Origin of the sequence: Nocardia sp. NPDC024068, assembly GCF_040638875.1 — a bacterium.
Taxonomy (GTDB): domain Bacteria; phylum Actinomycetota; class Actinomycetes; order Mycobacteriales; family Mycobacteriaceae; genus Nocardia.
The window spans coordinates 1-115,343 of the sequence record NZ_JBEZYU010000013.1 but is presented as its reverse complement, the minus strand read 5'-3'; the positions used below and the strand labels follow the sequence as shown (position 1 = coordinate 115,343).

Below are 115,343 nucleotides of genomic sequence, written 5' to 3'. Positions count from 1 at the left end.
GCCGGCCCAGTCGCTGCGCGGAAGTTCGGGCAGGCCGATGGCGTCGAACAGGGAGCCGTCGAGGGTCACCCGTTTCACATCGAAGGAGAAGACCAGCGAGACGGTGGTGGCCAGCACGATCGCGGCCAGCGCCCCCGGCACCACCTTGATCCGCTCGGGCAGGTACTTCCAGCCCAGCATGATGGCGATGACCAGCAGGCCCAGCACGGCGGCCGGTCCGTGCAGCGAGACGATCTGGGCGGGCAGTTCGGTGATGTTGTTCCATGCGGTGCTGTTGGACTCGCCGCCGAGCAGCACGTGCAACTGCTGCAGCGCGATGGTGATGCCGATACCGGCGAGCATCGCGTGCACGACCACCGGCGCGACCGCGAGCGCTGCCCGCGCGATCCTGCTCAAACCGAACAGAATCTGCAGCACGCCCGCCGCGACAACGATGAAACAGGTTACCCGCCAGCCGAATTGGTGGATGGATTCGGCGACGATCACGGTGAGGCCGGCGGCCGGTCCGCTGACCTGGAGGGCAGACCCGCCGAGTGCACCGGCGACGATACCGCCGATGACGGCGGCGATGAGACCGGCGGCCACGGGCGCACCGGAGGCGATCGCGATACCGAGGGACAGCGGTAGTGCGACGAGGAAGACCACGATCGATGCCGGTACATCGTGGCGCAGGATCGAGGTCAGACGTGTTCGGGATCCGGACCCGGCCGGGTGTGCAGCGGGGTCCGAACCAGGTGGTGACACAGGGGCATTCGGACTCTTGGTTGCCATCGTTCTCCTTCGCCGACTCGGCTGGGCCGAGGTCGGTTGACGATCAATATGTCCAGTCGGGCACAGACCGCGAACCGGCATCTCGCGGTGAAGTAGTTCCTCGGCACGGCAACGGGCCGAGGATTAAACCTTCGCCATGCTATTGGTAAAGATTAAGCAAAGGCTGAGAGAGCACCTCCACTGATGGTGATAGCTGGTCCGGAACTGCGCCGTCCGGTCGGATAGAGCTCGAACACCGCTGGAAAACGCTGCAGAGCAAGAGATTCGAGTCGACGATCAACATATGAACGGATGGCCGGAACCCGGTGGCCATCCGTGTCCCGACTGTTCGGAACGCTGTTCGTCAACTCCTCTTATAGTAAAGAACTACCCAAACTTGGCAACAGGTGTTCTGAGACGAAAACGACAATCGCTACATAACCGCAACGTGTCACTGCCCGATAACGCATCCGGCCACAGCTGCCCGCCGAGCGCGGACCGCGCCGTTCCCACTGGTCCGGACCTTCCCGCGCAGCGGTGACCGATCATCCGATAGATAAGGCACTGACCAGCGGATTCGATAACCCGAGCCGGTGAACTGTGGCCCATGTCATCGGATATCCCGAGCCCCCGCGATGGGACGGCGACCACGGCAGCGGGTCACGTCCGGGCTACCTCACAGGCGTTCCCGGCGCTCGGACATCGCCTCGGCAACCGCCCCGGAATCGTCGCGCGCCGGTATCCTTCCGGGTGTGTCGGAACGGGGAATCGAGTTGCGGCCGGACGCGGACGATCCCAAACGCGTGAAGCTGACGGCCGGTCTGCCGGAAGGGATTTCCCGCGCCGAGATCAGCTACCGCGGTAACGGCGGGCTGCGCGGGACGCGGGAGGTGCGTCGTTCGGTCGCGGAGTTCGCTCAGTTGCGAACCTCTTCCGGCGGCTACGACGACTACCTGCGCGCGGCCGAACAGCTGACGCTGCGGCAGGCCCAGCAGTACATCGACCGGGCGCTCCAGCGAATCGAGCAGCAGGACAACGAAATCCGCCGCCGGCGCGCGGCGGTCGATCTCACCTGTCCCTGGTGCGCCCGGGAGCGCACCTACCTCGGCGTCCACGGCTTCATGACCGGTGTGGCCGGCATTCTCACCGAACGTCCCGCCGAATGGGGTCAGGAACTTCTCCACCAGCACGCCTACCGTTGTGACGGTTGCGGTTCGATGCAGTACTTCGCCGACGGCTTCCTCGCCCATCCGCTACCCGGCCGCTCCGGCATGGCGGATGAACCCGCCGACCTGCATCCCGACGCGTAGCACCGGACGACGGCTTCGGGCCTGTCGGCCCGGTTGCGGTTCTCACCGGTCCGGAGCGGTCTGCCTGCCGATCCGGCGAAGCAGCGCGGGGCGATCGAGTTTGCCGCGGGCCGTGCGCGGGAGGCGGTCCAGCAGATGGATCCGGGCCGGAACACTCGGGGCGGGCAGGACCGCGCGCAGCCGCCGCCGTATCTCGTCCACATCGGGCGCCCGCCGATCCACCACGGCGGCCGCCACCGGTATCTGCCCCCAGCGGGCATCGGCGATACCCACACACGCGGCTTCGGTCACGCCCGGAATCGCGGTGAGCGCGGCCTCCACCGCCGCCGGCTCCACATTGAGTCCGCCCCGGATCAGCACTTCGCTCTCCCGCCCGAACAGTCGCAGCCGCCGGCCTTCGAGCGCCCCCCGGTCGCCCACGGTCACCCAGCCGTCGACCGGTCCGTCCGCCGGCCCCTCCGCGCCGAGATAACCGCGGAACACCATATCGCTGCGCACGTGGACCAATCCGGCGCGAATCCGGACGTCCACCCCGTCGAACAGCTCCCCCGCCGCGTCGTCGCCGCCGGCGCCGAGCCCGCGGTCGAAGGAGACGAAACTCAGCTCCGAGGCGCCGTAGAAATGGGTCAGCCGGGCGTTGGGCAGCACCTCCTGCAAGGCGGCCCGGCCGTTCGCGGGCCAGCGCGCGGCCGAGGACAGCACCTCCCGCACCCCGGGGATCGGCCCGGTCGCCGTACGCACGACATCCCAGGCGATGGTGGGCACCGAGTACAGGTGGGTCGCACCGTCGCGAAGCGCCTCGGTGGCGGGCCGCAGATCGGCGGTCGCACCGCGGGTGAGGGCGTGCAGCGCGCCGTAGAGGAAATGGGTGTGGTCCAGCACGCCGGGCACCGCGACCCGGTCGCCGGCGGCGATATCGAAGGTGGCGTCGGAACGATCCAGGGTGGCCGCCCAGGACGCCTGATCGCGGACGAAGAGTTTGGGGTCACCGGTCGTCCCGGACGTCACCCCGACCAGCAGTTCGGAATCGGGATCGGCGCGGTCCGGCACGCCCGCCGTTTCCAGATCCGCAGCGGTGCGGAGAGCTCCGGTGTAGTCCAGGCGCCGCAACCGGCGCTCGCTGCCGGGCGCGCAGACGACAGCTCCGGGCCGGGTACGCGCCAGTACCAGGCGTAGCTGCTCCGGGAGCAGATGCCGGTGCAGCAGGACGACACTCACCCCCGCCCGCATCGCCGCGACCACACCGATCAGCGAGTCGATATCCGAGGTGGGCAGCACCGCCACCCGGGTCATACCGGACAGCCCGGCGGCGGTACGGGTGACCCGGTCCCAGAACCGGTGATAGTCGATCCGGTCGCCGGCGGCGATCACCGCGGGCAGTCCGCCATGATCGGCCGCGTTACCCGCGATACGGTCGGCGAGCAGTTCACTCATCGTCGATCCCGCGGGCCACCAGCGCCTCACCCATCGCGTCGGCCGTCCGCAGCGAGCGCACCAGCACCGGGGTCACCAGCGCGGTCACCGACCACTGCACGCCGCGGGCCCGCCGGGCGTCGGCGACCTCCCGCACGATCTCGGCGAGCACCGGGACGCAGCGGATGGCCAGCGTCAGCAGCAACCCCACCCGCTCCGGGTCCACTCCGACCCGCCGCAGCGGACCGAGCGCGCGGGTCACCGCGTCGAGCAGATCGGTGACCCGGGTCGTCAGGGTGACGAGGGCGGCCAGCGCCACCGAGACCAGCAGCAGACCGCACACCACGACCGCCCGGGCGGGGGAGGTCGTCAACACCTGGAACACCGCGATGAACGCCAGCATCCACAGCACCGGGCGGAGCTGGGCGAGGGCGGTCCGCCACGGGATCCGCGCCAGCGCGAAAAAACCGGCCACCACCGCGGCCACGACCGCCAGCACGCCCGGCGTCCGGACGAATACGGTCGCGGCCACGATGGTCACCAGCAGCAGGAGCAGCTTCATCCCCGCCGGGACGCGGTGCACCGGCGAATCCCCGGCCAGGTAGAGACCGATCACCCGATCAGCTCCCGATAGGCGGGTACCGCCGCGGCCGGATCACCGTCGAAGGCCACCGCCCCGTCGTCGATCACGATGACCCGTTCGAAACTGTCCAGCAGCGACAGCTGATGGGTCACCACGATCACCTGCTGGTCGACCGAATCCAGCGCCTGCGCGATCCGCCGCGCGTTACGCAGGTCCAGTAGCGTGGTGGGCTCGTCGGCGACGATCACCTCCGGCCGCCGGATCAGCACCGCACCGAGGGCCAGCAGCTGTTTCTGGCCGCCCGACAGCAGATGGGAGGGGTGGTCGGCGTGCCCGGCGAGCCCGAATCGGTCCAGGATCTCGGCGACACGGGCGGCGATCTCCGCTTTACCCGATCCGCTGCGGCGCAACGAGAACGCCAGATCCTCGGCGACCGTCGGCATGACGATCTGGGTATCGGGATCGGTGAACACGAACCCGACCTTGCGGCGTACCCGGCCGCCCTTGCGGGCGACATCCAGGCCGTCCACGGTGACGGTGCCGGAGGCCGGGGTCAGCAAGCCGTTGATCATCCGGGCCAGGGTGGATTTCCCCGACCCGTTGGCGCCGATGATGCCGACCCGGCGTTCGGTGATGCGCAGATCGATATCGCGCAGCACTCGACGGGACCCGAACGCATGGTTCACCGCATCGAAGACGATTTCGCTCATCGCACCCGCTCCACCAGTACCGCGACACCCTGCCCACCGCCGATGGCGCAGGCCGCCAGCCCCAGCTCCGGGCCGTCCGGCCGGAGCATCCGGGCGGCCAGCCGCACCAGCAGCACCGCCCCCGAGGCGCCCCACGGATGGCCCATCGCGATCGCCCCGCCCTCCGGGCAGATCAGATCTTCGTCCAGGCCGAGTTCGTCGGCGACCGCCAGCACCACGGACGCGAATGCCTCGGTGATCTCCACGACGCCGAGATCGCCCACCCGGCGATCCGCCCGGCGCAGCACCGCGCGGATCGCGGGAACGGGCCCCAGACCGGGTAGCGCCGGATCCGATCCCGCCACCGCACAGCCGACGACCCGCAGCGCGGGCAGCCCGGCCGCGGCGGCCAGCCGCTCGGTGGTGACCCCGACGAAGGCCGCGCCGTCGGAGATACCGCAGGAGTTTCCGGCCGTGGCCGTACCGCCGGTGCCGAAACTCGGCCGCAACCGTGCCAGGCGCGCCGCCGTCATCCCCGGACGGATGCGCTGGTCACGGGTCAGCCCGCCCACCGGCACCAGCTCCGCCGCGAAATCGGCGGCCGCGGCCCGGCCATGCGAGCGCGCCGCATACTCGTCCTGCCGCTCGCGGCCGATCCCCCGGACCCGGGCGAGATCATCCGCGGCGACACCCATATCGGGATCGGGAAAGCCCGCCGGCGCGAAAGGCGCGCGGGTGTAGCGCACCGGTTCGGCCTCGCCCACCGGCGGCCAGTAGCGCCACGGCGCGGTACTGGCCGATTCGGCGCCACCCGCCAGGATCAGCTCGTCCCAGCCGCTGCGGATCCGCAATGCCGCCTGCATCACCGCGTCCAGGCCGGAACCGCACTGCCGGTCGACGGTCACCCCGGGTACCCGGGTACCCAGCCCCGCCTGCAACGCGGCGATGCGGGCCGGATCGCCGCCGGGGCCCAGGCAGTTGCCCAGGACGACGTCGTCGATCGGCGCTCCGATCCCCGCCGCACGCAGCTCGCCGGCGACGGTCCGCAGCACCGGTGCCGCCAGATCGGCGACGGTCAGCGCGGCCAGCCCGTGACCGGCGGTACCGATCGGCGTGCGCCGCGCGGCGACGAGAACGGGAACCGGGGTCATGCCAGCAACTCTCTCAACCGGCCGCGCGCGAGTTTCCCGGCGGCCGTGACGGGCAGTGCACCGACGGTCACCCAGCGCCGCGGCATCGCTTCCCGCGCCAGGATCCGGCGCGCCCGGCGCCGTACCTCCGCCACCTCGATGCCGTCCAAATGAACTGCCGCCGTGATCGTTTCACCGAATACGGCATGTTCGGAGCCGATTACGGCGACCGCGACGACGCCGTCGATACCGGCAATCGTGCGCTCCACATCCTCGGCGACGACGGTGGTGCCGCCGACATTGATCACCGCTTCACCCCGGCCGAGCACCCGCAGTTCCCGGTTGTTCCCGAGTTCGGCCAGATCACCCACGCCGAACCAGTCCGGGGCGCCGAGCACGGTGTACGGGGAGCGGACCTCGAGCAGGCCGTCGCGGGTCCGCGCGTCCACTCCGCTCAGCAGCCGCAGCGGTTGCGGAACCTGCCGCGCGGCGACCAGCGAGACCTCGGAGGAGCCGTAGTATTCGACAACGCGCAGGTGGCGGGCCGCGCGCAGCGCGCCGGGATCGGGTGCGATCCCCGCCACGACGGCGGTGCGCAGGTGCGGGGCGCGGCCCACGATCTCGCGGAGTACCGCGGGTACCGCGTGGGCCACGGTGGCAGAGGCCGGATCGTCGGTGACGCAGGCGCCGCGCCAGAGCGCGTGCAGCGCGCCGAACAGATGCATCGTCGCGTGCAGCGGGCCGGTCAGCAGTACCCGGTCCGCGCCGGTCACCCCGGTGATCGCGGTGAACTCGGGGAAGCTGTCGTACCAGGAGGCCGCGGTCCGGGCCAGAGGCCGCGGGTGACCGGTGGAGCCGGAGGTCGCGACCAGCAGGAACGCCTCGGGCGGGGGCGGGCCGGGCCGGTGTGGGCGCGCCGCCGGGTTCTCTACCGCCACCGGCAGGCCCCGGCGCGCGGCCGCGCAGACCTGGATCAGCGCCTCACCGGGCGGCAGGGCGGAGACGTCGTAGCGGCCGCGGGTCGGTTCGGCCCGGGCGATCTCGCGCTCGAGTTCCCCGTAGGTGAGGGTGCGGTCGTCGAGGTCGAGGGCCGGGTCGTCGGCGGCGCCGCCGAGTTCCCGGCTAACCACCGATCAGCCCCGGATACGCACGATGCACGCCCTTGGCCACGACGGTGGCCACGACCACCTTCAGCAGATCACCCGGTATGTACACGCCGTTCGCGGCGACCGCCTCCCGCAGACCGAAGTCGGTGCGCAGTATCAGGCCCAGCGTCCCGAACAGATAGATGACCAGCAGACCACCGAGCGCGTTGATCGCGAGCGCGGGCACCAGCGGATACTTCGGCAGGATCCAGGCGGTCAGCAGGCCGATGACGAAGGCGGCCGGAATCCACCCGACCAGGTAACCGGCGCTCGGACCCGCCAGCGCGGTGAGCCCGGTGCGCCCGCCGGACAGCAGGGGCAGGCCGATGAGCGTGAGCGCGATGAACACCGCGACCGCCGCGGTCCCCTTGCGCGGTCCCAGAATCGCTCCCGCGAGGATCACGCCCAGCGTCTGCAGGGTGATCGGCACCCCGGTGGCACCCACCGTGATCGTGCCCGGCAACCCCAGCGCGGCGATCAGCGCGGCGAAGACCGCGATCTGCGCCATATCCCGCGCCGTGATGCGGGTCTTCGGCGCCCGCGAATCCTCGACACCGTTCATGACGCCATCCTTCGCAACAACCGGCTTGAACGTCGTTCAAGATAGCAACGCCCGCGGCCGCGCGGGCGCCCCACCCCCAGGAGGGTGATGTGGCCTACTCCCCCGCCGCCTCCCGTTCCCATCAGGAGAATGGGTCGGGACAACCCGGCGGTGACCGGAATCGCGACAGTGCGCACCGGTCACCGGCCGGCGCCGAGCCGCCGGAAAGGAACGACTATGACGCGGACGCTGCCCACGGCCACCCACTGGGGCAATTTCCATCTCGGTACCGCCGCCGACGGCAGTCTTTCGGTCACCCCCGACCCACGCGACCCGCGCCCCTCCCCCATCGGCCGATCGCTGGCCGCGGTCCAGGACCCCGATCACCGCGTGGCCCGGCCCGCCATCCGCCTCGGCTACTACCGCGACCGCACGGCCGCCGATCCCCACCTGCGCGGCCGGGAACCATTCGTCGAGGTGGAATGGGACGAGGCGCTCGATATCGCCGCCGACGCCCTGCGCGCGGCACAGGCCGCCGGGGGGAACCGTGCGATCTACGGCGGGTCCTACGGCTGGGCCAGCGCGGGTCGCTTCCACCACGCGCAGGGCCAGATCCACCGCTTCCTGCAGATGTTCGGCGGATACACCGCCTCGGTCGATACCTATTCCTTCGCCGCGGCCGAAGTACTCGTTCCGCATATCCTCGGTATGAACGCCTATTTCGCGGCACGGCAGACCCCCGGCACCGAGGAGATCGCGCGGCATTGCGCCCGGGTCGTCCTCTTCGGCGGCGGGGCCCAGCGCAATACCCAGGTCAATCCCGGTGGGATCGGCGCGCATCCGCGCCCGGAGCGACTCGCGACCCTGCGCCGGGCCGGGGTCGATATCGTGCATATCGGCCCCGTCCGCGATGACGCGCACCCGGATCTGGAGGCCCGCTGGATTCCCTGCCGCCCGCACAGCGATGTGGCGATCATGCTGGCCCTGACCCACACCCTGCTCACCGAGAATCTGCACGACCAAGCGTTTCTCGATCGCTACTGCACCGGTTTCGACCGCTTCGCCGACTATCTGACCGGTCGTGTGGACGGCGAACCCAAAACTCCCGAGTGGGCCGCGGCGCTCTCGGAGGTGCCCGCGGCGGAGATCCGCGGGCTGGCCCGGCTGATGGCGCGGCAACGCTGCCTCATCGGGCTGCCGTACGCGTTGCAGCGCGCCGAGCACGGCGAGCAGACATACTGGGCCGGGTGGGCGCTGGCCGCCGCGCTCGGCAATATCGGCCTGCCCGGCGGTGGCGTCCTCATGGGCGCCGGGGTGGGAATGACCAACGAGACGCAGCGCCGCTATCCGCCTTTCGAGATCGCGGCGCTCCCGCAACCGGGCAATCCGGTCTCCGAGATCGTCCCCGTGGCGCGCCTCACCGAGATGCTCGAAAACCCGGGCGCGAGTTTCGATTACAACGGCCGCTCCCTCACCTATCCCGAGATCGACCTCATCTATTGGGCGGGTGGAAATCCCTTCCACCACCATCAGGATCTCAACCGGTTGCGACACGCCTGGTCCCGGCCCCGCACGGTCATCGTGCACGAGATCGGCTGGACCTCGACCGCCCGATTCGCCGATATCGTGCTGCCCACCACGGCAGCCCAGGAACGCGAGGATTTCGCGGCCGCGCGCCTCGACCGGTGGCTCACCCCGATGCGCCGCGCGCTACCGCCCTACGGGCAGGCCCGTTCCGACCACGCCATCTTCGCGGATCTGGCCGGACGGCTCGGTTTCGGCCCGCGTTTCACCGAGGGCCGCGACGAACGCGAATGGGTCGAACACCTCTGGGAGATCACGGTCGCCGAGGCGGCCGCCGCCGGTGTCTCCCTCCCCGATTACACGACCTTCCGGGACGGCCCGCCGATCGATCTCGGACCGTATCTGCGCGACAGCCCCCACGTGCTGGAACAGTTCCGCGACGATCCCGACCGCTATCCACTGGCCACCCCGTCGGGCCGGATCGAACTGTTCTCCCGCACCGTCGCTGCTTTCGGCCTCTCCGACTGCGCGGGCCACCCCGCCTGGTATCCGCCCCGGGAATGGCTCGGCGCCCCGCTCGCGCAACGGTTTCCGCTGCATCTGCTGTCGCATCAGCCCGCGACCCGGCTGCACAGCCAGCTCGATTACGGCGTCACCAGCCGGGAATCGAAGATCCGGGGTCGCGAACCACTGCGGATGAACCCCGCCGACGCCGCGGCACGCGGTCTGAGTGACGGCGATATCGTCCGGGTGTTCAACGACCGGGGCGCACTCCTCGCCGGCCTGCGAATCTCCGAGGCGCTGCGGCCGGGAGTGGCGCAGATGGCGACCGGCGCCTGGTACGACCCCCTGGATCCCGCCGATCCGCTGTCCCTGGATGTGCACGGCAACCCGAATACCGTCACCAACGATATCGGGACCAGTTCCCTGACCCAGGGCCCGTCCGCCAACAGCTGTCTGGTGGAGATCGAACGGTACGAGGGCGCGCTGCCACCGCTGCGGGTGCGCACGCCCCCGCCTTTCACCACCGAGGTCAGCGAACCCGCCAGCGCAACAGGGGATCGTCCTCCGGCATCGCCGAATAGCCGCCGAGCAGATGGCGATCCAGCCACGCCGCCACCACCGACCGGGTGAGCGTCGCCGCGTGGGCGGCGTCGACCCGGCCGCACAGTTCCTCGCTGCCACCGAAGACCGGCAGATCCGTGGCCGTGTAGTGACCGGCCCCGGCGATGGTGCCGATCACCGCGCCGGTGCCGGTCCAGCTGGCGTGCACCATATTTCCCGACGCCAGCAGCAGCACCGGATGCGGCATCGGCGGCACCTCGGCGACATCGTCCCATCCGGCGCTGCCGTCCAGGACCACCGCGGTGCGGATCCGCGGATCATCGGCGGCCACCGAGACCGCGGTCTGGCCGCCATAGGAATGTCCGGCCACCGCGACCCGCGCCGTATCGAGACGGTCGCCGACCAGGGGCAGCGCACCGAGTCCGTCGAGTACCAGCCGCACCTCCTCCACCCGGTGGGCCAGCGCGGTGCGCAGATACGCCGGATCCTGACTGGGCATCTCACCGCGCAGCACCCGGCCGGACGCCTCCGCGCCGGGTGTCTCACCCGGATGATCCAGCGCCACCACGGCATACCCGCGGGACGCCAGATCGCCGGCCAGCCCCGACGCCAGCCAGCGCGGCGTGCCCAGCCCCGGCGACCAGACCACCACCGGTAGCGACGGCAGCGCGGCGGGGGTGGCGTCCAGCGTGGCCGGCACCGTCGCGGTGACCATCGGCCCGGCCGCGGCCGGGGTGTAGAGCCACTGCGCCGCGCGGGTCGCGATTCCGGCCGCGTTCACCCGCGACGCCGGAATGTAGGAGGCCGGGCGCCCCGCCTCGGCCGCCGGGTACCAGACCGATACCGGCACCTCGCGGTCCGGAGCGGCCACCGTGGTATCCGTGCGCCCGACCGCGTACTGCCCGGTCGGCGCCGGTAGCGCGGGCCCCTCGGCATGCGCGGGTCCGGATCGGACCGCGGGTACGGCGAGGGACGCTACGCAGATCATGAATACGAGCACGATATTTCGGTAGAGCATCGGACCGCCTTCAGTCGACGCTCGCCCGCGGCCCCGTCACTCGGCCAGGCGAGAGTTATCCCATCTGTGCACGAACACGAACACGAACATCGTCGTATCGACGACCGAGCGGCATTGTTACCCATGCGTTCCGGTTCCCGCACATCGGGACCGGCGTGTCTGCCGCGACGACCGGACACGATCCGGGCCACAACGATGCTCATCGCCGCCAGCGGCAGCAGAATCGGGCCCGCCCGGAAAGCGCTTCAGTGCGGCGACCCGCGCATCACACTCACACGGCGAACAACTGATCGAGATCGCGGAACCCCTTGAATTCCAGCGCGTTTCCCGACGGATCGAGGAAGAACATGGTCCACTGCTCACCCGGCTCACCCGCGAACCGCACATAGGGTTCGATCACGAATTCGGTACCGGCGGCGCGGAGCCGGGCGGCCAGTTCCCGGAATTCCTCGACGGACAGGACGAGCCCGAAGTGCGGCACCGGGACCTCGTGCCCGTCGACCGGGTTGGTCCCGCGAACGGCAGCACCGGAGTCGCCGCCGACCTCATGGGTGACGACCTGATGACCGCGGACATTCCAGTCGGTCCATTTCTCCGCGGATCGGCCCCGGGGAAAGCCGAGAACATTTCCGTAGAACTCCCGCGCGGCCTCGATATCGGTGACCGGGATCGCGAGATGGAAGGGCGGAATACCGGGGGTGGTCGCGCTGGTCGAGGTGGTCATGCTGGGCAGACTAATTCCCGTTCGTTCCGCAATCCAGTGCGCATCGGCCGGGTCAGGACCGGCCGTGCCGGGTCGGGTTCAGCCGTCCGGCGAGCCCGTATGGGGGTTGTGACCCCCGAGTTCGGCGGTGAGTTCGGCCGCCGCGGCCTTCAGGACGGACCCGCGCTCGGCGATCTCGGACACCGTGAGATCGGCCTGGAAGTTGAGGGCGAGCAGCAATGACTGGTCTCCGTCCGCGCCGAAGGTCGGTGCGGCGATAACGCCGACCCGATGCGTCGTATCGGAGCCGCTTTTCCGCAATTCGTCACGCAACAGCAGGCGGCGGCCACCCATACCGGCAAGCAGTTCCGTGATCAGGGCACGCAGCTCGGGTGAGACCTCGCGAGCAGCGGACCCACCGAGGAGGCGGTACACCCGTTCGAGCTGAGGTGTCAGGTTCTCGACCAGATATCCGGTCGTGCGGCATTCGACTGCCATCCTGCGCAATTCGCCGAGTTCGATACCCGCCAGCCACGCATGGCCGTCGTGTACCTGCTGCTCCAGTTCGTCGTCGGACTGCCACAGGGCGTACATCAACGCGGTCGGCAGTGCGAACGGGAAGACCTGCCCGACACCGACCGGCGCGCGAACTCCCGGCGGGGTCGCGACCTCGAGAACCATGAACTCGTCGCCGACCCTGCCCGATGCCACACACATCACGCCGAACCGCCGCGCGAGCAGCGTGAGCCGCTCGGAGACGACGGGTTCGACCGCGAAATCCCGCTGCGCGGCCCGGCCGGCGGTGACCAGCGCCGGCCCCAGACGGTACGTCTTCGTCCCGGGGTCGCAGCGCAGATAGTCGCGCGTGGTGAGCTCGGTGAGTATCCCCAGACACGTCGGCTTGCTGATCTCACAGCGCCGCGCCAATTCCGATAGGCCGAGCGGCTCGCCCCGGTGGAGCACCAGATAGTCCAGGACGTCCAGCACGCGGGCGGTGGGCGGCGAAGCACTCCGACCGCCGTCCGGTCGGTCCACTGCACGATCGGCCATTCGCGTCACCTTATCCGATGGTCCCGATGGCCTGTATTGACCGGCACCGCCACCGAATGTACCGTGACCGGCACCACAATCTACCCGATCGGTCGAATATTCGACCGAAAGAATCGGGCTTCGACATCGGAAAGAGTGGCCTCTCGTGAATGCATTCGCCGACCGCATCGCCCTGATCACCGGAGGTGCGCGCGGTCAAGGCCGGGCCCACGCGGTAGCGCTGGCCGAACTGGGCGCCGATATCGTGATCTGCGATCGCTGCGCCGACAGTCCCGTCGTCGCGTACCCGCTGGCGACACCGGCGGATATGGCGGAAACGGTCCGCCTCGTCGAAGAACGCGGCCGCAGATGTATCGCCCTCCAAGCCGATACCGGAGATCGTGCGGCGATGGACGCCGTGGTCACCCGGGGCGTGGCGGAGTTCGGCAGGATCGATATCGCCATCGCCAATGCCGGCGTGTCGGCCGCGGCATCACTGCCGCGGATCTCCAGCGAACTATGGGACGAAGTCGTCTCGACCAACCTGACCGGGGTCTTCAACACGATCGCCGCGGTAGTTCCCGCCATGACGGCCGCGGGCTACGGCCGGATAATCACCGTCAGCTCGATGATGGGACGTTCGGCGGCCCCCGGAATGGCCGCCTACAGCGCGACCAAATGGGGCGTGATCGGGTTGACAAAGGCCGCCGCGCTCGAGCTCGCGCCACACGGGATCACCGCGAATGTCGTTGCCCCCGGGAATATCTCCACGCCGATGGTGCACAACGAGGCGCTGTACGCGCGCATGCGCCCCGACCTCGACAACCCGGGCCGCGACGACGTCGAACCGATATTCGCCACGCTCCATGCCCAGCCGGTGGCGTTCCTCGAACCGGAGGAGGTCACCCGGGCGGTGCTGTTCCTCGCCGACGAGAAGAGCGCCCATATCACCGGCACCGTGATGCCCGTCGATGCCGGCGCGGCAGCGCGGGTAACCGCCTGATGCAGGAGTCGATCATGCTCGCGCACCGACCCGCCCGCCGCCTGCGTACGGCCGCGACGGCGATAGCGGCCGCCGTCCTGTTGTCCAGCGGCGCGTCCGGTACGGCCACCGCCGGTCCACCTCATCCCGGTCCCGCACACGGCGGGAAGCTGCTCACTTCGCAGCCGCTGACCACCACCGCGGCCCTACCGAGTGCCGCACGGACGGAACTGATCACCTATATGTCCAGCGACGCGCACGGCAGGCCGATCGTGGTCTCGGGCACCGTCGCCGTCCCCTCGTCCCCACCGCCGCCCTCCGGGTGGCCGGTGATCAGCTGGGCACACGGAACGACCGGGTACGCCGATCCATGTGCCCCGTCACGGGATACGAGTACCGGCCCGGTCCACGACTATCTGGGCCGGGTGACAGACGTTCTCGACACCTGGATCCAGCGCGGATTCGCCGTGGTCCACACCGACTATCAGGGCCTGGGGACGCCCGGCGGACACCCCTACATCAACGGAATCAGCGAGGCGAACACGGTCACGGATATCGTGCGGGCTGCCCGCTCGGCCGACCGCTCCATCGGCCGCGACTGGATCGCCGTGGGGCACAGTCAAGGCGGCCAGGCGGCGTTGTTCACGGCTCAGTACGCGCGGAACCGGCAGCCGGAACTGTCCTTGAAAGGCGCCGTGGCCATCGCTCCCGGTGGTATCGATCTGAGCCGGATGGTCGAATTCGTCGACAGCGGCGGCCCGGGCGCCGAGGCCGCCGCGGCATTCGTCCCGCTGATCGTGCTGGGTGCCCAGGCCGCCGAACCCGCTATCGACCCCGACCGGCTGTTCACCCCCGCCGCCGAACCCCTGGTCCAGGCCGCCCGCACCGGTTGCCTGGCCCAGATTCGCGAGGTGCCACCGGTCCCGCCCACGGAGATCTTCGAACCGGATGCCGATTTCGCCGCCCTCACAGGTTATCTGGAGGCCCAGGATCCCTCGGATACCCAACCCGAAGTGCCGGTGATGATCGCCCAGGGAACAGCGGACGCGCTGGTCACGAAACCGAGCACCGATGCACTGGTGGATGCCTTGTGCGGAAGGGGGACCGACCTCCGCTACCGCGTCTACGAGGGCCGGGATCACCGCGCGACCATCCCCGCCTCCCTGGTGGACACCCGCGAGTTCGTCACCGCGGTACTGACCGGACAGCACCCACCCGGCAGCTGCGCGGATTGAACGAACCCGACGCGGGTTCCTCGCATGAATACCCGCCGCCCGCGACCACGCGGCACTGCCGTCATGGCGTCGTTCGGCCGCGCAGCCCCCGCCCGAGGTCGGATTCGTGTTCGACAGCGATCGCGACCCGCAGTTTCGTCCGGTCGAACTCGGCGGGTACCGCCGAATCGGCGAACGTGGGGCCGGGAGGAAGCCCGCACGACAGCTCGCGAGGGCGGTGGTCACGCTGCGTTCTCGGCGAGATCGAATTCGAGGTGCAGTTCGGTGAGCCCGCGCAGGATGTAGGTGGGCACGAAGGCGAAATGCCTTGCGCCGGAAGGGCCGTGGTGGTCTTCGGAAAGCCTGATATCGCTGGTGCCGGCCAGGAGCCGCTCGATACTCACCCGGGCCTCGGTACGGGCCAGGGGCGCTCCCGGGCAGGTGTGCGGTCCGCGTCCGAAGGCGATGTGCTTACGGACGTTCGGGCGGGCGAGATCGAAGGTGGCGGGGTCGTCGAACAGGCGGGGATCGCGGTTGGCGGCGCCGTTCATCACCATCAGGGTGGTGCCCGCGGGGATATCGACACCACCGACCGTGGTGTCGACGGCGGCCAGCCGGAAATCCCCTTTCACCGGGCTTTCGAAACGCAGGCATTCCTCGATGAAATTCGGTGTGCGATCCGGGTTCTCGCGCAGAGTCCGCTGGAGTTCACGGTTCTCGGCGAGGATCATCAACGCCGAACTCAGCAGTCGCACCGTCGTTTCCTGTCCGGCCGAATAGAGATTGGCGGCCAGGCGGACGATATCCATGACCTCCGGCGTGGAGCCGTCGGGGAACCGGGCGACGGCCATATCGCTGAGGGTGTCGCCCCGGGGCTCGCGCCGCCGGTCTTCGATATAGGCCGCGAACTTGTCGTAGAGATAGCGCAGGGGCGTGTGCGACATCGTGCGCTGCCCGGATGCACCCACACCACCGCCGCGGGCCTGGCGGGTCATCGTGGCCGAGAACTCGGCCCGGTCGTCTTCGGGTACGCCGAGCAGATCGGCGATCACCAGCAGCGTGAACGGCCCGGCGAACTCGCCGATGTAGTCACCGCCGCCTGCCGCCAGATACGGCTGCAGCACCTGGTCCACCCGCTGCCACATGAATTCTTCGTTCTCGCGCAGGCGCTTCGGGGTGATCAGCCCCATGAGGAGGGCACGGTGGCGGGTGTGATCGGGCGGGTCCATGACCGTCACCTGGTCGCTGAACGGCAGTTCGGCGCGATGGGCATCGATCAGCGCCCGCACATCGCCGCCCTCGAGCGGGACCGGGAATCCGGGGAACGGACCGCTCACCGAAATACACGACGAGAACCGTTCGGCGTCACCGAGGACGTCGATCGCCTCCTCGTAGCCGGTGACCATCATGACGTCGTGATGCGGCTCCCGCACGACCGGGCACCGATCGCGCAGCGCCTCCATATACGGGTACGGGTCCGCCACCGGGCCCTTGTCCCGGAAGAAATCGACGGTGTCGGGTGTGCTCACGGGTACCTCGGATTCTTCGACGCCGTCGCGATCCGGCCGGTGCGGTGGGCCGGCGCGTCGGCGGTTTGCCAATTCATACGCGGTCGTATAGTTATGGAATCATACGGCTGCGTCTGATTGAAAGGGCTGGTTTCGGTGACCACGCGACCCCGCCGGCCGGGCAGGCCCACCAGCACCGAGGCGGCCGAGCTCGTCGAACGACTGCGCGAGGCCGCGGTGCAGACCTTTCTCGAACGCGGCTACGACGGCGCGACCATGGAGGCCATCGCCCGGGCGGCCGGGGTCACCAAACAGACCCTCTACGCCCGCTATCCGGACAAACGCGCCGTCTTCGCGGAGGTGATCCCGTGGGCCATGAGCCGGCGGGACCCGCAGGCGCAGATCGTCACACCCCCCGACGCCGATCTCGGTACCTCGCTGCTCGCCCTGGCCCGGGAGGCGCTGGCGCGGATATCGGATCCGCAGCTGGCCAAATTGCAGCGGATCGCGATGCACGAGGCGTCACGTTTCCCGGAGTTCGCGGTCAGCGCCGAAACCGTCGCCTGGTCGCCGCGCTTACGCGCGGTGCGAGACCTGCTCCGTAGCCATCGCGAGGCCGGGCATATCGAGCTCGCCGCCGACGATATCGAGCTCGCCGCCGAACACTTCTTGGTCCTGGTGGAATCCGAGCCCTGGCGGATGGCCGAATTCGGCGTCTACCGCACACCCGAACAAACCGAGAGGCACCTCCGGTTCGCGGTCACCCTTTTCCTGCGCGCGCTGCAACCACGACCCGGCGGCGGCACATCGTCCGGAATCCCCTGGGCGGTCGCCGGATCCGTCACCGACAAGGAGTCGTCATCATGAAAACAGCGGTGGTCACCGGGGGTGCCTCCGGAATCGGACTCGGTATCGCGCAACGTCTGCGCACCGGCGGTTACACCGTCGCGACCCTGGATCTGAATCCCGACAACGACGACGACCTGGCCTACCGAGCCGATGTCACCGATCCGGAGGAAATCGCGGCCGCGCTCTCGGCGATCCGCGACAGGACCGGCCCGGTCACGATATTGGTCAACTGCGCGGGCCTGGAGGGTTTCAAACGCTTCCCCGACCTCACCTTCGCCGAATGGCAGCGCGTATTCGACGTCAACGTCCACGGCGTCTTCCACTGCGTGCAGGCGGTGCTGCCGGATATGCTGGCGGCCGGCTGGGGTCGCATCGTGAACATCTCGTCCTCGAGCACCCATTCGGGCCAGCCGTTCATGTCGCACTATGTGGCAGCGAAATCGGCGGTCAACGGATTGACCAAATCCCTGGCGCTGGAGCTGGGCCCGTCGGGAATCACGGTCAACGCCGTGCCACCCGGCTTCATCGATACGCCGATGCTGCGTAAAAACGAGGAAGTCGGCCGGCTCGGCGGCCCCGTCGAGGACCATATCCTGCGCACCCCCGTCCGCCGGATCGGCACGCCCGCGGATATCGCGGCCGCCTGCGCATTCCTGATCTCCGAGGAAGCCGGCTACATCACCGGCCAGATACTCGGGGTCAACGGGGGCCGCAACACCTGACACGGGTCTGTCCAGTTGACGCTGATCTCGATTGTCGATCACTCGGCAGGCGGGGTCACGCGGACTTCGAAGGCGACCGGAAGGCGTTCAGGGGTGCCTTCCAGCGCATGGTCCATCGTTTGCGGCCTTTGCCGGTGTGGTCGAGACTCATCACGGCCTTACCGCGCCGGGCACAGTCAGACGACATAGAAATACACCCTGACCTTTACAGATCAGGGTGTATTCGAGTGGTCCCAGCTGGGATCGAACCAGCGACCTTCCGCGTGTGAGGCGGACGCTCTCCCGCTGAGCTATGAGACCGGGAGAACCGCTCGGGAGGCTAATTCGATGCCCTCCGAACGAGTAGGAACTTTAACACGCACCACCCATCCGCCACCAAATCACCCTCTTGTCATCCATTGGTCATCCGTGCCGAAGCACCGTGGTCGATCCCGACCGCGGACCCTCCGACCCGGAATCCCCAACCTATTGCCCCGGCCCACTTCGACCCAAGAAGCGACCCTCGGCTCCGACCACCACCCCGGCCACGAATGACAATCGTGTAGTTCACCCGCTTCTACCAGGCGATTTGTAGGTTCCGCCGAAGGTGGGCTAATGTTCTGTCTCGCACCACGGAGGCAACAACAGCCCCGGGGATGCGAAATGCGGATGTAGCGCAGCTGGTAGCGCATCACCTTGCCAAGGTGAGGGTCGCGGGTTCGAATCCCGTCATCCGCTCGAGAGGTAGGGCCAGGCGCATTGTATGCCTTCCCCCCTTTGCGCGGTGGAGTGGCCGAGTGGTGAGGCAACGGCCTGCAAAGCCGTGCACACGGGTTCGATTCCCGTCTCCACCTCGCGCGATTAGCTCAGCGGGAGAGCGCTTCCCTGACACGGAAGAGGTCACTGGTTCAATCCCAGTATCGCGCACCACAGCAACAGTTCAGAGGCACTTTTCAAAGAGACTTGAAGAGTGCCTCTTCTGTTTCTTCGGCAGTGATGGTGAGTCGATCCGATCGGTAGCCTCGCCGATATCGAGAAGCACCGTCTCCGTAGGTATCTCGCGTATCCTGCTCGACCTCTGCCTGTCGAGCCATGGGTTCGGGCCACACGATCGCCGCCACCAACACGACCAGCGGCAACCCGGCCGCCACCACGAATCCCAGCGTGATCAACGTCCCGCCCTCGTCATCGACCACCGGGCGAAGGACAACCGCGGCAGCACCGTTTCGACATCGGCGACATCCATGACCCTGTTCAACTCCAGCGGGCCGAGGTGATGTGGGCCGGGAATGACAACCGCGTCCACGTCGGCGGCGCGCACCTGGTCGAATAGCGGGAGCACGGACACCGGGTCGGGCCAGATCATCAGGTAGCCGAGATGGCGCCCCAAGCGTTGGATCTGTGCCCGCTCCCACACCACCGACGTGCTGACGTCCAGATCTACATATCCGAGTGCGGTCGGCCGGCATCGCATCAGGTGTCCCCTATCCCCTGCGGTCATATGGCTGCCACCGCCGCCGGGGACTCGGTGATCGACCCGGCGGCGATGGCGTGGGTGAATCCTGCGCGTCGGCCACCGACTGCACCGGTAGATGCGAACCACCCTGCGGGGTAGGGGGATTCCCCCTACCCGAGGTGCTGGTGGGAGCTCGCCAGCGGCCCTATCCTGAAATTGACCCGCTGCGGACGAACGTCGCCCCGGTCCCCAGGCCGGAGGCATCTGCGGAGGGACCCATACCGCGAAGAAGGCAGGCCGCTATGCCGACCCCTGACGAACTCGCCGCCCGCGCGATAGGCGAGCGCATCCAGAACATCCGCACCCGCACCGGCCGCACCCGCGCGGTCGTCGCCGGGCTGGTGGGCCGTTCCGAGGATTGGCTGCGCGACGTCGAAAAAGGCCGCCTCCAGCGCCCACCGGCGCTGGACATGCTGCTGCGGATCGGGCAAGCACTCGGCGTGCGGGACCTGACCGAGATCACCGGCGACCATGAGCTTCTGGTCGGTGTCTCCCGCCGCGCCGGACATCCCGTTGTCCCCGCCATCCGCGAAGCGATCGAGGGTGTCGACCTCACCCCTTCGCCGTCACCGGTCGACACCGCCGAACTCACCGCCCGAGTCGAACGCGCTTGGCGGTTGTGGCACACATCCGCGACACCCCGCGCCGACGCGGGAGCGATGCTGCCCGAACTGATCCGCGACGGTAGGCGCGCGCTCCGCACCCTCGACGGACAGGACCGTCGCGCCGCAGCGGCCGCACTCTCGGGGGCCTACGCACTCTCCGAGCAAGTACTCGCGTGGGTGGCCGACGCACCGCTGTTGTGGCTCGCGGCCGACCGGTGCATGTCGGCCGCCGAAGTGGCAGACGACCCGGTCACACTCGCGTCCGCCTCCTGGGTTCTCGGCAACGTCTGGCGCTCGACAGGCCGAGAGGAAGACGCCTACCGCCTCGCCTCCGAGGCCGCCGCACTACTGGCGCCACATATGGACGGCGACAAGGACGTCCAAGCACTGTGGGGTGCCTGCCAATTGCACGGCGCGATCACCGCGGCGCGTCTCGGCCGCGAAGGCGACGCATTGCGCGCAATAGATCAGGCGATGGGAATGGCGCGGGCACTACCCGCCGGCTCGACGCACGCTTGGACGCTGTTCGGAGTCGCGAACACCGAAATCAGCGCCGTTTCGGTACAGGTCGATCTCCGCAAGTCCGGCAGCGCCCTGGACGCCGCGGACGCCGTGGACCCCGACGCCGTTCCCTCGGTCGACCGCCGCGCCCGACTGTGGCTGGAGTTGTCCCGCGCCTACGCCCAGCAACGGGACTGGCTCGGCACACTCGGGGCACTGCGGACCGGCACCGCCATCAGCGAAGAGTCCATGAAATGCCATCCACTGGCACGGTCCCTCGCGGCCGATCTGGTCATCCAGGGCGGTCGGCTCAACGAACGCGAATCGCGGGCGCTCGCGGCGCGGCTCGAGGTCACCGCCTGACGCCCGGCTCGTTCCGGGAGATTCGTGTCGCCGTGGCGGTGGCCGCCGGGATGCCGGTTGTCTACGGGGCGTAGCGGAGCAGGCCCGCGGCCTGCGCGCCGCCGGGGAGGTCGCCGGGGCGGAGGGCGAGCACCCGGCCGCCGGTCAGCAGGACCCGGCGAGTGATCTCGTCGAGCACGCCGGTGTGCCCGTTCGTCGTGGATTCACCGAATGTGACCGCGCCGGAGGCCGATACGGTACCGGGGACCGAGGCCTCCATATCGACCAGCAGCGTATCGACCGCACCGGCGGTCGCCGCGCGGGCGAGGTCGGAGATATCGGTGGCCGCCCGTCCTTCACCACGGCGAAGATCCAGCAACTCCACCAGGCCGGCCAGCTGGGCGGCGTAATGGCGGTCCAGGACCTCCCGGCACCGATCGGCGAGTTCGGCGTCGGAGACGTGCTCGGGATTTCCGGGAATGCTCTCGTCGAGCAGGTTGCCGTAGCTGTTCACACTCCGGAACAACGCATCGATCGGCTCGGCGGCGGCCAGTACCAGCGGGACGTCGCGGCCGCTGAGCAGGTCGCGTAGTTCGGCGTCGACGGCCCGGGCGTACTGACGCAGGCGCATCTTTCTGCCTTCGTCGCCCTGGACGCGACGGTTGGGTGCCCGGTCGCCCAGACTCGCCTTACCGGCGTGGTCGGCGGCGTCGGCGGGCAACCCGGGGACCGGGACGGTCCGGGCCGGGCGGTCGGCGCTGATCTCCACCAGCCGCACCCCGCCTTCGGCCAGGGCGAGGACGAAGGCGGTCTGCGGGAAGGTCACCGCACGCAGCAGCGGAGTGAGGTCGAACCGGTCACCCACTGATTCCGAGGCGGGCAGCCGGTTGGGTACCCGGTAGGTGCGGATCCGGGCCGGCGAGGCGAGTACCACCAGGGTGCGCGACTGATACCGCCAGAACAGGGCATCGTCGATATGGACATCGAATTCCTCGCCCAAGGCCGCTCGCGCCTCGGGATCGGTCACCGATTCGAGCACGTGCCGAGCCTGGTTGGAGAATGCGATCCGGTCCTGATCCGGGTCGGCGATATCGGACCCGGTGGGCGTGTAGATCGATACACACCATTCGCCGGTGGCTTCCGCGAGAGCTCTGATCTCATCACGCGTCGGGATATCGGTATGCAGCACGTCGCCTCCACCTCTGTCGATCACGACAAGATGCCGCCGGCATATTCCGTCGGCCCGGCGGCTGCCCCGGCAGGGCATCGGCCACCCGGCGATCCGGGCATCCGCCCCACGTCAGCAAATTTTCGGCAATGTCCATTAGAGCACATACGGCCACCGAGCAGGTCCACCCCGGCATCCGGACCGCGACCGGTTTCGTGTGGTGGGAAATCTGTCGGTACGCCCGGCTAAGCTGGCCCGCACGAACTCGAGCCGATCGATCATCCGGGTCCCGACAGGGGGTGTGCGTGCAGACGGAGCCAGCGCGGTACGAGGTGCGCGACGAGCCGTCCGCCGATACGTTTCCCGACGATCTGCGCGACCATCTGTCGTTCGGGCCCGAGGACTGCGCGCAGGTGCTGGCGGACCTGATCGACGACTACGCGGCGGACCGGGAGCGCGCCGGCACCATCCTCCGGCTGCGGCTGGGCATTTCCGGCGACCGTCCCGAAACCCTCACCCGGATCGGCGCGCGCTGGGATTTCTCCCGCGACCGGGCCCGCCAGCTGCACACCAAGGCGGTCGGTGAACTACTGCGGCACACCGCACAGGCCGGGCGGCTTCCGGTTCCGGAATTCGCCCGGCGCTACGCCGTCGGCACCCGGGATACGGTGCTCACCCGCGCCCTGCTGGCCGAAACCTACGCCACCGATACCGATCTCGCGGTCAATGATCTGTCCTACCTGAAATTGCGGCTGGCGGGGCATTCCGCCGCCGATGCGAAGCGAGTGGCGGGGTTCGTCACCCAGCGGGTGGTCGCGTGGCGGAAGAAGACCAACCACCTGCTGTCCCGGTTACGCGACGACGCGCCCGCCGGACCGCCCGCACCGTGGCCGCACAAGATCGACTGGCCGGGCCCGGGCACCGCCGCACCGCTACCCACCGTCGCGGCCCGATCCTTCGATCTCGACGACGACGGCCGCGGCCGGTTCTACCTCCACAAGCCCGGCCGCGATATCGGTTTCGACTCCGGGCTCGAGGCGCGGCTGATGCGCCTGCTCGATACCGACGACCGGATCCGCACCTTCCAGGAGTACCCGGACGCCGTCGGCTATCGGGTCGACGGCGAGGAACACCTGCATTTCCCCACCCTGGCCGCCGAGCTCGGTGACGGCCGCCGCGTGCTGATCGACGTGCAGCCGCTGGGACATCTCGGTTTCCACGTCAACCGGGCGAAATCGGCCGCCGCCCGCGCCTGGGCGCACGAGAACGGGTGGGGTTGGCTGCTGTGGACGGGAAGCGCCGTCGGCGAACGAGAACTCGTCACCCACCCGGTACCCGCGAAGATCGAGGCACGGTTGACCGCACTGCTCGCCGAAGGCCCGGTACGGCGCTCCGCACTGCGGCGGCTCCGTGACGACACCGGCCTCGATCTGCTCGACCTGATCGCACTCACGGTCCGCAACGAATGGCGCTGGGACCGCGCGCCGTTCCGGCTGACCACCGCGACCTGACGGTCCCCACCCCCGCGGTCAGGGTTTGACGAACATGGTGGCGGCGATGAAGGTCGCGAGGAGCAGCATCACGAAAACCGTGATCACCTGCCAATTGTCGATCGTCTTGTGCAGCCGGCGAATGGTGTCCTCGAGGGCGCGGTGCACCCGCTCCTGATCGGCGATCCGGCGACCCACCTCGGCCACCGATTCCGCCTGCTCGCGCGCCCGCTGCGCGGTGCGTTCCACCCGGGCATGCGCCTTGGCGAGCTGGCGCTTCTTCTCCCGCACCGCCTGCCGCGCCACCGCCAGCGCCGTCCGCTGCTGCATCAACTCCTGGCGCTGCTGTTCGAGCATCAGCGCCTGGGTCCGGGTGTGCTTCTCCCAATCGGTCACCGCCGCCCATCCCTTCCTGAAGTGGTCGCGATAACCCCACGCGACCTCACCCTGGACCCACTGCCGCAGGAATTCCCGCAGCTCGTAGGGACGCTCGTCCGGCACCACCAGACCGGTGGGCCCCTGTTCCAGCATCCCGTGCACCACGCGGTACTCACACGACTCCGGCGACAGATCGGCGATACCGAGCGCCGGTAACTGGGACACCCAGAATCCCGGCGCGCACAACCACAGCACGCTGGTACAACCGAGCGCCTTCAGCCGATCGGTATGGTCCTGGGCGAGTTGCTGAGTCAGTGGGCCGGTGCGGACCTCGATGGCGAACTGTTCGCCGCCGCGCCGCCACCAGACATCCACGGTCATCGGGCCCATGCGGTGATCCACCACGGCCTCATCCGCTCCGAAGGCAAGCAACCGGCTCGCCAGCCAGTACTTCAGTCGCTGTGCGTTCCACTGTGAATCGACACAGCGGGTACAGCGGCAACCGTAGCCGGGAGTAGCTTCCTCCTCGACCGGATCGGTGGTCACCGGAGCATCGGAAATACCCAGATCGGACAACATCGTCCGGCGCCCACACCGTATTTCAGCCCGCCGCTTCGTCTGCATGCGACCACCCATCTAACCCGTACACCATGCCGGTCCCGGCACCGACCGACACATTCCAGGGTGCGCCACCGACACCGGTCACCGCCAGGAATCTGTCCAGCAGTTACCCAAGTGGGACCCGCCGAACCTTCTCGCCGCCGACTGTCCCGGTCACCGGATCCGCGGGCGCCAGCGCGCCGCGCAGGAGCGTGCGCAGCCAGGCATGCCCCGGATCGGGCGTATTGCGTGGATGCCAGGCCAGCGAAATGGTCACCTCCGGCAGCGGCAGCGGGATCTCGAACGAACACAGGCCGAGCGCGGGCAGCGTCGTCTTTGCGACGACCGCCGGCGCCGGGCAGACGGCCGCCCCGGACCGGACCGCCAGCAACGCCGTGGTGAGATCCGGGACGGTCGCCACCACCCGGCGGGTCCGGCCGTGCAGCGCGAGCCGGTCGTCGATGGGCCCGCGGGCGATACCGCGCGCGGAAACACTGATATGCGCGGCGGCGGCGTAGGCGGCGACGGTGACGCGTTCGGTGACCAGTGGATGTCCCGGCGCGGCCACGCCGATGAGCCGGTCGCCGCGTACCCGTTCCACCCGGGTCTGCGGGTCCGCGCGCGCGATCACACCCACTTCGACGTCGACGCGCCCGTCACGAAGCCCGTTCACCGAACCGGCAGGATCCGCGGGAACGAAGCGCAGGGTCACTCCGGGAGCCCGGGTGCGGACCTCGGCGAGCAGCCGGGCCGCGAGTTCGGGCAGCACCGCATCGTCCACCTGCAGCGCGAACCCGCGAACCAGGGCGGTCGGATCGACGGTGTCCGGTTTGGCCAGCAAGGCCCGTCCCTGTTCGACCAGCGTGCTCACCTCGAACCGCAGCTCGAGGGCGCGCGGGGTGGGCACCAGCTGCCGGCCCGCGCGGACCAGCAGCGGATCGTCGTATACGCGCCGCAACCGGGCCAGGGTGCGGCTCATGGCCGGCGGCGAGGTGTTGAGCCGTTCGGCGGCCATGGTGACGCTGTTGGTCTCCAGTAGCGCGTGCAGGGCGACCAGCAGGTTCAGGTCCAGATCCGGCACGCCGGAATCAGGTTCGCCGAGCGGTGCCGGTGCTCCCGGCCGGCTCCTCGGCGGACTCCCCGTCCGAACCTGTACCCGGCTGCGCGGTACCGGCACTCTCGGTCTGCGCGTCGGTACCGCGCTCGGCCGGGGGTTCGGTCGCCCGCGCGGAGCCGGTGGGACGCTCCCCGGAATCGCCGGTCCCGGATGCCTCCGGGCCGGAGGACTCCTGCGCTCGCCCGGACCGTTCCGCGGCGGCCTCGGACTCGTCCGAGGCCACGGCGGAAGAGGGTTCCGATACCGAGGCGGACGGCGGCCGGGACGAGGTGGAGTCCGGTGCGCCGTTCGGGGAGGCGGGCTCCGCCGAGTCCTGGCCGGCACCCCCACCGGAGTGCAGTGTGCCGTTGCGGGCGGCCGGCTCGGCCGATTCACCGCCCGCAACCGCTGCGTCATCCGGCGCGCCCTTCCGGGCCATCGGCTCGGCCGATTCACCACCCGCAACCGCTGCGGCACCCGATGTGCCGTTCGGCGCCGCAGACTGGGCCGACTGGCCCGTGTCCCCGGCGGTATCCGATGCACCGTTCCGGGCGGCCGTCTCGGCCTGTGCCCGGCCCGCGTCCTCACCGGCGCCCGGTATGTCGTTCCGAGCGGACGATTCGGCATTTCCCGCGGCACCGGGGATGTCCGGACCTGTGGTCTCGGCGCCGGCCGGCGATTCCGCAGGCCCGGCGACCGATTCGGACGTCGCTGCCGGTATCTCCGGCTCGGTATCCGCTGCCGGATCAGCCGCTGTCGATGTCTGATCCGGGATCCCGGCCGGCTGTGCGGCACTCGGCCCGTGGCCGTCCGGCGCGGCACTCGACCCCTTACCGCTCGGGGCAGCACTCGCCCCGTGGCCGCTCGGGGCGGCGCTCGGCTGATGGCCGTCCGCCGCGGCACCCGTTTCGGGGGCGGTCGGTGTCCCGGTCTCCGGGAGCGGTTCGGTCGGCGGCATCTCCGGCACTCCCGAACGCAAATCTATGCGCACGGTCGGGCTGTTGGACCGCGCGGCGATAACCGCGGCCCGCTGCTCGGCGGCGGCACGGCGGGCAGCCTCGGCGGCCTGGGCCGCCGAATCCGCGGCGGCACGGCCCGCATCCGCACGGCCCGCATCCGCGGGGCCCGGCGCCGGAGTGGCGGGTGGCCGGGATGCCGGCGGACCGGCCTGCGGTGCCGGCGGCCGGGCGGGCTGCGCGGGTGAGCCGGACGGACGCGGCGTCTGCTCGACCGGACGGGTTTCGGCGCTGGAGCCGGGGGCGGGCAGGATCTTGGTCTGCACGGCGGCATTCGCGGCGATCGCGCCCGGGATCTGCACCGTGGGCGAATCGGCCGGGACCTCGACGGCCTGCCCCTGCCCCCCGGCGGACGCGGAATGCCCGATCTCCGGGGTGGCTCCGGCCTCGGCCGTCTTCGCGGGCCCGGCGGCCTGCCGGTACGCGGGACCCACCGGACCCCGTTTGCGGCGGGACAGCGCCTTGTAATCACCCGGCCGCACCGGCCGCACCCATTGCGCGGCCCGGGCGGCGGCGGGCAACCGGACACCGAGATCGGTGAGCAGTTCGTCGATCTCCCGGATGGCGTACGGGGTCACCGCGCAGCCGTGCGCATGGTGGCCGCCGGTGTGTTCGTCGAGCCAGCGCAGCCGGGCGTCGATGCGCTCGGTCATGGTCTCGTCGGGCGGCAGGGTCAGCGCGCCGGTGAGCAGCGCGGCGGTCCAGTGCGCACCGACCTCCGCGCCGACCGCGCTGAGCAGCGACGAGTTGTATCCGGCGAAGGTCAGATGGGGCACGTCCAACGGCAGGATCTGCCGGTACAACCGGAAATTGCCCTGGTCGTCGGTGAGCTGGCGCTGCACGTAGGGCGTCAGGAACGGCACCCGCTGCTGGAAGCCGGTGGCGCAGACGACGATATCCGCGCGCACCCGCTGCCCGTCGGAGAGTTCGGCGTACGGCCCGGACGCATCGCCGCCCAGGCCGGCCACCCGGGTCTGCCCCCGGACGCTGATGCGACCGGCGCGCACCTGGTCGGCGAAACCGTCGCTGGCCAGGCCGAACGCGGCCTCGGGCGCCTGTTCGAACCGGCCGCCGGGTACCAGGCCCAGCTCCGCGGCCCCGGAACGTTCGGCGACCAGCGCTTCGACGAGATCGAGATTGCTGTCGCGGAAGGAGCGTCCGGGCCCGTTCAGCAGACGTTCGAACCGGCCGGGTTCGGGATGGCGGAAATGGGCGGCGCCGGTGCGGGTGAGCAGCAGCCGCTCGGCATCCAGACCCGGCGCCGGACGCCGCGGCATCTTCCACATCAGCCGCCGGGCCACCACGGTGGTACCCGCGGCCACCCGGCTGATCTCGGTCGCCAGATCGCAGGCCGCGACACCGTAACCGAGCACCACGACCGACCGGTCCCGCACCGCCTCCACATCGAGGAACTGGGTCGAATGCCCCAGCTGGCCACCGGCGCGCGCGAATTCGGCGGCACCGGCGAACTCGGGGATCTCGGGTTCGCTGAACACGCCGTTGGCGATCACCAGATGATCACAGGACGTGCGGTGCGCACCGTCGACGTCGCGGATCTCCAGCAGCCAGCCGCCCTCGACCGGGTCGGCGGCCACCACTTCGGTACGCAGCCGCAGTTTGTCGGTCAGGCCGAAGGCACGGACATAGCTCGCCAGATACTCCTGCATCCGCGCGCCGTCGAGCACCCGGGGGTAGTCGGCCGGCATCGGATGGTCGGAGAAGTGGTAGGTGGTCTTGCTGCTCTGCGCCCGTAAGCCCGGGTAACGGCGGGTCTCGCTCCACACGCCACCGATATCGGGGGCACGGTCGAACACCTCGACCGCGAACCCATCCTCAGTCAGGACCTTCGCGCAGACAAGACCCGCGATACCCGCACCGACGATTGCGATGCGGTTCCCGCTCCTCATGGGCGAGAGATTACGTCGGATGCGTCCGGCAGCAAAGCCGGAGAACGCAATGAGGGCATCGGCGCAGGTCGGGCGAAACCCGATAGCCGCCCGCGGGATCGGACCGGGCGCCCCCGCGGCGGTCGCCCGACCTGCGGACATCACGCGGCGGTGGCGCATCTGCGGCACCACCGCGGGGCCCGCTGTGGTCTCATTGGTGCTATGACCACTGTCACCGTGGACCGGGCCGGGCTGTGGGACGCCGAAGCGCTCAGCGATGTCGCCGCCGCGACGTTTCCGCTGGCCTGCCCCCCGGGCGCCGACCTCGACGATATCGAGGTGTTCCTGGCGGATGTGCTGTCCGGGGAGCGGTTCGGCGAATATCTGTCCGATCCGTCCCGGACGGTGCTCAAGGCGGTCGAAGACGGCGAGATCGTGGGCTACGCGATCCTGCACGGCGATACGCCCGCCGAGCCCGAGATCGCCGCCGCCGTCGCACTGGATCCGGTTCTCGAGATCAGCAAGATGTATGTGCTACCGGGCCATCACGGCACGGGCGTCGCCAACGCCCTCATGCACGCCGCGCTGGAACGGGCCCAGGGCGCGGACTACGCCGGGATCTGGCTGGGGGTGAACCAGGAGAATCTGCGGGCGCAGGCCTTCTACGCGAAATTCGGGCTCGAAAAGGTCGGTACCAGGACCTTCACCGTCGGCCGGCAGGTGCACCACGACTACGTGCTGCGACTGGCGTTCTGAGCCCGGCGACCGTACCGATCGCCGCGGCGGTACGGATCAGTTCAGCATCCGCTGGCGCAGGGTCTGCACCTCGTCGGCGCTCAGGCCGAGTCCCTCGCTCACATAGCGGTCGAAGGTGCCGTAACTCGCCGTCACCTGGTCGAAGGCCCCGTCCAGCCATTCGCGCTGAACCCCCGCCATCGGATCGCCCGGGGCGGCGCCGCGGTAGTGGTTGGACAGCAGGTAGTCCTCGGTGACCGTTTCGCGGTCGACGCCCAGGATGGTGAGCAGCACCGCCGCGACCCAGCCCGTGCGGTCCTTGCCCGCCGTGCAGTGGAACACCACCGCCTGGCCCGCGGGGACCGTGGCGATATCCCGCAACACCGCCGCCACCGCGCGGTCGGCGCCCGGCGCGGTGATGAACGCGCGGTACAGATCGGTACCGCCGGCCAGGGTGGACATCAGTTCCGGCAGCGGGGCGGCGCCGATCACGTCGTACCAGTTGGCCCGCGCGCCGGCCGGCAGGCGATCCGGGCCGAGGGCGCGCTCGTACACGGTGCGCAGATCGTCGACCACTCGCACACCGTGACGATTCAGTACGTCCAGATCCGCCGGGGTGAGGTTGAGCAGCTGATCGGTGCGGTAGGCGACCCCGGTACGGACTGTGCGCCCGTCGGTGGTGCGATAACCGCCGACGTCGCGGGCGTTGGGCGCCCCGGTGAGGTGCAGGGACCGGTCGATCGCCGGCGCGTCCGTGGCCGCCGGCGGCGCGGCGGGAGCCAGTGCGGTGGCCGGGCCGAGAGCCACCAGTACGCCGGTGAGTACCGCCGCGGGGATGCGCGCCGAACGATGAATCATGACCGAACTCCCATCGGTGCCCGACGGCACTGCCTCCGTGGCGTGCCCGGTCCAGCAAACCAATCCGCGCCCACCCGGTCAACCCGGTTCCCGTGCGGTGGCGTGCCCGTGGCTACCACGGGGCACTCAGGCCGGAACCTCGAATCGCGACAGCGCCAGCAAACGGGAGATGGCCCGCAGATACTTCTTTCGGTAGCCGCCGTCGAGCATCTCCTGCGAGAAGATCGCATCGAGCTTCGCGCCCGAGACGGAGACCGGGGTTCCGGCATCGTAGAGCCGGTCGGCGAGGACGACCAGGCGCAGCGCGACGGCCTGATCGGTGACGGGATGTACGCCGGAGACGAAGACCGCCCGGACTCCGTCGATGAGGGAGCCGTATTTCGACGGATGCAGGGTGGACAGATGCGCGAGCAGGGCGTCGAAATCGTCCAGGGTCGCGCCGGGGGTCGCCGCGGCGCGCTCGGTGAGCTGCTCCGGGCTGCCGGGTTCCGGCGCCGGCGGCAGGTCCCGGTGGCGGTAGTCCGGGCCGTCCACCCGCACGGTGTCGAAGATGGATCCGAGCTTCTTGATCTCGCGCAGGAAGTCCTGGGCGGCGAACCGGCCCTCCCCGAGCTGCCCCGGCAGAGTGTTGGAGGTGGCCGCGACGGAGACGCCCTGCGCAGACAGCTCGGTCAGCAACCGCGAGACCAGCACGGTGTCGCCGGGATCGTCGAGTTCGAACTCGTCGATGCACAGCACGCTGTTGGCGGAGAGCCGCTCGACAGCGTTGGTGAAGCCCAGCGCGCCGACCAGATTCGTGAGTTCACCGAAGGTGCCGAAGGATTTCGGCGCGGGCGCCTCGTGGAAGATCGAGGCCAGCAGGTGGGTCTTGCCGACGCCGAACCCGCCGTCCAGGTACAGGCCCGCACCCTGAACCGGCTTCTTCTTGCCGAAGAACGATTTCTTGTGCGTGGCCTTGTGGATGGCCGCCACCTTCTCGGCGAAGGCGCGGCCCGCGGCGACCGCCGCGGCCTGGCTGGGCTCGTTCGGGTCGGGGATGTAGGTGTCGAAACCGACCTCGTCGAACATGGGCGGGGGCACCATCTGGGCGACCAACTGGTCGGCGGGGACCTCCGGGCGGCGGTCGACGAGGCGATCTGGCATGGACGTAGCCTAATGACGTGATATGAGGTTCTGTTATGCAGCGTAGCCCCGATGCGATCCAGCTCACAGACCTCGACGCCGATACTCTGGCCGGCCTGTACGCCTATCCGGCGGAGGGGGAAGCCGGTTGGCTGCGGGTGAATTTCGTATCCACCATCGACGGCGCGGCGACCGGGTCCGGCGGCGTCACCGAGGCGCTGGGGTCGCCGGCGGACAAACAGGTCTTCCATCTGCTGCGCGATCTCGCCGATGTCGTACTCGTCGGCGCCGGCACCGTGCGCGCGGAGAACTACGGCGGCGCGCAGACCGATCCGGTGCGCCGCCGCGCGTTGTCCGCGCGCGGTATCGGCGGCCACCCGGACGGCACACCGCCCCCGATCGCGATCGTGACCGCCACCGCCGCGGTGGACCCCGGGCATCGGGTGCTGACCACCGCGCAGACACCCACGCTGATCCTGACCACCACGGCGGCGCCGGCCGGACGCCGGGCGGCCCTCACCGCCGCGGGCGCGGATGTGATCGAGGTGGGCGAAACCGTGATCGACCCGCATGCCCTTCTGGAGGTCCTGACCGGCCGAGGGCTGCGGCGGGTGTTGTGCGAGGGCGGCCCGCAACTGTTCGGATCGCTGGCCGGAGCCGGACTGGTCGACGAATTGTGCCTGACCACCGCGCCGCTGCTCACCGGTGGTGTGGCGCGGCGGATCTCGGTCTCGCACGAGGAATTCGCCTGGCGAATGACGCCGGCGCACGTCCTGTTCGATGCCGACGGGACGGTCCTGACGCGCTGGGTGCGATCGTGATCACCGGACCGGGCGGGCGGTGCGGTACCGGACCCGCGCCGCGGACGGCCACCCGCGACGGCGTCCCGCTCAGGCGAAGCCGATCCGGACCTGGCAGGGTGTAACGCATGCGCTGGACTCGGGCAGTGGTGCCGGCCTCGGCACTCTTGATCATGATCGCCGGATGCGGCGCGGGTCCCTCGGACCGCCCGCATGTCGCCGTCGAACGTCCGCCTGTACCAGGCGATTCCGCGACGTCGGCCCAGGTCCCGCCGCCGCCGGCAGCGCAGGTCCCGAAAAAGGATCTGCCCTGGCGCGAATGTGCCCGAGAGACCTTCGACGCGCTCGGTCTGGGGCCGGGACCCGCAGGGCTGGTACTCGAATGCGCGGATTTCTCCACGCCGATCGACAGCGCGGGTACGGTACTCGGCAATTTCCGCACGGGCGCGCTGCGCGCGCGCCTGCCGCAGACCCCGCCGGACGCACCCCCGGTCGTGCTGACCTCCGGGGTCGACCGCTCCTCCACCGCCACGCTGGCGGGTCTGGTCACCGGGCCGGCGAGTGCGCTGCTCACCGCGCATCCCCTGGTCGCCGTGGATCGCCGCGGTATCGGCAGTTCCCAGGCGATCGACTGCCTGCCCGCCGATATCCGCACCGGACTCCAGGACAACGGCCAGTTCGCCCCCGGCGGCAACCCCGTCACCGCCATGTCCGATCTGTCACGCAACGGCACCATCGCCTGCCGCGATTTCCTCCAGCCCTACGACGGCACCTTCGATGCCCCGCACGCCGCCGACGATATCGAGCAACTGCGCCGGGAATGGGACGTCGACCATATCTCCCTGCTGGGCACCGGCAGCGGATCCGCGGTCGCGATGGAATACGCCCGCAAATACGGTGACCGGCTGGCCCGGCTGGCGCTCGACGCGCCCGCCCCGGTCGGGCTGGACGCTGTGACCCGGGCCGAGACCGCGGTCCAGGGCGCGGAGGCCGCGCTGACGGCCTTCGCGCAACAGTGCTCCGGGACCGCCTGTTCGCTCGGACCGGATCCGCGTACCGCCGTGACACAGCTGATCCAGAAGGCCTCCGAAGGCCAGCTGGGCGACCTCTCGGCAAACGCCGTCCGCACCGCGGTCACCGGGTTCCTCGGCAGCCCGCGCGCCGACCAGTCCACCCGGGTCGCCGAACTGGCCGACGCCCTGTCGGCGGCCGGGCGCGGCGACACCGCCCGGCTGAAGACCCTCGCCGACGCCCAGGAGGTGGCCACCGCGAGCGACGGCCAGTTCGTCAACGGCTGCACCGACGCACCGCAGCCGCCGCCCGGTCCGCAGGTCACCGACCTCTCCGGTATCTGGTCGCAGAAGTACCCCGCGTTCGGCCGGGCCGCCGCACTGTCGATGCTGGTCTGCTCGGCGTGGCCGGTGACCGAGGCGCCACCGGCGCTGGAGAAGCTGGAGCTGCCCGTCCTGGTGCTGACCGGCGCCGGAGACCCGGTCACCGGCGCCGCCCAGGCCTCGGTCACCGGCGCCCTGGGCAAGGCGGGTGCCCGCACGGCGACCATGACCTGGCAGGGGTGGGGACATCCGGTGAGCACCCATTCCGGCTGCGCGCAGACCGCGCTCGTCGACTACTTCGCCGACGGCCGGCTGCCCGGCGACGGGACCGCCTGCCCGGCGTGACCGGAGCCGCTCCCGCGGCGGCTCGCCGACCCCGGAGGGGCGTCTGACCGGCGCGTCGAGGGTGGGTCCCGGCAACACCACGGCACCATCCGGTGTACCGTGCCGTGGTGTTCCTTCGACAGCTCGAGCCCCGCACCGCTCGAACCACCGCCGACGTGATCCGGTTCGCGCTCTGGCCGCTGGCGGTCATGACCGTGCTGAACCGGGTGTTCATCAAGGCTGTCAACGGTTTCGTGACCGACGACTACAAGCCCGTCTACCAGGCCTCGCTGGATTTCCTCAACGGGCGCGAGGTGTACACGGCGAACTTCGATTCGGTCGATCCGCACTATCTGTACCCGCCCAGCGGCACCCTGCTGATCGCGCCGATCGCGGTGATCGACTACGAGAAGTCGCGCTGGCTGTTCATCCTGCTCAACGCGGCGGCGATTCTGCTCGCCTGCTATCTGCTGCTGCGCTTGTTCAACTACACGTTGCGCTCGATCGCGGCGCCGGTGCTGCTGCTGGCGATGTTCATGTCCGAGACGGTGATCAACACACTGGTGTTCACCAATGTCAACGGTTGCCTGCTGCTGGCGGAGATGCTGTTCCTGATCCTGCTACTCCAGCGAAGAGACCTGTGGGCCGGCGTCATCATGGGTCTGACCATCGCCGTGAAACCCACATTGGCACCGCTGTTGTTGATAGCCCTGGTCCGCAAACAATGGAACATTGTGATCACGGCCACCGTCGTTCCGGTCGTGCTGACCGCGATCGCCTGGCCACTGTCCCGGGATCCGGAAGAGTTCTTCACGCGCACCTTCCCCTACCTGCTGGAGACGCGCGACTACTTCAACAGCGCTATCCCCGGCAACGCCGAGTACTACGGGTTGCCGCCCTGGCTGACCTGGGGTATCCGCCTGTCGATGGCGGTGCTGGTGCTGCTCTCGCTGTGGATCCTGTACCGGTACTACCGCGAAGACGAGCTGTTCTTCGTCACTACCTCCGCGGGCGTCCTGCTCACTGCGGAGTTCCTGCTGGCCTCCCTCGGCCAGATGTACTACTCGATGATGCTGTTCCCGTTCCTGATGTCGGTGGTGCTGCGCAATTCCGTGCTGCGCAACTGGCCGGCCTGGCTCGCGGTGTTCGGGTTCCTGTCCTACGACAAATGGCTGTCGGACCGCTGGCCCGATATCGGGCGCAACCTGGAGTATCTGCGGATCACCTTCGGCTGGGGCCTGCTGCTGATCGTGGTGTTCTGTGTGCTGGGCGACCGGTACCTCACCGCCCGGCGGGAAGGCCGGCTGCCGCACCTGGACCCGGCCTGGATGGCCTCGGCACCGGACTCCCGCGATACCGGCACCGGTATCGCGGAACCGGCGACCACGCCCGTTCCGCCACCCGCGCCCGAACCCGACCGCACCCCGGAACCCGCCGGGGTCCGGATCGCCGAGACGCAGGCCGTGCGCGGCTGATGGGAGACGCGCGGCGCCGGGCGTATTAGCGTGGAGGGATGAGCTCCGAAACGGACGCGACCGATACCTCCCTGCCCGCCCCGAAGATCCGGCTCACCCCGCAGGAGTGGCGGGCGAAACTGGACCCTCAGGAATACGCCGTACTCCGTGAGGCCGGCACCGAGCGGCCGTTCACCGGCGAATACACCGATACCAAGGCCGAGGGCGTCTACAGTTGCCGGGCCTGCGGCGCGGAACTGTTCCGCAGCAGCGAGAAGTTCGAATCGCACTGCGGGTGGCCGTCGTTCTTCGATCCGGCGGACTCGGACGCGGTGATTCTGCGCGCCGACGATTCGCTGGGGATGCGGCGGGTCGAAGTGCTGTGTGCGAATTGCCACAGCCACCTCGGCCACGTCTTCGAAGGCGAGGGTTATCCGACGCCCACGGACAAGCGGTACTGCATCAACTCGATCTCGCTGCGGCTGCACCCCTCGACCAGCTCAGCGGAGTGAGGCCTCCGTTCGCCGAGCGGTACTTTACATAAAGACCGCCCGGTATGCATGCCCCGATTTTCCGGGGCCCGCATACCGGGCGGATATCTGTTCGGCGTTCGATGTCTGTTCGGACTTCTCAGGGCAGCGCGGCGACCAGCTGATCGATATCGACCCGCGGACCCGTGTAGAACGGCGTCTCCTCCCGGACGTGCATACGGGCCTCGGTGGCGCGCAGATCGCGCATCAGATCCACGATCCGGTGCAGTTCCGGCGCCTCGAACGCGAGGATCCACTCGTAGTCACCGAGCGCGAACGAGGCCACGGTGTTGGCACGGACATCGGGATAGCCACGCGCCTCCTTACCGTGGTCGGCGAGCATCTTGCGACGCTCGTCGTCGGGCAGCAGATACCACTCGTAGGATCGGACGAACGGATATACGCAGATGTAGTTCCCCGGGTCCTCCCCCGCCAGGAAGGCGGGGATATGACTCTTGTTGAACTCCGCCGGGCGGTGCAGCGCCACATTGCTCCACACCGGTTCGGTGGCCCGGCCGAGTTCGGTGGTCCGCCGGAAATCGGCGTAGGCGGCCTGTAGATCCTCCACCCGCTCGGCGTGGCTCCAGACCATGAAATCGGCGTCGGCCCGCATCCCCGCCACGTCGTAGACGCCGCGCACCACCACATCACGGTCGGCGAGCCCGTCGAAGAACGCCTTCGCCTCCTTGATCGCCGCCGCCCGGTCGTCGCCCAGCACGCCGGGCCGCACCCGGTAGACCGAGAACATCAGATAGCGGATGGTGGAGTTGAGGGCCTGGTAATCGAGTCGCGCCATGCCCCCATCGTGCCACTCGCCGGGCGGACCCGAGCCGGTGGTCGGGACAACCCGGGACCACGCGAACCGCGGTCGGCCCGGTTCAGGCCCGCGTGGTGGCGGCGGCGATCCGGTCGGCGGCCGAGGTCGCCGAGGCGACACAGGCCGGGACTCCGACACCGTGCAGATACGCGCCGGTCACCGCGAGATCGTCGAAATCGCCCAGCGCGGACTCGATAGCGGCGACCCGCTCGGGATGGCCCGGGGCGTACTGGGCCAGGCCGCCCGGCCAGCGCTGCACCACCGCCGACAGCGGTGTGATCGGCACACCCGTCACGGTGCCCAGGTCGGCGGTGGCCGCGGCGACGAGCTCGGTATCGGTGCAGCGCAGGGCCGAATCGTCGCCGAACCGTCCGAACGACACCCGGACCAGCGCCGTCTCCCGGGCCGCCAGATGCGTCCATTTCCGGCTCGACAGCGTGAACGCCTTGGCGCGCAACGCCTCTCCGGTGGCCACCAGCACGCCCGAATTCTCGGGCAGCGCCGTATCCTTCGGCAGTTCCAGGGCGACCAGCGCCGAGGACGACAGTTCGATCGCCCCGGCCGCGGCCGCCGCGACAGGGGCGATATCGGCCAGCAGACGGGCCGTCACCGGCGCCGGAGTAGCCAGCACCACCGCGTCGAATTCACCGACCGGATCCACCCGCCAACCGCCCTGGGTCCGGCGCAGGGCGGTCACGGGGGTATCCCGCACGATCTCGGCATCCGCTCGCTCGGCCAGTGCGCGCAGCAGGGCACCATAGCCGTCGCGGAGCGCGCCGAACACCGGGGTGTCCGAGGGAGGCGGCAGCGCGGCCGATACCGCGGCAGTGAGGCTCACCGCGCCCCGGTCCAGGGCCGCCGCCACGGTGGGCAGGGCCGCCCGCAGACCGATCGACCGGGCGCTGCCCGCGTACACCCCGCCCAGCAGCGGATCGACGCTGCGGGCCACCGTCTGGGCCCCGAACCGGTCGGCGACCAGGGAATGGACATCGATATCGGCACCGGGCCGCCAGTCCAGGGGCCGGCCGGGTTCGGCCCCGATCCGCGCCAGCGTTTCCGCGTCGACCAGTCCGGCGACCGAATCGGGTCCGGTGGGGATACCCATCAGGGTCCGCTCCGGCAGCGGATGCGCCCGGCCACCGGCCCAGAGCAGCGGGCGCAACCCGGCGGGGTGCACGAGCTGGTCGGCGATATCGAGTTCGCGCAGCAGCGCCGGAACCTCCGGCCGCCGCCCGACGAACGCTTCGGCGCCGAGATCGACCGGCTCGCCCGCGATCGGCACCGTATGCAGGACACCGCCGACCCGGTCGCGGCTCTCGATCACCGTCGGGCGGACCGGCTCGCCCAGCAGCCGGCGCAGCCGGTACGCCGTGACGAGTCCGCTGATTCCCCCGCCGACCACCGCAATTCTCATACCCCGACCGTATCGCCGACCGGCCGGAGGCGGCCGCGGGACCTGCGATCGGAGGTCGTGCCATCAGAGTTCGTGCACGAGCTCCACCAGAGCCGTGAGCACACCGGGATCGGTCTCGGGCATGACGCCGTGCCCGAGGTTGAAGATATGCCCCGACGCCCCCATGGTGAGTGCGTCGTCGGCCTCGCTCGCGATCCGCCGCGCCTCGGCCGCCACCACCGAACTGCCCGCGAAGAGCACGGCGGGATCGAGGTTGCCCTGCAATGCTTTTCCGGGCCCGACCCGGCGGACGGCCTCGGTGAGCGGCACCCGCCAGTCGACCCCGACCACATCGGCGCCCGCCTCACCCATCGCGCCCAGCAGCTCCCCGGTGCCCACACCGAAATGGATCCGCGGAACCCCGGAATCGGCGATCTCGGCGAATACCCGTTCCGAATGGGGCAGCACGTAGCGCCGGTAGTCGGCGAGCGACAGCGCCCCGGCCCAGGAATCGAACAGCTGAACCGCATCGACGCCGGCCGCGAGCTGCGCCTGCAGGAAAGTGATGGTGATATCGGTGAGCACACCGAGCAGCGCGTGCCAGGCCTCCGGATCGCCGTGCATCATGGCCTTGGTGCGCTCGTGGTGCTTACTGGGCCCGCCTTCGACCAGGTAGGACGCCAGCGTGAACGGCGCGCCCGCGAACCCGATCAGCGGGGTCTGCCCGAGTTCGTCCACCAGCAGCCGGATCCCGTCGGTCACCGCGCCCACTTCCTCCGGCCGGAGCCGGGGCAGGGCACCGACGTCGGCGGCGGTGCGGATCGGCGAAGCGATCACCGGACCCACACCGGGGACGATATCGAGTTCGATACCGGCAGCCTTGAGCGGGACGACGATATCGGAGAACAGGATCGCGGCGTCGACGCCGTGCCTGCGGACCGGTTGCAGCGTGATCTCACAGACCAGTTCCGGATCGAAACACGACTGCAGCATGCCGATCCCGGCCCGCAGCTCCCGGTACTCCGGCAGCGACCGCCCGGCCTGGCGCATGAACCACACCGGCCGCCGGGCCGGAGTGGCGCCGGAGGCGGCGGCCAGGAACGGGGCATCGGACAACCGGCGGCGCGTATATGTGCTCATCACCAGCCATCGTATGCGGCGACGGTGGGCGCGGTGCGCAAGCCCGGCACCGCCTCATGGGTGTCCGGGCGGCCGCACGGCGGGCACCGGCAGCGGGTTGCGCGGTGTTTACCATGGCCGGACCCGATCATCCAGCAACAACGGTCGTCCGGCGCGCCTCCGCACACCCCGGCTGCGACAGGTCTAGCGTCATTCCCCGTGACACCGCTCGATATCCGCGACGGCGCACCGGACGATGGGCCCGGCGAAGAACCCGCATCGTTTCGTGCCGCCGTTTCGGCGATGGGCGCCGCGTCCGTGCACCCGAGGATCGAGCTGGCCCCGATCCGGCCGCCGCAGCGCCTCGCGCCCTACTCCTACGCACTCGGCGCCGAGGTGATCCACGAGGATTCCTCGGTGGTGCCGATCGATTCCGAAGGGGACGCATTCGGCCGGCTGATCCTGTTACACGACCCCAACGGCGACGAGGCCTGGCACGGAGTGTTCCGCCTGGTCGCCTACATCCAGGCCGATATCGACGGTGCGCTGGCGGCCGATCCGCTGCTGCCGGAGGTCGCGTGGAGTTGGCTGGCCGACGCGCTGGAGTCGCGGGAGGTGCCGTTCACGGCACTCGGCGGCACCGTGACCTCGACCAGTTCGGTGCGTTACGGCGATATCGCGGGCCCGCCCCGGGCGCATCAGCTGGAGTTGCGCGCCTCCTGGACGGCCCGCAGTACCGAGATGTGCCCCCATGTGGAGGCCTTCGGTGAGGTGCTGGCCTATGCGGCGGGTCTGCCACCTGCGGGTATCACCGATCTACGACCCTCGGAGTCCACCAGGACCGACCGTGGTTGACCGTCGGCGGTAGCCTCGGCCACGTAGAGTGGCCCTTTATGCCGGTAGTAGAGGAGCCCGATCACCTGTCCGGTGGTCACCCGGACGGCGGCGCCGCCGCATCCGACCAGGGCACACGGGGCACACAGACGGCCCCGGTGCCGGATACCGGCGACCCCGAGATTCCCGCCGCCGTCCCGCTGCTGGCTCCCGCCGAGGGGATTCCCCCGGTCTGCCGGACCCCGGAGGATGTGGCCGCCGCCGCCGATCGCCTGGCGGCCGGTACCGGGCCGCTGGCCGTCGACGCCGAACGGGCATCCGGTTTCCGGTACTCGTCCCGGGCGTATCTGATCCAGCTGCGCCGCGTGGGCGCGGGCACCGTGCTGATCGACCCAATCCCGGTGACCGATGCCCTGGAACCGCTGGCGGCCGTGATCAACACCCTCGAATGGATCCTGCATTCCGCGGATCAGGATCTGCCCGGACTGGCCGAACTGGGGCTGCGCCCGGCGACCCTGTTCGATACCGAACTGGGCGGCCGGCTCGCCGGATTCCCCCGGGTCGGCCTGGCCGCGATGGTGGAGCAATTACTCGGCCGGGCCCTGCGCAAGGGGCACGGCGCCGCCGATTGGTCCACCCGGCCGTTACCCGAAGCCTGGCTCAACTACGCGGCACTGGATGTCGAACTCCTGCCCGAACTGCGCGACGCGGTCGCCGCCTCGCTGGCCGACCAGGGCAAAACCGAGTGGGCCGCCCAGGAGTTCGAACATATCCGGCTCGCCGAACCCGCGGCGCCGAAACCGGACCGCTGGCGGCGCACCTCCGGAATCCACACCCTGCGCCGGGCCCGTCAGCTGGCGACCGTCCGGGAACTGTGGACCACGCGCGACGCCCTGGCCCGCAGCCGCGATATCGCCCCCTCCCGCATCCTGCCCGATTCCGCGATCGTCGCCGCCGCCGGCGCCGATCCGAAATCCATCGGGCAGCTGCGCGAACTACCGGTGTTCGGCGGGCCGCGGCAGCGCCGGTACTCGCGGGAATGGCTCGGTGCGATCGAACGCGCCCGCGCCCTGCCCGATGACGAGCTGCCGCGGATGAGCCAGCCCTACGACGGACCGCCCCCGGTGAACCGCTGGGAGCGGCGTGACCCGGTGGCCGCGGCCCGGCTGTCCCGGGCCCGCGCGGTGATGGCGGAGCTCTCCGAGAAGGTCAACATCCCGGTGGAGAATCTGCTCTCCCCCGACCTGGTACGCCGCCTGTGCTGGGACGGACTGCCCGACTACGGGCCGGGGCCGGAGGGCGCGCCGGAGCCGGCCGCCGCGGTAGAGGCATTCCTCGAAGAGCACGGGGCCCGGCCCTGGCAGCGTGAACTCACCGTCGGTCCGCTGGCCGCGGCGTTACCCGGCAGTCCGGCCGGGTAGCCGCGGCGGCGGTCAGCGGGCGTCGAGCCAGCCGGTGATGCGACGGGCGATATCGGGGGCGGTCAGCCCCAGCTCTTGACGCACCTGCGGGATGCTGCCGTGGTCGAGGAACTCCTGCGGGATACCGATATCGCGGGTCGGTATATCCAGACCGGCGCCGCGCAGCCGAGCCGAGATCGAGGAGCCTATCCCGCCGTGCAGGCCGCTGTCCTCGAGCGTGAGCACCAGACGGTAGTTCTCCGCCAGTTTGACGATGGTGTCCGATACCGGCAGCACCCAGCGTGGGTCGATGACAGTGGCGGTGATCTGCTCGGCCTCCAGCAGTTCCGCGGCCTGCAGAGCCGCCGGCACGAGCGCGCCGACGGCCACGATCAGCACATCGGCGTGCTGGGTGCGCGCCGACGGGCCTTCCCGGTCCGGCAGCCACAGGACATCGACGCCGTCCAGCCGTTCCAGCGCGCGGATATCCGCGCCCACACTGTCCTTCGGGAACCGCAGGGCAGTCGGGCCGTCGTTCACCGCGAGCGCCTCGGAAAGTTCCTCGGCCAGTGTGGCCGCGTCACGGGGAGCGGCCACCCGCATACCGGGCACGATGCCCAGTAGCGACAGATCCCACATACCGTTGTGGCTGGCGCCGTCGGCGCCCGTGATCCCGGCGCGGTCCAGTACCAGGGTGACCGGCTGCTTCAGCAGCGCCACATCCATCAGGAGCTGGTCGAACGCGCGGTTGAGGAAGGTCGAGTAGATCGCCACCACGGGGTGCAGCCCGCCCAGCGCCAGCCCGGACGCCGAGGCCAGGGCATGCTGTTCGGCGATTCCCACGTCGAACAACCGGTCCGGGAAACGGTCACCGAACGCGGAGAGCCCGGTGGGTCCGGGCATGGCGGCGGTGATCGCGACGATATCGTCGCGGCGTTCGGCGTGGGCGACGAGTTCGGCGGCGAACACCGAGGTCCAGCTCGCCGCACCGCCCTTGCTCACCGATTCACCGGTACGCGGGTCGATGGGGCCGCAGGCGTGCATCTGATCGGCCACATGATTCTCGGCCGGTTCGTATCCGTGGCCCTTCTGCGTGACCGCGTGCACCACCACCGGACCGCCGAAATCCTTGGCATGGCGCAGCGCCGACTCCAGGGCCACCGGATCGTGGCCGTCCACCGGCCCGACGTATTTGAGCCCGAGATCGCTGAAGAGTTCCTGCGGACTCACCGCGTCCTTGATACCGGCCTTGACCGCGTGCACCATCGAATACGCGGAATCCCCCACCCGCGGGATACTTTTCAGAATCCGGCGGCCGGTGTCGAGCATATGCTCGTAGGCGGGCTGCGTACGCAGCGCGGTGAGCCGTTCGGCCAGGCCGCCGATGGTCGGCGCGTAGGAACGGCCGTTGTCGTTGACCACGATCACCACCGAGCGGTCGGGTCCCGCGGCGATATTGTTCAGCGCCTCCCAGCACATACCGCCGGTGAGCGCGCCGTCGCCCACCACCGCGACGACATGGCGGTCCTGCCCGGTCAGGGCGAACGCCTTGGCCAGGCCGTCGGCATAGGACAGCGACGCCGACGCGTGCGAGGATTCGACCCAGTCGTGCTCGCTCTCGGCACGGCTCGGATAACCGGACAGCCCGTCCTTGCGGCGCAGGCTGTCGAACTGATCCTTACGACCGGTCACGATCTTGTGGACATAGGCCTGGTGGCCGGTGTCGAAGATCAACGGGTCGGCGGGCGAATCGAAAACCCGGTGCAACGCCAGGGTGAGTTCCACCACTCCGAGATTGGGTCCCAGGTGCCCGCCGGTGACGGCGACCTTGTGCACCAGGAACTCACGGATCTCCGCCGCCAGTTCCCGCAATTGCGGCACGGACAGCCGACGCACGTCTTCGGGCGTATCGACCCGGGAAAGCACTCCCACCTGATTCGCTCCCTCCGGATAGCGCAGTTGATCCGACCAGTCTATGAGCCGCGGCCGACTACACCACCCAGACGGCGTGCGATGGATACCGCCGCGGGCCGGATCCGCGGTCCGGTGTATCGGTCCAGCCTAAGGTGAGTGGCGGGCGCCGCGCGAACCGTGTTCCCCGGCCGCCCTGTGCGGCGGCGCACCGGCGAACGCCGCGGACACGACGCGAGGAGGTCCGGATGAGCGGGCAGCAGACCGCGGTGGTCACCGTGTTCGGCGAGGGTACGGTACGTGCGACCCCGGACCGGCTGGTGGTGTCGATCGGGGTGGAATGCCGGGCGAGCACGGTCGGCCTGGCCTACGAACGTGCCGGGCAACGCGTGGTGGCGATCACGGCCGCCCTGCGCGGCGACGGGGTGCCCGATACCGATATCGCCACCGGTGTGCTCTCGGTGCGCTCGGATACGGCATGGCAGGACGGTGTCTCCCGGATCACCGGATATATCGCGACCACCGCCCTCGACCTGACCCTCCCCCAGCGGCCGCCCGGGTCGCCGGATACCGCGCGCACCGACCCCGCCGAGGTGATCGCGCACGCCGTGACCGCCGGGGGTGACGACGCCCGCCTGGGCGGTCTGCGCCACACCTTCGCCGACCGGGAACGGGTGCTGATCCGAGCCCGCGACGCGGCCTGGGACAACGCCCTCGACAAGGCCCGTCAGTACGCCCGCCGCGCCGCCCGCGACCTCGGCCCCGTACTGGAGATCACGGAGAACACGGCCGCCCCATCCGGCTACCGGCCCCAGGATCCGGGCGGGGTGCGGATGGTGGCCGCCTCGGCTCCGGCGGCGGTACCGGTCGAACCCGGCGAACAGGAGGTCGCCGCGACGCTGCGGGTCACCTGGCAGCTGGACTGATCCGGGACCGGGCCGCTCACCGCTGCAGTAGCGCGACGCATTCGACGTGATGGGTGGCCGGGAAGGCGTCGAAGGCCCGCAGCGCGTCGAGCCGATAGCCGGCGTCGAGATACAACCGCAGATCGCGGGCGAAGGCGGCCGGATCGCAGCCGATATGCACGATCCGATCGGGGCCGGCGGCGGTCACCGCCTCGACCACTGGCTTTCCGGCGCCGGCCCGGGGCGGATCGAGCACGACGACCTGGGGCCGCGGCCCGCCGCGACCGGCCGCCCAGCGCTCGACCCGGCCGCCGCGCAGACTCAGCCAGGGCAGATCGGTCAGCGCGGCGTTGCCGTCGGCCACCGCGCCGGCCGCGGATTCGACGGCCAGCACCGAGCCCGCGGGGCCTGCCTGTTCGGCCAGGCGGGCGGCGAAAACCCCCGCGCCGCTGTACAGGTCCCAGGCGTGCGCGCCCGTATCCGGCCGCGCCCACTGCGCGACGAGATCCGAATAGCATTGCGCGGCGCCGCGATGCGCCTGCCAGAAACCCGCGGCCGATACCTCCCAGCGGCGGCCCGCCACCGTCTGCACGGCGCGTCCGCTGCCCTCGATCACCCATTCGTCGCGGGCGGTGTGCGCGGCGGCGCGGCGGGCCGCGGTGCGGCGGCGCTGGGAATCGGCGCCGCGCCACCCGTCCTCGTCGGGTCCCGTGCCCGGACCGGCCCCGGCCGTGGTGCGCGGGCCGCGGGCGGCGGCGGGACGGCCTCCGGGCCGCCCGTCCGGACCCCGCCGCCGGTTCCGGCCGGATCGGTCGTCGCGCGGTGACGGCTCGGCGATCGGCGGCGCGAGTTCGACGATATGCCGGGCGCCCTCGTCGTCGACCGCGATCACGAGGTCGGCGCCGGGGGTCCAGCGGCGCTGTGCGATACCGTCCAGAGCCCCGGCCACCGGTTGCGGGCAGCGGAGATCGGCGACGATCTCACTGCTGCGGTAGCGGTGCACACCGGCCCGGCCGTCGGCGTCCACGACCAGCCGGACCCTGGTACGCCAGCCGACCCCCGGCCCTTCCGATCCGGAGATCGGCTCGACCTCGATCTCCCGTTCGATCCCGGCGATCCGGCGCAACTGCTCGGCAACCACCATGGCCTTCAGGCCCCGCTGAGCGGCGGGGGTGGCAAAGGCGAAATCACAGCAACCCGCGCCGCCCGGGCCGGATACCGGACAGGCCGAGGGCACCCGATCCGGTGACGCCTCCACGATCTCCACCGCATCCGCCCGGCAGAACGCCCCGCCGCGATCCTCGGTCACCCGGGCCAGGACCAGCTCACCGGGCAGCCCGTGGCGGACGAACACCACCCGTCCCTCGTACCGGGCCACGCAGAAACCACCGTGCCCCGGAGGGCCCAGCCGGACTTCGAGCAGCCGGTCGCGCCACGACGTCATCGGCTCCGGCCTTCCGCATACGGGCGGTCCGGGTACCCGCCGCTACCCATTGTCGCCGTACCCACGACGAACCGAGCCCGGGGCGGCGGGCTCACCCGCCACGCGGGCCCGGGCCGACGAACTCAACTGCCACGGCACGCTGGTCACCATGACACCCGGTTCGAACAGCAACCGGCCCTTCAACCGCAGTGCGCTCTGATTGTGCAATACCTGCTCCCACCAGTGGCCCACCACATATTCGGGAATGAAGACGGTCACCACATCGCGCGGCGCGTCCTTGCGTACCCGTTTCACGTACTCGAGCACCGGTTTGGTGATCTCGCGGTAGGGCGATTCGATCACCTTCAGCGGCACCGGGGTGTCACTGTTCTCCCACTCCCGTACGAGCGCCCGGGTGTCGTCCTCGTCGACGTTCACGGTGATCGCCTCCAGCGTGTCCGGCCGGCCCGCGCGCGCATAGGCCAGGGCCCGGCGGGTCGGCAGATGCAGCTTCGACACCAGCACGATCGAATGGGTCCGGCTGGGCAGGACACCGTCCCATTCGTGCTCTTCCAGCTCCCGGGCCACCGAGTTGTAGTGGTGGTGGATCATCTTCATGATCACGAAGATCACCGCCATGGTCACGATGGCGATCCAGGCACCGGCGAAGAATTTCGTGACCAGCACGATCACCAGCACCGCGCCGGTGGCCACCAGGCCGAGCGCGTTGATCGCGCGCGAGCGCATCATCCGGCGCCGTTCGGCCGGATCGGTCTCCCGGCCCAGCAACCGGCTCCAATGCCGGAGCATGCCGGTCTGGCTCAGGGTGAACGAGACGAACACACCGATGATGTAGAGCTGGATCAGCCGGGTCACCTCCGCGTCGAACGCCACCACGAAGGCGATCGCGCCGACGGCCAGGAACAGGATCCCGTTGCTGAACGCGAGCCGGTCACCGCGGGTGTGCAACTGCCGGGGCAGGAACCGCGCCTGGGCCAGGACCGAACCGAGCACCGGGAAGCCGTTGAACGCGGTGTTGGCGGCCAGCACCAGGATCACCGCGGTCACGACGGCGACGAAGTAGAAACCGGGGGAGAACCCACTGAACACGGCGTGCGCGATCTGCGCGATGAGGGTTTTCTGCTGATACCCCTCGGGCGCGCCGACGAGCTGCTCGGGGTGTTCGGCGAACACCACATGCGCCTGCCGGGCGAGCACGATCATGCCGAGCAGCAACACGATGGCGATGCCACCGAGCATCAGCAGTGTCGTCGCGGCGTTACGCGATTTGGGTTTACGGAAGGCCGGAACACCGTTGCTGATCGCCTCGACGCCGGTGAGCGCCGCGCAGCCGGAGGAGAAGGCGCGGGCGAGCAGGAAGATCAGCGCCACCCCCGCCAGATGCTCTTCCTCGGCGCGCAGTTCGAAGGACGCCGATTCGGCGCGCACTTCGTCGCCCAGGACGAAGATCCGGATCAGGCCCCACGCGAGCATGGTGAACATGCCGAACAGGAAGGCGTAGGACAGCAGCGCGAACAGCCGGCCCGACTCCCGCACCCCGCGCAGGTTCATCGCGGTGATCAGCGCGATCGCGGCGACCGCGAACAACACTTTGTGGGTGGCGATGAAAGGGATGGCCGAGCCGATCGTGGACGCGGCCGACGAGATCGACACCGCCACGGTCAGCACATAGTCGACCAAGAGCGCGCTACCCACCGTCAATCCGGCCGTGGGACCGAGGTTCGTGGTGACCACCTCGAAGTCGCCACCGCCGGACGGATAGGCGTGCACATTCTGCCGATAGCTCGTGACCACGATGACCAGCACGACCGCGACGGCCAATCCGAGCCACGGGGCGTACGCGTAACCGGCCAGACCCGACACCGACAGCACGAGAAAGATCTCCTCGGGCGCGTAGGCGACCGAGGACATCGCGTCCGATGCGAACACCGGCAGGGCGATCCGCTTGGGCAGCAGGGTATGGCCCAGGGAGTCACTACGGAATGGCCGCCCCAGTACCAGACGCTTGGTGGCGGTCGTCAACTTCGACACTGGACGGAGCATAAGCCCCCGGGCCCCGCCGCGCCGCGAGGCGTCACCGCAAGCCGGGGTTTGACCGGCCCCGCCGGGGGGAACGTGGCTGAGGGCGAGGACCAGCGGGTACGGTTCGCTTTCGCGACGGCCACACGGCTGTTTCACTTGCCCTAGGGCAGACCCGAGTCAGGAGCGAGGTTCACGGTGTACGTGGTGATCATGGGATGCGGGCGCGTGGGCGCGTCGCTGGCCCGCGCCCTGGTCCGGATAGGTCATGAGGTCGCCGTGATCGACCGGAATCCGGATGCGTTCCGGCGCCTGGGCGCGGATTTCCCCGGTACCGAGGTCGTGGGCGTCGGATTCGATCGCGATGTGCTGCGCCGGGCGGGAATCGAGCGGGCGGGGGCCTTCGCGGCGGTGTCGTCCGGGGACAACTCCAACATCATCTCCGCCCGGGTGGCCCGTGAGATGTTCGGTATCGAGCGGGTCGTCGCCCGCATCTACGACGCCAAACGCGCCGCCGTCTACGAGCGGCTCGGTATCCCCACCATCGCCACCGTGCCCTGGACCACCGACCGGTTCCTGCACACCCTCATCGGCGACGCCGGCACCACCACCTGGCGCGATCCCACCGGAACGGTGGCGGTGGCCCAGCTGATCCTGCACGAGGACTGGTACGGGCGCACGGTCGCGGAGCTCGAGAGCGCGACCGGGGCCCGTGTGGCATTTGTCATCCGGTTCGGCCAGGGCGTATTACCCGATGCCAAGACCGTGGTGCAGGCCGACGACATCGTGTACGTGGCCGCGACCTCCGGATCGGCCGGCGAAGCGGTCGCGCTGGCCGCCAAACCCCCCGCGAACAAGGACTGATCATGAAAGTGGCCATTGCCGGAGCCGGGGCCGTCGGTCGCTCCATCGCCCGCGAACTGCTGCGATCGGGGCACGACATCATGCTGCTCGAACGCCAGCTCGACCATATCGACCGCGATTCGGTGCCGGACGCGATCTGGGTGCACGCCGACGCCTGCGAACTGCAGTTGCTCGAGGACGCCGGGCTACAGGACTACGAAGTCGTCATCGCCGCCACCGGAGACGACAAGGCCAACCTGGTGCACAGCCTGCTGGCCAAAACCGAGTTCGGGGTACGGCGGGTGGTGGCCCGGGTCAACGACCCCCGCAACGAGTGGTTGTTCGACGAATCCTGGGGCGTCGATGTGGCGGTCTCCACCCCGCGCCTGCTCGCCTCCCTGGTGGAGGAGGCGGTTACGGTGGGCGACCTGGTGCGGTTGATGACGCTGCGGCAGGGCCAGGCCAACCTGGTCGAGCTCACCCTGCCGCCGGATACGACGCTGGCCGGAAAGCCGGTCCGCACCCTCACCCTGCCGCGCGACACCGCACTGGTCACCATCCTGCGCGGCGGCCGGGTCATCGTGCCGCAACCCGACGACCCTTTCGAAGGCGACGACGAACTGCTGTTCGTCGCTTCCAGCCAGGCCGAGGAAGAGCTACGCGTGCTCCTGGCCCGGCACGGCACGGTCCCGCCGGCCGCGCCCGCACCGGGGCTCACGCCTTCGCAGGACGCCGAATACTGACCCTCCGACAGCACCCGGCCGATCCGTCACGTGGCGTGCTCACGCCGCGACGGGCTGCTCGGCCCGCGCCCGGAGCTTGTTCAGCGCCCGGTACTGCATGACCCGGACGACGCCGGCGCTGGTGCCGATCGCGGCCGCGGTCTCGGCGGCGCTCCAGCCCAGCACGATCCGCATCACGAGTACCTCGCGATGCACGGGGTTCAGCTGCTGCATCAGTTCGCGGGCCTGGGCGCCCCGTTCCGAGGCCAGCGCCCATTCCTCGGGCCCGGCCGCCGTGCTGACCGGTTCCGGGACATCCGCCATCGGGTAGGCGAGATTGGCCTGTGCGCCGCGGAAGGCGTCGGAGACCTTGTTGGCCGCGATCCCGTAGACGAACGCGAGGAACGATTTGCCCTGATCGCGGTAGCGCGGAATGGCGTGCACCGTGGCGATCAGGACCTCCTGCACGACATCGTCGGCGGTGACATGCAGATGGGCGGTGTTTCCCAGCCGGGTCCGGCAGTATCGCTGGACCAGCGGCTGCACCAGCCGCAGGATCTCGGCCACGGCCGCGCGGTCGCCCGCGGCCGCCGGCCCCACCAGGGTGTCCAGTTCGGCGCAGACGCGGCGGCTGTGGGACAACACCGGGTTGTCACGGCCCCGCTCGGCCCGGGTGAGGGTGTGATGTTCGGTTCGCATTCGCCAGTCCTCTCGGCAGATCGTCTTCTCATAACGATCGTCCGATGAACGGCGGCGCGGTGATAGACACCAAAGGGTGGGTCATCCGCCACCCTGGCGCCGGAGAGGTCAGCCGGATTCGGCGGTATGGCGGCCGGAACGGGCCGGCAGATGCCCCGCCCGGCGGACCGCCCAGACGGTCACCACCAAGGCCAGCGCGGTGAGCGGCCAGCCCATGCCGATACGGGCGGCGGCCAGCCAGCCCGTGCTGTCGGCGTCGTAGAGGTGGTTCTGGACCAGGTAGCGGGCACCGAAGACCAGCACCCAGGCCACGGTGGCCACATCGTAGAGGCGGACCACCCGGGGGTCGTCGCGCCAGTCGCCGCCGTGCCCGTTGAGCAGACCCCACACCACGCCGACCAGCGGGCGTCGCACGACGATGGAGATCAGGAACGCGGCGCCGTAGATCAGGCTCGTATAGATCCCGAACAGGAAGAAGCCCTTGGCCTCCCCGACCCGCCAGGCGATGAGCGCGCAGATCCCCACCCCCAGGAAACCGGAGACCGCCGGCTGGATGGGTTCCCGGCGGACCAGCCGCCAGAGCAGGATCGCGGCGGCCACGCCGAGGGCCGACCAGATCGCGATGGCCAGCCCGAAAAGGGTGTTGACGGGAACGAAGACCAGCACCGGCAGCGTCGAGTAGATCAGCCCGGCGAAACCGCCCAGCTGTTCCAGCAGGGTCTGCTTCGCGGGTTCGGGGCGCTCGTCCCCGGCGGCGCCGGACTCGGCGGCGCCGGAGCCGTCCCCGGCGGCGCCGGACTCGGCGGCGCCGGAGCCGTCACCGGCGGACCGGCCGGGGACCGTCGTCGCGGCCCGCGGTAGCGGCCGGGTGGCGTACTCGTCGCTCGATGGCATACGTCAGCTGTTTCCGCGCAATTCGTAGTAGGGGTTGAAGATCACCTTACGGCCTTCCCGCTCACCGATGCGGCCGCGAACCATGATGCGCCGCCCCGATTCGATACCGGGAATGCGCCGCCGGCCGATCCACACCAGCGTGATGGCGTCGGTCCCGTCGAAGAACTCCGCCTGCACGCTCGCACCCGCCGACTGCGTACACGAATCGACGCTGCGCAAACGGCCCAGCATCGTCGCTTCTTCGCCACGGCGGCAGTCCGAGACCCGGCAGGCGCCCGAGGCGTCCGCCTTCTCCGCCAGCTCCTCGGCGTCGAGCTGATCGATATCCTCGGTCAGCCTGCGACCGAGCCGGCGAAAATATCCGGTTGCGGACTTGTCGCCCGCTTTTCTTCCTGCCGAGGAAGACATCGCTTGCTCTCCTGTGCGCGAACGGTTTGGATCACAGACCGCCCGAAGTTCCTTGCCACGACCCGGCTGTGGCCGTACCCGCCACTGTAGATGGGTACCCGCGGCACCGCTACGCTCGGTCCGGTGTTCGATTCCCCACGCCCGGCCGTTGTCGTCGCCCTGCCCGGGACCGGCTCGGACGCCCATTTCGCCCGCCGCGCGTTCGAGCCCGCCTGTACGGCCCTCGGACTGGATCTCATCGCCGTGGACCCCGATCCCGCCGGGGTGATCGACAGCTATCGCGCAGCCCTGGACGCGGCCCTCGCGCGGGGGCCGGTACTGGCCGCGGGGATCTCCCTGGGCGCCGCGGTAGCCGTCGACTGGGCCGCCGGACGGGACCGGTACGAGGTGAGTGGCGTGGTGGCCGCACTGCCGGCGTGGACGGGACCCGATATCGCGCGCTGTCCCGCGACCCTGAGCGCCTCGGTGACCGCGGCGCAACTGCGGGCCGAGGGACTGGAACCGGTGATCGAACGGATGCGCGGCAGCAGCCCGGGCTGGCTCGCCGACGCGCTGACCCGGTCCTGGCGCGGGCAGTGGCCGGGATTACCGGCCGCCCTGGAGGAAGCCGCGCAGTACAAATGGCCGGAGACCACGGTGCTGGAGTCTCTGGAGGCGCCGCTGGCGGTGATCGCGGCGGCCGACGATCCGGTACATCCGGTAGCCGTGGGACGAGAATGGGCGCGACGGGCGCAGCGCTCGGTGCTCACCGAGATCACACTCGACGAACTCGGCGCCGACCCCGGCATCGTCGGACGCCTGGGCCTGCGCTACGCCCACTGATCGGGTCCGCCACGGCGGTCCGGGTACCTGTGTCGTCACACAAGCCCACCGCAAGATGCCGCCGTTGCCACGGAAACCGCACTTCCCGGAGGGTGGCCTCCCCGACCGGATGGTCAGGGAGCGGCCTCCGGCCCAGGCCGGGTAATCGACGCCGGTGCGGTGCCGCCACCGCGACGTCCATGCAGTAGCCCACCGGTCCCCTGCGCACAGGGGACCGGTGGGCGGAACGATCTCCGTGCGGCGGAACGCCGGACGGGAGGCTCAGCCGCGGCCGAGTTGCTGCATCGCCGATCCCGCGGCGCCGCGGCGCGGCTGCTGCGACTGTTGCGGGGGCAAAACCGCCGGCGTCTGCACCGGCCGGGGCGGCTGCGAGGCAGCAGCCTGTTGCTGAGCCTGCTGCTCGGCCTGCTGCTGATGGGCGGCGGTCAGCTGTTCGGCGAGCTGCTGGGGCAGCACCACCGGCAGCGGTTCACGGACCGGGAGCGCATCGGTACCGCGGCGGATGATCGTCTCGCTCAGAACCTGGCGCGCCGCGGCGACCAGCGGACTACCGGCCGCGGTGGAACCCGACGGCCCGGCCGCGACCAGCCGGATCATCCAGCGGTAACCGTCCACACCGATGAAACGCAGATCGGCGCCCTCGGTGGCCGCCACCAGTTCGCGGCCCCACGGACCCTTCTCGACCGACACCCGCGCATTGTCCTTGCGCAGAGATTCCGCGAGGTCGGCGGCGACCGTACGCCACTGCCCCTTGGATTTCGGCGCGGCATAGGCGGCGACGGTGATACGCCCGTGCTCGGTGGCCAGATGGACCGCCTGCGGGGTGCCCTGCGGCGTCATTTCCACCTGCAGCTGCCCGCCCGGTGGCACCGGGACGATCACCGAGCCCAGATCGAGGCGGGTATCGGCGAAGTTCTCCAGTACCTCGGCCACATCGTCGTAGTCGTAGGGGCCGCGACGGTGCGGTTCGGTATCCGGATCGTCGATAGCGGCGTCGTAGGCGTCGCTGTAGGCCGCGCCGCCGTATCCGTCGTCGTAGCTCTCGTCGTAGTCGCCGGCGTAGGACTCGCCCGCGTAGGGCTCGTCGTATTCCGCCCGGTGATACCCGCCGTCGTCGTATTCCTCGTACTCGCCGGTGTGGTACTCACCGGTGTCGTAGCGATCCTCACCGGATCTGCTACCGCCCGATTTCCGTCGTCCGAACATGTCAGGCCTCCTTGCCGTCCGCGGTATCCGCACCGCCCGGCGTCAAACTCGCGTGTCCCCCACTGGATCCGTGACCGCCCGCACCGCGATCCGAATCGTCGAGCCGGTCCACCTCCACGAAATCGACCAGCTCCACCCGCTGCACCAGCAGCTGCGCGATCCGGTCGCCGCGGCGCAGTTCTATGGCCGTGCGCGGATCGTGGTTGATCAGGCAGACCTTGATCTCACCCCGATACCCGGCATCGATGGTTCCCGGTGTGTTCACCACCGAGAGGCCGGCCTTCGCGGCCAGACCTGACCGTGGATGGACGAGGCCGACGGTGCCCACCGGCAGCGCGATCGCGATACCGGTGCCGACCAGGACTCGTTCCCCCGGTTCCAGGACCACATCCTCGGTGGTGCACAGATCCACGCCCGCATCGCCGTCGTGGGCGCGCATCGGCACGGGGATTCCGGGATCCAGCCGGAGCAGTGGTATCGGTGAGAGTGCGTTCACGTCCGATCAGCCTACGCGCAGGCGCGAGCCGGGTGTCGCTTAGTGTTGAGTCGTGTCCGACCAGCCCCGAAACAGCGAAACCGAGTCCCGCGTCCGGCCGGAGCCGACCGCGCATCGCGAGCGCCTCTGGGTGCCGCTGTGGTGGTGGCCGGTGGGTTTCGCGCTCGCCGGCCTGCTCGCCGCGGAAATCCATATGGGCGCCCCCGGGCTGCGGGCCTGGCTGCCCTATGTGCTGCTGTTCCCGGTCCCGGTCTGGGTACTGCTCTGGCTGAGCCGCCACCGCGTCGAGGTCGCCCCGGACCAGTCCGGCACACCTGAACTCCGGGTGGACCGGGCCCATCTGCCGGTGTCGTTCGTCGCCCGGGCGACGATCGTCGGCCGGGGTGCCAAGAGCGCGGCGCTGGGCCGGCAGCTCGATCCCGCCGCCTACGTCCAGCATCGCCCGTGGATCGCCACCATGGTGCTGCTGGTGCTCGACGATCCCGATGACCCGACGCCGTACTGGCTCGTCAGTACGCGCCGGCCCGGGGAGGTCCTGGCCGCGCTCGGGATCCCGAGCGCGGGATGACCTCACGCTCCGCTCACGCCGCGCAATCCATGCAGATCATCTGACCGCCTGCCTCGGTGGCCAGACGGCTGCGGTGATGTACCAGGAAGCAGCTCGAACACGTGAACTCGTCGGCCTGCTTCGGGATCACCCGGACCGACAGCACTTCCTCGGACAGGTCCGCGCCGGGGAGCTCGAACGACTCCGCGGTATCGGATTCGTCGACATCCACAACGGCGGACTGGGCCTCGTTGCGACGCGCCTTCAGCTCCTCCAGCGAATCCTCCGAAACGTCGTCGGTCTCGGTACGCCTCGGTGCGTCATAGTCGGTTGCCATGTCGTCTTCCCCTCGTCCTTACTCCGTATATCCGGATCGGCGCACGCCGTCTGGTTCGACCGCGGCCGCCGCCCCGCCGGTGGTGCACTTCACACCCGCACCGGTCCTCTATCAGCGCGAATCCTCAGGACTCACCGCCGTCAGCGTCCGGACAACGCATGAGTTGCCCTGCTTGTTCCCGCGACCGAACGCCGATTTACTCATGAATGTTTCGGTCTGGGCGGGCAGACAATAGCGGACGGTGCGGAAAATGTCGCAATCGAAACCCGGCCGTGTCGAAACCGCTGGCCAATCGATACGTGTCGCCTTCCCACCGCAACCACCCGGCCAACGCGGCCGCAGCCGACCGGGTAATGCGCGCGCCACCGGCTCGGGTACGTACAGTGTCGACGTGGTTTCACTGATCACCGAAGGCAGCAGGACGGACGCCGATGGCCGTCCCTTTCCGCGCCGACGGATGCGCCCCTGGCTGATCTTGGTCGTAGTACTCGCCGTGCTCTGCGGGGGTCTGTGGATCAAGGCGCTGACCACCAACGACGACGATTACACGCCGATGGCCTGCAATTCGCCGAGCCCGGCCACCGATCCGAAGGCCGGGCCGCAGCCGCTGCCCGGCCAGCGGGTCGGGGCGAGCCGGTTCGAGGACGTGGAGCCGGCGGCGATGGCCGATACCGCGGTCCGGGTCCTCAACGCCAACGGACAGCGCGGGCAGGCCGCGCATGTCGCGGCGCAGCTCGGCGATCTCGGTTTCGGCAGCGTGCCCGGCGAACCGTTCGGTAACGATCCGGTATATGCCAACGGCGATCTCGAATGCACCGGGCAGATCCGGTTCGGCGAGAACGGCCGATCGGTCGCCGCCGCGGTACAGCTGGCCATGCCGTGTGCCGAGCTCATCGAGGACAAACGCGAGGACGACACCGTCGACCTGGTCCTCGGTGCGCTGTTCGGTGGGGATCTGCAGCCCAACAACGACGGCGAAGAAGTGCTGCGGTCGCTGCGCAACCCGGTGAGCGGGGAGAATCCCGATATCGACATCGATATGCTCGAGGCCGCCCGCGTCGCCCGCTGCTGATACTGCCGGGCCGGCGCTCCGGTCCGGGTCTCAGGACTCCGGGATCGGTTCCGACACCCCGAGGCGGTCCAGCAGCGCGAACATCTCCGCCCCGATACCGGGTGCCGCCGCCACCACCAGCGTGCCCGCGGCGCCGGTATCGGACATCGGCGGTAGCCGCAGCATCGCGCCCGCCTCGGCGGCGATCAGCGCCCCCGCCGCCCAGTCCCAGGGGTTCAGGCCGTGCTCGTAATGCGCGTCCACCCGGCCCTCGGCGACCATGCACAGATCCAGTGCCGCCGCGCCGATGCGACGGATATCGCGGACATGCGGCAGCAGATCGGCGACGCGGGCCGCCTGCCGGGCGCGACGGCTCACGCCGTACCCGAAACCGGTGGCGACCAGCGCCAGGCCGGTCTCACGCACGGGATTGCAGCGCAGCGCCACATCCCGGCCCGCCGGGCCGATCCGGACCGCGCCGAGTCCGGAGCCCGCGGCGTACAGGGCCGAGGCGGCCACGTCGGCCACCGCGCCGGCCACCGGCCGCCCACCGCGCACCGCGGCCACCGACACCGCGTACGCCGGGATTCCGTAGAGGAAATTCACCGTGCCGTCGATGGGATCGACCACCCACACCACCTCGTCGTCGCCCGCCGCGGCGAGATCGCCGCCGCCCTCCTCCCCGAGGATGTGGTCCCCGGGACGCAGGCGGGCCAGTTCGCCGCGGATCAACTGCTCGGTTTCGGTGTCGACGACGGTGACCGGGTCGGTCCGGGTGCTCTTCGTGCGGACGGCGGAATCGCCGGCGCCGTCCGGGCCGAACACCTCCGGGCGGCGCGCCCGGACATGCGCGGCGGCGGTACCGGCCAGATGGGTGGCGATCCGGCGCAGCAGGGCGGCGTCGGCGGGAGCGGGTTCAGAGGCAGCGGTGAGGGTCCACGTCGATTCCGGCACGTCTCCCATCGCAGCACAGATCCTGCGGTCGGGCCGTCCGGGCCCGCGCATTACGCTTGTCGTGCACACCACACCGGCGGGCTCGGCCCGCGGCTGCCGCACGAAACCGGGTGGGAGGCATCATCGTCGTTTCGGCACATCGCGCGCGGCCCGGCCGCCGCTTCCGGGCCGGAGCGGCGTACGACGACATCAGGCCAGCACAGGGAACGAGGGAACCCGCATGTCCGGTGGACGGCACGCGTTCGGTATCGATATCGGCGGCAGCGGCGTCAAGGGCGCCGCGGTCGATCTGGATACCGGGAAGCTCGTCTACGAGCGAATCAAGATCGCGACTCCGCAGCCGTCCACACCGGACGCGGTCGCCGCGGCGGCCGCGCAGCTCGTGGCACAGGCGGAGTGGGACGGGCCCGTCGGTGTGACCCTGCCGTGCGTGGTCCTGGACGGGGTCGCCCACACCGCGGCCAATGTCGACAAGTCCTGGATCGGCACGGACGCCCGGACGCTGTTCGCCGCGGCGCTGGGGGGCCGGGAGGTCACCGTGCTCAACGACGCCGACGCGGCCGGACTCGCCGAGGACCGATTCGGGGCGGCGGCCCATATCCACGGGCTGGTTTTGCTGCTCACCTTCGGGACCGGTATCGGTTCGGCGTTGCTCAACAACGGCTCGCTGGTCCCCAACACCGAACTCGGGCATCTCGAGATCGGCGGGATGGAGACCGAGCACCGGGCGGCCGCCTCGGTCAAGGAACGCGAGGATCTGACCTATCCGGAGTGGGCGGCCCGGGTCAGCACCGTGCTCTCCGGCCTGGAGGACCTGTTCTGGCCGACCGTATTCGTCGCCGGTGGCGGTATCAGCCGCGACGCCGACCAGTGGATTCCGCTGCTCACCAACCGCACCCGCGTGGTCCCTGCGACCCTGAAGAACACGGCGGGTATCGTGGGCGCCGCCATGGCTGTCGACGCCGGGATCACCCCCTGAGGATCTCCGCGCCACCGGCAAGGGCACACTGGTCGGATCGTTACAATGGAATGACCCGGCGGTGAGCCGGACACCCGACCGGCGTTTTAGCCGGTAAACCCGACAGACCGCTCCGCCGGAATACTACTCTGGCGTGACGCCGCACGAGACCGTCACGAAAGGGCGTACGTGGTAGCCACGAATACCCGTCAGACAGCCGAATCGGCCGACGCCGAGGCCACGGAAGTTCCCGCGGCACGCCCGGCCAGAAAAGCCGCTGCCAAAAAGGCCCCGGTGAAAAAGGCCGCTGCCAAAAAGGCTCCGGCCAAGAAGGCCGCTGCCAAGAAGGCTCCGGCCAAGAAGGCCCCTGCCAAGAAAGCGGGGAGCGCGGGCGCCCCCGGTTCGGGCGAGGAACAGATCGACGAGGATTCGCTCGATGTCGCGGATCTCGGCGATCTGGAGGTCTCCGAAGACGATCTGGCCGAGGACGGCGACGAACTGGTCGCCGACGCGGAGGTCGCCGAGGAACCCGAGGCCGAGGCGGCCGACGGCACGTCCGAGCCGACCGCCGCGGACAAGGCCTCAGGCGATTTCGTCTGGGACGAAGAGGAGTCCGAAGCGCTACGGCAGGCCCGTAAGGATGCCGAACTCACCGCTTCCGCCGATTCGGTACGCGCCTACCTCAAGCAGATCGGCAAGGTCGCGCTGCTCAACGCCGAGGAGGAGGTCGAACTCGCGAAGCGGATCGAGGCGGGGCTCTATGCCGCCGAGAAGATGCGCGAGTTCACCGAGGCCGGCGATAAGCTTCCCGTCGCCACCCGCCGCGATTTCAACTGGATCATCCGGGACGGCAACCGCGCCAAGAACCACCTGCTCGAGGCGAACCTGCGCCTCGTGGTGTCGCTGGCCAAGCGCTACACCGGCCGCGGGATGGCTTTCCTGGATCTGATCCAGGAGGGCAACCTCGGTCTGATCCGCGCGGTCGAGAAGTTCGACTACACCAAGGGCTACAAGTTCTCCACCTACGCCACCTGGTGGATCCGGCAGGCCATCACCCGCGCCATGGCCGACCAGGCCCGCACCATCCGTATCCCGGTGCATATGGTCGAGGTCATCAACAAGCTGGGCCGCATCCAGCGCGAGCTGCTCCAGGATCTGGGCCGTGAGCCCACCCCGGAAGAGCTGGCCAAGGAAATGGATATCACCCCGGAGAAGGTGCTGGAGATCCAGCAGTACGCCCGGGAGCCCATTTCGCTGGATCAGACCATCGGCGACGAGGGCGACAGCCAGCTCGGCGATTTCATCGAGGATTCCGAGGCCGTCGTCGCCGTCGACGCGGTCAGCTTCACCCTGCTGCAGGATCAGTTGCAGTCGGTGCTGGAGACCCTGTCCGAACGCGAGGCGGGTGTGGTGCGGTTGCGGTTCGGGCTCACCGACGGCCAGCCGCGCACCCTGGACGAGATCGGTCAGGTCTACGGGGTCACCCGTGAACGGATCCGCCAGATCGAATCCAAGACGATGAGCAAACTGCGCCATCCGAGCCGCTCGCAGGTTCTGCGCGACTACCTCGACTGAGGTCCCGCGTCCACGCCACGGCCCCTGAACGTCTCCGGATCCCGCGATTTCCGGAGTGTTCAGGGGCCGTGGCGCGTCCGTGGCCGGCTAACCGCCGAGTTCCGGGCCGGGAGCGGCCGGGGACACCACCGGGTCCCGGGAGGTGTCCTTCAACGCGACGCCCGAGCGGCCCAGCCGGCGCGCCCCTTCCACCAGGCCGGTGATCACCTCGGCCGCCCGGCGGTATCCCAGCCCTTCCGGGGGATGGATGTTGGACACACAGTTGCGGTCGGCATCGGTGCGGCCCGGCCGGGGCAGATGGGTGAGGTACACGCCGAGACTGTCGGCCACCGACAGTCCGGGGCGTTCGCCGATGAGCACCAGGACGGTGGATACGCCGAGCGCGGCGCCCACCTGGTCGCCGAGCGCCACCCGCGCCTGGGTGGCCACTACCGGCGGCGCGATCGAGTACTGCTGTCGCAGTAGCGGCAGTAACGCGTCCAGGGTCGGCGGGCCGTGGTCGGCGAGCGCCCGCGCGGACAGCCCGTCGGCCAGCACCACGCCGATATCCCAGCCGTTTCCCGGACCGGGCCGCAGCGGCAGCGCCGCGGCGGCCGGTAGCCGCCCCAGATCGGGCCGCCGCAGGTATTCCGCCCGGTCGGCGGCGCGGCTGCGCACGTGCACCGGTTCCCCGAGGTCGTAGTCGCCGAGTCGCGCCACCAGCGCGGGCACATCGAGATCGGTATGCACGGCATCCCGCGCGGCGGCGTGGGCCGCGGCGAATTCGAGCACCCGCCGGGTGGGCAGGGCGTCCCCCGCCCGGCCCAGCCCTATCCGTGCCTGGGTCAGCAGCCGCAGATCGTCCCAGAACGCCGGGGCATCGTGATGAGCACCGCTGCCGGCCGGAGGGCCGCCGGCACCGCGCCCGTCGGTCGAGCGCCCGGCACCACCGCCGGTCATCGGACGGCCGTCAGCGCGCGCAGGGGTGAGGAGGACGGCGCGACCGGCAGCACCCGCCCGGTGTCGTCCAGCATGCCCAGCCGGTCCAGCCAGACCGCGAATTCCGGTGCCGGGCGCAGGTTCAGCACCCGCCGGGCGTAGAGGGCGTCGTGGAAACTCAAACTCTGATAGCCCAGCATCACGTCGTCTGCGCCGGGAACGGCGATCACGAAGGCGCATCCGGCCGCGCCCAGCAAGGTCAGCAGCGTGTCCATATCGTCCTGGTCGGCCTCGGCGTGATTGGTGTAGCAGACGTCCACACCCATCGGCAGCCCGAGCAGTTTGCCGCAGAAATGGTCCTCCAGCCCGGCCCGGACGATCTGTTTGCCGTCATAGAGGTACTCCGGGCCGATGAAACCGACGACGGTGTTCACCAGCAGCGGGCGCAGCTCCCGCGCGACCGCGTAGGCGCGGGCCTCCAGGGTCTGCTGATCCACCGGTCTGCCACCGGTGCCGAGATGCGCCCCGGCCGACAGCGCCGACCCCTGTCCGGTTTCCAGGTACATCACGTTGTCGCCGACGGTGCCGCGGCGCAGGGAACGTCCCGCGTCGTCTGCCTCGCGTAACAGCGCGAGATCCACCCCGAACGCGGTATTCGCGGCCTCGGTCCCGGCAACGGACTGGAACACCAGGTCCACCGGTGCGCCCGCCTCGATCAGCCCGAGTGTGGTCGTGACATGGGCCAGCACACACGACTGCGCCGGGATCTCGAACCGCGTGCGGATATCGTCGAGCAGTTTCAGCAGGTCGCCGGTGGCCCGGGGTGAATCGGTCGCGGGATTGACACCGATCACCGCGTCCCCGCAGCCGAGCAGCAATCCGTCCAGCACCGCGGCCGCGATCCCGCGTGGATCGTCGGTGGGGTGGTTGGGCTGCAGCCGGGTGGCCAGCGTGCCCGGCGCCCCGATCGTGGTCCGGAAGGCGGCGCGTACGCTCGCGGCCCGGGCCACCGCGATCAGATCCTGATTGCGCATGATCTTGGCGACCGCGGCGACCATCTCCGGTGTCAGCCCGGGCGCGAGGGCGCCCAGCGTCGCGGCCGGATCGGCGGTGCCCTCCCCGGCGGCGATCCCGAGCAGCCGGTCCCGCAGGTCACCGACGGTCAGCGCGGCGATCGGCGCGAAGGCGGCACGATCGTGGGTGTCCAGGATCAGCCGGGTGACCTCGTCGGTTTCGTAGGGCACCACGGGCTGTTCCAGGAATTCGGTGAGCGGCACCTCGGCCAGCACCCACTGCGCGGCCGCCCGCTCGGCGCCGGTGGCCGCGGCGCATCCGGCGAGTTCGTCACCGCTGCGCTTCGGTGTCGCTTTGGCCAGTACGTCGACCAGCCCGTCGAACCGGTAACCGGTACCGCCCAGCTGCTGGGTGTAGACGCTCATCCGCGGACCCCGTCCGTCCGGGCCGCCGCGTGCCCGCCCGGGACCACGTCCCACCGGACCGCGCGCGGTACGACCGATAATGCATCGTGAACACGCAGATTACCGCCGGTCGCGGATCGGCGCCCGGTTCGCGGGCCGGGCACGGGATCGCGGCGGTCCTGCCGGAAATCCGGCGCGGGCTCATCATTTCGACGGACGCCGGGCCGCCGGACGTGTGCTGAGATGGGGTGATGCAGCGGTGGTCGGCGTTATCGGCGACGGCGCGCGATGCCGTCGTCGCGGCCGGTTGGTTTCTCTTCGGCGCGCTGCTGTACCTGGCCGGGTTCCATATGCTGTTCGTCTCCGGCGATACGCCTTCGAGCCCGATCCCGGTCCGGCTGGCGGTGCTCGCGCTGGCCTGTGCGGTGCTGTTCATCCGGCGCCGCGCCCCGGTGGCGGCCATGCTGGCCGGTCTCCTGCCGTTGGCGCTGGATCTGTCGCTGGGACCCACCCTGCCGGTCTGGCTCGTCTACACCGATCTGATCTACGCCGCCGTCGTCTACGGCACCCGGCGCCAGATGCAGGGGGCGGTGGTCGCGTGGCTCACCCTGTCGGCGATCGTGGCCGGTGTGGCGCTGGCGATCACCGGCAACTGGCGGGTGATGATGCTGGCCCTCGTCCTGGCGGCGGCCTTCGTCGGCACGTCGCTGTGGTGGGGCCTGACCGTGCGCGCACACAAGGAGACCGCGGAAGCCGAACGGGCCCGGGGCCGCGCCCTGTCCCTGGTGGCGCAGCTGGACCGCCGGGCGGCGGTGGATGACGAGCGCAAGGCCATGGCCCGCGATCTGCACGATGTCATCGCCGGGCAGCTGTCCGCCATAGCCCTGCAATCGGAGGCCGCTCTCGCCGGGATCGACGGCTCCGGCGCCGATCCGCGACTCACCGGAATCCTCACTTCGATCCGCGCCAACAGCGTCGACGCCCTGCAGGAGATGCGCACGATGATCGGCCTGCTACGCCGTGACGGCGATTCCGAGGACGCCACCGCGCCCGGACGGCTCGCCCAGCTCTCCCGGCTGGTGACGGCCGCTCGGCAAGCGGGTGTGCGCGTCCGGTTCCATCAGGACACCGGCACCGGCGCCCCACCGGGCGCCGTCGACCAGGCGGCCTACCGGATCATCCAGGAAGCGGTGACCAACGCGATGAAGCACGCGCCGGGCCGGGAGGTCGCGATCGACGTCACCACCGAAGCCGGGGAACTGGTGCTCACGGTGCGCAATGCGCTCCCCGCCACCCCGGCCGTACCCGATCCCGAGTCCGGTGCCCGGCGCGGGCTGACGAATATGCGCGAACGGGCGGTCGCGCTGGGTGGCACGTTCCGGGCCGGTCCGGAATCGGGCACCTGGTGGGTGCGGGCGCGGCTGCCGTTCGCCGCCGTCGCGGCCGGAGAAACGCGATGACGGTGCGGGTGCTGATCGCCGACGACCACGCTGCCATCCGGGCGGGGCTACGAATGATCCTGGACACCGCCGGGGATATCGAGGTAGTCGGTGAGGCCGCCGACGGCGAGGTGGCGCTCGCCCAGACACGGGCGCTGCGGCCGGATGTCGTCCTGATGGACGTCCGGATGCCCGGTGTCGACGGCATCACCGCGACCGGCCGGATCACCGACGGCGATCTGGCCCGGGTCCTGGTGCTCACGACATTCGATCTCGACGAATACGTTTTCGGCAGCCTGCGCGCCGGAGCCGCCGGATTCGTGCTGAAATCGGCTTCCGGACCGGCCTTGATCGCCGCGGTACGCGCGGTGGCCGCCGGCGAGGGGGTACTCGCCCCGGAGGTCACCCGCGCGGTGATCGACACGTTCGCCGGCAGCGGCGCGGCGGTCCGGCCCATGCCGCCCAGGGGCCTGGCCGACCTCACCGCCCGGGAGCGGGAGGTGTTCGGCTGCTTGGGCGGCGGCCTGTCCAACGCCCAGATCGCCGGGCGCCTGTTCATCAGCGAGACCACGGTGAAAACGCATGTTTCGCGGGTTCTGACGAAACTCGGCATACGCTCGCGCGTCCAAGCCGCGATACTCGCCCGCGAACTGGAGGACCGGCCCAGGGGCGCGCCCGGCAGCCCGTGATCCGGGCGCCGCATTCAGCCCGGGAGGGCGGTGTAGCGCCCGTCGGGTCCCGGCCGGTACTTGTCCACGGCGAGTACCGCCGCGACCGGCAGCGGGCCGTACAGATGGGGGAAACGCATATCCGGGTCGTCACCCGGAACACCGGGTTCCCAGCGCACCGGAGCGCCCAGCCTGGCGGGGTCCAGGCGCAGCAGCACCATATCGTCGCGCCCTGCGAACAGGCGGTTGGCGGGTAGGTGCACTTGGCCGGGGGTGGACAGGTGCACGAAACCCTCCGATACCAGTGACGGTGGCCGGTGCGCACCGAGTTGTTGTGCTGTGGCCCACTCACCGGGAGTACAGAGGTGAACAAGGGTGTGAGTGTCACTGGGCACGGGTAACCTCCGATACACAACTCGACAGTCGGTACGGAGCAGCGGCGGATGGGTTTCCACACCCGGCCCGCGGTGTTCGCCACGGGCGAAAACCGCTGGTCGTGTTAGGGAAAACACAGTGATTCCCCAACGGGAACAAAGCCGATGCTCCGAACGTCTGACAGAGTAGTTACACCACTGCTGGGAAGTAGCGGAAGCGAGCCCGCGGAGTGACCACGGGCCTCACACCAGGTTGAACGGTCTTGTGCCGGAAGCCAGGACGGAGGAGTCATGCCAGGAACCCTGACCAGCACCCCACTGACCGCGGTCGATCGCTGCGATCGTTGCGGTGCGGCCGCGCGTGTTCGTGCTGTTCTGCCCGCAGGTGGCGAGTTGCTCTTCTGCCAGCATCACGCGAACGAACATATGGACCGGCTGCGTGAGCTGGATGCCGTGATCGATACCGAGTCCGCTCCCGCTCTCTGACCCGTCCAGGCGTCCGACACAACAGAATCGAACAACTGAATCCGCTTTCTGGCGGGCGACCGGTCTCCGGTCGCCCGCCACTTTCGTCGGTCGATACTCGTCCGGTCCGGGCTCGTCACCGCGCGGTAGGTGGCCGGCCGGGCAGGATCGCCGCGATCAGGTGTTCGAGTCCGTACTCGAACTCGCCGTCCGGATCGCCCGGCGCCTGGTAGAGCTCCCCGACCACGGCGCCCACCCGGGAGGCGAGCGGAAAATCGGCGGCGGGCATGACCCGGGTCAGCACCGGGCCGTAGGCCTCCCACCACTCGGCGTCGGACTGCTCCCGGGCGCTGCGCGCGGCGGCGAGCGCGGTGCGGGCGTTACCGGTCGCGAACTGCGTCAGCACCGCGAGCACCCGGTCCATCTCCGGATCGTCGAGGCCGATCCCGTCGACCGCCGCCAGCTGTCGTTCGTAGCGGCGCATCCGGCCCGGTCCGAGCACCATTCGCCAGGCCGGAACCTCGAGCAACCAGGGATGCGCCAGGTACTCGTCCCGGATCTGCCGCGCCACGGCCGCCAGGCGGTCGCGGGCGGGTGCCGCGGCCGGGGGCAGCGGAGCGTCGTCGTAGGCCACGGCATCCACCATCAGGGCAGTCAGCGCCTCCTTGCCCGGGACGTAGGTGTAGAGGCTCATCGGACGCAATCCGAGTTCGGCGGCGACGGCCCGCACCGAGACTCCCGCGTAGCCCTCGCGGTCGGCCAGCCCGATCGCGGCCGCGACCACTTCATCGACACTCACCGTCTGCCGCGGACCGCGCGCGTTGCGGCGCGGCGGCAGTTCGTGGCGCCACAGCAATTCGAGCAGCGTTCCCGCCGGGTCGGTGTTCCGGCTCATCGGCGGGACCGGGCGACTCGGATCCGGGCGGGAACCGCCGCGCCGGAACGTATCGGGATGCAGCGTCTGCCGGTGATCATGGCTTCCCTCCGGTTTCGCACGGGACGGTCCGGAACAAATCCGGTACCGTACGCGTTCGGCATATTACTCCGTACGCCATACGATATTCATGGGGGTGCATCCTGCCGACCACCGAGACCACCTATCTCCCCGACCGGCATATGTTCGCATTGTGGACCTGGTCCGGCCGCGAACCCGGGCCGGCGCCGGACCAGGCCGGTGACCCGGCGACCGTCTCGCTCGTCGTGCCCGGCGGAACCCTCGCCCAACTCCGCGCCGGCAGCGCCGACCTGCGGGTGGCCGACGTCTCCTGCGCGCTGGTGGCGCCGGACCGATTCGCCGGGCTGCCGGTCGCCGACCCCGGCGCCTCCACCCGCGCCTGGCTCCGGGTGCTCGGCGGCGACCCGGAACCGCTGCCGGTGGCCGCGCACGCGGTACCGAATGCCCAGGGCACCGCCGTGGTCGCCGGAGATCACGCGCTGTCGGTACTTCGCGAGACCACCGGCGTCGCCGCCGAACTACGCAGCGGGTTGCATGCCGAACTGCGCCCCTACCAGGCACGCGGCATCGGCTGGCTGCGCGCGACCGTCGACCGGCACGGCGGCGCCGTACTGGCCGACGAAATGGGCCTCGGCAAGACGGTGCAGGCCATCGGGCTGCTGCTCGGCAGGTCCGAGCACGGCCCGCAACTCGTGGTGTGCCCGACTTCGCTGGTGGGCAACTGGGTTCGCGAGATCTCCCGCTTCGCCCCGGGTCTGCGCCCGGTGGCCTGGCGCGGCGGCATCCCGGACACCGCGCCCGGAACCGTACTCGTCACCGGCTACCCGATCCTGCGACTGCACGGCGCGCTGCTGAACGACACATCATGGACCACGGTGGTCTGCGACGAGGCGCAGGCGCTGAAGAATCCGCGTACGCAGGTCTCCGCGGCGACGCGGGCGCTACCGGCGAAAGCCGTGGTCGCCCTCACCGGAACACCGGTGGAGAACCATCTCGACGAACTGTGGGCGCTGCTGCATCTCGTCGCGCCCGGTATCTTCGGGCATCGCGCCCAATTCCGGCGGCGGTTCGTCAAACCCATCGAACAGGGATCCGCCGCGGCGGCCGCCCGGCTGCGGGATGCCATCGAACCCGTCCTACTGGCGCGCCGGAAAACTCAGGTCGCCGCCTCACTTCCGCCGAAGATCCATACCGATCTGCTGTGCGATCTCACCCCGGAGCAGGAGCGGCTCTACGACCGGCTGCTCGAGCACGCCGCCGAGGAGGGCTTCGGAGCCGGCGCGCAACGCCGGACCCGGGTGCTGGCGGCGCTCACCGCGCTCAAACAGGTGTGCAATCATCCCGGTCTCGTCGCCGGGGAGGATCGCGATGAACTCGCCGGCCGCTCCGGCAAACTCGACCTCTGCACCGATATCGTGGCCGGCAACCTCGACAACGGAGCGCCGACCCTGATCTTCACCCAGTACCGGGCCACGGGTGAACTGCTCGTCCGGCATCTGTCCGAACAGTTCGGACTCACCGCACCGTTCTTCCACGGCGGGCTCTCCCCCGCCGAACGCACGGCGATCGTCGACGATTTCCAATCCGCCGGCGGCCCGCCGGTACTGGTACTCAGCCTGCGCGCCGCCGGAACCGGGCTCACTCTCACCCGCGCCGCGGATGTGATCCATTTCGACCGCTGGTGGAACCCCGCCGTCGAATCTCAGGCCTCCGATCGGGTGCACCGGATCGGGCAGACCCGCACCGTCACCGTCACCACACTGACCTCGGCCACCACCGTCGAGGAACATATCGCCGCGATGCACCAGCGGAAATCGGCGCTCACCGACCTCGGTGACGGAAGCGGTATCGCCGAACTGGCCCGTCTCGACGACGACCGGTTGCTGGAGATCCTGCACCGCAAGAGGGGGAACTGATGGCGGACAACGAATTCGGATACACCCGGTGGGGTATGGATTGGGTCCGGCTGGCCGAACCGCTGCGCCGGACCCGGCCCGAACCGCTGCTGCCCCGGGCGCGCAGTATCGCCCGCAACAACGGGGTCCGGGCCGAAACGGAAGGCACGATCGTGCGGGCGCATATCCACCGCGGCGGCCGGGCGTCGGTGACCCATATCGAATTCGCGCCGTTCGACCGGACGGTCGTCAGCGCGCTCACCGCACTGCTCGGGAGCGATCCGGCCGCTGTCACCGACGAAATGCACGCCGCGGCAGTGTCCGAGGGGATATCGGTGGCGCCGCGCCCCGGTGCGATCGACTGTTCGTGCACCGCCCGCAGCGCACACTGCGTCCACGTCCTGGCCACCTTCTACGAACTCGCGCGCCGAGTCGACGAGAATCCGCGGTTCGGCCTCGATCTGCAGGGCTACGCATTACACCCCGGCGCCGCAACGGGCGACCCGGCGGATACTCCGCGCTGGATTCCACTCGAAACCGTCGACCCCGCGCTGTATTTCGAGACCTGAGCCGGACTGCGATGCCCCACCGCTACCGGGCCGGCCCCAGCAACACCGCCAGCGCGGCGGCCGCTTCCAGCAACGCGCGGGACCGGGCATCGATCCCGGCGTCGCGGGCGGTCAGGGCGGCTTCGATATCGGCCCAGGCGTGCGCACCGGCGAGCCGCGGGATCAGCTCGCGCAACGTCTCGATCCCGTAGCCCGCCTGCCGGAGCGCACGGACCAGGCGGGCGAGCCGGACATCACCGGGCAGATAGTGCCGGGCCCGTCCCGGGGCGGCGCGCCGTGCCACGACCAATCCCACGGCATCCCAGTGCCGCAGCGTCGAGGTCCGCACGCCGAGCGCCTGCGCCAGCTCGGAGATGGTCATCGTGTCCGCCGCCCGCACGTCGCCGACCGGTTCGCCGGCGATGGCGCGGGCCGCGGCTCGCGCGCCGGCGGTCTCCCGACGTTCCCGGTCCAGCCGGGCGTGCGCGGCGTCGAACAACGCCGGCAACCGCGCCGGCTCGTCGGACCGGACCGCGCGCATGATCGTTTTGGCCTCCATCGGATCGGTACCGGCCGCCAGGGCCCGGTAGGCGCGGGCCGCCCAGACATGGGATCGCCGGTAGACCCGGTACCCGGACGCCGTGCGTGGCACCGGCGGCAGTACGCCGTCGCGTTCGAGATTGCGCACCTGCTGCACCGAATATCCGCTCAGCCGCGCCACCTCCGCGGTGCGCAGAACTACCGAGTTGCGACTTCCGGCACCCTGGTCGTGGTCGAATACGGAAAAAGTCTCCACAAGCACATCAATGTAACGCTGGAACCCATGACCATCGACGAAATCATCGAATACCTCGGCGGGCTCGACGGCGTGCTGATCCAGCGTCCCGGCCCCGGCGACGGCACCCCGGAGATCGCCTGGGGTGACGCGTTCTTCTACCACTCCCCCGACGGCGAGATCCCCGGCGGCACCCAGCCCTTCGCCACCGTCGTCACCAAGAACTACCCCGGCGACGAGCGCTCGGGACTGGATCGGCCCGGGGCATTCCGGGTGAACATCAGCGTCGGCACCGAGGTCTTCACCGAGTGGACGGGCCGGACGCCGCGGGCGGCGGCCGCCGGGGACGACGATCCCGCGCGGACCGATACGGTGCTGGTCCATCCGGTGTACGGGAGCCTGGGCTGGCTGGCCGTGGTGGAGCCCGGGCCGCGGACCACGCAGGCGGTCCGGGACCTGCTGCGTGGAGCCTACGAGCGGGCCCGCTCACGCACCCGCCGCCGGGCATCGGGCAGCGCGATGCCCGGAGCCGACCGGTAACCGCTTCGGGCCCTCGCGATGCTGGAACGGCCCGGGCCGGAGGCGTCCGCTACATCCGGCGCAGGGCCGCGATCCGGTCGCCCAGTTGATCCGCCGTGGCGAGGGCCGTCGGCGGGCCGCCGCACTGGCGGCGCAATTCTCCGTGGATCACACCGTGCGGTTTACCGGTGCGGTGGTGATGCATCGCGACCAGACTGTTCAGTTCGCGGCGCAACTCCCCGAGTTTGTCGGCGGCGGCGACCCGCTCGGCGGCGCCACCGGCCGCCGCCGGGGGCGGGGCGGGGGCCGGATCCGGCGTGGACCGGTCGGCGATCTGGCGGGCCTGGCGTTCCCGCAGCAGCGCACGCATCTGCTCGGCATCGAGCAGACCGGGAATTCCCAGGTAATCGGCCTCCTCGGCACTGCCGGCGAAGGTGGCGGTACCGAACGAGGAACCGTCGTAGATCACTTGATCCAGTTCGGCGTCCGCGGCCAGTGGAACGAACCGCTTCTCTTCCTCGCCCGGCTCGTCCTGCTGTTTGTTCGCCTCGTTCAGCAGTTCGTCGTCGAGGCCGTCCTTCTCCCGGTGTGGTTTACCGATCACGTGGTCGCGCTGGACCTCGAGCTGCGCGGCCAGATCCAGCAGCACCGGAACCGACGGAAGGAAAACGCTGGCGGTCTCCCCGGGCCGCCGCGCGCGGACGAAACGGCCGATGACCTGGGCGAAATACAATGGAGTGGAGGCGCTGGTCGCGTACACCCCGACCGCCAGCCGCGGGACGTCCACCCCCTCGGAGACCATGCGCACGGCGACCATCCACGGCTGGGTCCCGTTGCTGAACTCAGCGATGCGCGCCGAGGAGGTCGGGTCGTCGGACAACACCACCACCGGCTTGGTTCCCGTCAGATGTTCGATCAGTTCCGCGTAGGCCCGGGCGCGTTCCTGATCCGAGGCGATCACCAGACCCCCGGCATCGGGCATACCGGCTTCACGCAGCTGCGCCAGCCGCATATCGGCCGCGCGCAATACCGCGTAGATCCAATCCCCCGCCGGATCGAGGGCGGTGCGCCAGGCTCGTGCCGTCTGTTCGGCGTTCAGCGGCTCACCCAGGCGGGCCGTGTACTCCTCGCCCGCACTGTCGCGCCAATGCGCCTCACCCGAATACGCCAGGAACACGACCGGCCGCACCACGCCGTCGGCGAGCGCCTCGGAATAGCCGTAACTGTGATCGGCGCGGGAGCGCGGCAGACCGGCCTCGTCCGGCTCGTAGGTGATGAACGGGATCTGGCTGTCGTCGCTACGGAACGGCGTACCGGTCAGCGCCAGTCGACGGGTGGCGTCCCCGAACGCCTCGGCCACGGCGTCGCCCCAGCTCTTGGCATCACCGGCGTGATGGATCTCGTCCAGGATCACCAGCGTGCGCCGGTTCTCGGTGCGCACCCGATGCCGGAACGGATGCGCGGCCACCTGGGCGTAGGTGACGACCACGCCGTGGTAGTCGCCGGAGGTCCCCCCGGTGCTGTTGGAGAAATTGGGATCCAGCGCGATGCCCGACCGCGCCCCCGACTGCGCCCACTGGTGCTTGAGGTGCTCGGTGGGCGCGACCACGGTGATCTGGTCGACGGTGCGGTCGGCCAGCAATTCCGCGGCCACCCGCAGCGCGAAGGTGGTCTTACCGGCACCGGGGGTCGCCACGGCGAGGAAATCACGGGGTTTGGTCGCCAGGTAACGGGTGATCGCACGGCGCTGCCAGGCGCGCAGCGCTGCGCCCGGAACCTCCGTCGCAATGGCACCGCTCGCATCGGTCACGGAGACAAACACTAGCGGCCGTGGCGGCCGTGGTGCCAAACCGGCGCGGCCGCCGCGACGGGTGTCACACCTCGCACCGGGGGTACCGATAACCCGTGATTCACCCGCCGCACGCCGACACGTCGCCCCGCACCCGAGCACTCGGTGCCGGGGTGCGCGATGCTGGACACATCATGCACAGCTACGGACGCGAACCCGGCGCGGGCCCGTCGGGTACCGCGTGGCCCCGGCGCGCCCTGAATCAGACCTGGCGCCTGACCGCCCGGGTCGCCGTCAAAGCCTGGGGCGACTCGATATTCGGCAAATCCGCGGCCGCCGCGTTCTGGCAGACGCTGTCGCTGGTCCCGCTGCTTTTCGGGCTGCTCGGCGGGCTGGGCTACGCCAGCCGCCTGTTCGGGCCCGATACGGTCGAAATCGTCGAATCGAAGACCCTAACGTTCAGCCGGAATCTGTTCAGCTCCAGTGTGGTCACCGACCTCATCGAGCCGACGGTCCAGGATGTCCTCGGACAGGGTCGCGCGGCGATCGTCTCGGTGGGTTTCGTGCTGTCCCTGTGGGCCGGCTCCTCGGCGATGGCGACGTTCGTGGACGCGATCGTGGAGGCCCATGACCAGCAGGACGCGCGCAACCCGGTCTGGCAGCGACTGTTCGCGCTGCTGCTCTACATCCAGTTCTTGATCGCGGCGGTATTCATCCTGCCGCTCGTCGCGCTGGGCCCGGTACTGATCGGCCGGGCGCTGCCGGAGGGCTGGCGGGAGCCCGGACTGCGATTGATCGATACGTTCTACTACCCGGCGGTGGGTTTGCTGCTCATGCTGGCGCTGGCGATGCTGTACAAGTTGGCGCTGCACAGCTCGCTGCCCTACCACCGGCTGTTCTGGGGGGCCTTGCTCGCGGGCGTGTTCTTCATGGCGGCCAGCGAGATCCTGCGGCGATATCTGGCGCTGGTGACCCGGACGGGGGTGGGATACGGCGCGCTGGCCACCCCGATCGCCTTCCTGCTCTTCACGTTCTTCCTGGGCTTCGCGGTGATACTCGGCGCCGAGTTCAATGCCGCGGTGCAGGAGTTCTGGCCGGCCCGCGCGACCCGCTTCGAGCAGTTCAAGGCCTGGCTGGCGAAACGCCGCGATACCCCGGACAGCGACGAGGAGGGCGAACCTCCGGAGAGCGGCGCGCACCGGATACCCCCGCAGCGGCACGGCCGGACCCGCGGTATGGGCACAGGCGACGACGGCACCGGAGGTACACCGGTGCCACTACCCCGGAATTGACCGCGCGGCGGGGGGAGGGCGCTCAGTCGCCCTTGCGGAGCTGCTCGTAGACCTTCTTGCACTCGGGGCAGACCGGGGAACCCGGCTTGGCCGAGCGGGTCACGGGGAAGACTTCACCGCACAGCGCGACCACCATCGTGCCCATCACGGCACTCTCGGCGATCTTGTCCTTCTTCACATAGTGGAAGAACTTCGGGGTGTCGTCACCGGTCGTCTCGTCGGTGGTCGTATCGGGGCGAACCAGAGTATCGGTACTCACGCTGTCCATGATGCCCCATGGCACCCGCGCCCTCGCGGCATCACCCGCCGGTGGGCCCCTACCGGGGTGTGCGCCGGGACCCGGGGAGTGCAAGACTCGAAGGTATGCAGCAGCACGGCGAAGACTCCGGGCGCGGCCCGGAGCACCTCGACGCCGGTGCGAGCGATCTCGGTGCAGACCAGAGAACACCGCGGCCGGCCCGTTCCGCCTCGCGCGGTTATTTTCCCGGTGACGATGCCAAACACGCGGCCCTCATCACCGAGGCCGCCCCCTCTTTCGAGGATCAGCATCGGGCCCGGGTCCGGCGGTACACGATCATCATGGCCTTCCGGATCCCGGCGCTGATCCTGGCCGGCGTGGCCTACTCGGTATTCGGGAACGGCCTGGTCGCCATCCTGATCATGGCGGCCTCCGTCCCGCTCCCGTGGATCGCGGTTCTCGTCGCCAACGACCGGCCACCGCGGGACAAGAACGAACCCAGCCGCTGGGACCGCCCACGCCCCGCACTGGAGGAGCGCCGGAACGACGCCATCGACGGCTGAGTCCCCACCCTCCCGCCTCCTGACGAGGCGTATCGACCCCGCGCCCGCGGCCGTTGGCTACCGGCAACGCGCGGGGCGGCGGATGCCGGGCCGCGTACCGGCGGTGGCAGAGTACGGCTGTGCCCGCCTACGGATCGACCACCGTCTCCCCGCTCACCGCGCTCTGCCCGGCGCTGCGCATCGCGCTGACCAGGGTGGGGTACGACGCCGACACCCTGCTCGAGGCACTCGGCACCGACGCGCACAGCGCACTCGGCCGCGGCGAACCGGTCCCTGCCCGCCGGGCCGCACGCTCGGCGGGCGAGCTGGGCGTCCTCATCCGGCTGCTGCTGCTCGGCGACGCCCTGGACGAACCGCAGGTCGCCGCGGCCCTCGCGCCGGTGCGGATGGACGATGCGGTGGCCGCGGGGCTGCTCATCCGGGAGCGCGGCCTGGTACGCGCCGCGCTCGATCTGCGGCCGATCGACGTCGGCGCCGGTACCCGCTGGATCCTGTCCGACCTCGACGATTCGATGCACCGCCGGGTCCTGACCGAGGACCACGTCCTCGGCGTGGGCCATGCTTCGCTCTCGCTGCTCCGCGCTACCCCCACGGCCCGGGCCGGTTCGGTCCTGGATCTCGGCACCGGTTGCGGTGTCCAGGCGGTGCACGCCGCGTCGTACGCCGAGAAGGTGACGGCCACCGACGTCAATCCGCGGGCGCTGTGGCTGGCCCAGGCCACCGCCGCCCTGAACGATCTCGATATCGAACTGGTCGAGGGGTCGTGGTTCGAGCCGGTCGCCGGCCGCCGTTTCGATCGGGTGGTGGCCAATCCGCCGTTCGTCGTCGGGCCGGCCCGGATCGAGCACACCTACCGCGACTCCGGCCTGGCCCTCGACGGCGCCAGTGAGCTGGTGATTTCGCGCACACCCGAACTGCTGGCCCCGGCCGGCACCGCGGCCGTGCTCGCCGCGTGGGTGCACCTCGAGAACCAGGACTGGCGGCAGCGGGTCTCGGGGTGGCTGCCGGGCCACGGGATCGATGCCTGGATCGTTCAGCGTGATGTCGCCGATCCCGCGCTCTATGTGGGGACCTGGCTGCGCGACGCCGGCGCCGATCCGCGCAGCCGGGAGTCCCAGGAACGCGCGGAGACCTGGTTGCGGGCCTTCGACGACGCGGGAGTCACCGGTATCGGGTTCGGGTTCGTCTATCTGCGCGCCCACGACGGCCCCACCGAACTGCTGGCCGAAGACCTCACCCACGGTTTCGAGGACCCGCTCGGCGCGGAGGCCCTCGACTATTTCGAGCGTTCGGCCTGGTTGCGCGGGGTTGCGGCGGATCCGTCGGTGGCCTGGCGATCCCGGTACCGGGTGGACCCGGCCACCGCGCTCGAACGGGTATATCTACCCGGCGAGCAGGGCTGGGACCAGCAGATCGCCCGCGTCCACCGCGGTGGCGGCCCGCGCTGGCAGCACGAGGTCGACGAGGCCACCGTCTCCCTGCTGGCGGGAATGCGGCCGGACGGCCTGCCGTTGTACGAACTGATCGAACTGCTGGCACTGTCCCAGGGATCCGACCAGGCGGATCCGGAGTTCACCGAGGCAGCACTGGGAGTGGTCACCGGTCTCGTGCGACACGGACTGGTGCGTCCCGCCTAGAAGCTGCCCGCGGCGACACCCGGGTTTCCCGGCCGGTGGGTGGGTTCTCGTTCTCAGGAACTTCTCAGAACACCATGGCGATAACCGCAGTTCAGAGCGGTTTATCCGCGCCCGGCGAGGGAACTTTCCCTATGTCGGGTCCGTTGTTCGGAGTGAGACACCACCGACAGGAGGCAAGTCATGACAAGCCCCGCCACCACTCGTGTGCGCCCCAGTGATACGGACCTCGACGCTCAGAGCCCCGCCGCCGACCTGGTACGCGTGTACCTGAACGGGATCGGACGGACCGCACTGCTCACGGCTGCCGACGAAGTCGAACTGGCCAAGCGCATCGAGGCGGGTCTCTATGCCCAGAACCTGCTGGAAACCGGCAAGCGACTGTCGGCGGCCCGCAAGCGTGATCTGGCGATCGTCGTCCGCGAGGGTCAGGCGGCGCGATCGCACCTGCTGGAGGCCAACCTGCGTCTGGTCGTCTCGCTGGCCAAGCGGTACACGGGCCGCGGTATGCCCCTGCTGGATCTCATCCAGGAGGGAAATCTGGGTCTCATCCGCGCGATGGAGAAGTTCGACTACGCCAAGGGCTTCAAGTTCTCCACCTACGCCACCTGGTGGATCCGCCAGGCGATCACCCGCGGTATGGCCGATCAGAGCCGCACCATCCGGCTCCCGGTCCACCTCGTGGAACAGGTCAACAAACTGGCCCGGATCAAGCGGGAGCTGCATCAGCAACTGGGCCGGGAGGCGACCGACGCGGAACTCGCGAGCGAATCCGGTATCGCGGTGGAGAAGATCGCCGACCTACTCGACCACAGCCGCGATCCGGTGAGCCTGGATATGCCGGTCGGCAACGACGAAGAAGCCCCGCTGGGCGATTTCATCGAGGATTCCGAGGCCACCTCGGCCGAGAGCGCGGTGATCGCCGGCTTGCTGCATCACGATGTGCGGAGCGTGCTGAACACCCTCGACGAACGCGAACAGCAGGTCATCCGGCTGCGTTTCGGACTCGACGACGGGCAGCCGCGCACCCTGGACCAGATCGGCAAGCTGTTCGGCCTGTCCCGCGAGCGCGTCCGTCAGATCGAGCGCGAGGTCATGTCCAAGCTCCGCAAGGGCGAGCGGGCCGACCGCCTGCGCGCCTACGCGAGCTGATCCCCGAGGGCCGCCCGCCGCAGCGCGGGCGGCGGCATTTCATGCGGTCCGGAACATGAACGCGGACCACGTAATTCATATATGCGTGTGTACCTTCTGGTCGGCAGGAGCCGTCCACACCGGCTCCATCACCTCCCCCGGCTCCCTTTGAAATTCCCCCGATCCCCTTGAACCGGTGGCTCTTTCGGGCCACCTCCGCCGGCCGGTCCGGCGCGCCCGTCCCTCATCCGGGCCGCGCGGCCGGCCGGCGTACACGTCATTCGGGTGCCCTCAGCACAGGTTCGCACCCCGATCCCCGTCCGGCTCTCCGGTGCGGATCACACGGGCGGTGATTTCCGCGGTCACCCCAGGCGGCGTGGTCCGGTGTCGAAACGGCTGGGCTGCGGGCCGATCCGGGCGCGGGCGTACAGGATCGCCGCTGATTCCGGTGCCGCGAGCACCGGTTCGCAGGCCAGTTCCCGCAATTCGGGCAGATCGTCGAACATGGCCGAAATACGCTGGGTGAGTTCGATGAGCGCGGCCTTGTCCACCCGCGGACTCGCCGGTGTTCCGCTGAGCAGCGGCGCGGCGCGGGGCGCATCGATGAGCGCGGCCGCCTCACGCCGCGAGAGCGGCAGCGCACGATAGGCGCGGTCGCCGAGCAGTTCGATGATCGGCCCGGAGAGCCCGAACTCGATCACCGAACCGAACGCCGGATCGTCCTGCACCCGGACCACACAACCGACCCCTTTGGGCGCCATTCGCTGGATATGCAGCAGCGGATCTCCGCAGAGTTCCACCAGATCCCGGTAGGCCTGACGCACCGCCTCGGGCCGCCACAGATCCAGGCGTACCCAGCTCATATCGGGGCGGCGCCGCCAGGCCTCGTTCGTCGCCTTCGCGGCCACCGGGTAGCCGAGCTCCTCGGCCGCGGCCACCGCGGCATCGGCATCGCGGACCGCGCGGAACTCCACGACCGAGATGCCGTAGCAGTCGAGCAGGGCGACCGTTTCGTCATCGGCCAGCCATCGGCCGGCCGGATCGACCGACCACTTCCCTACCAGTTCGACCGCGCGTCCGGTGTCGATTCCCGGGGGCCGCCCGTTCTCCGCGCCGTGTGCCCCGTCCCCTGGCACCGACGCCGGCAGGTCCCGCCACCGGGCATACCGGTGCACCCGGGCCAGGGCCCGGACCGCGCGCGCCGGATCCGGAAACGACGGAATGGATCCCCGGATCGCCGCCGCTCCCGGTCCACGCACCGCCAGCAGATTGGGGATTCCGTCGCCGCCGGCGAAGGTGGTGAGCACCGGTTTCGGCTCGTCGGCAGCGGCAACGGCCGCCCGGATCGCCTCGGCATACCCCGGCTGCGGAAGCGGGATGGGAGGCGCGAAGATGACGATCACCGCGTCGGTGTCCTCGGAACGCAGCGCGGCCGTCACCGCGGTGAGGTAGTCGGCGGGAGTGGCCTGCGGGCCCAGATCCACCGGTTCCAGCACGCTCAGGCCTTCGCTACGCGCGGCATCGGAGGTCAGCCAGTTGAGCGCCGTGCTGTTGCCCACCACCGCGGGCCGCGGACCCCGGGGCAGCGGCTGGTAACCCAGCAGCGCCGCGCAGTCGAACATCTCCGAGATCGAATCCGCCTGGACGATGCCGGATTGGGCGAACAGGTCCCGCACGATGGACCGGTCCAGCTCCCCCGCCGATACCCCGCGGGCGGCGAGCCGGCTGGGGCTGACCGCCACGATCGGCTTGTGCCTGGCCACCCGGCGGGCGATACGGGAGAATTTCCGCGGATTACCGAAGCTCTCCAGATACAGCAGGATCACCTCGGTGGCCGGATCGGTATCCCAGTACTGCAGCAGGTCGTTACCGGAGACATCGGCGCGGTTACCGGCGGAAACGAAGGTCGACAGGCCCAGGTTGCGGGCCGCCGCCTCGGCCAGGATCGCCGCCCCGAGCGGGCCCGACTGACAGAAGAAGCCGATTCGTCCCCGGCTGGGCAGCACCGTGGCCAGGGTCGCGTTGAGTCCTACCGCCGGATCGGTGTTCGCGATCCCCAGTGCGCTCGGCCCCACCACACGCATCCCGTGCCCGCGGGCGGCCGCGACGAGATCCGCCTCCGCCACCAGCCCGGGCTCCCCGGTCTCGCCGAACCCGGCCGACAGCACCAGCAGACCCTTCACCCCCTTGGCCATACAGTCGTCGAGCACAGAGCCGATCGCGTCCGCGGGTACGGCCACCACCGCCAGATCCACCTCGTCGGGAATATCGCGCACCGTCGGGTAGGCGTGTACGCCGCGTACCGACCGGCGACCGGGGTTCACCGGGTACACCGCGCCCTGGAAGGAACCGTCCAGCAGGTTGGCCAGTACCACACCGCCGACGCGGCCGGTGCTCGGAGTCGCACCGATCACCGCCACCGAATCCGGTGTCAGCAGATTTCCCACGCTACGTGCTTCGGAGGCCCGTTCCCGGGCGTCGCGGACCGAACGCAGCGCCTCGGTGGGGTCGATGGCGAATTCCAAGTGCAGCACCGACCCGTCCCGGCTGCGTTCCACCTGATAACCGGCCTCCCGGAACACCGTGACCATCACGACGTTCTCCGCCAGTACCTCCGCGACGAAGGTCTCGATCCGGTTCTCCGCCGCGGCGCCGGCCAGATGTTCGAGCAGAATCGAGCCGAGACCCCGCCCCTGGTGCTCGTCGGCGACGACGAAGGCGACCTCGGCCGCGCGGGAACCGGTCCTGTCGAGCAGTTCGTAGCGGCCCACGGCGATGATCGAATCCCCCAGCACGATCGCCAGGCCCACCCGGTCGCGATAGTCGAGATGGGTGGTGCGATACAGGTCCTTGGGCGATATCCGCGGATAGGGCCCGAAATAGCGCAGATATCGGGTGCGTTCGGACAGCGCGGTGTGGAACCGCTGCAATTCGTCGGCGTCGTCGGGGGTGAGGGGGCGTAGCCGGACCACACCGCCGTCGGAGGCCAGCACATCGGCATACCAGTGCTGGGGCGCGGGTGCGGGATCGTCGGGGACTCTGTCGGCCGGTTCAGTCACGCGGGTCCTCCGGGTCGAGGCCGAGCGGGCCGAAGCACGCTCGGCGGGTGGCGAGCACGGCCGTATCGATCGCGCGCTGGGCACGGTCGAATCGGGCGTCCCCGGTTTCCGCGGTGCCGCCCGGCCCGTCCCAATGCCGGAACGTGATGTCCACACCGTCACCCATCGTGCGGGGCGGCGCTATCCGCGGCCTGTCGGTCTGCACGAGATCGATCCAATCCTGCGGTATCGGGGTCGCCGGGTCCACCGGGCGGTCCAGGGCGATGGCCAGCAGATGCGTCCAGGCTCTGGGGACCACCCGGACCAGCCCGTATCCGCCACCGCCCACGGCCAGCCACCGGCCCTCGGCGCAGCGATCGGCCAGATCGCGCATCGCCGCGAACGCGGCGCGCTGCCCCTCGATTCCGAGTTCGAGGTCGGCGAGCGGATCCTCGCGATGGGTGTCGACCCCGCACTGGCTGATCACCACCTGCGGCCGGAACGCCTCGACCGCGCCGGGCACCACGGCATGGAAGGCGCGCAGCCACTGCGGGTCCCGGGTGCCCGGTAACACCGGCAGGTTGATCGCCGTCCCGTCGCCGGCCCCGCTGCCGGTCTCCTCCGGCCACCCGGTGTTCGGCCACAACGTCGCGGGATGCTGATGGATCGAGACCGTCAGGACCCGCGGGTCGCGGTAGAAAGCGTGCTGAACACCGTCGCCGTGGTGGACATCCACATCGATGTAGGCGATCCGGTCGAACCCGTGGTCCAGGAGCCACGCGATGGCCACCGCGACGTCGTTGTACACGCAGAACCCCGCCGCCCGGCCGGGCATGGCGTGATGCATACCACCGCCGATGCTCACCGCGCGCCGGGTCGCGCCGGAAGCGATGGCCTGCGCGGCGGTCAGGGTGCCGCCCACGATCACCGACGCGGCCTCGTGCATCCGCGGGAACACCGGATTGTCCGCGGAGCCCAGCCCGTATGGCGGGTCGGCGGGCGGCTCACCCGGAATGGGCGGCGGTTGGGCATGCCGGACCGCCTCGATGTAGTCCGCGGTGTGCACGCGGAGCAGCTCGGCGTCGCCGGCGGGGTCGGGTCGCAGCGGTTCCACGCCGTCGAGCACCCCCAGCGCTTTCGCCAGGGCCATGGTGTAGCTCAGCCGCACCGGTTTCATCGGATGCTCGGGGGTCCAGGAGTAGTCCAGGAACCGGTCTGTCCACACGACGCTGCCCGCGCGTCCGGAATCGCGGTTTCCCTCCGGTGCTGAAGTGGCCATGATCGCAACCGTAACGGGAAGGGTGAAACCCCAGCGGACGTTGTCATGCAGTAGAAATACATGTATGTGCGAAGCGGCGCCGAGCCGCGCGCCAACAGTATTCCCAACGCGTCACGCGACTCGCTCCGTCCGACCGGGGTCGCTGGTGCGCAGGTAGAATTCGTGCCGACGAAGGGGCAACAGTGAAGGATCTGGTCGACACCACGGAGATGTATCTCCGTACCATCTACGACCTCGAGGAGGAGGGCGTGGTGCCCCTGCGCGCCCGGATCGCCGAGCGTCTGGAGCAGAGCGGTCCCACTGTCAGCCAGACCGTGGCACGGATGGAGCGCGACGGCCTGCTGCTGGTCGCGGGCGACCGGCATCTCGAACTCACCGAAAAGGGCCGCAGCATGGCGGTCGCGGTGATGCGCAAACACCGCCTGGCCGAGCGGCTGCTGGTCGATATCATCGGTCTGGACTGGCAGAACGTGCACGCCGAGGCCTGCCGCTGGGAACATGTGATGAGCGAGGATGTGGAGCGCCGCCTGGTCGAGGTGCTCAACCATCCCACCACCTCCCCTTACGGCAACCCCATCCCCGGCCTCGACGAGCTGGGTATCTCCGCGTCCGATCTGCTGGAGGAACCGTTGAAGCGGCTCTCCGAACTCCCCCAGGGCCGCACCCACGCGGTGGTGGTCCGGCGGCTGGCGGAGCATATCCAGACCGACCCCGAGGTGATCGGGCGGCTGCGCGAGGCGGGTGTGGTACCGGACGCCCGGGTGACCGTGGAGAGCAAACCGGGCACTGTGATCATCACCGTGCCGGGTCACTCGGGTTTCGAACTGCCCGATGAAATGGCCCATGCCGTCCAGGTGAAGCTGGTCTGAGCCGTGAAACTTCTGATTACCGGCGGGGCCGGATATGTCGGCGGGGTATGCGCACTGGTGCTCCGTGAGCAGGGCCACGAGGTGGTCGTACTCGACGATCTCTCGACCGGTAACGCCGACGGCGTACCGCCCGGAGTCGAATTCGTCGAAGGCGATATCGCCGAGGCCGCGCCGGGATTGTTGCGCGGGCGGAAGTTCGACGGGGTCCTGCATTTTGCCGCGCAATCGCTGGTCGGTGAATCCGTGCAGCGGCCCGAGAAATACTGGCACGGCAATGTGGTGAAAACGCTCACGCTGCTCGAGGCGATGCGCGAGACCGGGACACCCCGGCTGGTGTTCTCGTCGACCGCGGCGGTCTACGGCGAACCGGAACAGGTCCCCATCACCGAGGACGCGCCGGCGCGCCCCACCAACCCCTACGGCGCCTCGAAACTGGCGATCGACCACGCGATCACGTCGTATGCGGTCGCGCACGGCCTGGCGGCCACCAGCCTGCGGTATTTCAACGTCGCCGGCGCCTACGGGGGGCTCGGCGAGAACCGGGTGGTGGAGACCCATCTGATCCCGCTGGTGCTCCAGGTCGCCGCGGGCCACCGGGATTCCATCTCGATATTCGGTACCGACTGGCCGACCCCCGACGGCACCGCGGTGCGCGACTACATCCATATCCTGGATCTCGCCCAGGCCCATCTGCTGGCGCTGGAATCCGCGGACGCGGGCACGCACCGGGTGTTCAACCTGGGCAGCGGCACGGGATTCTCGGTACGCGAGGTGATCTCGGCGTGTGAGCGCGTCACCGGCGGACCCATCGAAGCGGTGGACGCGCCACGCCGTGCGGGCGATCCGGCCGTGCTGATCGCGTCCAGCCGGCGTGCCGTCGACGAACTCGGCTGGCGACCCAAGCACAATGATCTCGACGAGATCGTCTCCACGGCCTGGAGCTATCTGCAGGGTCTCGGGTCTCGCGCGCACAGCGCCCGCTGACGGAGCGGCGGGGTTCACCACTGCGTTTCCAGATCGACCCCGAGATCGGCAGCGGTATCGCGGCCGCAGCGCGCCAGATCACGCAATCGCTGCGGCCGCATACCCGCTTCCAGCGCGGTGTGCAGCAGGGTCGCCATCGGGTGGCGAGGATCGGCGTCCACGGCGGCGTCCAGAGCTATTCCGGCGAACGGTCCGTCCCCGCGCACGTAGGCGAAATAGCCCAGCAGGGTCGCCGATTCGGCCCGGTCGGCGCCCTCGAGTCCCCGGGTGAGCCGGATCCACAACTGTTCGGCGGCATCGGCGTGGACGGTACCGGCGAGCGCGAACATACAGTCGCGTATCCCGCTGTCCCGCAGCGCGACCGCGATATCCGCGAGTTCCCGGGCGCCCAGTTGCGACCCCGATTCGGCCTGGGAGATCAACCACAGCAGCGTGACCAGTTCGCCGCGCAGGAAACCCACCGGATCCTCGCGCCGGGCCGCGGCCGCGTAGCGATCCTTGGCGCGTGATCTGGCTCCCGGCAGTTCGGCCGAGACCATGCCCCGTAGTACGGCGTCCGCACCGATCGACGCGGTGAGCTCGGCCCGGCTACCACGGATGGGACGCCCGCCGAACACCCGGTCCAGGGTCAGCACCGAGGTGGCTGGATCGGCGACCCGACCTCGATGATCCGGCCCGGTCAGACTCCACCACGGTTCACCGGCCCGGATCGACCGCACCGCCCAGGAACCCCGGATCGGCACTGCGCGGGCGGCCAGCCGGCCTTCCAGCTCATCGAGGACAGCGATCCGGTGCCGGAGCGGGGGCTCCGGTGGCGCGGCTTCGTCGTCGACGACCACGACGAGCACTCCGACAACACCGGGGCGCGCACAGACACGAGCCACCGCCGCGGCCACCGTATCGGTGTCGCAGGGTGACCCCGGCCGTTCGGGGTGCCGGAGATCGAAGCGAACGACGAGGTCGACGACCGCACTCGCTGGGGCGCCCGGCGCGCCGCACAGGACGGCGACCACGAGGGAGCGCTGCGGTTCGAATCCCAGCATGGCGGGCACCGCGGCGATGAGATCACCGGGATCGTCGAGGCGCGTGGACCCGGACCGTTCGTAACCGCTCTCGGCCCGGTCGGCGCAACTCGGCGGCGCCGGCCGGGCAGGGCCGGTGGCCGCGGACCCGCCTCCGGTCGGCCACGACACGAGCGGATCGGCCGTACGTGGCCGCCGGGCACCCAGGGCGCGGGCGGTGGGGCAGAGCCGTGCGGCCGCGGCGGGGACGGATCGCCCCGATGCGGGCGGTGATATCGCGTCCGGCCGGGGCCGGCTGCCGGTAGCGGCGGTATCGGGGCGGGAGGACGGCGCAGCGGGAGTCATGGCGCCAGCATGCGCTGCCGGTTTTCCGTCACCTGTGTGGTGAACAGGGCGAACGGTGAGTTTCGACAAGTCTGTGGATAACCGCGGATTGTGGATGAAATCGGGTATTCCGGGAGCTGTGACCGACGCCGTGCCCTCGGTGGGGGAAATTCCGGTACATCCGGACCTCCGCTGTGCCAGACTCCCCCGGTGCGTACCGACGGACCGCGTGCCGGCCCGCCGCTGTACGCAGACCGGCCGGACCGGGAATTCGGCACCGGCGACCGCTGTTGACACGACAGAGAGCCGAGGCGCGGCCGCGTGTGGCCGTTCTTCGTCATGGGGGACAATGGAGTGTGATTCGCGGCTCGCGGCGCGGCAGTGACAAGCAATGTTGCTCGATCGGCCCGCCGACGGATCGCGCAGGAAGGAGTACGCGATGGACTACGAGTCGCGAATGTACGAACTGGAGTTCCCCGCTCCGCAGTTGTCGTCCGACGACGGCTCGGGGCCGGTCCTGGTGCACGGTCTGGAGGGGTACTCCGATGCCGGGCACGCGGTGCGATTGGCCACCGAGCACCTGCGCGAAAGCCTGGAGGGCGAGCTCGTCGCCTCGTTCGATATCGATGAACTACTCGACTACCGCTCTCGGCGGCCGCTGATGACGTTCAAATCCGATCATTTCTCCGACTACGACGAACCCGAGCTGAATCTGTGGGCGCTCCGCGATACGGCGGGTACACCGTTTCTGCTGCTCGCCGGGATAGAGCCCGACCTGCGCTGGGAGAAGTTCACCGCCGCCGTGCGTTTACTGTCCGAACAACTCGGGGTGCGCCGCAGTATCGGTCTGAGCGCCATTCCGATGGCGATCCCGCACACCCGCCCCCTGGGTGTGACGGCCCATTCTTCGAATCGGGACCTGATTCCGGACAACCAGCGCTGGCCGGGCGAGCTGCAGGTTCCCGCCAGCGCCTCGACCCTGCTGGAATACCGGATGGCGCAGCACGGCCACGAATCGCTCGGGTTCTCGGTGCACGTGCCGCATTATCTGGCGCAGACGTCGTATCCGGAGGCGGCGCAGACATTGCTGGAGCATCTCGGCGAGAATGCCGGGCTCGAGCTGCCGCTGGCCGCGCTCGGTGAGGCCGCCGCCCGCGTCCGGGAGCAGGTCAACGAGCACATCGCGGGCAATGCCGAGGTCGAGACCGTGGTGCATGCGCTGGAGCGGCAGTACGACACGTTCGTCACTGCCCAGGAACGCCAGTCCAGCCTGCTCGTCGGCGAAGGCGAGTTGCCCAGCGGCGACGAGCTGGGTGCCGAGTTCGAACGGTTCCTGGCCGAACAGGGCGGCTACTCCGGCGACGACGACGAGCGCGGCTGAGCGGGTTCCCGTACGGCGCGGCGACACCGTGCCGGTGATCCGCGCCGGGCACGACGTAGGGTGTCCGGGGTGGATCTGACCGAGCTGCTCGAGATACCGGGAACCGACGCGGACGCGCTGTACGAGTCGTTCGGAGTGTGGGCCGCCGAGCAGGGAACGCCGTTGTATCCGGCGCAGGACGAGGCGCTCATGGAGCTGGCCTCCGGATCGCACGTCATCCTGTCCACCCCCACCGGTTCGGGAAAGTCTCTGGTCGCGGTGGGCGCTCATCTGTTCGCGCTGGCGTCGGGCCGCCGCACCTATTACACGGCGCCGATCAAAGCCCTGGTCAGCGAGAAGTTTTTCGCGCTGTGCGAGGTGTTCGGGGCCGACCGGGTGGGGATGGTCACCGGCGACGCCGCGGTGAATCCGACCGCCCCCATCATCTGCGCCACCGCGGAGATCCTCGCCAACCTCGCCTTGCGTGAGGGCCCCGACGCCGATGTCGGGCAGGTGGTGATGGACGAGTTCCATTTCTACGCCGACCCCGACCGCGGCTGGGCCTGGCAGGTGCCCCTGCTCGAACTGCCCCGGGCGCAATTCCTGCTCATGTCCGCGACTCTCGGCGAGGTGGATTTCTTCGCCACGGATCTGGAGCGGCGCACCGGCCGTAGCGCGGCGGTGGTGTCGGGCACCGAACGTCCGGTGCCGCTGAACTTCTCCTACGTGCGCACCCCGATCACCGAAACCCTGACGGAACTGGTGACCACCCATCAGGCACCGGTGTACGTCGTTCATTTCACCCAGGCCGCGGCGCTGGAACGGGCGCAGGCCCTGACCAGCGCGAATTTCGCGAGTCGCGCGGAGAAGGACGCCATCGCCGAGGCGATGGGGGAATTCCGTTTCACCTCGGGATTCGGCCGGACGCTCTCGCGGCTGATCCGGCACGGAATCGGTGTACACCACGCCGGGATGCTGCCGAAGTACCGGCGGCTGGTGGAACGCCTGGCCCAGGACGGTCTGCTGAAAGTGGTGTGCGGCACCGATACGCTGGGCGTGGGGATCAACGTGCCCATCCGGACCGTGCTGCTGACCGGGCTCACCAAATTCGACGGTGTGCGCACCCGCCGGCTCAAGGCCCGCGAATTCCACCAGATCGCCGGGCGGGCCGGGCGGGCCGGCTACGACACCATGGGAACCGTTGTGGTGCAGGCTCCCGAGCACGAGATAGAGAACACCCGGCTGCTGGCCAAGGCGGGAGACGATCCGAAGAAGCAGCGGAAGGTACAGCGGCGCAAACCGCCCGAGGGATTCGTCTCCTGGAGCGAGGAGACCTTCGATCGGCTGGTGACGGCCGCGCCGGAGCCGATGGTCTCACGATTCGCGGTGACCAACGCCATGCTGCTGAACGTGATCGCCCGCCCGGGTAACTGTTTCATCGCGATGCGGCATCTGCTCGAGGACAACCACGAGCCACGCGCGGCGCAGCGCCGCCATATCGTGCGCGCCGTCCGCCTCTACCGCGCCCTGCGTGATGCCGGCGTGGTGCAGCAGCTCCCGGAACCCGACGATCAGGGCCGCTACGCCCGGCTCACGGTCGATCTGCAGCGTGATTTCGCCTTGGATCAGCCGCTGTCACCGTTCGCCCTGGCGGCGTTCGAACTGCTCGATACGGACTCACCCGGCTATGCGCTCGATATGGTGTCGCTGGTCGAGGCGACCCTCGAGGATCCCCGGCAGTTACTGATGGCCCAGCAGCACAAGGCCCGTGGCGAGGCCGTCGCCGAGATGAAGGCCGAGGGGATCGAATACGACGAGCGGATGGAACGGCTCGAGGAGATCACCTGGCCGAAGCCGCTGGCGGAACTGATCGAGGGCGCCTACGAGACCTACCGCGCCGGGCATCCGTGGCTGTCGGAGTTCTCGCCGGCACCGAAATCCGTGGTGCGCGACATGGTCGAACGGGCGATGACCTTCACCGAGCTGATCTCCTACTACGAACTGGCCCGCTCCGAAGGAGTGGTGCTGCGTTACCTCGCCGACGCCTACCGGGCGCTGCGGCGCACCGTGCCCGAGGCGGCGCGCACCGAAGAACTCGACGATCTCACCGAATGGCTCGGCGAACTCGTCCGGCAGGTGGACTCGAGCCTGCTCGACGAATGGGAGCAGCTCACCGGGGCCGGTGCGGAAACCGATCAGGAGCAGGTCGCCTTCGGCGCCGAGAGCGTCCGTCCCATCACCGCCAACGAACGCGCGTTCCGGGTGACCGTTCGCAATGCGCTGTTCCGCCGGGTGGAAATGGCCGCCCGCCGGCGCTGGGACGACCTGTCGGAGCTGTCGCCGGGGCCCGATTGGGCCGCCGATCTCGCACCGTACTTCGACGAATACGACGCTATCGGCACCGGCCCCGATGCCCGTGGACCGCAACTGTTCTGGGTCGAAACACGGCCCGGTTTCTGGCAGGTGCGCCAGGTCCTCGACGATCCGGCGGGTGACCACGGGTGGGCGATACTGGCGACGGTGGATCTCGCCGAATCCGACGCGGCCGGTGAGGTGGTGTTCGACGAAGTCACGGTGGTCTCGGGATGAGCGCCGGGCCGATGAGCAAGGGTGGGGGCGTGACAGCGGAATTCTCCGGCCGGCATGTGCTGGCCGAATTCGGTGGCGTGGACAGTGCGTTGTGCGATGACCTCGCGCGTCTGGAGTCCGCGCTGCGTACGGCGCTGACCGGCGCGGGCGTGACCCTGTGCGAGATGGTGAGCAAACAGTTCGAACCATACGGGGTGACGGTGCTGGCGCTGCTGGCCGAATCGCATGCCTCGTTGCACACCTATCCCGAGTCCGGTGACATCTTCGTCGATGTGTTCACCTGCGGCGCCGCGGCCGACAGCGCCGTCACGGTGGCCGAGTTGCTACGCGACGCGCTGGGCCCGCGCGAGGTGCGGATCTCGACGGTGCACCGCGGGCGGGCCCCCGGCTCCCCACCGGCCTGATTCAGCCCGTGGCCGCGGCGAACACCATATAGGCCATCCCCAGGTCCATCACCAGATGTGGCAGCACCGCGACCGGCAGCCCGCCATGCGCGGCCGGATGAGCGGGCCATCCGCGACTGCCGCGAACCGTCGCCACCAGAACGACCGCATCGATCAGGAACACGGCCGCGAAGATCATCAGCGGCCCGGCCGCGGGCACCGCACCGTGACCCGCACCGGCGTGCCCCGACATGGCCCACAGCATCACCGCCGCGGCGACCAGGTGATATCCCAGGGCGGCGACCCGGTGGCCGGATTCGCGCATCCGCCGCCACCGCGCCACCCGGTCGAGCAGCAGGGCGGCGAACACCAGGATCATCGCCAGCAGCACACCCTGCACCGCGTGTGCGTTCAATCGCGCCGGGAACAGCAGCATGACCACCATCACCGCGCACATGAGCAGATGCGCCGCATCGGATTCGTGATCGGCACTGCCGTCCGCACAGGCCGCACCACCGCCCCGGCCGCTCGCGAGCGCGCGACGCGGTACTCCGACCCTGGCCAGTACCACCAGTGCCGCCACCGCGAATGCCACCGCGACCAGAGCCCGTACCGCCGCTTGGTCACTATCGAATTCGGCCATGCCGCACAGCCTTTCGCGGAGATTCGCAACCCCGCCATCGTCGCACGAGTCGGGCCGCGCCGTCGCCGCTTCGTCCCGCCCGGGATGCCGCTTCGCCCCGCCGGCGCGATCGCCGGACCCGGTAGCGGGCCCACCCGCTACCCGCGGACCGGGTAGGCGCCGGGAACCCGCACCCCCGATCGGTCCAGGCCGGAACCCGGGAAGCGTCCGGACTTCGTTAGGCTGGTCGACGCAATGACCAGGACCGCAGTCACCCACCGGGAACTCCGCACCCGGCTGGCATCTCTCACCCTCCGCGACGAACATCGGCTCCGTCGGCAGCTGGATCGGGGGCGCGGCGGCGATCTGACCCGGATCGAATCCGAGGTCGCGGCCGCCGAGGGCCGTATCGCGGCACGGCGCGCGGCCGTACCGGCGATCACCTACCCCGAGCAGTTGCCGGTAACGGGCCGCCGCGAGGACATCGCCGCGGCCATCGCGGCCCACCAAGTGGTGATCGTCGCCGGCGAGACGGGTTCGGGCAAGACCACCCAGATCCCGAAGATCTGCCTCGAGCTGGGCCGGGGGATCCGCGGCGCGATCGGCCACACCCAGCCGCGCCGGCTGGCCGCGCGCACCGTCGCGGAACGGATCGCCACGGAACTGGACACCGAACTCGGCGACGCCGTCGGCTACACGGTGCGCTTCACCGATCATGCCGCCGAGCACACGCTGGTCAAACTCATGACCGACGGCATCCTGCTGGCGGAGATCCAGCGCGATCGGCTGCTGCGCGCCTACGACACGATCATCATCGACGAGGCACACGAACGCAGCCTCAATATCGACTTTCTGCTCGGCTACCTCAAACAACTGCTGCCGCGCCGCCCGGATCTCAAGATCGTCATCACCTCCGCGACCATCGACCCGGAACTGTTCGCCCGGCATTTCGCCGATGCGGCGGGCGAACCCGCGCCGATCGTCGAGGTGTCGGGCCGGTCCTATCCGGTCGAGGTCCGCTACCGCCCGCTGTCGTTACCGGTACCCGCGGCCGAGGACGACGAGGACGAACGCGTCGTGGACCGGGATCCGGTGGACGCGATCTGCGCGGCGGTCACCGAACTGTTCGCCGAGGGCGACGGCGATGTCCTGGTCTTCCTGTCCGGCGAACGGGAGATCCGCGATACCGCCGACGCCCTGAACGACCTGAAACTGCCGCGCACCGAGATCCTGCCGCTGTACGCGCGACTCTCGGCGGCCGAACAGCACCGGGTGTTCGCCCCGCATACGGGTCGCCGCGTGGTGCTGGCGACCAATGTGGCCGAAACCTCGCTGACCGTGCCGGGCATCCGCTATGTCGTCGATCCCGGCACCGCCCGGATCTCCCGGTACTCCATGCGGACGAAAGTGCAGCGACTGCCGATCGAACCGATCTCCCAGGCCTCGGCCCGGCAGCGGTCCGGCCGGTGCGGACGGGTCGCGGACGGAATCTGCATCCGCCTGTATTCCGAGGAGGATTTCGAAACCCGGCCGGTGTTCACCGACCCCGAGATCCTGCGCACCAACCTCGCGGCGGTCATCCTGCAGATGACCGCGCTGGGTCTGGGGGATATCGAGCGGTTCCCCTTCGTCGAGGCCCCCGACAACAGGGCCGTCCGCGACGGTGTCGCGCTGCTCGAGGAACTGGGTGCCCTCGCCCAGCACACCCGGGATCCACGCGACGCCGAGACCTCGGCAGCCACGGGACAGGCCCCCGGCGCCACGCCCCCGGGCACCGCACCCACCGGCACCGACCACGGGCAGGCACCCGATCGGGCACGCGACGCCGCGGAACCCGGACCGCCGCCCGGGCACGCGACGGACGAGCAGCCCCCCACCGCCTCGCCCCGGCGGGGACGACGCCGGGGCGCGGAATCGGGCCACACACTCACCCCGGCCGGCCGGGAGATGGCCCGGCTGCCCGTGGACCCGCGGATGGGCCGCATGCTGGTGGAGGCGCACCGCACCGGATGCCTGGCCGATGTGCTGGTGATCGTGGCCGCGCTGTCGATCCAGGATGTCCGGGAACGCCCGGCGGATCAGCAGCAGGCGGCCGACGCCCGGCACGCCCGGTTCGTCGTGCCCCACTCGGATTTCCTGGCCTACCTGCGCCTGTGGGAGTACCTGTCCGGGCAGCGCCGGGCGCTGTCGGCCAACCGCTTCCGGCGGATGTGCCGGGAGGAATTCCTGCATTACCTGCGGATCCGCGAATGGCAGGATCTCCACGGCCAGCTGCGCACCATCACGAAGGGTATGGGCTGGTCGGCGGACGGCGGACGGAGCGCCACGCACCGGCCCGTCGAGGAGATGGCACCCGATACCGATCCCTGGGACGCCACATCGATCCACCAGGCGCTGTTATCGGGCATGCTCTCCCATATCGGGGTCCGCGAGGCCGAATCCCGGGAATTCCTGGGGGCGCGCAACGCGAAGTTCATGATCTTCCCGGGCTCGGCACTGGCGAAGAAGCCGCCGCGCTGGGTCATGGCGGCGGAACTGGTGGAGACATCGCGGCTCTGGGGCCGGATGGCGGCCCGCGTCGAACCCGAATGGGCGGAGCGGCTGGCCGGCGACCTGGTGAAGCGCGTGTACTCCGAACCCCACTGGTCGGCCAAGCGCGGTGCCGCGCGCGCCTACGAGCGCGTCACCCTCTACGGCGTGCCGCTGGTCACCGGGCGACCGGTCGACTACGGCGCAATAGATGCCGAAACCTCCCGCGAGCTGTTTCTGCGGCATGCGCTGGTGCAGGGCGAGTGGCAGACCCGGCACGAGTTCTTCCACCGCAACCGCGCGCTGCTCGACGATATCGCCGACCTCGAGCATCGGGCCCGCCGCCGCGACATCCTGGTCGACGACGAGGTGCTGTTCGAGTTCTACGACCGCCGGGTCCCGGCCGATATCGTCTCGGTCCGCCATTTCGACAGCTGGTGGAAATCGGCCCGCCGCGACGACCCGCATCAGCTCGACTTCAGCACCGAGACGGTGGTCAACGACGGCGCCGGCGGCCTGGATCCGGCGGCGTTCCCGGATACCTGGCGCCAGGGTGAACTCTCGTTCGCGCTCACCTATCAGTTCGAGCCGGGCCAGGCCGACGACGGTGTGACGGTCCGGATCCCGGTCGCCCAACTGGCTCATGTCAAGGCCGTCGGCTTCGACTGGCTGGTGCCCGGTATGCGTGCCGAACTGGCCGCGGCATTGATCAAAACCCTGCCGAAGCAGTTACGGCGGGCGGTCGTCCCCGCACCGGATTTCGCGGCGGCGGCCCTCGAAACGCTCACCCCGCGGGCCGAACCGCTACGCGCCGGGCTGGCCCGGGCGTTGACCCGTCTCGCGGGCATTCCGATCGCACCCGGCGACCTGGACCCGGCCGCCCTTCCGGACCATCTCCGGATGACCTTCGCCGTGATCGGCGCCGACGACCGGATCCTGGCCACCGGTAAGAGCCTGGCCGAGTTGCGCACCCGATTGTCGGACCAGGTCTCGGCCTCGGTAGCGGCGGCCACCGAGGGCGCCGAGCGGGCCCCGGCCACGGTCTGGACCTCCGAATCTCTGGGCACCCTGGCCCCGGCGGTGCGCCGCGAGGTCGGCGGTCAGACCATCACCGGTTATCCGGCCCTGGTCCCCGAGGCCGGGGGTGTGGCGGTGCGGGTGCTCACCTCGCCCGCCGAGCAGGCGCGGGCCATGCGGGCCGGGACCCGCGCTTTGATCCTCGCCGCCGTGCCCACCTCGGTGCGGGCGATCACCGCGAACCTTTCCCCGGCGGACCGGCTGGTGCTGAGCCAGAACCCGTACGGCTCGGTGGAGGCGCTGATCGAAGACTGCCGGGCCGCAGCGGCCGATCAGCTGATCACCGCGGCGGGTGGCCCGGTACGCGAACCCGCCGAATTCGAGCGCCTCGTCCAACGGGTGCGCCCGAAGTTCAACGACGTGGTCGTCCGGATACTCCGGCTGGTGGTGCCGGCCCTCGCCGCAGCGCACGAGGTGGCCTCCGCGCTCACCCGGACACGCGAAGCCGATATCGCCGACGATGTGCGCGAACAGGTCGCGGACCTGGTGTTCGCCGGATTCGTTTCGGAATGGGGCCCGGCGCGCCTGCGTGAACTACCCCGATATCTCCGGGCGGCGGCGGCCCGGCTCGCCGCGTTGCCCGGCTCGGCGTCCCGCGACCGGCAGGCATTGGGAGAGGTGGATGCGGCGACGGCCGCCTACGACCGCCTGCTGTCCCGGCTGCCCGAATCGCGGCAGCACGCGCCGGATGTCACCGAGATCTGGTGGATGGTGCAGGAACTGCGGGTGAGCCTGTTCGCCCAGAAGCTCGGCACCCCGCAGCCCATTTCGCTGAAACGCATCGAGAAGGCGATCGCCGCCATCCGCAGGTGATCCGGGAATTCGGCGCTCAGTCGCCGGCGCCGATGGCCGCGCGGGCCTGCCGCATATCCTGGATCTCGCGTTCGAAATCCGCTGCCGAGGTGAACGATCGATACACCGAGGCGAAACGCAGGTACGCCACCTCGTCCAGTTCGCGTAGCGGGCCGAGGATCGCCAATCCGACCTCATGACTGGGCACCTCGGGCGAGCCCTTGGCCCGGACCGCGTCCTCCACCTGCTGCGCGAGCAGGTTCAGCGCATCGTCGTCGACCTCGCGGCCCTGGCAGGCCCGGCGGACTCCACGGATGACCTTTTCCCGGCTGAACGGTTCGGTGACCCCGCTGCGTTTGACCACCGACAGGATGGCCGTCTCGACCGTGGTGAACCGGCGCCCGCATTCCGGGCACGCGCGTCTGCGGCGAATGGCGGCGCCCTCGTCGGCCAGTCGCGAATCGACGACCCGCGAGTCGGGGTGTCGGCAGTACGGGCAGTGCATCCGGGGTCCTTCGTCGCTGCGAACGCTCGCGGCCGAACCTGCGCCGGTCTCGGGTCCGGCGAGCGCGGGTACCGGCCGAGCCGGTACCGGGTGAGCCGGCGACGAGCACCGGCTCCTGTGCATAACACGTCGAGGATACCGGCACGGGGTGTGCGATGGTTGCCCTCACCCCTGGTCCCGGCGCGGCGCCGGCCGCCACGTCATCGGCTCCAGGGCGCACCGGACTCTCCGGGCGGCACCGCCGCCGCCGGAATTCCGGACGGGATCGGGGCCGGAGCCGGTGGTTCGGGTGCGCGCAGATGGGCCATAGCGAGGAAGACCACCACCACCGCTGCGGTGATCAGCGCGGTGGAAGCGACGGCAGCCCACCCGGCCCGGGCCCGCTCCACCCATTCGTCGGGTGACGGGTGCCGAGGGTGCGGATCGACCGCGGGACCCCGGCGCGGCACGGGGTCCCGGACCGGCACGGCCCGCCGGACGCCGCGCTCCGCGGCCCCGGGCACCGCCGCGGTGCAGGGGCCGGGAACGGGGCGTCGCGGCGGGGCCGGCACCGGCAGCCCGCCGTCGCCCTGGTATCCCGTTCCGGTCTCCCCCGGCGGGATCGGAACAGGATTTTCCCGGGCGTCGGCGTCTTCCCACGTGCCGGTGCGGGTCGGGCTGAACGCAGTCTTCATCGGTGACCTCCGTGCTGGTCGGTCGCGGTGGTGGGCGGTCGCGGAAACCGAGGGCGGCTTCGATGCCGGGCCGTTCGGCTCCACGGCGTCGGGCTCCGTTGCGTATGAGTCCAGAGCGTCCGGCGTCCCGGCATTCGCTCAAATGTTCGTCGAACTGATGTTCGATTTCTACCACGCGAGAGGGATAATGTCAGTAGCAACGCCGGACATGCCTCGAACAGATGTTTGATAGATCGGGAACGGCCGACTAGATTCACTGCACGACACGACGTTCGGGCCCGGCAGGTCACGGCGCCCGCGGGCCCGGCCACCGTGGTCCGGATACCGACGAGAAAGGCGGATGTGGTGAGCCGATCAGACGATACGGGTGACGGGGCCGGTCCCGGCACCGAATCGGCGGTGACCGGTGCGGATCTCACCGTGCGCCAGCGCAAGGTGCTCGATGTCATCCGGTCGTCGGTGAGCCTGCGCGGCTATCCGCCGAGTATTCGTGAGATCGGCGACGCGGTGGGGCTGAACTCCACCTCCTCGGTGGCCCATCAGTTGCGCACACTGGAGCGCAAGGGGTATCTACGGCGCGACCCCAACCGGCCCCGCGCCGTGGACGTACGGGGTATGGACGAAGCGGTGCGCTCGGTCACCACCCTGGCGCCCGCCGACGGCGCCGACGCCGGTGAGACCGCCTCCGAGACCGATCACCCCATCCCCACCTATGTGCCGGTGCTCGGGCGGATCGCCGCCGGTGGCCCGATCCTGGCCGAGCAGGCGGTCGAAGATGTGTTCCCGCTCCCCCGCGAGCTCGTCGGCGACGGTTCCCTGTTCCTGTTGAAGGTGGTCGGCGAGTCGATGGTCGACGCCGCGATCTGCGACGGCGACTGGGTGGTCGTACGCCAGCAGAACGTGGCGGACAACGGGGATATCGTGGCGGCCATGCTCGACGGCGAGGCGACGGTGAAGACGTTCAAGCGCAGCGGCGATGACGTCTGGCTCATGCCGCACAACCCGCTCTTCGAGCCGATCCCCGGTAACGACGCGCGCATCCTCGGCAAGGTCGTCACGGTGATCCGCAAGATCTAGCCGACGGAGGCGGGCCGCGGCCCGAATCGGTCCGAGACGGGAAACCATGGTCGACTACGACGAGCGGATGCCTACGGCGCGCACGTCCACGACCGCGGCCGACCCGGAGCTGGTGTGGTACGCCGCGTACGGCTCCAACGCGAATCCCGAGCGCCTGCGCTGGTATCGCGACGGCATCGTCGCGCCGGCTGCCGGGGACCCCTCCCCGGCACCGGCGACGCGCGCCGCCCGGGCCGCACCGCCCCTGCCGGGCGGCACGGGCCGGGCCGCCACCGGGTTCCGGGACCGGACCCCGCCCGCCCGGTCGGTCGGTCTCACACTTCCCGGGCTGCTCTATTTCGCCACGGAATCCGCGATCTGGACCGGCGGCCGCGCGTTCTACGATCCCGACGCGCCGGCCGGCACACCGGTCCGCGCGTATCTGCTCACCCGCGCCCAATTCGGCGATCTGGTCGCACAGGAGATGTATCGGCCGCCGGAAGCGGATCCGGATCTCACCGAGGCCGTGCGCAACGGCCGCTGCAGGCTGGGTCCCGGACGCTACGAAACCGTCGTCTGCCCGGGAACCTTCGAGGGCATCCCCATCCTGACCTTCACCGCCCCCTGGCGTTGGCGCGATGTCCCCGGAAACCCGCCCGCTCCCGCCTATCTCCGCCATATCGCGCTCGGTGTGCGTGCGGCCCACGGCTGGTCACTGCGGGAGGTCTCGGGCTACCTCGCCAGCCGTCCCGGAGCGGCCGGGCACTGGACACCGGACGCGCTGGCCGCCGCGCTCGGCGAGCCGGGGCGGGCGTAACGGGTCCTCATCCGGCCGTCTGCAAGGCGACCGAAACCGCCTGCGCCCCGGCGCGGACGATCTCGATATAGCGCGCCCGGTCGGCCGGCCCGACCTCTGCCCGCAACGGGCCGAGCTGCAGCTCGTAAGGTGCCTCGGGCCCGTCGAACACCGGCGCGGAGACGTAGCTGACGGGCAGCGGATGCCGCGAGTCGATATCGGCGTCGGTATAGGCACGGGCGGTGAGCCGCCCCACCTGACGCAGCACCTTGGCCCGTAACGCGGGTTGCAGCAGTTCTGCGCCCATCGCGCCGAGGAGTTCGGTGAGTACATCGACCAGACCGGCATCGTCGGCCTCGGGCCGGAACATGGCGAAACCGCGGGTGGTCACGAAATCGTGCAGTTGTTCCGCGCCGGCCGGGAGCTGCGCCGATCCCAGCCAGCGTGCACGCTCGGCAGGTTCCCGGTACGGCATGACCGCGGCGCCGGCGGGATAGGCCAGCGGGATCGACTGGCCGACCGAGAGCCCGGGCACGATCCGCTCGCCGGCGTAATGCTTCGCGACGATGGTGAGCCGGCCGTCGGCGACCCGGCTCAGCGTCGCCCCGCATCCCGCGGCCTCGGCCAGCGCCGACAGTTCGGCGCCGACGGCGGGCACGGCACCGGAGAATCCGACGCCGGCGAGCCGGTTCAGGGCCGGCCCACGGCCGTAGGCGAGGCCGGCATCGCGCACCAGCCATTGCGCCGCGCACAGTTCGTGGAGCACCGCGGTGACCGTCGCCCGGGCCAGTGACAACCGTTCGGCGATCTCCGAGACGGTGAGCGGCCGTTCGGATCCGGCGAGTAATTCGACCACCGAAACGACCCGGTGTGTCGGCGGAGATCCCGATTTCGTCATATCCGGTAGCTCCCTTGTCGGCCGCGCAACCGGCACCTACACTGCATCGACTATTCGTTGCTCATTCGTCGAATAGTCGACACTCAGCGTAGACGACGTCAGGAGAACCATGATTCTGGACCGGTTCCGCCTCGATGAACGGGTCGCCGTGGTCACCGGCGCCGGCCGCGGCCTCGGCGCCGCCATCGCCCTCGGATTCGCGGAGGCAGGTGCCGACGTCCTGATCGCGGCCCGCACCGAATCCGACCTCGAGAAGGTCGCCCAGCAGATTCGTGACCTCGGCCGGCGCGCCCATATCGTGGTCGCCGACCTCGCCGACGCCGAGGCGTGTGCCGCACTGGCGGCGACCGCGGTCGCCGAACTCGGCCGCCTCGACATCGTGGTGAACAACGTCGGCGGCGCCATGCCCACACCGCTGCTGGATACCTCGCCCCGACGCCTGAACGACGCGTTCGGCTTCAATGTCGCCAACGCGCATGCCCTGGTCCGCGCGGCGGTGCCGTTGATGCTGGAGGGCGCGGGAGGTGGTTCGATCATCAACATCACCTCGGCCGTCGGCCGGATGCCGGGCCGCGGGTTCGCCGCCTACGGCACCGCCAAGGCGGCACTCGCGCACTACACCCGGCTGGCGGCCATGGATCTGTCGCCCCGGATCCGGGTGAACGCGATCGCCCCCGGTTCGATCGCGACCTCGGCGCTCGAGATCGTCGCCGGCGACGAGGCCATGCGCACCGCCGTGGAGCAGGCGACCCCGCTGCGCCGGCTCGGGGATCCGGCCGAGATCGCGGCCGCGGCACTGTTCCTGGCCTCCCCCGCGGGCGGCTATCTGACCGGCAAGGTGATCGAGGTCGACGGTGGCCTGATCGCTCCGAATCTCGATATCCCGATCCCGGATCTGTGAGGAGAAAACCGTGACCTACCGTGTCGTGCACTGGGGCACCGGCAATGTCGGCGTTCACGCCTTGGCCGGGATCATCGGCGATCCGCGGCTGGAACTCGTCGGGGTGAAGGTGTCGAATCCGGACAAGGAGGGCCGGGACGCGGGCGAACTCGCGGGCCTCGATCTCCGTACCGGTATCGCGGCCACCACCGATAGCGCGGCGCTGCTCGCGCTCGAGCCGGATTGCGTGGTGTACACCGCGATGGCCGACAACCGGCTCGTCGAGGCCCTCACCGACCTGCGCACAATTCTCGAAGCGGGTGTGAATGTCGCGGCCAGCGCTCCCGTGTTCCTGCAGTACCCGTGGCAGGTACTGCCGGCGGATCTCCTCTCCCCCATCGAGGAGGCCGCGGCAGCGGGCGGCGCGTCCCTGTTCGTCAACGGTATCGATCCCGGATTCGCCAACGATCTGCTGCCGCTCGCGCTGGCGGGCACCTGTCAGCGTGTCGATCGGATCCGCTGTATGGAAATCCTCGATTACGCCACCTACGACAATGCCGCCGTCATGTTCGACATCATGGGCTTCGGCAAACCACTCGACGAAACGCCGATGCTGCTGCAGCCCGGGGTGCTGTCGCTGGCATGGGGCAGCGTGGTGCGTCAGCTGGCGGCCGGACTCGGCGTCGAACTCGATGCCGTGACCGAGACCCACGAGCGGATTCCCGCACCGGAGGATTTCGAGATCGCCGCGGGCCCGATCGCGGCCGGTACCACCGCCGGGGTGCGGTTCGAGGTCCGCGGCATGGTCGGCGACCGGGTGGTCACGGTGCTCGAGCACATCACCCGGCTGCGTGCCGATATGGCGCCCGAATGGCCGCAACCGGCGCAGGAGGGTGGGTCGTACCGGGTCGAGATCACCGGCGAACCGCATTACGCCCTGGATCTATCCCTTTCCAGCGATAACGGTGACCACAATCACGCTGGATTGGTAGCCACAGCGATGCGGGTGGTCAACGCGGTGCCCGCGCTGATCGCGGCCGAGCCGGGTATCCGAACCACGCTCGACCTGCCGCTCGTCACCGGCCCCGGCAGGGGCTGACCACCGTGGGCGTCCGGCCGCCGGACGCCCACGGCCGGTTTGCTCCGGTCGGCTCCGCGATGAGGTATGTCGAGGCATATGACAATTCCGTCAGGATCTGCGGAGGTGGCTCACCGCACGTGTTCCCGGCGGTGGTGGTTGAATGCCAACCGGAATGTCACCGGTACCTCCGCCGGTGGCCCGGAGATCGCGGGGCCGCGCCGGCCTCGATCCGTACCTGAGGCGGTATTTTCCCTATGGACGAGTTCCTCGGCAGCGCCAGTGATTTCATCTGGGGCCCCTGGTTGCTTATCCCGTTGCTCCTGCTGACCGGTCTGTACCTGACCGTGTTGCTGCGCGGTGTGCAGTTCCGCAGGTTCGCCCTGGCCTTCCGGCTCGGCTTCCTCGATCGCAGCGATGCCGACGCCGAAGGCGACATCACCCATTACCAGGCCCTGTCCACCGCGCTGGCCGCCACCGTGGGTGTCGGCAATATCGCCGGTGTCGCCACCGCCATCTCGCTGGGCGGCCCGGGCGCGGTGTTCTGGATGTGGGTGACCGGCCTGGTCGGTATGGCCACCAAGTACAGCGAGGCGTTCCTCGGGGTCCGCTTCCGCCGCACCGACGCCGACGGTAAGCAGGCCGGTGGCCCCATGCACTACCTGCGTCAGGGCATCAAGGGCCCGGTCGGCATCTTCCTCGGCGGCTTCTTCGCCGTGGCAGGCGTGGTCGCCTCGTTCGGCATCGGCAATATGACGCAGGCCAACACCGTCGCCATGAACGTCGAATCCGAGTGGGGTCTGCAGACCTGGATCACCGGTGTGATCATCACGGTGCTGGCGGCCGCGGTCATCCTCGGCGGAATCAAGGGGATCGGCCGGGTCGCCAGTATCTTCGTCCCGGTCATGATCGTGCTCTACATCCTGGGCGCCCTCGCGGTACTGATCTTCCGGATCGACGATCTGCCCGCCGCGATCGCGGAGATCGTGACCGATGCGTTCACCGGCACCGCCGCGACCGGCGGTTTCGTCGGCGCGGGTGTGGCCGCGGCGATCCAGTACGGCGTGGCACGCGGGATCTTCTCCAACGAGTCCGGGCTGGGCACCGGCGGTATCGCCGCCGCGGCGGCGTCCACCAGCCATCCGGTGCGGCAGGCGCTGGTGTCGATGACCCAGACCTTCATCGACACGCTGGTGGTGGTGTCGTTCACCGGCCTGGTGATCGTCACCACCGGAGTCTGGAAGACCGACGCGTCTCCGGCCACCTATACCGCGAATGCCTTCGCCGAGGCGCTCCCCGGCAACTGGGGCAGCGTCATCGTCACCGTCAGCGTCATCTTCTTCGCGTTCTCCACGGTGCTCGGCTGGTCCTACTACGGCGATCGCTGTATCGAGTATCTGTTCGGCACCGCCCTCGTTCTGCCCTACCGGATCGTGTTCATCGCGGTGGTCTACGTCGGCGCGACGACGGAACTGTCCACCGTCTGGACCTTCTCCGATGTCGCCAACGGGCTGATGGCACTGCCGAACCTGATCGGCCTGCTGATCCTGTCTCCGCTGGTGTACCGCGAAACGCGGGCCTATTTCGATCGCAAGCAGTCCGAGGACTTCCGGGTCGGCGCCGCCTGACTCGGGCGCGCACTCGTATACTTCGGCACAGGGGCACGTTCCGCCGGAACGTGCCCCTGTCGGTTTTGCGGCGGCCTCAGGAGTTCCGCGGGCGTCCTGCGCAGTCGATCGACGCGCCGCTCACCGGATCGAGCGCCGCGAGGACGTACTGCGCGACCACCGGATCCGAGGCTGCCGTGAAATGTTCGAACAGCGCGCCCGGGCAGCGATCCTGGACGACGATATTGGTGATATTCGGCGCAGCCGGGCCCATCCCACTGGTGTAGGGAACGACCAGTTCGTCGTAGCGGGTCATGAGAAATGTGTAGTCGACGGATGCCGGGTAGGGATCACCGGAGCGTAGTTCGGTCATCAGGCCGGAGCCGCGCAGCAGGTCGTTGCCGCCGGGTGTGGATCCCAGGGCCAGCGCCGCGCGTTCCACCTGGCCGGCTACACCGAGATCCTCGGCGAGATCGGTCATGGTCGCTGCGCCCAGCACATCGGTGCCGTCGTTGAGCGGGGTGATGTTGACCGATCTGCCCACTCGCCCGGCGCCACCGAGTACTTCGATGTAGTACCGGGCGACCACCGTGCCCATCGAATGACCCACCAGCTGCACCCGCTCGGCGCCGGTCGCCCCGAGGACCCGGTCCACGAATGGGGCCACGTCACGTTCGGCGGACACCCGGACCTTCTCGCCGCCCGGGGTCGCGGGGTCGGCGGCCGCGCCCAGTCCATAGGTGAGGGAGTACACGCAGTACCCGGTGTTGGCCAGGAGCGGGGCGAGCGTCTGCCAGTTGCCGGCCTGACCGGCGGTATAGCCGTGCAGGAGCACGACCGGCTCCGGGTGCCCGGCGTCGGGCCGGCAATTCCAGTCGTTCGCGCCGGGTGGCGAAGAGACCGTATCGCTGTAGTGTGCGAGCGCGGCGCGGGTGGCCTCGGCTCCGAAGGGCACCGGCAGCGTGGGAACGGCCCGGGCAGTGCCGGGGAGCGCCAGTGCGCACACCGCGGCCGTCAGGGCGGCAGCGCGGGAGAGGCGTGCGATCCGGGAGGAATGACTGGGACGGGATCCAGCGGTCACGGTGAGTCTCCTGAGGGGCGAACGGAATTCCCCTGTCGTAACACGACCGGGACACCCGCGAACCGCGATCGGCCAAATTTGGTACAAATCATTTTATATGAACCAAATATAACGCTCCTGGACGCGCGCCGGCGACGCAGCCGACCGGGAAGGCCGCGGTTCAGCAGCCCCACCCACCGCGAATGGCCGGAAACGACCACGGGCGGGGCATCCGCTCGGGATGCCCCGCCCGTGGCGAGATCTCGGAGTGCTCGATCAGGACAGCTTCAGGCTGCGCCCGATGATCTCCTTCATGATCTCGGTGGTGCCGCCGTAGATGGTCTGCACCCGCGCGTCGAGATAGGCCTGCGCGATGGGATATTCACGCATATAGCCGTAGCCGCCGTGCAGCTGCAGGCAGCGGTCGATCAGATCGACCTGCTCCTCGGTGCTCCACCATTTGGCCATGGCGGCGTCCTCCGCGGTCAGGGTGCCGGCGTTGAGCTCGGAGATGCAGCGATCGACCAGGACGCGCACCGCCGTGGTCTTGGTGGCCAGTTCGGCCAGCACGAAACGGGTGTTCTGCAGGGCGCCGATCGGTTTGCCGAACGCCTTACGGTCGCGCACGTACTGGCAGGTGGTGTCCAAGCAGGACTCCATCGCCGCGGCGGCCATCACCGCGATCGACAGCCGCTCCTGCGGCAGGTTCTGCATCAGATGGATGAAGCCCTTGCCTTCTTCGCCGAGCAGGTTGGCGGCGGGCACCCGGACATCGGTGAAGCTGAGTTCGGCGGTGTCCTGCGCCTTCAGGCCGAGCTTGTCGAGGTTGCGGCCACGCTCGAAGCCGGGCATCCCCCGTTCGACCACCAGCAGACTGAAGCCCAGGGCGCCGGCCTCGGGGTCGGTCTGGGCGACCACGATGACGATATCGGAGTTGATTCCGTTGGTGATGAAGGTCTTGGCGCCGTTGAGGACCCAGTCGTCACCGTCGCGGACCGCGCGGGTCTTGATGCCCTGCAGATCCGAGCCGGTACCGGGTTCGGTCATGGCGATGGCGGTGATGAGCTCACCGGAACAGAACTTCGGCAGCCAGCGCTGTTTCTGTTCGTCGTTGGCCAGTTCCAGCAGGTACGGCGCGATGACGTCGTTGTGCAGGCTGAACCCCAGCCCGGAGTACCGGCCGCACACGGTCTCTTCGTTGACGATGACGTTGTAGCGGAAATCCTGCACGCCGCCGCCGCCGTACTCCTCCGGCATCTGCATACCGAGGAAGCCCTGTTTACCGGCTTCGGTCCAGACGGCACGGTCGACGACACCCTGCTCCGCCCACTGGTCGTGGAACGGCGCCACGTTCGTCGCGAGAAACTTGCGGTACGACTCCCGGAACAGCTCGTGCTCGGGTTCGAACAGTGTGCGCTCCACACCAACCTCCTAGTGAACACTTCGGACGGGGCCGCGCCGGCCCGCCGCTGTGATCCACCGTACCCGGCGTGCGAATCCTTGTTCACTTCACACCGGGAATCGGCTGGTGTTCCTATCTCGGACCGCACCTTCGCGCTGCCTGGCCATTCACCGGCGCCGATCCTCGCATTCAGACCGGCAGCAGTTCGCGCAGCCGGCCCGACAGCGTGCGGCCCCGGTCGCGATCCCGTTCGGCGAACAGGTAGGTCAGTTCCTCGCGCAGTGCCTTCTCCACCACCTGCGCCAATTGCCCCGCGGCCTCCTCGATATCGGTGGTCTCGCGCCACGGTCCCGGGTCGATGGGGGTACCGGCCGAGAAATAGAACCGTTCGGGTCGCGGAATCGGGGTGAGACCCACGCCGCGCAGCAGCGGCGGGGTGAGTTCGGTATGGATCCCCAGCGCCCCCACCAGCGCACGCAACGGACGCAGCAGCGCATCGTCCTTATCGGCGATGATGTCGTAGGCGTCGTCGATCCCGATCATGCCCACCGGCACGATGGGCGCTCCGCATTCGATCGCCATCCTGGCGAAACCGGTGCGGCCTTCCCAGCGCAGCGCGTACTTCTCGCCCTTGCGGCGAATGGCCTCCCGGCCGCCGCCCGGAAATACGATCACCACCTCACCCTGTTCCAGCAGGGTCCGGCAGTTCTCCCGGGTGCCGCGCACCGAGCCGTAGTAGTGCAGTACATGACGCACTCCCGGAACACTGATGAGCAGGTTCTCGGCGAGGCCGCGGATCAGCCGGCCGCGGCTGCGCAGAACCTCCGGCATCAACAGGGGCGCGTCGATCAGGCCGAGCAGATTGTGATTCGCGACCAAGAGCACGGGCCCGGAGTCGGGGATATTGTCCAGACCGAAGAACCGGGGGTCGCTCCATGCCCGGAGCGGGGCCAACGCCGCTTCGAAAACCCGTAGATCGACCGGGCCGAGTCGCACCGACAGCGGTGCGCCGTCGCTCAGCCCGGGCCGATCCGGCAGAGCTCCGCGCTGCCGGTCGGGATCGACGGTGGGGCGGTCGCCCGAATGTGACATAAAACCCTCCTGTAGTCGATTCATGCCAATTGTGAATCGAACCGCAGGAATGCAACACCGGGTTATGCGAAGTCCCACATTTTTGCCCCCACTGTTAGCCGCGCCGAATTGTATCGGTAACCGTTACGCCTCGACCGCCCCCGCGTGCGCGTATTCGGCCAGCACCGCCGCCAGCGACCGCGGCACCCGCGCGTGTACCCGGGTTCCGCTCTCGGTGTGCTCGGATTGCGAGATCCTGCCGTCGGCGTGAATTCTGGCAAGCAGGTCACCGCGGGTGTAGGGGAGCAGCACGCTCACCTCGACATCCAGACCGCCGAGCACCTCGTCCAGCCGCGCACGCAGCCGCTCGATGCCGAGATCCTTGTGCGCGGAGACGAACTCCGCGCCCGGCAGCAGTGCCCGCAACCGCGTCACCCCCACCGGATCGATCTCGTCGATCTTGTTGACCACCAGGAGTTCCGGGGGCGCCGGCGCACCGGATTCGCGCACCACATCGGTGATCACCTCGCGCACCGCCTTGATCTGCTCGGCGGGCAGCGCGTCCGCACCGTCCACGACGTGCAGCAGCAGATCGGCCCCGGTGACCTCCTCGAGCGTGGAACGGAACGCCTCGACGAGCTGGGTCGGCAGATGCCGGACGAAACCGACGGTATCGGTGAACACCACCTCGCGGCCGTCCTCGAGCTCGGCCCGGCGAGTGGTGGGATCCAGGGTGGCGAACAGCGCGTCCTGCACCAGCACTCCGGAGCCGGTGAGCGCGTTCATCAGGCTCGATTTACCGGCATTGGTGTAGCCGACGATGGCGACCGACGGCACACCGCTGGAGGTGCGGCGCGAGCGTTTGGTGTCCCGGGCGGTTTTCATCTCCCGGATTTCGCGTCGCAGTTTGGCCATCCGCTCGCGGATCCGGCGCCGGTCGGTCTCGATCTTGGTCTCACCCGGCCCACGCAGACCCACACCGCCGTTGCTGCCCGCCCGGCCACCGGCCTGCCGCGACATGGACTCACCCCAGCCGCGCAGACGCGGCAGCATGTACTCCATCTGCGCCAGCGCGACCTGCGCCTTGCCCTCCCGGGAGGTGGCGTGCTGGGCGAAGATATCCAGGATGAGCGCGGTGCGGTCGACCACCTTGACCTTGACGACCTTCTCCAGGGCGGTCAGCTGGGCGGGCGTGAGCTCGCCGTCGCAGATCACGGTATCCGCGCCGGTGGACAGCACCACGGCACGCAACTCCTCGGCCTTGCCGGACCCGATATAGGTCGCCGGGTCGGGGCGGTCACGGCGCTGGATGAGCGCCTCGAGCACCTCCGAACCCGCGGTCTCGGCGAGCCGGGCCAATTCGGCCATGCTCGCTTCGGCGCTCGCCACACTGCCCTCGGTCCACACCCCGACGAGCACCACGCGCTCCAGGCGCAGCTGCCGGTACTCGACCTCGGTGATATCGGTGAGTTCGGTGGACAGACCGGCGACTCGGCGCAGCGCGCTGCGCTCGTCGAGCTGGAGTTCGCCCGTGGTGGGATCGGTGGACCAGCCGCCGCGGCGGACGACGGGCCCGGATCGGTTCGCGGCGCGACCCGCGGACGTGACGGTATCGCCGGCGCCGTCGAAGGAATCGGTATGGAAGGAATCGCTCTCGAACGATTCCGCATCGAAGGATTCGGCGTCGAACGATTCGGGGGACCGCTCGCCGGTCCCGGAAATGTCAGCTTTTCTCATACACCATCCATGCTGCCACCAATGCGCTGGTCGGCGCATGTGAATTTCCCGGTCGAGGGCTCAACGAGCGTCCCACCAGTCGGCTGCGAGGCGGCCGTCGGCCACCAATTCGGACGGCCCGCGCAACCAGGCCGCGCCCGCCTGCAACCCCACCCGGACCTGCCCACCGGGAACCCGCACGGTCACTTCACCGGTCCCGGTCGCGAGTGCGAAACCGCCCGTGGCCAGCGCTGCGGCCGCCGCCGCGACGGTGCCGGTACCGCAGGAGCGGGTCTCACCGACCCCGCGTTCGTACACCCGCATATCCACCGCGCCGCCCGCGTCGAGGCCGGTGAGGATCTCGACGTTGACCCCGCGCGGGAACATATCCGGATCGAATCCGGGCGGGACAGTCAGATCGAGTTTGCCCAGCGATTCCGCCGTCAGCGTGCTGTCGACACACGCCAGATGCGGATTACCGACATCGATCCCCAGCCCCGGGTAGCCCCATCCGGCGAGGGTCGCGGTGGATTCGCCGAGCACCCGCACCCGGCCCATATCCACGGTGACCTCCCCGTGCACCGCATCGGCGGCGTGCACGGTGACCGGGCGGCCACCGGCGCGACTGCCCACCACGAACCGGTCGTCACCGGTGAGGCCGCGGGCTCGTAGGTAATGGGCGAAAACGCGGACGCCGTTGCCGCACATTTCGGCGATCGATCCGTCGGCGTTGCGGTAATCCATGAACCAGTCGCCGGAGTCCACACCGTCCGGCAGTTCGGACAGGACACCGGCGTCGGCCAACCGGCCGGCTCGCGCCACCCGCAGCACCCCGTCGGCGCCCAGGCCGCGGTGCCGGTCGCACAGCGCGGCGACCCGCGAAGGGGTCAGCTCGAGCCGGACCTCAGGATCGGGGAGCACCACGAAGTCGTTCTGAGTGCCGTGTCCCTTGGTGAACTCGACCGCTGTCTCGGATATGGGCACGTCCTCATTCTTCCGCATCGGGGGTCTTCCGCATCGGGCCGGCCGCTCGGCGCGGACGGGATCGTCTGATCAGGCAAACGTCCGGCGCTGCCGGGAAATTTCGTAGAGCGCCACCGCGGCGGCCGAGGGCGCGCCCAGCGAACTGGCGCTGCCTCCCATCGGCACGGTGACAGTATCGTCGCAGGCCGCGAGCCATGCGGCGCTCATACCGGTGGTCTCGTTTCCGACCACCAGAATCGTGGCATCGATCAGATCATGATCGAATATCGCCCGGGCGCCCCGTTCATCGGTGCCGATGACCTGGGTCGGGATACCCCGCGCGACCTGCCGGTCGCGGAACGCGAGCAGATCGTCCGGCCCGGCCGCACGCAAGACGGGTACCGCGAACAGCGATCCGGTCGACGCGCGGACGCACCGCGGGTCGTACTGGTCGGCCCCGTGGCCGGTGACCACCACCGCCGACGCGCCGAACGCGTCCGCGGACCGGATCAGCGTGCCCAGGTTGCCGGGTGAATTCGGGCGATCGAATACGACCACGACGGGCGCCTCCCCGGGATCACCGGCCTCGTAGGTCGCCAGTTCGGCGGTGGCGTGTTCGGCGACGGCCACCAGCTCGGGCGCCCCGCCCGTCTTCTCCCCCAGCTCCGCCATCAGCTCGGGCGCCAGCCCGACCGCCGGTACCGCGGCCGTGTCGAGGATTTCTTGCGCCCACTGCGACAGTTCCGGTTCGCCCAACCGGTACAGCAGCGTCTCCAGCGGCCATCCGTGGGCCAGGGCCTCGGTGATCGGACGGACGCCGTGCACCAGGAACCGCCGGTCGCGGTGACGTTTGGTGCGGTTGTCCAGGTAGGCCGTCCATACCTGGACAGCGGCATTTCGACGGTGGATCTGCCGGGTCACGGCCGGGTTCGCTCCTTCGCTGCGGGACCGGACAGGAGCGGTCCGGAATCGTCGGTGAGCAGCGCCAGCGCGGTCCGGGTCGCGGCCGGGTCCGCGCCGTCCACCCAGCGCACCCGCCGGTCGCGCCGGAACCAGGAACGCTGCCGCCGCACGTATCGGCGCGTCCCGATGAACGTCCGCTCCTGTGCTTCCGCCAGACCGTACTCGTCGTCGAGGTACGCGAGCACCTGGGCATACCCGATGGCCCGCCGCGCGGTCTGGCCGCGACGCAGACCCTGATCGATCAGTGCGCGGACCTCCTCGACCAGCCCGGCACCGAACATCGCCGCGGTGCGCTCGGCGATCCGCCGGTCCAGTTCGGCGGTCTCCCGGTCCACGCCGAGAATGCGGGTTCCCCAGCGCGGCTCCCCGATGACCGGGGCGGATGCCGCGAAGGGTTTCCCGGTGAGCTCGACGACCTCGAGTGCCCGCACCATACGCCGGCCGTCGGTCGGCAGGATGGTCGCCGCGGCGACCGGGTCGGCCCGCCGCAGCGCCTCGTGTACCGCCGCGACGCCCTGTTCGGCCAGCAGGTTCTCCCAGCGCTCCCGCACCTCCGGATCGGTCGCCGGGAACTCCCATTCGTCGAGGAGGGCCTGGACGTACATCATCGAGCCACCCACCACGACGGGTATCCGCCCGCGCGCCATGATGGCCTCGATATCGGCCGCAGCGGCCGACTGGTAGGCGGCGACCGTCGCGGTCTCGGTGACGTCCAGGACATCGAGCTGGTGGTGCGCGATCCCGCGACGCTGCTCCGGCGCCAGCTTCGCGGTCCCGATATCCATCCCCCGGTACAGCTGCATGGCGTCGATGTTCACGATCTCGCCGTCGAGATATTCGGCCAGGTCGAGGGCGAGATCCGATTTACCGGTGGCCGTGGGTCCGACCACCGCCACCGGGCGTGGCCGCTCGTTCACCGCTGCCCGCCACCGGGCCGCCACAGCCCGGCGTAGTAGCCGACACCGAACGGCGCGTCGCGATAGCGTTCGCGCACCACGGGCTTTTCCGGGTCGCCGGCGAAAACACCGGCCAGCGCCTGGTAGGCGGCCCGTCCGGACACCATGAGCTCGGCGCAGAGATCGGGATCGAGGGCGAGAAGAGCGGCATGGTCACCGGCGGCGAGCGCCCGGTCGAGCCGGGCCTGTGTCTCCGCCGCCCGGGTGTCGAAGTACCCCGGCGCGGCCTGCGACAGGGTCGCGGCACCGTCGGCGACCACGAGAACGCCCTGGGGTTCGTCCACCGCGTCGAGTTCGGCCCGTAATTTCGCGCCGATCTCGGCGCAGCGCTGAGCCGGGCCGTGGGCCGCGACGAGGTGGGCGCGGGCCGTCGCGTGCGGCGCCACCGCGCCCCGCAACCAGCCGGCGACCAGGACCGCCAGCGGCACGCCGGGGTCGGCCCGGGCCGACCCGGTTTCCGGGCCGCCCAGCGATACCGTCACGTCGCGGCCGAAACCCACGAAGGTACCCACGGTATCGGCGTCGTAGAACTGCTCGGACCCACCCACACCCAGCACCGTCCACTGCGACGCCGCCTCCGCCAGCGCAGCGCCCACCGCGAGAACCTCCGACCGGAGTGCGGTCAGCGTGGCTTCCGGGGCGGACGGCAAGATGGACCCGGACTCCGCACCCGCCACCGCCGAGCCGCCACACAACTCGGGTACCAGAACGGGCGGCGAGGGGACGAGAGCCGCAAGACAGAACACGCCGTCAACCGTAGCCCGTGCCCGCGCGGCCCGGACCCGGCCGGTAGGCCCCGCCGGCGCCGCCGCCGCGGCCGAGGTACGAGTGTCTCTCCCGGAAACCGGGTCGCAATTGCTAGGGTGCGAAGTACCCGGACCGGGTCGCAGCGGGTCCGGAACCGCAGGTCCGGCTATACGCCGCCTGGTCGGCGGATGGTCTGCCGGATCGCGGCGGGGCCGCCACCGGACGACGGATACGACGCGTACGCGGCGACCGGGTCGGCGCGTACGACAGCGAACAGGTTGGTCAGAACGGACAGACGTAGCCAGAATGAGCGGGCGTAGCCAGAATGAGCAGAGCATAGCCAGAATGCGCAGCGCGTAAACCAGGCAGCCGTGACGCGCGGCAGGGACGAGGAGCAATGACCCACAGCAACGGAACCGCCAAACCCGGCCCCGGGACTCCCGGTCGCCCGTCCACCGCTCCGAAACCCCGCAACCGTCCCAAACCCGGCGACATACATCCTTCCCCCGCGGCGATGAAAGCCGCGACTCCGGCCACGGAGCATCCGCACCCCCTGGTGGTACCCACGGCTACCGATCCCAGCCTCTGGGGTCGCGTCGACGAAGACGGCACCGCCTGGGTGAAAACCCCCGACGGTGAGCGGGTCGTCGGATCGTGGCAGGCCGGGGCCGCCGCCGAGGGGCTGGCCCATTTCGGCCGCCGGTTCGACGACCTGGCCACCGAGGTGGCGCTGCTCGAGGCCCGGCTCGCCGCCGGAACCGACGCCCGCAAGACCAAGGCCGCGGCCGTCGCGCTCGCCGAAACGCTGCCCACCGCCGCGGTGATCGGCGATATCGAGGGCCTGGCCGCCCGGCTGCGCGCTATCGCCGAACATTCCGATGAGGCGGCCGCGCACGCGAAGGAGGAGAAGGAGCGCACTCGCCACGAGCACACCGAGCGCAAGGAGGCGCTCGCCGCCGAGGCCGAGGAAATCGCCACCGAATCCACCCAGTGGAAGGCCGCGGGCGACCGGTTGCGCGAGATCCTCGACGAATGGAAGACGATCCGCGGGGTCGACCGGAAGGTCGACGATGCCCTGTGGCGGCGGTATTCCAAGGCCCGGGAGGCGTTCAACCGCCGCCGCGGCGCGCATTTCGCCGAACTCGACCGGGAACGCGCGGCGGCGAAGGTCCGCAAGGAAGAGCTGTGTGTGCGGGCCGAGGAACTCTCCGGTTCCACCGATTGGCCCGGTACCGCCGCGGTTTTCCGGGAGCTGCTGGTCGAATGGAAGAACGCCGGCCGGGCGCCACGCGAAGCCGATGAAGCCCTGTGGCGCCGGTTCAAGAGCGCCCAGGACGTCTTCTTCGCGGCCCGCAACTCCGCTGCCTCCGAACGCGACGCGGAGTTCGCCGATAACGCGACCGCCAAGGAAGAGTTGCTCGGCAGCTACGAACCTCTGATCGACCCGGATTCCGATCTCGAGGGCGCCCGCGCCGCCCTGCGTGACCTGCAGGAACGCTGGGACGCGATCGGTAAGGTCCCGCGGGAGCGCATGCACGACCTGGAATCCCGGCTGCGCGCCGTGGAGAAGCGGGTACGCCAGGCGGCGGACGCGCAGTGGCGCCGCACCGATCCGGAGGCGCTGGCCCGCGCCGCGCAGTTCCGCGAACGCGTCGCCCAGTTCGAAGAGCAGGCGGCCAAGGCCACCGCGGCCGGTAAGACCCGTGATGCGGAGCGAGCGCTCGAACAGGCCAAACAGTGGCGGGAATGGGCCGAGGCGGCAGAGGGCGCGGTCAGCAACCTCTGAGTGCGGCGCGGCGGCTCAGTCGTCGCCGAGGCGGTGGCGCCGTTGCCGCTCCTCTTCCTGGGCGGCGGCGATCCGCCGCTGTTCCTCGGCGGCCAGTTGTACCGCGGTGCGACTCCACACCACCTTCACCCAGTGGAAGGTGAGGACCATGATCGCGAGAGTGCCCAGCACCAAGCCGATCCCGGGGCCCGCACCGACATAGTTGTTGAGACCCGGGGTCTGCCGATGCCAGATCGAGAAGACCCCGAACGCGCTCGCGATCGCCGATCCCGCCACTGCGATCCAGGCCAGTACCCAGCGCCGGGTCATCAGCGCCAGCAGCGAGAACCCGATCCCGAACAGCAGCACGAACCAGACGAAGATCCGCGAGGGCAGGCCGATGTGCTCGGCGGTGGCGGCCTCCGATCCGAGCAGCACATCGAACCCCCGGGCGCCGCCGGTATGGGGCAGTACCAGCGACAGCAGCAGGAGGAACACCGCGCCCGCCACCACCATGGCCCGCGCACCGGGGTCGATCTCACCCGCGATCCGGCGCTCCACCGCGTCCAGATCGTCGCGGAACTCCTCGAATTTCTCGGTGGCCTCGGCCGGGTTCACAGTGTCCTCGTTTCCATCGGCTGCTTCGTCATCGCGGCGTCGACCGGCTGATTCCGGACCGCCGGCAGCGGGCCCGCCGGCGGCGGAGCCCGTCGCACCCGGACCGGCCCCGTCCTCGGCACCGGTCCCGTGATCACGCTCCCGATCTTCGCTGTCCCCCGTGGGGGTCGTCATGTCCCGCATCCCGAAGCGCATCCCGAGGCGACCGGCTCCGGTTCGGGCGCCCCGATCCGCGGCAGCCCCAGTCCGACCCCGATGGGGGCGGTTTTCGGCGTGGTCCCGGCCTCGTATGCGTCACCGGCCCGGGTCCGCCGGTGCGTGCCGACCCCGGAGTCGGCGACCAGATGATGCGGCGCGGCGCCGGTCACCTGCACCGTCACCAGATCGCCGGGCCGGATCGGCTCGGCGGCGCCGTCGGGCCGGAAATGCACCAGCCGGCCGTCGCGGGCCCGCCCGCTCATCCGGGCCGTGGCGGCATTCTTCTTGCCCGCGCCGGCGGCCACCAGCAGTTCCACCTCGGTGCCCACCAGATCCCGGTTGGCGTCCAGGCAGATCTGCTCCTGCAACGCGATCAACCGGTCGTAGCGTTGCTGAACCACCGATTTGGGCACCTGATCGGCCATCCCGGCTGCCGGAGTACCGGGCCGGGGCGAGTACTGGAAGGTGAAGGCGCTGGTGAACCGGGCCTGCCGCACGACATCCAGGGTCTCCTCGAAGTCCTCCTCGGTCTCGCCCGGGAAGCCGACGATGATATCGGTGGTGATCGCGGCATGCGGCATGGCTGCCCGCACTTTCTCGATAATTCCCAGGAAGCGGGCCTTCCGGTAGGACCGGCGCATGGATTTCAGTACCCGGTCCGAGCCGGACTGCAGCGGCATATGCAGTTGCGGGCAGATGTTGGGGGTCTGCGCCATCGCCTCGATCACGTCGTCGGTGAACTCCGCGGGATGCGGAGACGTGAAGCGGACCCGCTCCAGCCCGTCGATGCCGCCGCAGGCGCGCAGCAGTTTCGCGAAGGCGCCCCGGTCGCGCGGCTGATCGGGATCGGCGAACGACGCCCCGTAGGCGTTGACGTTCTGCCCCAGCAGTGTGACCTCGAGGACGCCCTGCTCCACCAGCGCCTGTACCTCGGCGAGTACATCGCCGGGGCGCCGATCGACCTCTTTGCCGCGTAGTGACGGCACGATGCAGAACGTGCAGGTGTTGTTGCAGCCGACCGAGATGGACACCCAGCCCGCGTACGCCGACTCCCGCCGCGCGGGCAGGGTCGACGGGAAGGCTTCCAGTGATTCGAGGATTTCGACCTGCGCCTCGTCGTTGTGCCGGGCACGCTCCAGCAGCACCGGCAGCGCACCGAGATTATGCGTGCCGAACACCACGTCCACCCACGGCGCCTTGCGCACGACGGTGTCGCGGTCCTTCTGCGCCAGGCAGCCGCCGACGGCGATCTGCATACCGGGTCGCGACGCCTTCACCGGTGCGAGGTGACCGAGTGTGCCGTACAGCTTGTTGTCGGCGTTCTCCCGTACCGCGCAGGTATTGAAGACGACCAGGTCGGCCGTCGCCCCGGGCGCGGCCTTCCTGTAGCCCGCATCCTCGAGCAGGCCGGACAAGCGTTCGGAATCGTGCACGTTCATCTGGCAACCGAAGGTGCGGACCTCGTAACTGCGTGCGCCGGCCGGCTCGACCCGGGTGGGCGCAACTACCTGTCCGATCGAATCCACGCGTCCAGGGTACGGGCCGCCATCGAGGGGATTTCCGGCAGATCCACACCGGCGGGCAGTCGTCGGGGACCGCGCCGCCCGGCCGCAGCGAAGGGAGTGAGACGGATCACTTCCCGATCCGGGAGGGGTACTGCTGTGGGGGTCGCGCCCCGCCCCCACGCGGGCAGGGAAATCGCTGCCGACCGAACGGATTACAGTAGATGACCATCGGGTTAAAGCCGAATTTCCGCTCGGCGTGCCGTCTCGGCGTGTTGCGGAAAGCCGCGCAAATCGGGAGATTCGGCCTAAGGTCATCTCCATGACCGACGCCACCGATGCCGACGCGCCCGGGGCGGCCGGCGATTCCGCCGCGCCACCGATGATCACCCTACGCGCCGTCGACAAGCACTTCGGTGCCCTGCACGTTCTGCGCGATATCAATCTCGAGGTGCCCCGTGGGCAGGTCGTGATCGTGCTCGGACCCTCCGGCTCCGGCAAATCGACGCTGTGCCGCACCATCAACCGTCTGGAGCCCATCGATTCCGGCGAGATCCGGGTCGACGGCGTACCGCTGCCCGCCGAAGGCCGCGCGCTGGCCGCGCTGCGCGCCGACGTGGGCATGGTTTTCCAGTCCTTCAACCTGTTCGCGCACAAGACGATCGTGGAGAACGTCATGCTCGCGCCGATCAAGGTCCGCGGGACCAAGAAGGACGCGGCACGCACCCGCGCCATGGAACTGCTCGACCGTGTCGGTATCGCGAACCAGGCCGATAAGTATCCCGCCCAGCTCTCCGGTGGCCAGCAGCAGCGTGTCGCCATCGCCCGCGCCCTGGCCATGAGCCCCAAGGTGATGCTGTTCGACGAACCGACCTCGGCCCTCGACCCGGAAATGGTGAACGAGGTCCTCGATGTGATGGTCTCCCTCGCCAAAGAAGGTATGACCATGCTGGTGGTGACCCACGAGATGGGGTTCGCCCGCCGGGCCGGGGACCGGGTGCTGTTCATGGCCGACGGTCAGGTCGTCGAGGACGCCGACCCGGAGACATTCTTCAGTGCGCCCGAGTCCGACCGTGCCAAGGATTTCCTGGGCAAGATTCTCAGCCACTGACAGGTTCGCCCGTCACACGGGCGCAAGGCACAGCGCGATGGCACAACGCCATCGTGATGAGGGAAGGAAACCGATGAGGATCAACCGAGCACTCCGCCTCGCGGTCGGTGCGGTCGCGGTGGCCGTGACTGCCGCCACCACCGCGGCCTGCGGCGGCGGCAGCGATAAGACGACGCTGGAGAACGCCCAGGAGGGCAAGCTCACCATCGGCATCAAATACGATCAGCCGGGTCTGGGGCTTCGCAATACCGACGGCACCTACAGCGGGTTCGATGTCGAGGTGGCCAAGTACGTGGCCTCCAAACTCGGCGTCCAGCCCGACGGCATCACCTTCAAGGAAGCCCCCTCCGCGCAGCGCGAGACCCTGATCGAGAACGGGCAGGTCGATTTCGTCGTCGCCACCTACTCGATCACCGATTCCCGCAAGGAGAAGGTCGATTTCGCCGGCCCGTACTACGTGGCGGGTCAGAGCCTGCTGGTGCGCGAGGACAACAACGAGATCACCGGCCCGGACAGCCTCGCCGGCAAAACCGTCTGCTCGGTGACCGGCTCGACCCCGGCCCAGAATATCCAGAAGAAGTACCCGCAGACCCAGTTGCAGACCTACGACACCTACTCGCTGTGCCTCGAGGGCCTCAACAGCGGCGCGGTGGCCGCGGTGACCACCGATGACATCATCCTGGCCGGCTACGCCTCGCAGTCGCCCGGTAAGTACAAGGTCGTCGGCGACAAGTTCACCACGGAGAACTACGGGATCGGCCTGAAGAAGGGCGATCAGGAGACCCGCGACAAGATCAACAACGCGATCGAGGAGATGATCTCCTCGGGCGCCTGGGACACCGCGTTCCAGGAGTCGGTCGGCAAGGCCGCCAGCTACGAGACCCCGGAAGCCCCGAAGGTGGACCGGTACTGATCCGGTGAATCGCGGGGTTCCTTCGGACGGCGGCGCATGTTCGTGACCGGCGTCGGGCTGTTCACACTGGCCTCGCTGCTGTGCGGCCTGGCGCAGGGCGAACAGATGCTCG

General features: G+C 69.7%; 104 protein-coding genes and 4 tRNA genes (1 of these 108 running past the window's edge). 50 read left to right on the top strand and 58 right to left on the bottom strand.

Annotated features, from left to right (window positions below; translation table 11 throughout):
- Positions 1–771 carry the 5' end (the start) of a bifunctional SulP family inorganic anion transporter/carbonic anhydrase gene (locus tag AB0F41_RS14295; RefSeq protein ID WP_357423671.1) on the bottom strand. 1,527 nt of this gene lie to the left of the window's left edge, so the window shows 771 of its 2,298 coding nt (coding positions 1–771); it begins with the start codon at positions 769–771; the stop codon falls past the left edge of the window.
- Positions 772–1,502: 731 nt separating this feature from the next.
- Between AB0F41_RS14295 and AB0F41_RS14290 the strand changes: the two genes are divergently transcribed.
- Entirely contained in the window at positions 1,503–2,060 is a 558-nt protein-coding gene (locus AB0F41_RS14290) for a hypothetical protein (RefSeq protein ID WP_357423669.1), read from the top strand.
- A 42-nt stretch (positions 2,061–2,102) separates the two neighbouring features.
- Here the strand turns inward: AB0F41_RS14290 and AB0F41_RS14285 are convergent, their stop codons facing one another.
- Genes AB0F41_RS14285 through AB0F41_RS14260 form a run of 6 tightly spaced genes read right to left on the bottom strand, consistent with a single transcriptional unit; the run spans position 2,103 to position 7,582 of the window.
- Positions 2,103–3,494 (bottom strand): AMP-binding protein, encoded by a 1,392-nt coding sequence (locus tag AB0F41_RS14285; protein ID WP_357423667.1) that lies wholly within the window; start codon positions 3,492–3,494, stop codon positions 2,103–2,105.
- Positions 3,487–4,089, bottom strand: coding sequence for an energy-coupling factor transporter transmembrane protein EcfT (locus AB0F41_RS14280; RefSeq protein WP_357423665.1), 603 nt, complete (start codon positions 4,087–4,089; stop codon positions 3,487–3,489). The genes AB0F41_RS14285 and AB0F41_RS14280 overlap by 8 nt, the downstream gene beginning before the upstream one ends.
- Positions 4,086–4,766 (bottom strand): ABC transporter ATP-binding protein, encoded by a 681-nt coding sequence (locus tag AB0F41_RS14275; protein ID WP_357423663.1) that lies wholly within the window; start codon positions 4,764–4,766, stop codon positions 4,086–4,088. Before AB0F41_RS14275 ends, AB0F41_RS14280 begins: the two co-directional genes overlap by 4 nt.
- Positions 4,763–5,896: a thiolase family protein gene (locus tag AB0F41_RS14270; protein ID WP_357423661.1), complete on the bottom strand. Its 1,134-nt coding sequence runs from the start codon at positions 5,894–5,896 to the stop codon at positions 4,763–4,765. The genes AB0F41_RS14275 and AB0F41_RS14270 overlap by 4 nt, the downstream gene beginning before the upstream one ends.
- Complete coding sequence (locus AB0F41_RS14265) at positions 5,893–7,005, bottom strand: AMP-binding protein (RefSeq protein WP_357423659.1); 1,113 nt, start codon at positions 7,003–7,005, stop codon at positions 5,893–5,895. The genes AB0F41_RS14270 and AB0F41_RS14265 overlap by 4 nt, the downstream gene beginning before the upstream one ends.
- Positions 6,998–7,582: a biotin transporter BioY gene (locus AB0F41_RS14260; RefSeq protein WP_357423657.1), complete on the bottom strand. Its 585-nt coding sequence runs from the start codon at positions 7,580–7,582 to the stop codon at positions 6,998–7,000. Before AB0F41_RS14260 ends, AB0F41_RS14265 begins: the two co-directional genes overlap by 8 nt.
- A gap of 216 nt (positions 7,583–7,798) precedes the next feature.
- Between AB0F41_RS14260 and AB0F41_RS14255 the strand changes: the two genes are divergently transcribed.
- A complete protein-coding gene (locus tag AB0F41_RS14255) occupies positions 7,799–10,219 on the top strand; it encodes a molybdopterin-dependent oxidoreductase (RefSeq protein ID WP_357423655.1) in 2,421 nt (806 codons plus the stop codon).
- Here the strand turns inward: AB0F41_RS14255 and AB0F41_RS14250 are convergent.
- From AB0F41_RS14250 to AB0F41_RS14240, 3 genes are all read right to left on the bottom strand, one after another.
- Entirely contained in the window at positions 10,119–11,168 is a 1,050-nt protein-coding gene (locus tag AB0F41_RS14250) for an alpha/beta hydrolase (RefSeq protein ID WP_357423653.1), read from the bottom strand. The two genes, AB0F41_RS14255 and AB0F41_RS14250, sit on opposite strands and share 101 nt — an antisense overlap.
- Positions 11,169–11,439: 271 nt before the next feature.
- Positions 11,440–11,892 (bottom strand): VOC family protein, encoded by a 453-nt coding sequence (locus AB0F41_RS14245; protein ID WP_357423652.1) that lies wholly within the window; start codon positions 11,890–11,892, stop codon positions 11,440–11,442.
- A 78-nt stretch (positions 11,893–11,970) separates the two neighbouring features.
- Positions 11,971–12,921 carry a helix-turn-helix domain-containing protein gene (locus AB0F41_RS14240; RefSeq protein ID WP_357423650.1) on the bottom strand — a complete coding sequence of 317 codons (951 nt, stop codon included), beginning with the start codon at positions 12,919–12,921 and terminating at the stop codon, positions 11,971–11,973.
- A gap of 145 nt (positions 12,922–13,066) precedes the next feature.
- On the opposite strand from AB0F41_RS14240, the gene AB0F41_RS14235 reads away from it, so the two are divergent.
- Positions 13,067–13,903: a mycofactocin-coupled SDR family oxidoreductase gene (locus AB0F41_RS14235; protein ID WP_357423648.1), complete on the top strand. Its 837-nt coding sequence runs from the start codon at positions 13,067–13,069 to the stop codon at positions 13,901–13,903.
- 14 nt (positions 13,904–13,917) lie between these two features.
- Positions 13,918–15,117, top strand: coding sequence for a lipase family protein (locus AB0F41_RS14230; RefSeq protein WP_357423646.1), 1,200 nt, complete (start codon positions 13,918–13,920; stop codon positions 15,115–15,117).
- Positions 15,118–15,338: 221 nt separating this feature from the next.
- Here the strand turns inward: AB0F41_RS14230 and AB0F41_RS14225 are convergent, their stop codons facing one another.
- Positions 15,339–16,559, bottom strand: coding sequence for a cytochrome P450 (locus tag AB0F41_RS14225; RefSeq protein ID WP_357423693.1), 1,221 nt, complete (start codon positions 16,557–16,559; stop codon positions 15,339–15,341).
- Positions 16,560–16,760: 201 nt separating this feature from the next.
- Here AB0F41_RS14225 and AB0F41_RS14220 point away from each other — a divergent pair, with 201 nt between their 5' ends.
- Together AB0F41_RS14220 and AB0F41_RS14215 are read left to right on the top strand one after the other, a co-directional pair.
- Positions 16,761–17,471 carry a TetR/AcrR family transcriptional regulator gene (locus AB0F41_RS14220; RefSeq protein ID WP_357423644.1) on the top strand — a complete coding sequence of 237 codons (711 nt, stop codon included), beginning with the start codon at positions 16,761–16,763 and terminating at the stop codon, positions 17,469–17,471.
- Positions 17,468–18,175, top strand: coding sequence for an SDR family NAD(P)-dependent oxidoreductase (locus AB0F41_RS14215; protein WP_357423642.1), 708 nt, complete (start codon positions 17,468–17,470; stop codon positions 18,173–18,175). Before AB0F41_RS14220 ends, AB0F41_RS14215 begins: the two co-directional genes overlap by 4 nt.
- A gap of 55 nt (positions 18,176–18,230) precedes the next feature.
- On the opposite strand, the gene AB0F41_RS14210 is transcribed toward AB0F41_RS14215, so the two are convergent.
- Together AB0F41_RS14210 and AB0F41_RS14205 are read right to left on the bottom strand one after the other, a co-directional pair.
- Positions 18,231–18,362, bottom strand: a complete 132-nt coding sequence (locus AB0F41_RS14210; protein WP_357423640.1) for a hypothetical protein — start codon at positions 18,360–18,362, stop codon at positions 18,231–18,233.
- A 41-nt stretch (positions 18,363–18,403) separates the two neighbouring features.
- Positions 18,404–18,475, bottom strand: a tRNA-Val gene (locus AB0F41_RS14205).
- 344 nt (positions 18,476–18,819) lie between these two features.
- On the opposite strand from AB0F41_RS14205, the gene AB0F41_RS14200 reads away from it, so the two are divergent.
- From AB0F41_RS14200 to AB0F41_RS14190, 3 genes are all read left to right on the top strand, one after another.
- Positions 18,820–18,892 (top strand) — tRNA-Gly (locus AB0F41_RS14200).
- Between the two features lie 45 nt (positions 18,893–18,937).
- Positions 18,938–19,008 (top strand) — tRNA-Cys (locus AB0F41_RS14195).
- A 1-nt stretch (position 19,009) separates the two neighbouring features.
- Positions 19,010–19,084, top strand: a tRNA-Val gene (locus tag AB0F41_RS14190).
- A gap of 23 nt (positions 19,085–19,107) precedes the next feature.
- Here the strand turns inward: AB0F41_RS14190 and AB0F41_RS14185 are convergent.
- Positions 19,108–19,350 carry a hypothetical protein gene (locus AB0F41_RS14185; RefSeq protein WP_357423638.1) on the bottom strand — a complete coding sequence of 81 codons (243 nt, stop codon included), beginning with the start codon at positions 19,348–19,350 and terminating at the stop codon, positions 19,108–19,110.
- On the bottom strand, positions 19,323–19,628 hold the full coding sequence (locus AB0F41_RS14180) for a hypothetical protein (protein WP_357423636.1): 306 nt from the start codon (positions 19,626–19,628) through the stop codon (positions 19,323–19,325). Before AB0F41_RS14180 ends, AB0F41_RS14185 begins: the two co-directional genes overlap by 28 nt.
- A gap of 284 nt (positions 19,629–19,912) precedes the next feature.
- On the opposite strand from AB0F41_RS14180, the gene AB0F41_RS14175 reads away from it, so the two are divergent.
- Positions 19,913–21,139, top strand: a complete 1,227-nt coding sequence (locus AB0F41_RS14175; RefSeq protein ID WP_357423634.1) for a helix-turn-helix transcriptional regulator — start codon at positions 19,913–19,915, stop codon at positions 21,137–21,139.
- A 61-nt stretch (positions 21,140–21,200) separates the two neighbouring features.
- Here AB0F41_RS14175 and AB0F41_RS14170 read toward each other — a convergent pair whose 3' ends face one another.
- On the bottom strand, positions 21,201–22,307 hold the full coding sequence (locus AB0F41_RS14170) for a hypothetical protein (RefSeq protein ID WP_357423632.1): 1,107 nt from the start codon (positions 22,305–22,307) through the stop codon (positions 21,201–21,203).
- 284 nt (positions 22,308–22,591) lie between these two features.
- On the opposite strand from AB0F41_RS14170, the gene AB0F41_RS14165 reads away from it, so the two are divergent.
- Positions 22,592–23,797 (top strand): hypothetical protein, encoded by a 1,206-nt coding sequence (locus AB0F41_RS14165; protein WP_357423630.1) that lies wholly within the window; start codon positions 22,592–22,594, stop codon positions 23,795–23,797.
- Positions 23,798–23,815: 18 nt separating this feature from the next.
- On the opposite strand, the gene AB0F41_RS14160 is transcribed toward AB0F41_RS14165, so the two are convergent.
- The 3 genes from AB0F41_RS14160 to AB0F41_RS14150 form a co-directional block, all read right to left on the bottom strand.
- Positions 23,816–24,700, bottom strand: a complete 885-nt coding sequence (locus AB0F41_RS14160) for a hypothetical protein (protein ID WP_357423628.1) — start codon at positions 24,698–24,700, stop codon at positions 23,816–23,818.
- Positions 24,701–24,881: 181 nt separating this feature from the next.
- A complete protein-coding gene (locus AB0F41_RS14155; protein WP_357423626.1) occupies positions 24,882–25,835 on the bottom strand; it encodes a LysR family transcriptional regulator in 954 nt (317 codons plus the stop codon).
- A gap of 7 nt (positions 25,836–25,842) precedes the next feature.
- The gene (locus AB0F41_RS14150; protein WP_357423624.1) at positions 25,843–28,773 is read right to left on the bottom strand and encodes an FAD-dependent oxidoreductase; all 2,931 of its coding nucleotides are present in this window, start codon (positions 28,771–28,773) and stop codon (positions 25,843–25,845) included.
- Between the two features lie 201 nt (positions 28,774–28,974).
- Between AB0F41_RS14150 and AB0F41_RS14145 the strand changes: the two genes are divergently transcribed.
- Positions 28,975–29,508, top strand: a complete 534-nt coding sequence (locus AB0F41_RS14145; RefSeq protein WP_357423622.1) for a GNAT family N-acetyltransferase — start codon at positions 28,975–28,977, stop codon at positions 29,506–29,508.
- 36 nt (positions 29,509–29,544) lie between these two features.
- On the opposite strand, the gene AB0F41_RS14140 is transcribed toward AB0F41_RS14145, so the two are convergent.
- Together AB0F41_RS14140 and zapE are read right to left on the bottom strand one after the other, a co-directional pair.
- Positions 29,545–30,345 carry a tyrosine-protein phosphatase gene (locus AB0F41_RS14140; protein WP_357423620.1) on the bottom strand — a complete coding sequence of 267 codons (801 nt, stop codon included), beginning with the start codon at positions 30,343–30,345 and terminating at the stop codon, positions 29,545–29,547.
- A 126-nt stretch (positions 30,346–30,471) separates the two neighbouring features.
- Positions 30,472–31,488 (bottom strand): cell division protein ZapE, encoded by a 1,017-nt coding sequence (gene zapE, locus AB0F41_RS14135; RefSeq protein ID WP_357423618.1) that lies wholly within the window; start codon positions 31,486–31,488, stop codon positions 30,472–30,474.
- A gap of 35 nt (positions 31,489–31,523) precedes the next feature.
- Between zapE and AB0F41_RS14130 the strand changes: the two genes are divergently transcribed.
- From AB0F41_RS14130 to msrB, 4 genes are all read left to right on the top strand, one after another.
- Positions 31,524–32,288 (top strand): pyrimidine reductase family protein, encoded by a 765-nt coding sequence (locus AB0F41_RS14130; protein ID WP_357423616.1) that lies wholly within the window; start codon positions 31,524–31,526, stop codon positions 32,286–32,288.
- Positions 32,289–32,395: 107 nt separating this feature from the next.
- Positions 32,396–33,946 carry an alpha/beta hydrolase gene (locus AB0F41_RS14125; RefSeq protein ID WP_357423614.1) on the top strand — a complete coding sequence of 517 codons (1,551 nt, stop codon included), beginning with the start codon at positions 32,396–32,398 and terminating at the stop codon, positions 33,944–33,946.
- Positions 33,947–34,053: 107 nt separating this feature from the next.
- A complete protein-coding gene (locus AB0F41_RS14120) occupies positions 34,054–35,400 on the top strand; it encodes a glycosyltransferase family 87 protein (protein WP_357423612.1) in 1,347 nt (448 codons plus the stop codon).
- A gap of 38 nt (positions 35,401–35,438) precedes the next feature.
- Positions 35,439–35,891 (top strand): peptide-methionine (R)-S-oxide reductase MsrB, encoded by a 453-nt coding sequence (gene msrB / locus AB0F41_RS14115; protein ID WP_357423610.1) that lies wholly within the window; start codon positions 35,439–35,441, stop codon positions 35,889–35,891.
- 118 nt (positions 35,892–36,009) lie between these two features.
- Here msrB and hemQ read toward each other — a convergent pair whose 3' ends face one another.
- The 3 genes from hemQ to hemE form a co-directional block, all read right to left on the bottom strand.
- Complete coding sequence (gene hemQ / locus AB0F41_RS14110) at positions 36,010–36,705, bottom strand: hydrogen peroxide-dependent heme synthase (protein ID WP_357423608.1); 696 nt, start codon at positions 36,703–36,705, stop codon at positions 36,010–36,012.
- Between the two features lie 82 nt (positions 36,706–36,787).
- On the bottom strand, positions 36,788–38,140 hold the full coding sequence (locus tag AB0F41_RS14105; protein WP_357423606.1) for a protoporphyrinogen oxidase: 1,353 nt from the start codon (positions 38,138–38,140) through the stop codon (positions 36,788–36,790).
- 63 nt (positions 38,141–38,203) lie between these two features.
- Positions 38,204–39,259: a uroporphyrinogen decarboxylase gene (hemE, locus tag AB0F41_RS14100; protein WP_357423604.1), complete on the bottom strand. Its 1,056-nt coding sequence runs from the start codon at positions 39,257–39,259 to the stop codon at positions 38,204–38,206.
- A gap of 198 nt (positions 39,260–39,457) precedes the next feature.
- On the opposite strand from hemE, the gene AB0F41_RS14095 reads away from it, so the two are divergent.
- Positions 39,458–40,093, top strand: coding sequence for a DUF3000 domain-containing protein (locus AB0F41_RS14095; RefSeq protein ID WP_357423602.1), 636 nt, complete (start codon positions 39,458–39,460; stop codon positions 40,091–40,093).
- A gap of 38 nt (positions 40,094–40,131) precedes the next feature.
- Positions 40,132–41,493 (top strand): ribonuclease D, encoded by a 1,362-nt coding sequence (locus AB0F41_RS14090; protein WP_357423600.1) that lies wholly within the window; start codon positions 40,132–40,134, stop codon positions 41,491–41,493.
- 12 nt (positions 41,494–41,505) lie between these two features.
- Here AB0F41_RS14090 and dxs read toward each other — a convergent pair whose 3' ends face one another.
- Positions 41,506–43,404 (bottom strand): 1-deoxy-D-xylulose-5-phosphate synthase, encoded by a 1,899-nt coding sequence (dxs, locus tag AB0F41_RS14085; protein WP_357423598.1) that lies wholly within the window; start codon positions 43,402–43,404, stop codon positions 41,506–41,508.
- Between the two features lie 227 nt (positions 43,405–43,631).
- Here dxs and AB0F41_RS14080 point away from each other — a divergent pair, with 227 nt between their 5' ends.
- Complete coding sequence (locus AB0F41_RS14080; RefSeq protein WP_357423596.1) at positions 43,632–44,309, top strand: SIMPL domain-containing protein; 678 nt, start codon at positions 43,632–43,634, stop codon at positions 44,307–44,309.
- 16 nt (positions 44,310–44,325) lie between these two features.
- Here the strand turns inward: AB0F41_RS14080 and AB0F41_RS14075 are convergent, their stop codons facing one another.
- Positions 44,326–45,732, bottom strand: coding sequence for a TRAM domain-containing protein (locus tag AB0F41_RS14075; RefSeq protein ID WP_357423594.1), 1,407 nt, complete (start codon positions 45,730–45,732; stop codon positions 44,326–44,328).
- A 42-nt stretch (positions 45,733–45,774) separates the two neighbouring features.
- Complete coding sequence (locus AB0F41_RS14070) at positions 45,775–47,763, bottom strand: APC family permease (protein WP_357423592.1); 1,989 nt, start codon at positions 47,761–47,763, stop codon at positions 45,775–45,777.
- Positions 47,764–47,949: 186 nt separating this feature from the next.
- On the opposite strand from AB0F41_RS14070, the gene AB0F41_RS14065 reads away from it, so the two are divergent.
- A complete protein-coding gene (locus AB0F41_RS14065) occupies positions 47,950–48,615 on the top strand; it encodes a TrkA family potassium uptake protein (protein WP_357423590.1) in 666 nt (221 codons plus the stop codon).
- A gap of 2 nt (positions 48,616–48,617) precedes the next feature.
- Entirely contained in the window at positions 48,618–49,337 is a 720-nt protein-coding gene (locus AB0F41_RS14060) for a TrkA family potassium uptake protein (protein ID WP_357423588.1), read from the top strand.
- Between the two features lie 39 nt (positions 49,338–49,376).
- Here AB0F41_RS14060 and shbA read toward each other — a convergent pair whose 3' ends face one another.
- The 3 genes from shbA to AB0F41_RS14045 all read right to left on the bottom strand — a co-directional run bounded on the left by shbA (position 49,377) and on the right by AB0F41_RS14045 (position 51,317).
- Positions 49,377–50,015 carry an RNA polymerase sigma factor ShbA gene (gene shbA / locus AB0F41_RS14055; RefSeq protein WP_357423586.1) on the bottom strand — a complete coding sequence of 213 codons (639 nt, stop codon included), beginning with the start codon at positions 50,013–50,015 and terminating at the stop codon, positions 49,377–49,379.
- A gap of 108 nt (positions 50,016–50,123) precedes the next feature.
- Positions 50,124–50,909, bottom strand: a complete 786-nt coding sequence (locus AB0F41_RS14050) for a DUF3159 domain-containing protein (RefSeq protein WP_357423584.1) — start codon at positions 50,907–50,909, stop codon at positions 50,124–50,126.
- A gap of 3 nt (positions 50,910–50,912) precedes the next feature.
- On the bottom strand, positions 50,913–51,317 hold the full coding sequence (locus AB0F41_RS14045; RefSeq protein ID WP_357423583.1) for an OB-fold nucleic acid binding domain-containing protein: 405 nt from the start codon (positions 51,315–51,317) through the stop codon (positions 50,913–50,915).
- A 123-nt stretch (positions 51,318–51,440) separates the two neighbouring features.
- Here AB0F41_RS14045 and AB0F41_RS14040 point away from each other — a divergent pair, with 123 nt between their 5' ends.
- Positions 51,441–52,139: an alpha/beta hydrolase gene (locus tag AB0F41_RS14040; protein WP_357423581.1), complete on the top strand. Its 699-nt coding sequence runs from the start codon at positions 51,441–51,443 to the stop codon at positions 52,137–52,139.
- A 261-nt stretch (positions 52,140–52,400) separates the two neighbouring features.
- On the opposite strand, the gene AB0F41_RS14035 is transcribed toward AB0F41_RS14040, so the two are convergent.
- Both AB0F41_RS14035 and dut read right to left on the bottom strand, forming a co-directional pair.
- Positions 52,401–53,345 carry a DUF3710 domain-containing protein gene (locus AB0F41_RS14035; RefSeq protein WP_357423579.1) on the bottom strand — a complete coding sequence of 315 codons (945 nt, stop codon included), beginning with the start codon at positions 53,343–53,345 and terminating at the stop codon, positions 52,401–52,403.
- 1 nt (position 53,346) lies between these two features.
- Positions 53,347–53,841, bottom strand: a complete 495-nt coding sequence (gene dut, locus AB0F41_RS14030; protein WP_357423577.1) for a dUTP diphosphatase — start codon at positions 53,839–53,841, stop codon at positions 53,347–53,349.
- Between the two features lie 52 nt (positions 53,842–53,893).
- Between dut and AB0F41_RS14025 the strand changes: the two genes are divergently transcribed.
- On the top strand, positions 53,894–54,409 hold the full coding sequence (locus AB0F41_RS14025) for a DUF3093 domain-containing protein (protein WP_357423575.1): 516 nt from the start codon (positions 53,894–53,896) through the stop codon (positions 54,407–54,409).
- 13 nt (positions 54,410–54,422) lie between these two features.
- Here AB0F41_RS14025 and AB0F41_RS14020 read toward each other — a convergent pair whose 3' ends face one another.
- Positions 54,423–54,725 (bottom strand): DUF4193 domain-containing protein, encoded by a 303-nt coding sequence (locus tag AB0F41_RS14020; protein ID WP_357423573.1) that lies wholly within the window; start codon positions 54,723–54,725, stop codon positions 54,423–54,425.
- Between the two features lie 391 nt (positions 54,726–55,116).
- On the opposite strand from AB0F41_RS14020, the gene cei reads away from it, so the two are divergent.
- Complete coding sequence (gene cei, locus AB0F41_RS14015; protein WP_357423571.1) at positions 55,117–55,797, top strand: envelope integrity protein Cei; 681 nt, start codon at positions 55,117–55,119, stop codon at positions 55,795–55,797.
- A gap of 30 nt (positions 55,798–55,827) precedes the next feature.
- Here cei and AB0F41_RS14010 read toward each other — a convergent pair whose 3' ends face one another.
- The gene (locus tag AB0F41_RS14010; protein ID WP_357423569.1) at positions 55,828–56,739 is read right to left on the bottom strand and encodes an inositol monophosphatase family protein; all 912 of its coding nucleotides are present in this window, start codon (positions 56,737–56,739) and stop codon (positions 55,828–55,830) included.
- A gap of 211 nt (positions 56,740–56,950) precedes the next feature.
- On the opposite strand from AB0F41_RS14010, the gene ppgK reads away from it, so the two are divergent.
- The gene (gene ppgK, locus AB0F41_RS14005; RefSeq protein ID WP_357423567.1) at positions 56,951–57,709 is read left to right on the top strand and encodes a polyphosphate--glucose phosphotransferase; all 759 of its coding nucleotides are present in this window, start codon (positions 56,951–56,953) and stop codon (positions 57,707–57,709) included.
- Positions 57,710–57,877: 168 nt separating this feature from the next.
- A complete protein-coding gene (locus AB0F41_RS14000) occupies positions 57,878–59,263 on the top strand; it encodes an RNA polymerase sigma factor (protein WP_357423565.1) in 1,386 nt (461 codons plus the stop codon).
- Between the two features lie 87 nt (positions 59,264–59,350).
- Here the strand turns inward: AB0F41_RS14000 and eutC are convergent, their stop codons facing one another.
- Positions 59,351–60,202: an ethanolamine ammonia-lyase subunit EutC gene (gene eutC, locus AB0F41_RS13995; RefSeq protein WP_357423563.1), complete on the bottom strand. Its 852-nt coding sequence runs from the start codon at positions 60,200–60,202 to the stop codon at positions 59,351–59,353.
- On the bottom strand, positions 60,199–61,620 hold the full coding sequence (locus AB0F41_RS13990; protein WP_357423561.1) for an ethanolamine ammonia-lyase subunit EutB: 1,422 nt from the start codon (positions 61,618–61,620) through the stop codon (positions 60,199–60,201). Before AB0F41_RS13990 ends, eutC begins: the two co-directional genes overlap by 4 nt.
- 230 nt (positions 61,621–61,850) lie before the next feature.
- Here AB0F41_RS13990 and AB0F41_RS13985 point away from each other — a divergent pair, with 230 nt between their 5' ends.
- Both AB0F41_RS13985 and AB0F41_RS13980 read left to right on the top strand, forming a co-directional pair.
- Complete coding sequence (locus AB0F41_RS13985; protein ID WP_357423559.1) at positions 61,851–63,059, top strand: histidine kinase; 1,209 nt, start codon at positions 61,851–61,853, stop codon at positions 63,057–63,059.
- Positions 63,056–63,727 (top strand): response regulator transcription factor, encoded by a 672-nt coding sequence (locus AB0F41_RS13980; RefSeq protein WP_357423557.1) that lies wholly within the window; start codon positions 63,056–63,058, stop codon positions 63,725–63,727. Before AB0F41_RS13985 ends, AB0F41_RS13980 begins: the two co-directional genes overlap by 4 nt.
- Positions 63,728–63,741: 14 nt before the next feature.
- Here AB0F41_RS13980 and AB0F41_RS13975 read toward each other — a convergent pair whose 3' ends face one another.
- A complete protein-coding gene (locus AB0F41_RS13975; RefSeq protein ID WP_357423555.1) occupies positions 63,742–64,101 on the bottom strand; it encodes a DUF952 domain-containing protein in 360 nt (119 codons plus the stop codon).
- Between the two features lie 270 nt (positions 64,102–64,371).
- Here AB0F41_RS13975 and AB0F41_RS13970 point away from each other — a divergent pair, with 270 nt between their 5' ends.
- Complete coding sequence (locus AB0F41_RS13970) at positions 64,372–64,566, top strand: hypothetical protein (protein ID WP_036538000.1); 195 nt, start codon at positions 64,372–64,374, stop codon at positions 64,564–64,566.
- Between the two features lie 115 nt (positions 64,567–64,681).
- Here the strand turns inward: AB0F41_RS13970 and AB0F41_RS13965 are convergent, their stop codons facing one another.
- A complete protein-coding gene (locus tag AB0F41_RS13965) occupies positions 64,682–65,440 on the bottom strand; it encodes a TetR/AcrR family transcriptional regulator (RefSeq protein WP_357423554.1) in 759 nt (252 codons plus the stop codon).
- Positions 65,441–65,661: 221 nt separating this feature from the next.
- Here AB0F41_RS13965 and AB0F41_RS13960 point away from each other — a divergent pair, with 221 nt between their 5' ends.
- Together AB0F41_RS13960 and AB0F41_RS13955 are read left to right on the top strand one after the other, a co-directional pair.
- Positions 65,662–67,416, top strand: a complete 1,755-nt coding sequence (locus AB0F41_RS13960; protein ID WP_357423552.1) for a DEAD/DEAH box helicase — start codon at positions 65,662–65,664, stop codon at positions 67,414–67,416.
- Positions 67,416–67,964, top strand: a complete 549-nt coding sequence (locus AB0F41_RS13955) for a hypothetical protein (protein ID WP_357423550.1) — start codon at positions 67,416–67,418, stop codon at positions 67,962–67,964. Before AB0F41_RS13960 ends, AB0F41_RS13955 begins: the two co-directional genes overlap by 1 nt.
- Before the next feature lie 22 nt (positions 67,965–67,986).
- Here the strand turns inward: AB0F41_RS13955 and AB0F41_RS13950 are convergent, their stop codons facing one another.
- Entirely contained in the window at positions 67,987–68,739 is a 753-nt protein-coding gene (locus tag AB0F41_RS13950; protein WP_357423548.1) for a MerR family transcriptional regulator, read from the bottom strand.
- Positions 68,740–68,766: 27 nt separating this feature from the next.
- Between AB0F41_RS13950 and AB0F41_RS13945 the strand changes: the two genes are divergently transcribed.
- A complete protein-coding gene (locus tag AB0F41_RS13945; RefSeq protein ID WP_357423546.1) occupies positions 68,767–69,258 on the top strand; it encodes a DUF6194 family protein in 492 nt (163 codons plus the stop codon).
- Between the two features lie 49 nt (positions 69,259–69,307).
- Here the strand turns inward: AB0F41_RS13945 and AB0F41_RS13940 are convergent, their stop codons facing one another.
- A complete protein-coding gene (locus AB0F41_RS13940) occupies positions 69,308–71,047 on the bottom strand; it encodes a DEAD/DEAH box helicase (protein WP_357423544.1) in 1,740 nt (579 codons plus the stop codon).
- Positions 71,048–71,220: 173 nt separating this feature from the next.
- On the opposite strand from AB0F41_RS13940, the gene AB0F41_RS13935 reads away from it, so the two are divergent.
- On the top strand, positions 71,221–72,318 hold the full coding sequence (locus AB0F41_RS13935) for a YihY/virulence factor BrkB family protein (RefSeq protein ID WP_357423691.1): 1,098 nt from the start codon (positions 71,221–71,223) through the stop codon (positions 72,316–72,318).
- Between the two features lie 22 nt (positions 72,319–72,340).
- Here the strand turns inward: AB0F41_RS13935 and AB0F41_RS13930 are convergent, their stop codons facing one another.
- Complete coding sequence (locus AB0F41_RS13930; RefSeq protein ID WP_357423542.1) at positions 72,341–72,577, bottom strand: DUF3039 domain-containing protein; 237 nt, start codon at positions 72,575–72,577, stop codon at positions 72,341–72,343.
- A 104-nt stretch (positions 72,578–72,681) separates the two neighbouring features.
- Here AB0F41_RS13930 and AB0F41_RS13925 point away from each other — a divergent pair, with 104 nt between their 5' ends.
- From AB0F41_RS13925 to AB0F41_RS13915, 3 genes are all read left to right on the top strand, one after another.
- Positions 72,682–73,119, top strand: a complete 438-nt coding sequence (locus tag AB0F41_RS13925) for a DUF3099 domain-containing protein (RefSeq protein ID WP_357423540.1) — start codon at positions 72,682–72,684, stop codon at positions 73,117–73,119.
- Positions 73,120–73,238: 119 nt separating this feature from the next.
- Positions 73,239–74,756 (top strand): methyltransferase, encoded by a 1,518-nt coding sequence (locus AB0F41_RS13920; protein WP_357423538.1) that lies wholly within the window; start codon positions 73,239–73,241, stop codon positions 74,754–74,756.
- A gap of 180 nt (positions 74,757–74,936) precedes the next feature.
- Positions 74,937–75,905 carry a sigma-70 family RNA polymerase sigma factor gene (locus AB0F41_RS13915; protein WP_357423536.1) on the top strand — a complete coding sequence of 323 codons (969 nt, stop codon included), beginning with the start codon at positions 74,937–74,939 and terminating at the stop codon, positions 75,903–75,905.
- 341 nt (positions 75,906–76,246) lie between these two features.
- Here AB0F41_RS13915 and AB0F41_RS13910 read toward each other — a convergent pair whose 3' ends face one another.
- On the bottom strand, positions 76,247–78,943 hold the full coding sequence (locus tag AB0F41_RS13910) for a GNAT family N-acetyltransferase (protein WP_357423534.1): 2,697 nt from the start codon (positions 78,941–78,943) through the stop codon (positions 76,247–76,249).
- Entirely contained in the window at positions 78,936–80,201 is a 1,266-nt protein-coding gene (locus AB0F41_RS13905; protein ID WP_357423532.1) for an acetoin utilization protein AcuC, read from the bottom strand. The genes AB0F41_RS13910 and AB0F41_RS13905 overlap by 8 nt, the downstream gene beginning before the upstream one ends.
- Before the next feature lie 182 nt (positions 80,202–80,383).
- Here AB0F41_RS13905 and AB0F41_RS13900 point away from each other — a divergent pair, with 182 nt between their 5' ends.
- A complete protein-coding gene (locus AB0F41_RS13900) occupies positions 80,384–81,070 on the top strand; it encodes a metal-dependent transcriptional regulator (protein WP_357423530.1) in 687 nt (228 codons plus the stop codon).
- Positions 81,071–81,073: 3 nt separating this feature from the next.
- Complete coding sequence (galE, locus tag AB0F41_RS13895; protein WP_357423528.1) at positions 81,074–82,054, top strand: UDP-glucose 4-epimerase GalE; 981 nt, start codon at positions 81,074–81,076, stop codon at positions 82,052–82,054.
- Between the two features lie 14 nt (positions 82,055–82,068).
- On the opposite strand, the gene AB0F41_RS13890 is transcribed toward galE, so the two are convergent.
- Complete coding sequence (locus AB0F41_RS13890) at positions 82,069–83,421, bottom strand: DUF4192 family protein (RefSeq protein WP_357423526.1); 1,353 nt, start codon at positions 83,419–83,421, stop codon at positions 82,069–82,071.
- Positions 83,422–83,839: 418 nt separating this feature from the next.
- On the opposite strand from AB0F41_RS13890, the gene AB0F41_RS13885 reads away from it, so the two are divergent.
- The 3 genes from AB0F41_RS13885 (at position 83,840) to speD (ending at position 87,753) form a co-directional block, all read left to right on the top strand.
- On the top strand, positions 83,840–84,781 hold the full coding sequence (locus tag AB0F41_RS13885; RefSeq protein ID WP_357423524.1) for a PAC2 family protein: 942 nt from the start codon (positions 83,840–83,842) through the stop codon (positions 84,779–84,781).
- Between the two features lie 69 nt (positions 84,782–84,850).
- Entirely contained in the window at positions 84,851–87,349 is a 2,499-nt protein-coding gene (locus AB0F41_RS13880) for a DUF3516 domain-containing protein (protein WP_357423522.1), read from the top strand.
- Entirely contained in the window at positions 87,346–87,753 is a 408-nt protein-coding gene (speD, locus tag AB0F41_RS13875) for an adenosylmethionine decarboxylase (RefSeq protein ID WP_357423520.1), read from the top strand. Before AB0F41_RS13880 ends, speD begins: the two co-directional genes overlap by 4 nt.
- Position 87,754: 1 nt before the next feature.
- Here speD and AB0F41_RS13870 read toward each other — a convergent pair whose 3' ends face one another.
- Positions 87,755–88,375 carry a DUF5134 domain-containing protein gene (locus AB0F41_RS13870; protein ID WP_357423518.1) on the bottom strand — a complete coding sequence of 207 codons (621 nt, stop codon included), beginning with the start codon at positions 88,373–88,375 and terminating at the stop codon, positions 87,755–87,757.
- Positions 88,376–88,609: 234 nt separating this feature from the next.
- Between AB0F41_RS13870 and hrpA the strand changes: the two genes are divergently transcribed.
- Entirely contained in the window at positions 88,610–92,773 is a 4,164-nt protein-coding gene (hrpA, locus tag AB0F41_RS13865; RefSeq protein WP_357423516.1) for an ATP-dependent RNA helicase HrpA, read from the top strand.
- Positions 92,774–92,789: 16 nt separating this feature from the next.
- On the opposite strand, the gene nrdR is transcribed toward hrpA, so the two are convergent.
- Complete coding sequence (nrdR, locus tag AB0F41_RS13860) at positions 92,790–93,257, bottom strand: transcriptional regulator NrdR (protein WP_357423514.1); 468 nt, start codon at positions 93,255–93,257, stop codon at positions 92,790–92,792.
- 200 nt (positions 93,258–93,457) lie between these two features.
- On the bottom strand, positions 93,458–93,931 hold the full coding sequence (locus tag AB0F41_RS13855) for a hypothetical protein (RefSeq protein WP_357423512.1): 474 nt from the start codon (positions 93,929–93,931) through the stop codon (positions 93,458–93,460).
- Between the two features lie 399 nt (positions 93,932–94,330).
- Here AB0F41_RS13855 and lexA point away from each other — a divergent pair, with 399 nt between their 5' ends.
- Complete coding sequence (gene lexA / locus AB0F41_RS13850; protein WP_357423689.1) at positions 94,331–95,008, top strand: transcriptional repressor LexA; 678 nt, start codon at positions 94,331–94,333, stop codon at positions 95,006–95,008.
- A 46-nt stretch (positions 95,009–95,054) separates the two neighbouring features.
- Positions 95,055–95,804: a histone deacetylase gene (locus tag AB0F41_RS13845; RefSeq protein WP_357423510.1), complete on the top strand. Its 750-nt coding sequence runs from the start codon at positions 95,055–95,057 to the stop codon at positions 95,802–95,804.
- A gap of 7 nt (positions 95,805–95,811) precedes the next feature.
- On the opposite strand, the gene AB0F41_RS13840 is transcribed toward AB0F41_RS13845, so the two are convergent.
- Entirely contained in the window at positions 95,812–96,681 is an 870-nt protein-coding gene (locus AB0F41_RS13840) for a helix-turn-helix domain-containing protein (RefSeq protein ID WP_357423508.1), read from the bottom strand.
- A gap of 109 nt (positions 96,682–96,790) precedes the next feature.
- Here AB0F41_RS13840 and AB0F41_RS13835 point away from each other — a divergent pair, with 109 nt between their 5' ends.
- From AB0F41_RS13835 to AB0F41_RS13825, 3 genes are all read left to right on the top strand, one after another.
- Entirely contained in the window at positions 96,791–97,582 is a 792-nt protein-coding gene (locus AB0F41_RS13835) for an SDR family oxidoreductase (RefSeq protein ID WP_357423506.1), read from the top strand.
- Positions 97,583–97,592: 10 nt separating this feature from the next.
- Complete coding sequence (locus AB0F41_RS13830) at positions 97,593–98,660, top strand: diacylglycerol kinase (protein WP_357423504.1); 1,068 nt, start codon at positions 97,593–97,595, stop codon at positions 98,658–98,660.
- Between the two features lie 236 nt (positions 98,661–98,896).
- Positions 98,897–100,267 carry a sodium:alanine symporter family protein gene (locus AB0F41_RS13825; RefSeq protein ID WP_357423502.1) on the top strand — a complete coding sequence of 457 codons (1,371 nt, stop codon included), beginning with the start codon at positions 98,897–98,899 and terminating at the stop codon, positions 100,265–100,267.
- Between the two features lie 76 nt (positions 100,268–100,343).
- Here the strand turns inward: AB0F41_RS13825 and AB0F41_RS13820 are convergent, their stop codons facing one another.
- The 8 genes from AB0F41_RS13820 to AB0F41_RS13785 all read right to left on the bottom strand — a co-directional run bounded on the left by AB0F41_RS13820 (position 100,344) and on the right by AB0F41_RS13785 (position 109,123).
- Positions 100,344–101,327 carry an alpha/beta fold hydrolase gene (locus tag AB0F41_RS13820; protein WP_357423500.1) on the bottom strand — a complete coding sequence of 328 codons (984 nt, stop codon included), beginning with the start codon at positions 101,325–101,327 and terminating at the stop codon, positions 100,344–100,346.
- A gap of 255 nt (positions 101,328–101,582) precedes the next feature.
- Complete coding sequence (locus AB0F41_RS13815; protein WP_357423498.1) at positions 101,583–102,728, bottom strand: acyl-CoA dehydrogenase family protein; 1,146 nt, start codon at positions 102,726–102,728, stop codon at positions 101,583–101,585.
- 169 nt (positions 102,729–102,897) lie between these two features.
- Entirely contained in the window at positions 102,898–103,800 is a 903-nt protein-coding gene (locus tag AB0F41_RS13810) for a lysophospholipid acyltransferase family protein (RefSeq protein WP_357423496.1), read from the bottom strand.
- 123 nt (positions 103,801–103,923) lie between these two features.
- The gene (gene hflX / locus AB0F41_RS13805; protein ID WP_357423494.1) at positions 103,924–105,516 is read right to left on the bottom strand and encodes a GTPase HflX; all 1,593 of its coding nucleotides are present in this window, start codon (positions 105,514–105,516) and stop codon (positions 103,924–103,926) included.
- 60 nt (positions 105,517–105,576) lie between these two features.
- Complete coding sequence (dapF, locus tag AB0F41_RS13800) at positions 105,577–106,479, bottom strand: diaminopimelate epimerase (RefSeq protein WP_357423492.1); 903 nt, start codon at positions 106,477–106,479, stop codon at positions 105,577–105,579.
- 69 nt (positions 106,480–106,548) lie between these two features.
- Entirely contained in the window at positions 106,549–107,379 is an 831-nt protein-coding gene (locus AB0F41_RS13795; protein ID WP_357423490.1) for a TrmH family RNA methyltransferase, read from the bottom strand.
- A complete protein-coding gene (miaA, locus tag AB0F41_RS13790) occupies positions 107,376–108,338 on the bottom strand; it encodes a tRNA (adenosine(37)-N6)-dimethylallyltransferase MiaA (RefSeq protein WP_357423488.1) in 963 nt (320 codons plus the stop codon). Before miaA ends, AB0F41_RS13795 begins: the two co-directional genes overlap by 4 nt.
- Positions 108,335–109,123 (bottom strand): hypothetical protein, encoded by a 789-nt coding sequence (locus AB0F41_RS13785; protein ID WP_357423487.1) that lies wholly within the window; start codon positions 109,121–109,123, stop codon positions 108,335–108,337. The genes miaA and AB0F41_RS13785 overlap by 4 nt, the downstream gene beginning before the upstream one ends.
- A gap of 398 nt (positions 109,124–109,521) precedes the next feature.
- Between AB0F41_RS13785 and AB0F41_RS13780 the strand changes: the two genes are divergently transcribed.
- Entirely contained in the window at positions 109,522–110,910 is a 1,389-nt protein-coding gene (locus AB0F41_RS13780; protein ID WP_357423486.1) for a DUF349 domain-containing protein, read from the top strand.
- Between the two features lie 15 nt (positions 110,911–110,925).
- Here AB0F41_RS13780 and AB0F41_RS13775 read toward each other — a convergent pair whose 3' ends face one another.
- Complete coding sequence (locus AB0F41_RS13775; RefSeq protein WP_357423485.1) at positions 110,926–111,681, bottom strand: hypothetical protein; 756 nt, start codon at positions 111,679–111,681, stop codon at positions 110,926–110,928.
- Positions 111,678–113,231 (bottom strand): tRNA (N6-isopentenyl adenosine(37)-C2)-methylthiotransferase MiaB, encoded by a 1,554-nt coding sequence (miaB, locus tag AB0F41_RS13770; protein WP_357423484.1) that lies wholly within the window; start codon positions 113,229–113,231, stop codon positions 111,678–111,680. The genes AB0F41_RS13775 and miaB overlap by 4 nt, the downstream gene beginning before the upstream one ends.
- Positions 113,232–113,589: 358 nt before the next feature.
- Here miaB and AB0F41_RS13765 point away from each other — a divergent pair, with 358 nt between their 5' ends.
- The gene (locus tag AB0F41_RS13765) at positions 113,590–114,318 is read left to right on the top strand and encodes an amino acid ABC transporter ATP-binding protein (RefSeq protein WP_357423687.1); all 729 of its coding nucleotides are present in this window, start codon (positions 113,590–113,592) and stop codon (positions 114,316–114,318) included.
- Positions 114,319–114,391: 73 nt separating this feature from the next.
- Positions 114,392–115,231: a glutamate ABC transporter substrate-binding protein gene (locus AB0F41_RS13760; RefSeq protein WP_357423482.1), complete on the top strand. Its 840-nt coding sequence runs from the start codon at positions 114,392–114,394 to the stop codon at positions 115,229–115,231.
- Positions 115,232–115,343 lie beyond the last annotated feature (112 nt).

Excerpts from the sequence above, each read along its gene's own strand:
- AB0F41_RS14285 (WP_357423667.1), bottom strand. The coding sequence starts at position 3,494 with ATGAGTGAACTGCTCGCCGACCGTATCGCGGGTAACGCGGCCGATCAT.
- AB0F41_RS14275 (WP_357423663.1), bottom strand. The coding sequence starts at position 4,766 with ATGAGCGAAATCGTCTTCGATGCGGTGAACCATGCGTTCGGGTCCCGT.
- AB0F41_RS14270 (WP_357423661.1), bottom strand. The coding sequence starts at position 5,896 with ATGACCCCGGTTCCCGTTCTCGTCGCCGCGCGGCGCACGCCGATCGGT.
- AB0F41_RS14260 (WP_357423657.1), bottom strand. The coding sequence starts at position 7,582 with ATGAACGGTGTCGAGGATTCGCGGGCGCCGAAGACCCGCATCACGGCG.
- AB0F41_RS14255 (WP_357423655.1), top strand. The coding sequence starts at position 7,799 with ATGACGCGGACGCTGCCCACGGCCACCCACTGGGGCAATTTCCATCTC.
- AB0F41_RS14250 (WP_357423653.1), bottom strand. The coding sequence starts at position 11,168 with ATGCTCTACCGAAATATCGTGCTCGTATTCATGATCTGCGTAGCGTCC.
- AB0F41_RS14245 (WP_357423652.1), bottom strand. The coding sequence starts at position 11,892 with ATGACCACCTCGACCAGCGCGACCACCCCCGGTATTCCGCCCTTCCAT.
- AB0F41_RS14240 (WP_357423650.1), bottom strand. The coding sequence starts at position 12,921 with ATGGCCGATCGTGCAGTGGACCGACCGGACGGCGGTCGGAGTGCTTCG.
- AB0F41_RS14230 (WP_357423646.1), top strand. The coding sequence starts at position 13,918 with ATGCTCGCGCACCGACCCGCCCGCCGCCTGCGTACGGCCGCGACGGCG.
- AB0F41_RS14225 (WP_357423693.1), bottom strand. The coding sequence starts at position 16,559 with ATGGAGGCGCTGCGCGATCGGTGCCCGGTCGTGCGGGAGCCGCATCAC.
- AB0F41_RS14215 (WP_357423642.1), top strand. The coding sequence starts at position 17,468 with ATGAAAACAGCGGTGGTCACCGGGGGTGCCTCCGGAATCGGACTCGGT.
- AB0F41_RS14210 (WP_357423640.1), bottom strand. The coding sequence starts at position 18,362 with ATGTCGTCTGACTGTGCCCGGCGCGGTAAGGCCGTGATGAGTCTCGAC.
- AB0F41_RS14180 (WP_357423636.1), bottom strand. The coding sequence starts at position 19,628 with ATGCGATGCCGGCCGACCGCACTCGGATATGTAGATCTGGACGTCAGC.
- AB0F41_RS14175 (WP_357423634.1), top strand. The coding sequence starts at position 19,913 with ATGCCGACCCCTGACGAACTCGCCGCCCGCGCGATAGGCGAGCGCATC.
- AB0F41_RS14150 (WP_357423624.1), bottom strand. The coding sequence starts at position 28,773 with ATGAGGAGCGGGAACCGCATCGCAATCGTCGGTGCGGGTATCGCGGGT.
- AB0F41_RS14145 (WP_357423622.1), top strand. The coding sequence starts at position 28,975 with ATGACCACTGTCACCGTGGACCGGGCCGGGCTGTGGGACGCCGAAGCG.
- AB0F41_RS14140 (WP_357423620.1), bottom strand. The coding sequence starts at position 30,345 with ATGATTCATCGTTCGGCGCGCATCCCCGCGGCGGTACTCACCGGCGTA.
- zapE (WP_357423618.1), bottom strand. The coding sequence starts at position 31,488 with ATGCCAGATCGCCTCGTCGACCGCCGCCCGGAGGTCCCCGCCGACCAG.
- AB0F41_RS14130 (WP_357423616.1), top strand. The coding sequence starts at position 31,524 with ATGCAGCGTAGCCCCGATGCGATCCAGCTCACAGACCTCGACGCCGAT.
- AB0F41_RS14125 (WP_357423614.1), top strand. The coding sequence starts at position 32,396 with ATGCGCTGGACTCGGGCAGTGGTGCCGGCCTCGGCACTCTTGATCATG.
- msrB (WP_357423610.1), top strand. The coding sequence starts at position 35,439 with ATGAGCTCCGAAACGGACGCGACCGATACCTCCCTGCCCGCCCCGAAG.
- hemQ (WP_357423608.1), bottom strand. The coding sequence starts at position 36,705 with ATGGCGCGACTCGATTACCAGGCCCTCAACTCCACCATCCGCTATCTG.
- AB0F41_RS14105 (WP_357423606.1), bottom strand. The coding sequence starts at position 38,140 with ATGAGAATTGCGGTGGTCGGCGGGGGAATCAGCGGACTCGTCACGGCG.
- hemE (WP_357423604.1), bottom strand. The coding sequence starts at position 39,259 with ATGAGCACATATACGCGCCGCCGGTTGTCCGATGCCCCGTTCCTGGCC.
- AB0F41_RS14090 (WP_357423600.1), top strand. The coding sequence starts at position 40,132 with ATGCCGGTAGTAGAGGAGCCCGATCACCTGTCCGGTGGTCACCCGGAC.
- AB0F41_RS14080 (WP_357423596.1), top strand. The coding sequence starts at position 43,632 with ATGAGCGGGCAGCAGACCGCGGTGGTCACCGTGTTCGGCGAGGGTACG.
- AB0F41_RS14075 (WP_357423594.1), bottom strand. The coding sequence starts at position 45,732 with ATGACGTCGTGGCGCGACCGGCTGCTCGAAGTCCGGCTGGGCCCTCCG.
- AB0F41_RS14060 (WP_357423588.1), top strand. The coding sequence starts at position 48,618 with ATGAAAGTGGCCATTGCCGGAGCCGGGGCCGTCGGTCGCTCCATCGCC.
- shbA (WP_357423586.1), bottom strand. The coding sequence starts at position 50,015 with ATGCGAACCGAACATCACACCCTCACCCGGGCCGAGCGGGGCCGTGAC.
- AB0F41_RS14050 (WP_357423584.1), bottom strand. The coding sequence starts at position 50,909 with ATGCCATCGAGCGACGAGTACGCCACCCGGCCGCTACCGCGGGCCGCG.
- AB0F41_RS14045 (WP_357423583.1), bottom strand. The coding sequence starts at position 51,317 with ATGTCTTCCTCGGCAGGAAGAAAAGCGGGCGACAAGTCCGCAACCGGA.
- AB0F41_RS14035 (WP_357423579.1), bottom strand. The coding sequence starts at position 53,345 with ATGTTCGGACGACGGAAATCGGGCGGTAGCAGATCCGGTGAGGATCGC.
- AB0F41_RS14020 (WP_357423573.1), bottom strand. The coding sequence starts at position 54,725 with ATGGCAACCGACTATGACGCACCGAGGCGTACCGAGACCGACGACGTT.
- AB0F41_RS14010 (WP_357423569.1), bottom strand. The coding sequence starts at position 56,739 with ATGGGAGACGTGCCGGAATCGACGTGGACCCTCACCGCTGCCTCTGAA.
- ppgK (WP_357423567.1), top strand. The coding sequence starts at position 56,951 with ATGTCCGGTGGACGGCACGCGTTCGGTATCGATATCGGCGGCAGCGGC.
- eutC (WP_357423563.1), bottom strand. The coding sequence starts at position 60,202 with ATGACCGGCGGTGGTGCCGGGCGCTCGACCGACGGGCGCGGTGCCGGC.
- AB0F41_RS13990 (WP_357423561.1), bottom strand. The coding sequence starts at position 61,620 with ATGAGCGTCTACACCCAGCAGCTGGGCGGTACCGGTTACCGGTTCGAC.
- AB0F41_RS13985 (WP_357423559.1), top strand. The coding sequence starts at position 61,851 with ATGCAGCGGTGGTCGGCGTTATCGGCGACGGCGCGCGATGCCGTCGTC.
- AB0F41_RS13980 (WP_357423557.1), top strand. The coding sequence starts at position 63,056 with ATGACGGTGCGGGTGCTGATCGCCGACGACCACGCTGCCATCCGGGCG.
- AB0F41_RS13970 (WP_036538000.1), top strand. The coding sequence starts at position 64,372 with ATGCCAGGAACCCTGACCAGCACCCCACTGACCGCGGTCGATCGCTGC.
- AB0F41_RS13965 (WP_357423554.1), bottom strand. The coding sequence starts at position 65,440 with ATGAGCCGGAACACCGACCCGGCGGGAACGCTGCTCGAATTGCTGTGG.
- AB0F41_RS13960 (WP_357423552.1), top strand. The coding sequence starts at position 65,662 with ATGTTCGCATTGTGGACCTGGTCCGGCCGCGAACCCGGGCCGGCGCCG.
- AB0F41_RS13955 (WP_357423550.1), top strand. The coding sequence starts at position 67,416 with ATGGCGGACAACGAATTCGGATACACCCGGTGGGGTATGGATTGGGTC.
- AB0F41_RS13945 (WP_357423546.1), top strand. The coding sequence starts at position 68,767 with ATGACCATCGACGAAATCATCGAATACCTCGGCGGGCTCGACGGCGTG.
- AB0F41_RS13935 (WP_357423691.1), top strand. The coding sequence starts at position 71,221 with ATGCACAGCTACGGACGCGAACCCGGCGCGGGCCCGTCGGGTACCGCG.
- AB0F41_RS13925 (WP_357423540.1), top strand. The coding sequence starts at position 72,682 with ATGCAGCAGCACGGCGAAGACTCCGGGCGCGGCCCGGAGCACCTCGAC.
- AB0F41_RS13915 (WP_357423536.1), top strand. The coding sequence starts at position 74,937 with ATGACAAGCCCCGCCACCACTCGTGTGCGCCCCAGTGATACGGACCTC.
- AB0F41_RS13905 (WP_357423532.1), bottom strand. The coding sequence starts at position 80,201 with ATGGCCACTTCAGCACCGGAGGGAAACCGCGATTCCGGACGCGCGGGC.
- AB0F41_RS13890 (WP_357423526.1), bottom strand. The coding sequence starts at position 83,421 with ATGACTCCCGCTGCGCCGTCCTCCCGCCCCGATACCGCCGCTACCGGC.
- AB0F41_RS13885 (WP_357423524.1), top strand. The coding sequence starts at position 83,840 with ATGGACTACGAGTCGCGAATGTACGAACTGGAGTTCCCCGCTCCGCAG.
- speD (WP_357423520.1), top strand. The coding sequence starts at position 87,346 with ATGAGCGCCGGGCCGATGAGCAAGGGTGGGGGCGTGACAGCGGAATTC.
- AB0F41_RS13870 (WP_357423518.1), bottom strand. The coding sequence starts at position 88,375 with ATGGCCGAATTCGATAGTGACCAAGCGGCGGTACGGGCTCTGGTCGCG.
- hrpA (WP_357423516.1), top strand. The coding sequence starts at position 88,610 with ATGACCAGGACCGCAGTCACCCACCGGGAACTCCGCACCCGGCTGGCA.
- nrdR (WP_357423514.1), bottom strand. The coding sequence starts at position 93,257 with ATGCACTGCCCGTACTGCCGACACCCCGACTCGCGGGTCGTCGATTCG.
- AB0F41_RS13855 (WP_357423512.1), bottom strand. The coding sequence starts at position 93,931 with ATGAAGACTGCGTTCAGCCCGACCCGCACCGGCACGTGGGAAGACGCC.
- AB0F41_RS13845 (WP_357423510.1), top strand. The coding sequence starts at position 95,055 with ATGGTCGACTACGACGAGCGGATGCCTACGGCGCGCACGTCCACGACC.
- AB0F41_RS13840 (WP_357423508.1), bottom strand. The coding sequence starts at position 96,681 with ATGACGAAATCGGGATCTCCGCCGACACACCGGGTCGTTTCGGTGGTC.
- AB0F41_RS13835 (WP_357423506.1), top strand. The coding sequence starts at position 96,791 with ATGATTCTGGACCGGTTCCGCCTCGATGAACGGGTCGCCGTGGTCACC.
- AB0F41_RS13825 (WP_357423502.1), top strand. The coding sequence starts at position 98,897 with ATGGACGAGTTCCTCGGCAGCGCCAGTGATTTCATCTGGGGCCCCTGG.
- AB0F41_RS13810 (WP_357423496.1), bottom strand. The coding sequence starts at position 103,800 with ATGTCACATTCGGGCGACCGCCCCACCGTCGATCCCGACCGGCAGCGC.
- hflX (WP_357423494.1), bottom strand. The coding sequence starts at position 105,516 with ATGAGAAAAGCTGACATTTCCGGGACCGGCGAGCGGTCCCCCGAATCG.
- AB0F41_RS13780 (WP_357423486.1), top strand. The coding sequence starts at position 109,522 with ATGACCCACAGCAACGGAACCGCCAAACCCGGCCCCGGGACTCCCGGT.
- AB0F41_RS13775 (WP_357423485.1), bottom strand. The coding sequence starts at position 111,681 with ATGACGACCCCCACGGGGGACAGCGAAGATCGGGAGCGTGATCACGGG.
- AB0F41_RS13765 (WP_357423687.1), top strand. The coding sequence starts at position 113,590 with ATGATCACCCTACGCGCCGTCGACAAGCACTTCGGTGCCCTGCACGTT.
- AB0F41_RS13760 (WP_357423482.1), top strand. The coding sequence starts at position 114,392 with ATGAGGATCAACCGAGCACTCCGCCTCGCGGTCGGTGCGGTCGCGGTG.